A 115,343-nucleotide genomic window follows, 5' to 3' on the forward strand; every position below is an offset into this window, starting at 1 on the left:
CTACTGGTGGAGGAGGTGGAACTACAACTGGTGGTGCAGATACAGTTACTACGCCATCAAACGAAACTGGGAATAATGAAATTATAGTTGCACCTGTTTTACCTGAGTTTGAGGATGATGTTGATGCTGAACAAGCAAATCTGCTTAAAGCTTTTAACTTAAGCTTAACTGCGCCTCAAAAGCAATATTTAATTAATAATCCTTCAGTTAAATTGGATATTAATAATTATTTAAGCCAAAATATCTTAAATGGAATTATTAACACACAAGCTGTTGCTTTCGCAAAAGAATTGATAAATGCTTTAATCAATAATCCCCAGCCGATATATACAACTACAAATTATCCTGGTATAAATGAAGGAAAACCATTTCAATGGTGGAAAGATGAAAATTATATAAATGCCAATTGTGAGGACCCATATGAATCATGGAAAACAGTAAGCAAACAAGAGAAATTATTAATTAAAAATTTTCCAGAGGTTGCATATCGTATATATCAGCGTCGAGATGTGGCAATGCAAACGACATTTATGTATTTTGGGAACGTTCCAGGTAATTTGAATGGAAAGGCAGACGCGTTCAGACATGCTTATTTTCAAGCTATCAACACCGCGGCTATGGGGGTTTATACAACAAAACTGTTCTCTGATGCTCATGAAAGCGAAACGCCCGATCGTTGGATTAAAGAAAAACAAATGGATTTGTATAATAATCAGAAGGGTATGGATTTAATTGCAATTAATCAACCGACCCTGACTGACGTAAATTTGATATCAATTGAAGTTCACAATTTAGTTGTAAACGGTCAATTAGTCTATCTTTCTCCCCTGAACTATAATAGTCCAAGTTTTTGGGATAATCCAAATACCTCCGTACAAAATGATGGTAACCATGGAATATTAATAAATACTGAATTAACTCCAACAGATCAATAGCAATGAAAAAACTTGTATCATTAATCCTCGTGTTTCTGTCCCTTATAATTACCAGTTGTAAATTCGGAACAACATTTGAAGTCGAAAATAAAACTAATCTTGCGCTTGATAGCTTATCAATATCAAATGGATTTAATACTGTTTACGCACATAAAATGGATAAAAATGAGAAAATTTCATTATTTCTGAACTTTAAAAATAATAACACAAAATCTGACGGTAATTTTGTGGTAAAATATAAAGCGAACAATAAGCAACGAAAAACAATGTTTGGTTATTATAGTAATGGAATGCCATCCGATGAAAATGTAAAAATTCAGATTTATAAAGACACCGTAATAATTGGAGATTAACCACATTATAGACTAAATATAAATAAAAGATTAGGGCTCCTGTTTACGGAGCCCTTTTTTATTGTATAAATTTAGAATATTAAAATTTTTATTTTTTTCAAAAAAATTACAATCGAACGTCTGGATTAACCCAACGTCACACCCCGACTCTTCTAAAACTTTGGGAGATACCCCGAGGGTGACTAGTTGAATTGACATTCTAACTTATTCAATTCTCGGGGAAGTGCCTTTAATGTATAATCTTAACTCACAAAAAATTATGGTAAGTATAATTGGGTATCAATCAGTAGAAAAAGAAGACGGAGAAAATTTCTTGTTATTGGTTCTACAAGGAGGCGTCGAGCCTGTAAAAAGTTTAACAACTGGCAAAATGTATTTCACGGCAAGGACAGTGAAAGTTCCTGCTACATTCGATGAAGCCACCTGCAAAAGTTTAATAGGTTCACAATTTGACGGGACAATTATTAAAGTTCCAAGTGACTCTTATGAGTTCACCATTAGGGAAACGGGTGAAACTGTAAAACTAAATCATCGTTATGAGTATGTGACGGGTGTCGATGCACTAAAACATCAGTTAGTAAATAGTGAATTAGTACACTAACCTGCATAAATAAGGTCTTCTATATGGAGACCTTTTTTATTTGGACAAACTATCGACAAACATCTAAAAATAAAATTGAACTACTTGTTTGCGCGGACAAACACAAAATGGCATATTCCTTGGCTGAAAGCTTCCGAAATCCATAGCCAACCATATATATAACATAGCTTTTATGCTAATTACATCTGCAAAATAAACATCTAAAAAAGAAATAATCAATCTGAAAAATGACAAAAAATGAGTTGTGGGAACTAATCAAATACAGTTCTTCAAGGGAAATATATATTATTACGCATTACGGAGTTCTAATACGGTTGTACTGTCCAATAAAAGTCCAAGCTATACAAGATGTAGGCATACTGAAAAAAGGACAAATCGTTCTTGTTGACGAAATCAAGACTACGATTGAATTAAAGACCGTTTACATAATAAACAACGAGGGGTACTACTATTATAATTTTGACATTATGCTTTAAAATGATTGTCTGTGACAATTTCTGCAATCAAAAAACGCTCATTTTATGGAAAGTGCACATGAGTTTTTAAATTTTTATTAGTTTAAAGTACAATTTTTAACCAAAAGTCAATTTATTTACATTAATTTAAGACTTTTATTGAAAATAAGTGCTTAAAAATTTGGAATTGTCATATTTTTGATTACCTTTGTACTAAATCGGATTTCGACTTACTTCAAAAGTTCCGTGATTTCAACGAAAAATACAAAAATCTACAAAAAATACACATATCACTTCTGCTTTTTATTAGGCTAAATTCCATTTTGCAAATTATTTAAGTGACTCATTAGCGGGCAAATTCCCAAAACAAGCACTTAGTAATTGCATTTCAAATTTAACTTTCAAATAAACTACGAAATGGTAATTCCAAACAATGAAGCTCAGAATACAGCTGAGAATATTGCAAAATCAGTTTGCAATGAAAATTTAATTAATTTATCTACTTCCTCCTCTTTCCTTATCTCTCCCCTTATATATGTTACTGATGGGAGTACAGTTGATGGTTTTACTATTGACCCAGTAAACACGGGTGTTGTAGGGCAGTATGACAGTGAAATACCTGATGAAATTCAAGTCAGTTATCCGCTATTTTTCCCAAATGTAAGTACCATACTTATTCCAAAAAAAGTTCAAAGAAATCTAGGACGTATTCCAAAAAAGTATTTGGAAAACATTGACAACGATAAAACAATTGCAATTGAAAAGTGTCTTGTAATTGTTTCAAATCTTTCTTCAACGATGTTTGATGACAATAGGTGGAAAAGTTTGTCTTCAACATTAATGCATGAACAAACTAAAAAAGGTAATGACAATACATTTATTTACCCACATATTATTAAAGCTCTAAAATATAGTACAAATAATACTGAAGGGATTATCAAAGTCAAAGAAAATGAATTTGGCAATGAAACATATCAAGAAGGTGTTTCAAGTAAGGAGTATGGCTTGACAGACACTTATTATAAGACACGTTTAGTTGAGTATAATATTAAAAACAAAGAAATCCTTCATAAAAGAAATAAGTTCTTTTATAGCCTCGTAAAAAAGGCAAAAGAAAATGTCATCGCTAATAATCTAATAGATTTATACGCGAAAATTGACTTGCCAAATTACAACGATTTGGTGATGGAAGCAAAAAAACTGGTTAAGGCAAAATACAAAAGCAAGAAAGGAAAGACACTTACCTTTTTGAATAAACATTCAGAATCTTATTTCAAGGATGTTTCTTCTAGAAGTTTCGTTGAAAACAATATAAAGCAATTTGATTACCTGACCCAAAGAAGTTTTATGGTCCCAATTGTAGGAGATGAAAAATCTGGCGGCAGAGTTGTAGACAGCTTTACCCTTATGCCCAGTTGGATTAGAAAGTTAGTTAAAATTGATGGCGAACGTATAGTTGAAGTCGACTACAAAGCTTTGCATCCTAATATAGCAATATCGATTTACGGAGGTTCAAAAAAATATCTGACACATGATATAGTTGCAGAGGGAATCAATTTAGACATTAGCGACGTAAAAATTCAACACTTGTCCTATTTCAATAAAAGAGTGCAAGGCATGAAGCGTAGTGCACTTTACGACTTCTATAATGAGTCCGAACCCCTAATGAATGAGACAATCATGAGGGAGAAACAAACGAGCCTGAAAGCGCACAGAATCACATCTATGAGGATGTTTGCCAAAGAAGTTGAAATAATGACAGAGTGTATTAAACAATTGAACTCCAGAGGTATTTATGTGGGATATGTTTACGACGCTCTGTTTTGCAAAGAAAGTGATGTCGAAATAGTTGAGCAAATAATGAATAAAGTTGTATTGGAATTTAATGTTTACACAACTGCTCATTAATCTGTCAAAAATTACAACTTATTAATTTAAAATACTTACATGAATAATTATATTATATACAAAGCGCAAAACACTTTTACAGGTGAAACATATATCGGCGCAACCACAAAATCCCTTGAAGAGAGAAAAATAGATCATTTACAAAAATCCAAAAGGATTGATTGCGCAGACTTCCATGAAGCATTATACACTTATGGTTCCGAATCTTTTACTTGGGAGCAAATTGATACCGCTACCAATTTAAATGAATTGGCTGAAAAAGAGACTCAAAATATTATTTTGTTCAACAGTTTTCAGGAAGGTTACAATTTAAACAATGGAGGTGGCGGATTTAAAAAATTAGTTTATCAATATGATATTGAAACTGGAGAATTGCTCAATTGTTATGACGATTTGACTAGTGCAGGTCATGCAGTGAACGCAACTAAAAAGAGTATAGGAAACGTTTGTTTACGCATTGATAAAACTTGCAAAGGTTACCATTGGAGTTATTCCAGCGCAGATAAATTTAACTCCAACTCTGATTTGAGAAAAAAACCAGTTAAACAAATTTCTTTAGAGGGTAATCTGATAGCTTGCCATGTGTCCGCATCAGATGCATCCAAAAAATCTGGAGTTTCAAAAACATGCATAACTAGGTGTTGCAGGGAAGAAAGAGAGCAAAGTGGGGGATTTATTTGGAAATACTCCTAAAATTAAGGCGGTGTGAAAACCGTCTTTTTTATTAATTCCTAATTTAACCATAAAAACAAATCAATCCAATATACTTTTTTGATATAATTTATAACATGTAAAAAGATGACTTCTGTTATTTGAAATATTTCCACTATATTTACAATTAGACACTGATAAACCTAAACATTAAAATAAAAATAGGCATACAATTAGGAAACATTTAGAGAACAAATAACGTAAGTCATTGATAACGCACTGAATAACTCAACTAAATTTAGTCCCGTCCAGACCGCTTAAATTGGGGAAAGCCTTTCGTAAAGAAAGGCTTTTTTGCCCCCAAAAAGGTTTTTAAAATAGTTGTGTTGTTTCGGTACGCAAGTACCAGGTTTAGTAGTTAGACCAATGAAAAGCTTTCCACTTTATTGTGGATAGCTTTTTTGATTTAAGGAGGTTTGGTTTTTTAGGCAAGAACGATTTTAATTTTATATCTTGCGTCCGTTTCTTACAAATTGAGATGACCTTTTGTATTTTTTAATTTCGTCTGAGACTTATACCTTCAACCCCAAAATCCTACGTTCATGAAAAAACTATTACTTCTCATTATCTTTCTTTTTTCTAATTCGGTACTTTTTGCGCAAGCGAATACTTGTGTAGGAGCTTTTCCATTGTGTGAGGCTAACGGGAGCTCTTTTCCTAGTACGACCAATTCACCTGCGGCACAAGTTGGGCCGAACTATAGTTGTTTAGGATCACAACCGAACCCAACCTGGTTTTATATGCAGATTGATGCCTCCGGGCCATTAAATTTTCAGATAAGCCAAACGGATAATGGTGGAGTAGCTAGAGATGTTGATTTTATATTGTATGGCCCTTTTGCTGATCCGGTGGCACCGTGTTCCGGACAACTTACCATTAATAATGTTGTGGGCTGCAGTTATTCTGCCTCTGCGGTCGAAACTTTTACAATGCCGAATGGAATTACAGGTCAGTTTTATCTAATGATGGTTACAAACTTTAGCAATCAGCCAGGTACTATCTTAATTACTCAGACAAATGTAGGGGCTCCGGGAGCTGGAACTATTAACTGTGGCGGTGTTGATGGCTTATCCACCCTTAACGCGTTTCTGGATAGTAATAATAATGGAACAAAAGAATTTGGAGAAGTTAATTTTCCTTTAGGACAATTCCATTACGAAATGAATAATGATAGTGTTGTGCACAATGTTATTTCGCCAACCGGTTTTTTTAATATCTATGATACTACATCTAATACATATGATTTGAGTTATTCTGTTGATCCTAATTATGCAGGATTTTATACTTCAAGCGCAACTTATATTGATGTTAATATTGCTACAGGAAGTCAAACGTACAATTTTCCCGTTACGGCTACACAACCTTATAATGATTTAAGCTTGGCTATTGCACCTATTGGACAACCAAGACCTGGTTTTACATATCAAAATAAGATTGTATATGCAAATAATGGCAATCAGGTTGCTTCCGGAACGTTGACCTTCAACAAGGATGCGTTAGTTGCCATTACAGCAAATACACAAACTGGTACTGTTTCGAACGCGAATGGCTTCACTTATAATTTTACCAATTTGCTTCCTTTTGAAGTACGAACAATGACGGTAACCATGCAGGTTCCAACCATTCCAACGGTAACACTGGGTAATTATTTGGTAAATAATGCGTCTATTGCACCTTTAGCCGGAGAGGTTGTTTCCGGAAATAATACTTCAAATGCTACACAGATGATTGTCGGCTCCTATGATCCAAATGATAAAATGGAATCACACGGGGAACAAATTTTACATTCCGGCTTCACGTCAAATGATTATTTGTATTACACCATCCGTTTTGAAAATACTGGAACTGCGAATGCTGTAAATTTGCGTGTTAATGATGTTTTAGATTCCAAATTGGACGAAACTTCCATAAAAATGATTAACGGAAGTCATGCGTATATGTTGGACAGAGTAGCGAATGATTTAACGTGGACATTTAACAATATCCAATTACCACCGGTATCTCAAAATCCTGCAGGTGGAAAAGGTTATGTAATGTTCAAAATAAAACCAAAACCAGGATATGCAGTAGGTGATGTTATTCCAAATACAGCTTCGATCTATTTTGACTTTAACCCGGCGATTGTCACCAATACGTTCCAAACCCGATTCGTAACCGTGTTGGGGGTAGATGAATTTGAAAATGGAAACTTTGTATTCTTTCCAAATCCGGTAAATGATATCGTCACCATTTCTCTAAAGAATAATTCGGATGCTATTGCAAATGTGATCGTGTATGATCTTATGGGGAAAGTGATTATGAGTAAAAAGACGCCTGATGCTATGGCTATAGAAACTATAGACTTGTCAGCTGCTACAAACGGAATTTATTTCCTTGAAGTATCCACTACGAATAGTCTTAAAGTGGTGAAAAAATTGATGGTGAATTAATAATTCAATTTTTAATAAATAAAAAGCCGTCGGAAGATGGCTTTTTTTATGAAAATAAAATAGTCCTGTTTTCCCAGGCAATATAAAAAAACAGCACTAAATAAGAAACACAAACCATGGTTTTGATGAAGGTCGACGCCAAAAATCCAATAAAGGAACCGACGGCCGCTTTGAAAGCCTGTTTTTTATCTTGCGAGTTGTAAATCAGCTCACCAATAAAAGCCCCAACAAATGGTCCAAGGATAAAACCAATCGGCGGAAAAAATAAACCCAACACCAACCCGATATTCGTTCCCCAAACCCCATATTTGGTGCCTCCAAAATGTTTGGTGCCTTTTGCCGGAATCGTATAATCCAGAATCGTAACGATAATAGTGATCAGCAGCGTAATGCCCAACACCCAATAGTTCGCTGTAACAGTATTTGTGTAATACAATAACAGTAATCCAATCCAGCTGATCGACGGGCCAGGTAAAATCGGCAAAAAACTGCCGACGATTCCAATAAGCATACAGGCGAATCCAATAAGTAACAAGGCTAAATCCATAAATTAATTTTTAGTATTTTTGAAAAATTAAAATGTAATTTTATATCCATCGAAACGCATGGGTTTCTGTAACGAATATGAGAAAAATAATTCTAATAACACCGCTGCTGGCTTTACTTTTTACCTCCTGTCAGTACTTTGATAAGCGCGTTCCGTCAAAGGATGAATTATTGGAGAAAGAATTAAAATCCATCAATTGGAACGAAGTGGATGAATTTCCGTCCATCGCCGAATGTGAAAAGATTAAGGATGAGGCGATGCGAAAGCAATGTTTCTTTGAGTTTCTGACCCAAACCATTCAGCAAAAATTAAGTATCGATACCCTTGCAATTTTGTATCCGGAACTGGACACTATTGATGTCAAAGTGACGATTTATCCAGACGCGACCATGCAATTTGAGCCTCAATTCCCTAAAGATTCCGTCGCATATGATACCATTAAAATTGACAGTATTCTTCATGCCCGTTTAGTCGATTTCCCGAAAGTCAACCCTGCTATCAAAAGAGGAATTCCGGTGAAAACCCAATTCGTTTTGCCGGTTATCTTAAAAGTAGAATAATTTTCAGGAGCTATTTCCCGCTCTCCGTTGCAATCTTTTTATCTCGTTAAAAAACGAGTAAAAAGGATTTCCACTTTTATCGGGGCTAAGATTTATCTAAAGTTTAAACTTCCGGCCTTTCCATTCATACTTTCCAAACATCGTATATAATGCCACAGAAGTACTGAAAAAAGGGTACAATAAACTGCTGATTACCGGAAACAGGAATTTCCCTTTATTCAAAAACCGATTGGTTTGTATCAATAAAACCATATCGATCGTAAATTTTACTATGAATAAAATCGCAAGATGTTCCCAAGGCAACAGGTGAAATAAACAAAATACCAACGTAACCAACAGACTCAAATTCCCAAAGAATACGGCCATCGCCAAAATCTCCCCATATTCACTTTGATACGAAGTCGTTTTAGACGCCCAACGTACCCTTTGATGAAACAGCGATTTCCAATTGTTCAATGGTTCCGTACGCACAATAGCCGAATCCGATTTCAGATAATGAACCTTATCCGGGAATTGTGCCGCAGCTTTCTGAAGTAAAAATACATCATCACCACTGGCGATTGCCGAATTTCCTTTGAAGCCATCCAATTCCTGGAACAATTTTTTAGTGTAAGCGAAGTTCGCCCCGTTGCAGATAAAACTCTTCTGAAGTCCAAAACTTCCGATGGTAACACCCTGAAGGCTCATTAAATCCATCTGCTGGAAACGGTGTAAAAAGGAGCGTTTACCGTTATAAGTCACCGGGCCTGCAATCATCGAAACGTCATGATTCTGTATATAACTATCCAAAGTCAGCAGCCAATTCGAATCCACGGTACAATCGGCATCAGTCGTTATAATCCATTGATTTTTAATAATCGGGATTGCCCGCGAAATGGCGTCTTTTTTTGGGGAATTTGAAATGCGTACATTCTCTAAAACCGTCGTATGGAAAAGTCCATGCTCCATGCGCCATTTGGTAATCACTTTAGCAGATTGATCTTCAGAATCATCATCTATAAAGATAAATTCAAAGAGGTTTTTGGGATAATCCAAATGGGAAAAACTCTGTAAGAGTTGAGGTAAATAATGCTCTTCATTACGAAAAGGAATAATAATGGAGAAAGTGGTTTTGGGATGCACTTCAGACTTTTTAAATGTTTTTACCTTTGGGAAACCATAAATCAATCCGATTATAAAAAGGATATATATCAGGACATTCAGATAGAGCAGTATTGTTATTGCTTCCATTTCGATTTAAAATTAAGTACAAAATAACTTCCTATAACGACGGGTAAAACCACGTTCAAAAACCACATCAAGGTACTGATAAAAACCACAATCCATTCGTTGACCCCCAATAATCCAAAGAAATACACCGCGACGCTTCCCTTTACGGCAAAATCCAAAAACTGGAAAGTCGGCAAGGACGAAGCTAAAAAATAGACGGCAAAAATAGTAGCCATCAATATCAGATACGGCAATTCCACATCAAAAGCCCGAAATAAAAAGTAATATTGATGCGAAAAAACCAAATAACGTCCAATCGCCAATACAATGTTTTTCTGATGAATCGGCTTCGGGATGGCGTTAATCCTGTGAATGATTTTCTCAATCGAATAGCCTTTTATGGTCATTTTTTTGGCTAAAAATAAAACACCCAGTCCCACAAGTAAACCTCCAAAAAGAATCACAACCGTTCGGGTGGTAATTACATTAAAATTGGCATTGAAATACAAAAGCCCGAAAATCCCCAACACAATAGTCAGCAGCATTTGGATTCCATTGCAGATCAGGTTCAGGAAGATGATTTTCTTGGTTTCCGATTTCTCAAAAAACAATGCTTTTCCGGCATATTCGCCTAAACCATTCGGTGTGAAAAGAGCCGCAGTAAGTGCACCCAATACTTGTTTGGTAGCATCACCCACGGATATTTTCTGAATAACGCCTACCAGATTCTGCCATTTCAATATTTCCAGATAACGGTTGAGGACACTCAGAAACAGGATAAACAAAATCCCTAATACCGACTGGTTTTTTTTGAATTTTTCAGCAAAAAGCGCCCAGTCCAATTTATCATTATGGGCTAATTGATTGTATATAAAATAAAATGCTCCGCCAACCACCAAAAGTTTGGCGACAAGAATAAGGAATTGTTTAGCTTTGTCGGATATTGAAATCATTGTTGCAAAATAACAAATTAAAATTGGCAAACGAACGCATCATATTAGGAATCGACCCCGGAACGACGATTATGGGTTTTGGATTGATAAAGGTCATCAATAAAAAAATGGAATTCCTGCAGCTCAACGAATTGCAGTTATCCAAATATGACAACCATTATCAAAAACTAAAAATCATTTTCGAGCGCACCATTGAATTGATCGACACGCACAATCCGGATGAAATCGCGATTGAAGCGCCTTTCTTTGGCAAAAACGTACAATCAATGCTAAAGTTAGGACGTGCACAAGGTGTCGCGATGGCGGCAGGATTGTCGAGAGATATCCCGATTACTGAGTACGAACCCAAGAAGATAAAAATGGCCATTACCGGAAACGGAAACGCCAGCAAAGAGCAGGTTGCCAAAATGCTGCAACAATTGTTAGGATTAAAGGAACTACCAAAAAATCTCGACAGTACCGATGGATTGGCGGCAGCCGTTTGTCATTTTTTCAACTCCGGAAAAGTGGTTGGCGAAAAGAGTTATTCCGGATGGGATGCCTTTGTGAAACAGAATGAGGAAAGAGTAAAGAAATGATTACTTTTGCCGAAACACCTACATCAATAATTTTATGAAATTCTTTAAATTTTTAAGTGCATTATTAATAATAGCTACATTGTTTTCGTGTTCTTCTGATGGTGCAGATTCTGGAGCAGGTGCAGATTTTTTTAATCTGACCTATAACGGTCAAACAAAAAACGTTACTAATTGGCAAGGTATAAAACATGGAGATTTTATTGATGTATATGGAACTACAGATGGAACTACAGGATTAGGGATTGATTTTAAATTCAATATTTACGGGAATCTATACAAAGCATATACTTTTCCAACCATAGAATCGAGTCCTTTCTCTGTAAAAGTGGTGTCTGACCATTTCAGTGCCAATACTTTTACTTTTCAACTAATTGAACTAAATGCCACAGACAAAACAATAAGAGTAAATTATGAAGGAAAAGTTTATGATGATAAATTTAATCATACGTCCAATTTCGCGGTCGTTAAGGGTTCATTTAAAGTCACATATGTTGAAGCGCAGTCAGTAATGAATGATTTGGGAACCTACGCAGAACTAAACGGACAAGCTTGGCATGGATTGGCATTTACGACCTATAATACAAGTAACTCCACGGTTCTAAATGTAAAAAATGATAGCGAGTACGAAATAGGCATTTCATATCCTTCCAATGCACCAGTTACGGGTACTTTTGCTTTTACAAGTAATGCTGATGATAATAGAATTAAATTTTCAAAATATGAAGTTGCAACACATTCTCTTATCGAATATAACGTTAATGGGACGATAACGTATACTAGAGCAAACAATAATAATGTTGAGGGAATTTTTAACTTAATAGCGACCCATCCCACAAACGGCTCTACCATTACAATAACAAACGGAACTTTTAGTGAAAGCTCAACCATCTAATTAATTAAAAAAACGGGCTGGCTATCAGCCCTTTTTTATGGCAGGAATCTACATCCATATCCCATTTTGCAAGCAGGCATGTCATTACTGCGACTTTCATTTCTCGACTTCGATGAAAAAGAAAGACGAGATGGTTCTGGCCTTGGCCAAAGAATTGCAGCTCCGTAAAAGTGAGTTTGAAAATGAGACAGTAGAGACTATTTATTTCGGTGGAGGAACGCCGTCAGTTTTAACTTCAGACGAAATCAATTTTCTGATAGAGGAGGTTTATCAAAATTTTTCTGTTTCTGATAATCCTGAAATTACGCTTGAGGCCAATCCCGATGATTTGTCATTTGAGAAAATACAGGAACTCTCCAAATCTAAAATTAACCGTCTCAGCATCGGGATCCAATCTTTTTTCGAAGATGATCTGAAAATGATGAACCGCGCTCATAATGCCGAAGAAGCCAAACAATGTCTTACCCAAGCGACCAAACATTTTGATAATATTTCTATTGATTTGATATATGGGATGCCGGGTATGAGCAACGAAAAATGGAAACAAAATATCCAAACGGCATTGTCTTTCGGGATTCCCCATATTTCAAGTTATGCATTAACGGTGGAGCCCAAAACAGCCTTAGCCCAATTTATCCAAAAAGGAATCATCCCGGCTCCCAAAGATGAAGTCGCTCACGAACATTTCATGATTTTGGTCGAAACCCTGGAAGCAAACGGTTTTATACATTACGAGTTATCCAATTTCGGAAAGGAGAATTATTTTTCGAGAAACAATTCGGCCTACTGGTTAGGAAAAAAATATTTGGGTATCGGACCTTCAGCGCACAGTTACGACGGGATTTCCCGAAGTTGGAATATTTCCAATAATGGTTTGTACCTGAAATCGATTCAGGAAAATCAACTGCCAAAAGAATCCGAAATTTTATCGAAAACAGACCGTTACAATGAATATGTAATGACGGGCTTGCGAACCATTTGGGGTGTTTCGTTGGAAAGGATCCGAAATGAATTTGGCGAGGAATATCTGGATTGTATGATGCAAAATGCCAAACAATACCTCGAGAGCGAAAAACTGATGGTCGAAAATGATGTTTTGCAAACGACAAAAAAAGGAAAATTTTTCAGTGATGGAATCGCCAGTGACCTATTTTGGTTAAATTTGGAGTAAAATTCCAAATCTTGAAAGCAACGATTCAACACAACAATCAAACTCTAGAAGTCGATTTCTCAAAACCCATCGACATTTCGATTTCGTTGACCAATACCGATGCCAATCCTATAGCGTGGTATATCGAAAAACCGATGATTGAACCCGTTCGGTTTGGCGATTGGATCGGAAAGGTTTCGGAAGGAAGTTCTTCGACCAATTTCAATAATATCTTTTTCAATCCTCACGGACATGGAACCCATACGGAATGCCTGGGCCATATTACCCGCCAATTTTACAGCATCAATCAATCCCTGAAACAGTTTTTCTTTTTGGCAGAATTGGTTTCGGTAACCCCGGAAGTGCAAGGCGACGATTTGGTAATTACCAAAATGCAGATTGAAAAAGCGTTAAACGGAAAAAAACCGGAAGCTATTGTGATCCGGACGCGGCCAAACGGGAATGATAAACTATCCAAAAAATATTCGAACACCAATCCGCCTTATCTCGAAGAAGGGGCCGCCACTTTCATTCGTGAAATCGGAATTTACCATTTACTGATAGATTTGCCCAGCGTTGACAAAGAACATGACGAAGGGAGGTTATTGGCTCATAAAGCATTTTGGAACGTGACAGATGTCAATGATTTGAATGATGATGCACGGCATGATGCAACGATTACCGAATTGGTTTTTGTGGCCAATGAAATAAAAGATGGCAGTTATCTGCTGAATCTGCAAATGGCTTCTTTTGAAAACGATGCCAGTCCAAGCAAACCGATTTTATATCAAATATGATAATTGTTTCTACCGATAAAAATAAACTGGATATCCCTTTTATCCAAAACTTCCTGAAAGATGTCTACTGGGCCGCCGGACGGACAATTGACGAAGTACAGACCACAATTGATAACTCCTTTTGTTTCGGAATCTATCTGGATGATAAACAAATTGGTTTTTCCAGGGTAATTACGGATTACGTGGTTTTCGCTTATCTGATGGATGTTTTTATTGCCGAGGAACATCGCGGAAACGGCTATTCGTCCATTTTAATTGAGGCGATGATGACCGAACCAGAACTGCAAGAAGTTAAAATCTGGCGGTTGGCTACTTCGGATGCCCACTTTCTGTATCGGAAATTTGGCTTCAATCCATTGGCACACCCTGAAAAATTAATGGAAAAAATCTGTATATGAACATAGAGACTTATTTCGAATACTGCCTTTCCAAAAAAGGAGTTACCGAACATTTCCCATTTGATGAAGATACTTTGGTGTTTAAAGTGGGCGGTAAAATGTTTGCCCTGTCTTCACTAAGAGGATGGGAAAACGGGAATCCGTCGACGAATTTAAAATGTGATCCGGATCGGGCCGAAGAATTGCGGGCACAATATGATGATATCAAACCGGGTTACCACATGAGTAAAATCCATTGGAACACCGTTGATGTAAACCGTGACGTACCGGATTCATTTGTGAGGGAACTGATTGATCATTCGTATGATTTGGTTTTCAAAAGTTTAACTAAAAAAATACAAAACGAAATTATCGAATTATCGAATTAGGCATTACTTTTGCGGTGCCATTGCAAATAAATAACAAACAGCCCTGAATTAATTCAGCATAAGATGAAAGAACAAATCAAAAGTTTTTTAAACGAAGAACAAGATCCAAAAGCGATAGAAAAAATCACTTCAAAATTGAATGATTTATTGATGAAAAACGAAGAAGTCGGATATATTGGCGTTCAGAAAAAGCCAGCCATTACCGTTTTTCCGGATAGCATTGTCCTGACCAATAAACGTATTATCATTTGCAAGCCAAAAAATTTGGGACTTTCCATGGATTTTATCGATTACACCTGGGATGAAATCGTAGGGACTTTCGTAAAGGAAAATATATTGGGATCCGAATTTTCGTTTTCAACCAAAACAGACATTCAGGTTTCCATCGATTATATTCCTAAAACCCAGGCAAGAAAGATTTTTACTTATGCCAAAGAACAAATCGACATCCTGAAAAATGGAATAGTATTGGAACCAATTTCTCAAACTGCATCGGTTTTACAAACTGCGGAAGTTATTGAAGAAGCAATCGTTGATGAAAGTGAGTATCCTTTTGAGGAAATCGAAACAGAAGAAGTAACTTCTTTCGCAGAAATCATGTCGTCCACTCCGGCAGTACAGGAACCATATGCGGAACCAATTGCTCAGACTAGTTTAGAGAAAAAGATCAGCGATATGTCAAGCGAAGAGTTGTTTTCGAAACTTCAGAATTATAAAAAATTATTGGACAACGGATTGATTCTTCAGGGCGAATATGACAAACTGAAAGCAGAAGTTTTACAGTATATGTAAAATCTAAAATCATAATAAAAAAGGGCTGTCAATCGACGGCCCTTTTTTATTATTTCGTTAAATCGATTGGAATTTTCACGCCGAATTGAACATTAATTCCCGGCTCAATAATTTCAAACGATCGGAATCTTGATATGTGGTCCAAATAGGTTTTGTCCATGACGTTATTAGCTGCCAGGGTAAATTCCCATTTTCTATACGTTCCGCCGAGGCCAATATTTAATAACGTGTAACCCGGCGTTTCCATTTCGTTTTCCGATACTTTATCCTGCGTAAAAGCGGTCAGGGTTCCGATACTGAAAAATGTATTTTTGAAACTATTGATTTTGTCAAAGTTAAAATATAATGTGTTGAATAATTTGGTGGCCGGCATAGTAGGCAAATAAGAGTCGTTGTCTCTTCTTTTTGCGGTAAGAGTGGAGATTTTTGATTCAAAATGCGTCCATTTCATTGTCGCCGGATGAATGTCTATTCCTGCTTCTCCTCCATAAATTCTGGCATCGGCTTGATAGAATTTATATTCAGGGACTATTTCAAGAGGATCAATATTGCTTTGGACCATATTACCGGTAGACTTAATGTAGATGTAATCGTCAATCATGTTGTTATAAACCGAGCCTTCTATCGAGATGTTTTTGGAAGTAAATAGCAGATATAAATCGATTTCATTGTTGGTTTCTTTCCTAAAATTTTCATCGCCTATTTCAAATCGCTGGTTTTCAAGTTTAACACCATACGAAAAAAGTTCGTTCAAATTAGGTGTTCTGTACCCGGAAGCAAAACTGGCTCTTGCCGTTAAATTTTTAGCCAATAAATAAGAGGTACCTACTGAATAACTGATGTTGTTATATTTCTTCGTCCTGTTATCTGCTTCATTCATCGGTTTGGATTCCAGAATACGGGAATCGTATCTTGCCCCAAAACTCAAGGAAAGTTTTTCCAAATCTAATTTGGTCAATGCCAAAAAACCGATATCATTGATGGTCGCATCCGGAATTATTTGCGCAGCAGCATTTTTTAAATTTTTATTATTTTGATGCATCCCTTGCGTACCGATTATCGTAGAAAATTTATTCCAATTTGGTAAATGCCATTTTACATCATAGGTTAACGATTGCAAACTCATGTCTAAGTACCTGTACCCTTTTTTAACGCCGCTTAATTCCTCGTTTTCAATTCTATGATTATTCTGATATCCAAAAGTGGTTTCGATTTTTGATTTTCCTAAAAGAAACGTGGACATGGAGTTTAAACGATTATCGGTAACCTCATGAAAAGGAGCTTCAATTTCGAAAGGGAATTTTTCTGCTTCCAGGCTATCGATATTGGTTATTTGTCCGTTTTCATCCTTAACGATATCTTTTCCGTCTAAAATGCCGTAGTACGCTTTATTAAACAAATACGATAAGGTTGTAGATCCCCATTTCCCGTTTTTCCCCACATATCCTTTTGCGCCATATTCCAGTAATCGTGTATTGGGAACCCTGAAATCATATCCATTCTAGAAATAATCAGAAAGTAATCTGCCCAATGCATTCACGCCCCAATTATATTTTTCCTTTGCGCCCTGTAAATTCGCTTCGGTACTGGCGCCGAGGTTATTTGAAAACAATCTGCTTGAAACATATCCTTTTTTAGTATTTACCTCTGCCGGCTGTTCTTTAACGATATGGATTATTCCACCCATGGCTTCCGGTCCGTACAACAAACTTACAGGGCCTTTTATGATTTCAATACGATCCAGTCCGAGTTCATTAACACCTATTCCATGCTCATCATCCCATTGTTGGGTTTCAAATCGCATTCCGTCCACAACCGTTAGAACCCTGTTTCCTGACAGACCCCGAATGACAGGTCTGGAAACCATAGGCCCGGTAGATATGGCATCAACACCAGGTACTTTTTCTATCGCATCCATGATCGTAACAGCCCCCATCTTTTGAAGATTGCCCTTTTTAACGACGTCAATTTTATAAGTATTTTTATCTTGTTTGTCGTAGAAAGCATTTGAAATAACCACTTCATCCAATTTAAAAGACTGAGTATTTAACCTAAAATCGAGAATTAGGTTTTCCTTGTCACTTGCAATTGTAACGGTTTCGATTTTTGTCGTATAATCTAATTGGCTGATTTTTATCCGGTACACACCTCTCCCTAAATTGGTAAAATTATACTCTCCGTTTTCATTGGTGAACGTATTCTTATTGATTTCCAGTAGAAAAACATTAACTCCTGCGATAGGTTTATCGGTGTTTACATCGAAGATTTTACCTTTTAAAGTTTGTGAATTAATTATTTGGGATGCCAAACAGGAAGCTATTAAAAAATATATACGCATAGGTTCAGTTCATTAATTGAATTAAAAGACGGGCAAAAATATAGTTTTTTTAAAAAAACTACTCATTTATATTCAAGATTTGATTTAAAAACAAAAAAGCCAAAGGAATTATCCCTTGACTTTTTTCTATTATGACTTGAATGAAATGCTTAGGTTAAAGTTTGTTTCTGTTTTTGTACAAAACTATTGGCCTGCAGTTCCAGTAACTCAGTGGCTTTTTGGCGTTGCATTTTGTATAATTCCTTATCCTGTGCAATATCTTCATATACTTTGTCGTGCATCGTGGCGCTTGTTTTTACCAATAAAGTACGCTGGTATTTATGCTGGGCCAACGTCGCATGTAAGGCTGTTTCCAAATCTTCCAATTTCAGGTCGTATTCCCCTTTGGGTGATAACAATTTGGCAATGATCGGTGAAGTTTCAACTGCAAGGAACAATAGCATAATGAATAAAGATGGCAATAAAGGCAATTTACCTAATGCATTGATCCGGGCCATCAGTCCATCGAAGCCATCGATAATAGGTTGGGTATCGGTAACTTTTTTGTCTAAATCGGCCTGCAGCATTTTTGCTTTTTTCTCTTTTTCCAGAAGGGTTTGGGAACTATTGCTTTTTAAGGAATCCAGTTGGGTCATGGCCAAATCGTGCGCTTCCCTTTTTTCCTTATAAATAGGGCCTTTACCTATTTTTTTGGTACCGGCAGAACCTTCTGCCTCCGTTATATAAGAACTGTATAAAGCAGATACTTCTTTTTCTTTTCGGGTAACTGCGGATTTCAGGCTATCGATTTCGGATTTGTTTTTATCGAGGTCCGATTTAAAATAATTGGCAACTTCTTTTTTATTATTCAGTGCCATGGCGTTTTTTTCTTTCAATAAAACGGTATTGATTTCTTTTTCGAAAATTTTTATTTCCAGCGGTTTCGAAATGACAATAGCAATGATCACCGCTAAAATAATCCTTGGGGTAGCCTGTAAAAATTCACTGCTAAACCGGTCCCTTTTCCGAATGGTCGAAACGATAAAACGGTCCAGATTAAAAATAAGTAAACCCCAGACAATCCCAAAAAGTAATGCGGGAATAACATCGTCAAAAACAGTGAAGAGGGCATAGGCGCTGGCGATAAAAGCCATGACTGCGGTGAAGAAAACGGTTGCCCCTATACCGACGTATTTGGTTTGCTCCCCTTCGGAGCAGCCTTCGAGAAGGTTTTTGTCAGCCCCTGAACAGAGGATAAAGAATTTTTTAAGCATGATTGATGATTTTGATGATGATTGATTGTGCAAATTTAACGCCAAAATTCTATATATGTTGTTAAAACGCTGATATGTTTTGGTTTACGAAAGAAAAACATCCGACGGATATGGAAAATTCTTTTTTAACAAGAAAAAAATTATTTAAAGTTACCTGTAAATCAATATAATGAAGATTATTTTGTAAATTTGAGTTCCCCTTTATCACTTCGCCCCAATTTAAAAAAGTATTTATACAATCTCTAATACTTATAAATTTCGAAGTTATGAAAACAATTAAACACACGTTTTTAGCGGCACTTATGGGAGTGTTTCTAATGAGTAATTCCACTATTGCTCAGGAAGAAAAAGAGTATTTTATTACCGTTACTACACTACATTGGAACATGGATCAGGAAGATTTTTCACTGGATGCATGGAAAGCACTTGAAAAGGAATATCTGGAAAAAGTAGTTAAGAAAAATGAGTTCATCATAGGACAGGAATTCCTGATGCATTATTTTACGGCCGACAACACGGAACTTCTTCTGGTGAGTACCTTTGAGTCTTGGGACGCCATTGAAAAAGCATCTGTCAGAACTGACGAGTTGGAAAAATTGGCATGGCCGGATGAAAAAGCCAGAACCGCTTATTTTGATAAAAAAGGGACCTATTATGGTCATAATCATTCCGATGAAATATACAGTTCTTATGCTGGTGCAAAAATGCCAAAAGGGAAAATGGATAAGGAAATGCTGTTCTATGTCAGAAAAAGTCATTTGGCCTATCCAAAAGGAGGCAACGAAAAGGAATTTAAGGAATTGCACAATCAATATCTGACTGCAGTGACCTATAAAAATGATTTTGTAAAGGCTTATTATCCAAATGTTCATGCCTGGGGTGCTAATAAAACGGAGTTTACAGAGGTTTTTGTGCTTGATTCATTATCGGATATTGAAAAATATTTTGACAAAAATGAGGAACTGGCCAAAGCATGGAAGGATGAAGGCAAACGAAAAGAGTTTGGCAAGAAAATTGGGAGATATTTCACAGGGGAACATGGGGATTATCTTTATAAATTAGTTCCTGAACTGACTAAATAAGTTTTTGGTTAAAAAAACGCCAACTGAGAAGTTGACGTTTTTTTTTATTTTTAGTGACAACACTGAAAACGAAATGAATTTAAAAGGATTGGGTCCTACAGATGAGCTGCCATTTTTTTATTTAAAATGAGTTCTAATGCCCAATCTGAGGCGTTTATAGCGCCTTCAATAAAGCCAGTATAATCGGAATACGCCTCTCCGATAATGTGTACATTTTTGGGTCCGCCGTTCAGCGAGAAAGCTTTGAATTTTTCTTGTACTTCCCAAGATTTGATTCCCGGTCGCCAGCAATGATTTCCCGCGCCATACGGAGTACATGACCAGTCCCGGATGCCATAAGACACAATGGAGGCCAGGATGTCTTCCTTGATTTCGCTTAAGGTCATATCCGAATAAAATAACAATGCCTCTTTAGTCAGTTTCAATCCTTTTTTTGACATGGCTTCATTTCCTTGTAAGGACCGATACACTTCTTGAGACATAAAATTGGCAAACTGCGATTTGATTTCATCATTATTGTTGATTTCTGCCCTGTCATGTTTTTCTTTATCTGCAATATAATAATTCCAAAACTCGGTCGCCGGACGATCGGTATATAAAAGAATCATACCGTATCCATCAGTATCCTTTAATTTGGAACGTCTGAAATAATGAATTTCTCTGGTTGGCATTCGGTTGGCTCTGGATTGTGGTGTTTGGTCATAATCCCACCAAGGCTTGTCCAGAACAAAGAATACTTTAGTCATAGAGAATCCATTTACCGCGTCTAAGGACTTGGCTATATCTTCAGGAAGGGAAGTGATCAGTTTTTTTAGCGGATGTTGTGGCATAGCCAACATCAAGTGATCTGCTGTCGCATTTATAGTTTGATTGTCTTTTAAATACTTGATTGACAATTTATCACGGTTATATTCGAAAGATATTAATTTGGCATTATTAATCAGGATAACATTGGGTCTGTCATTCAGTTTTTTCAACATTTGAATGGTAATTTCTTCTGTCCCTTTTTTGATTGTAGCCAATATTTGTCCTTCGGTTTTGAACGCTCTTAACCACCAAATGGCCCATTCGATTGCATTGAGATTGTCAGGAATCATGTGATAGAAAGTACCCGTATCCCGAATTTTCATTAAAGCTTGATGACTCAAAATACCGTCTTCGCTCAGAGCATTCCAAAAACCCGTATTCCACATCGGTTTTCCGTTTAAGGTTGCTTCTTTTCGCATGATACGAAAATCGTCTTCCGTTAGGCTATCAATCCAATTTTGGCATCCATAATCTATTGGGTTCGTGGGGTTTTTACCCATCATGAGTAAAACACCTCTGCGCAATAGATCCAATGAGTCGAGGTTTTGTTCCTGCAAAGGCAGATCGTATTGCGGATATTGCGAAGGATTGGCTCTTGGTCCTGTAAAAGGAACCAATTCTATTTTTAGCTCTTCTATGAGTTTGCCAAATTTAGGCTGAAGTTGGGTTTCGAATCGCATGGGCCCCCATTCGGTTATAAAGCCTTCCATAATAGTAGTTTCCATACGGCCGCCCCAACGGTCTGGTGACGCTTCAATTAAAGTCACCTGATGTCCATTTTCGCTTAGTTTTAGCGCACTATATAACCCTGAAAAACCACCACCTGCAATTAAAATATTTTTCTTCATTTTATTTAATTCATTCGACGCGCAAACATACGAAAAGCAAAAAAAATCCGCTCTTGATTAAGCGGATTTTTAAGTATAATATGATTTTTGTAGTTTTTTTATCTATGAGATGTGTGATATATCAAAAAAATATTGATTTTAGGGCTGTTTTAACAAAAAAATTATTTACTCAACTCCACAAAGTATTTGTAAAACAACGGAATCGTTTCAATTCCCTTTAAATAATTGAAGATTCCGAAATGCTCATTAGGGGAGTGGATGGCATCACTGTCCAGACCAAATCCCATTAAAATGGTTTTGCTTTTCAGTTCTTTTTCAAACAAGGCTACAATCGGAATACTTCCTCCGGAACGAACGGGAATGGCCGGCACTCCAAATGTTTCAGTATAGGCTTTGTTGGCTGCCTTATAGCCGATGCTGTCAGTAGGTGTAACATAGCCCTGGCCTCCATGGTGTGGTTTTACTTTTACCGTAACCCCAGCCGGTGCAATGCTCATGAAATGCTTGGTGAACAATTCGGTGATTTCTTCCCAATCCTGGTTCGGAACCAAACGCATGGAGATTTTTGCAAAAGCTTTACTGGCAATAACCGTTTTGGCTCCTTCACCTGTATAGCCACCCCAGATACCGTTTACATCTAATGTAGGACGGATAGAATTTCTCTCGTTGGTCACATATCCTTTTTCGCCATAGATGTCATTCAGATCCAGTGCTTTTTTATAATTGTCGAGATTGAAAGGCGCCTTTGCCATTTCTGCTCTTTCGTCCGTAGATAATTCTTCTACTTTGTCGTAAAATCCCGGGATGGTGATGTGATTATTTTCATCATGCAAAGAGGCAATCATTTTCGCCAGAACATTAATCGGATTGGCGACAGCACCACCATATAATCCGGAGTGCAGATCTCGGTTAGGGCCGGTCACTTCCACTTCCACATAACTCAAACCACGCAAGCCTGTCGTAATCGAAGGTTGTTGGTTAGAAATCATTCCGGTATCGGAAATTAATATCACATCATTTTTCAATTTTTCCTGATTGCGTTCCACAAACCAGCTCAGACTTTTGGAGCCGACTTCTTCTTCGCCTTCAATCATGAATTTTACGTTACACGGCAATGTTTTGGATTGCACCATGTACTCCAATGCTTTTACATGCATGTACATTTGCCCTTTATCATCACAGGAACCGCGTGCGAATATGGCGCCTTCCGGGTGAATGTCTGTTTTTTTGATTACTGGTTCAAATGGCGGGGATGTCCATAAGTCCAATGGATCCGGCGGCTGCACATCATAATGGCCATATACCAAAACAGTAGGCAGGTTCTTATCGATAATTTTCTCACCATAAACAATAGGATATCCGGGCGTGTCGCAGATTTCTACGAAATCGCAGCCCGCTTCTTCCAATCTTGCTTTTACGGCAGTGGCAGTATCAATAACATCTTTGGAATAGGCAGTGTCGGCACTTACGGAAGGTATTTTTAATAATTCGATTAACTCGCTGATGAAACGGTCTTTATGTTCCTGAACATAGGATTTTATGTTGTCCATATTTTGGTTTTGGGTTTATGAGCTCAAAAATACAAAAAAGAGTGGAAATATTTTTTTAGAAAATTGCTTTGAATGTTCGAAGTTATGTTTATATTTGCACTCACAATTTCGCGGATATGGTGAAATTGGTAGACATGCCAGACTTAGGATCTGGTGCCGCAAGGCGTGTAGGTTCGAGTCCTATTATCCGCACCGAAAAAGCTTCTCATTTTGAGAGGCTTTTTTTTTGAACTATCTCCAGAATCTTATAAATGCCTTTAAATGAAATTTTTAAAATTTGCCTCCCTATTACTCTTTATCACTCTGTTACAAGGCTGTGCATCACGCTACAAAAGGATTGAGCCGGAAAAAATTGACTATGTCGCAGTAAATCCGTTTGAGAAAGTAACATTTGACTATAAATATGATTTGTTAAGCAAAAAGTATAAGAAGAAAGAAACCCGAAACAATATTAAACTAGTCGCTGTAAAAATTACTAATAAATCGAATAAAGATTTAATCTTTGGAAAAAACTTAAAAATTATATCGTCTGATAATAAGGGGATTGATATTGTTGATAATGAGACAATTTTCAAGACTTTAAGGCAGCGTCCGGCTTCTTATTTGTGGTATATGTTTATAGCAGGTTTGAATTATAATATAGGTGAACACACAACTCTATATAATCAAGATCAAAAAAACAGTTCAAATGTTTTTGGATTAATTATAGCCCGGAATTGTGGGAGGAAATATCTTAGTCGCTAATGGGGCTAATAAAAAATTTAAAAACGAATTAATTAAATATAATATAACAGGATTAACCATTAAAAAAGGGGAAACTTTGTACGGATTGATTGGCATCAATTCAGATTCGTATAAATCTTTAAAACTAAAGATAGAATAAATTGATCAAAAATTTTTTTAAAAACCCGCTCAATCGAGCGGGTTTTTTTATTTTAAAATGGTTTGAATTTTACTCTTCAATAGTTGCCGCTGGAGCATTACTTTTTACGGATTCGATTCCATTATCACGGCCTGATGCGCTTTCGTACATTTCACTATTTCCGATAACTTGTCCATTAATGGCCTTCAGATTAAAAAAATATTTCCCATTACTTGAAGTTTTCTTGTCGTATTTCGAATCATCCTGAGAGTTCTTTTTTACTGATTCAATTCCATTTTCGCAGCTGGTTTTGGTAGCATAACCTTCACTTGCTAAAATGGTTTGCCCATTGCTGGATTTTAAATTGAACTGAAACTCTCCGTTTGATCTCTTAGTAATTACAAATTTTCCCATAGTTATTATTTTGGTTAAGTTGAAAATACTAATTTAAAGAATTATTGGATATGTTCTGCAATTGGAACATAAAAAACAAGTTGTCAAATGGTTAAAGTGATTTCTTAAATAAAAAAAGCTTCCCGATTGAGAAGCTTTCTATAATTATTTACCTGTTTCGATCCAGGCATTGATTTTCTTTTCTAACAACGCCAATGGCATGACGCCGGATTCCAATACTTTCTCGTGGAATTTCCTGATATCGAATTTCGTTCCCATTTTGGCTGCTGCTTTTTTACGCAGTTCAATAATTTTTAGTTGTCCTATTTTATACGACGTTGCTTGTCCCGGAATGGCCATATAGCGCTCAATTTCCGAAATGATGCTGGCTTCGCTTTCCGCTTCATTTTCCAAAGAGTATTTTATCGCTTGTTCCCTGGTCCAGTTTTTGGTATGGATTCCGGTATCGACTACCAGACGGATTGCGCGATGCATTTCGCTGCCCAACATTCCAAAATACTGATATGGGTCTTGGTATAATCCCAATTCTTTCCCTAGACTTTCGGTGTACAAAGCCCAGCCTTCGCCATAAGCACCAAACCAGTTGAATTTCCTGAAGTCCGGTAATTGCTGGTTTTCCTGCTGCAATGAAATCTGGAAATGGTGACCCGGAATGGCTTCGTGTAAAAACAAATCCTCATCAGCATACAAGTTATAGCTTTGCACGTCCGGAATTGGAACATAAAAGATACCCGGGCGTGATCCATCAGCAGTTCCCTGAATGTATTCGGCGCTGGCAGAATTTTCCCTGAAGGCTTCGGTACGTCTGATTTCGAATTTGGTCTTTGGCTGCAAGGCGAATAATTTGTCCACATTCGGCTTGATCCGCGCATAAATGCTTTCAAAATTCGCAATGACTTCTTCCGGTTTTTGAAATGGTTTCAGTTCTTTTTTGTTTCGAACTTCGTCAAAAAAATCTTTGATAGTTCCTTTGAAACCTACCTGAGTTTTTACTTTTTCCATTTCCTCTTTCAGTCTGGCCACTTCTTTCATTCCTAATTCGTGGATTTCTTCCGGAGTCATTTGGGTTGTTGTCCATTGTTTAACGTAAGCGGCATACAATTCTTTTCCAAATGGGAAGCTGCCAATACCGCTTGTGGTTCGGCTTGCAGGCAGATATTCTTCTTTTAGGAATTGCGCCATTTTTTTGAAACGAGGTGTTAACTTCTCGTTGATGACTGCAGCGTATTTTGTGGTTAAATCTTTTTTGACAGCATCGGAAAAAGTGTCCGGCATCGTTTTGATCGTGCTGTAAAACAAATTGTCTTCCACTTTTGGAGTGATCATATCTTCAAATTCCGGAATCACTTTTAGCGTAAGCGTTTTTGGTAAAACAATTCCCTTCGCCATTCCTTTTTTCATATAAACCATTGCAGAATCCATCCAAACGGCATACGTGTCCATTCTTTTAAGGAAATTAGCATAGTCTTTTTCTGTTTTAAAAGGTTGTGCAGCAGTACCTCCGGCAAATTGCCCCATTGTTAAATGCGTACCCCAAAATTGGTGGATAGGCATTAGATTAGTCGGTTGCTTTAATAGCTCCTCTCCAACGGCAATTTCCCATTTAATGATTTCATAACTGATTTTTTCCTCATCATTTAATTTTGAAACATCAATCGCGGCAAGTTCTTCCTCGTATTTATCAAAAAAAGCTTGTTGTTTGGTGCGGAATCCATCAGTCATTTCCAGTACCAACTGATCATTGTATTGGTTCTGCCCGTTTAAGGTAGCATCTAACGGATTCAGCTGATTTTTTTCGTCAAAATAACTTTTGGTCACTCCGGCAAAATCGGGTGCTTTTTCTTCGGATTTACAGTTTACTAACAGAGTTGCCATCGAAAATGCAATGAAGAGGATTGAGATTTTTTTCATATTAAATAAAGAAATAAAGAGGGGTAAATATAAGAATTACCCGAAACAGATTTAAATAAATTTATGATATGTTTATCCGTGATAGACACGCGAAGCTATTATCCTGTTGTCTCTGACTACCAACACTTCGGCCACCAGCATATTTTCTTCCCCTTCCACTGAACGGACATATTCCATGAAAACGCGATCGCCATTGGCGGTAAGCGAAGTCACTTTATAATTTAGCGTTGGTAATCGTTCAAAGGCATCCCGCCACCATTCGCGCATGGCCTGTTTTCCTATAACCAAACCGTTGGTTTCCGGCTGGCGGATTTTTAATTTAGGGCTGAAATGTTCCGCCTCGTCATCATACAAAGACAAAAGTTGTTCTAAATTATGATTATTGAACGCATCAAACCATTTGAAAGCAATAGATTGTAATTTTTCCGGAGTCATATTTTATTTTTAAAATGAAAAATTCCTGCTGTAAATGGAAGCAGGAATTTTATTAATTGATTTACTGTTACAATAACAATATTACATATTTTTCAAGTTGATAATCTCTTGTTCAGTCAACATTCTCCAGTTTCCTCGAGGCAGGTTTTTCTTGGTTAGACCCGCAAAGGCAACTCGGTCAATTCGCAAGACATCATACTTGAAGTGTTCGAAAATAGCCCGTACCACCTTCACATTCGAAGATTTTAACTTCAGTCCAATCTCGCTTTTCGCTTCATTTTCGATGTAACTTACTTCCTCGATATACACGCGGTGACCATCTAGAACAAGTCCTTTGCTGATTTTTTCCAAGTCTTCAAATTTCAGATTTTTATCCAGCGAAACTTGGTAGATTTTAGATGACTTCTGATTTGGCAAAGCAAATTTACGAATCATATCGGTATCATTCGTAAACAATAACAGACCTGTAGTGTTCTTGTCCATCCTTCCTACTGCTCCAATTTTTGAAGTCGTAGAACCTTTTACCAATTCCAACACATTACGGAATTCCTGACCTTCGTCAAGAGCAGTCGTAAAGTTTTTAGGCTTGTTCAGTAAGATATATTCCTTTTTCTCCGGAATCAAAGTAGCGCCGTCAAAATTCACGACATCACCCGGTTTTACCATATAGCCCATTTCCGTCACCGGAATTCCGTTCACTTTTACGTTACCGGATTGGATGTAAATATCAGCATCACGACGCGAACACGCGCCAGAATTAGCAATGTATTTGTTCAGACGGATTTCGTCTTTTACTTTGGGTCTCTTAGGAGCCTGATTTGGCTTTTTCTCTACTTTATCAGTAGCAACTTCTGCAACTTTAGTGGTCGTCTTTACTTTTTTAGGCCCTTGTGCCCTTTTTTGCATCGCAGGTTTTGGCTTATTAGAACTTGGTCTTGAGCTATTTGCTCTTGCTCCCGTTCCTTTATTATTGCCTTGCTTATTATTCATATTAATCCATAATTTGTGCAAAGATAGTATTTAAATAGTTGAGAATCAACAATTGAGCATTATTAAACGGTAACTTCTACAGAATAAGCGAATTACCCTCAGTCGAAAGTTTATTTTTAGGAGCAATTCCCGCTGTTAGCTTTATCCACGCAAAAAAGCGTGGGATACCGCCGCCATCGGGGCTAGACTATTCGCGATATTTGGAAATGAGCAGGAAATTTTAGGCAGAATCTTATAACAGGGAGATTAAATGGCTGTGTCCGGTAAATGCCGTTAACAACAGTTTTCGCCCATGCCACAACACTGATGGGTCGATCAGTACAATAGAAAATACACCGGTAACAATGAGAAGTTTCAATACGTTATGAAGCAATAAAAACTGTGGCTTCGAATCGGATTTCCATAAGTAAATGAGGAAAAATATCAGGATGATCATGCAGACATAAAAATAAATATCCATATAGCCGACATCATAAATGTCAATCAATACGTATACCGGAAGGACAGTAAAGACCGTCAATGCCGTGATGACTTTTTTGGAAGTGTTTTCACCGTAAAGAATCGGAATGGTCTGGTAATCATTTGCCAAATCTCCTTTAATGTTTTCCAAATCCTTGATCATTTCCCTAATCAATAACAATAGATACAGGAAGATAGCATGGGAGAAAATAACTTCGTATAAATTTTTATAATACAAAAGAATAGCAAAAAAAGGCAATACTGCCATAAAAGCAGCCATCAGGTTCCCTATAATTGGGTATTTTTTGACCTTGTGGGAATAAAACCAAATCAGGAAAATGTAAACTGAGAAAAACAATACGGCACGCCAGGAAACAAAAAAGGATAAAAACGCGACGACGAAATTCAACCCGAAATACACATACAATTTCGTGCTCTGTCTTACCAGACGATCCAGCATCGATTTTTCCGGGCGGTTAATCAGGTCTTTTTTGCTGTCGTAAAAACTATTGATGATATAGCCCGACGCAATGGTTAACGAGGAAGCCAAAACGATAATAAAAAGATTGAAATCCAATAATACGGTCAATGCCCTTTTCTCCGGTGCGAGAATAAATATCGCCGAAAGATATTGGGCCAGTACGATAATAGGAATATTGTAACCTCTCACAACAGAGAACAAACTGACAATTTTCATTAGTAAAAGCTTGTTCTTTCTGCTTAACATTGTAGAAGCGCGATTTTTATTTGGGTTAACGAATAGTTAAAACTGGTAAACCACTTCCAGTTTATAATCTTTCAGGGATACGCGGGCTTTGTCAATGTCTTGCGTAAAGCCAAGTATATAACCGCCGCCCCCGGAACCGCATAATTTGAGGTAGTAATCATTGGTGTCAATTCCTTTCTGCCAAATTCCGTGAAATTGTTCCGGAATCATCGGTTTGAAATTATTCAGAACAACTTTGGATAATTGTTTAGTGTTTTCGAAAAGTGATTTCATGTCTCCGCCAAGGAAATTCTCCACACAGGCATCAGTGTATTTTACGAATTGGTTTTTTAACATCGCACGGAAACCTTTATCTTTCAGGTTTTCCATGAAAATATTCACCATCGGAGCGGTTTCGCCCACAATACCCGAATCCAATAAAAATACTGCGCCTTTTCCATCAAAACTTTGTGTCGGAATTCCGGTAGCTTCAATATTGTCTTTCGAATTAATCAGGATTGGAATGCTCAAATAGCTGTTCAATGGGTCCAAACCGGAGCTTTTTCCATGGAAAAACGATTCCATTTGAGAGAAAATTGTTTTTAGTAACAGCAATTTTTCACGGGTCAGGTTCTCTAAAACCGTGATTTTATTCTGGGCATATTTGTCATAAATGGCCGCAACCAAAGCACCACTGCTGCCTACACCATAGCCTTGTGGAATACTGGAATCAAAATACATTCCGGACGTCACATCTTTTTTCAGCGTAGCCAAATCAAACGTTACCAATCCCGGCTGTTCGCTTTGCAGATTCTCCAGATAAGAGACAAAACGCTGCAGGTTTGCATTCGATTTTACCGCTTCTTCAGAAGTATTGACGTCTGTTTTCAATGCACCGTTATAGAAATTATAAGGGATAGAGAGTCCTTTGGAATCACGAATAATTCCGTATTCTCCGAAGAGTAATATTTTTGAATAAAATGAGGGGCCTTTCATAATGTAGTTGACTGTTATAGGTTAACGGTTAACATTGATTTTTATTGGACTAAAGGTACAACAAAAAACCATCTATTTTGAGTCATGGATTAAAGTTGCTCCGCTGCCAATTTCGTCACAAATATATTGCGAGTTTTGACAATAGCCAACTAATTCACTCTTAATAAATTGCAAAACTTTTTCTTTCGTATTCTCCGGATATAGAACATGCACATTCGCGCCCGCATCCAATGTAAAACAAACCGGAATACCGGTATCACTTCGGAATTTCCAGATGGCGTTGATGATTTCCAGCGTATTGGGTTTCATAAGAATAAAGTACGGAAGTGAGGTCATCATCATCGCATGAAGGGTTAGTGCTTCGCTTTCGACAATTTTTATGAATTCCTGCAAGTCTCCGCTTTCGAATACGGTAATGAGTTTCGCCAGATTTTCATGAGCCTGATCAAAACGCCTTTCGGCAAAAGGATGGTCGTGCATCAGATCATGTCCGACGGTACTGGAAACCTGTTTTTCGCCTTTGTCCACCAGCAAAATGGTATCCTGATAGTTTTTGAAATTAGCATGAACCGGCTTTTGGAATTCAACACCAAACAAATCGGAGCTTCCTGCAATACCGGGATGATTTCCCCAGACTACGACACTGCCTTTTACACTTCTGCAGGCACTTCCGGAACCCAAACGGGCCAGAAAAGAGGCTTTTTGAAAGAAATACGCTGAAGTCATTCCCGGATTCAGTTCTTTTTCCAGACTCATCAGGTTCATCGCCAAAGCGGCCATCCCGGAAGCCGATGATGCAATTCCGGAGCTGTGTGGAAACGTATTTTTGGTATCAATCGTAAAATGATAGTCTTTCAGGAAAGGCATATAAACAAAAATGCGTTCCAGGAATTTCTGGATTTTCGGTTTGAAATCTTGCTTTGGTTTTCCCTCAAATAACAAATCGAATGAGAAATCTCCATCGTTTGCTTTTTTGGCGAAAGCCAATGCAGTAATGGTTTTACAGCTGTTCAAAGTGAAACTTACCGAAGGATTGGCCGGAATCTGCTTCGCCTGTTCGCCTGTTAGGCTCGGGTGATTCTCCTTTTTCCCCCAATATTTGACCAATGCAATGTTGCTTGGCGCGCTCCATCTGAAACTGCCTTTTTCAACCGAATGCGTATATTTTGATGGAATAAAATCGTTTGCTGAAATCATGAACTGAAAAATTTAAGCAAAGATACTTTTTTGATTTATACGTTGATTTGTTTATTTGTAGAAATGTTCGCCCGATTTGATTAAATTTGGCAAAAAATTGAAATGAATAAATTCAAACGCATCCTGGTTGTTGTCGCAACATGTCTTGCTCTTGGCTATTTCTCCGGATTGGTCACACAATCCAGTATCGAAACCTGGTATCCGACTTTGCTAAAACCAAGCTTCAATCCGCCAAATTGGATTTTTGCTCCCGTTTGGTCGATGTTGTATATTATGATGGGAATCGCGGCAGGGTTAGTTTGGAACCGCGTGGAATTTGAAAAAGAGACCGTAAAAAAAGCTTTGGTTCTTTTCGCAATACAATTGGCACTGAATGCGTTGTGGTCCATTTTGTTTTTCGGATTGAAAAACCCGTTGTTGGCCTTGATCGAAATTGTTTTATTGTGGCTGATGATTTATGAAACCTACCTCAAATTTTCCAAAATCGATAAAATCGCAAGTTACCTGATGCTGCCGTATTTGGCCTGGGTCAGTTTCGCAGCTGTTTTGAATGCGAGTCTTTGGTGGCTGAATAAAGGATAGTGTCTGGAGTTTCAAAAGCTGTGTTATTTTTTAAATTCTTTGTAGTTTTTTGAATTCAATGTTCTTGTCATATAAAAAATCCATCATGATGAGTTCGTTGTAATTTTCACTAAGTATTTTCGATTTTGGATCTGCCTCACAAAATTGAAGGAACAACTCTATTTCATGTGGTTGTAGCTTCAGGTTTTCAACATAAAACTTTTCATAGGAAGTGCTTCTTGCCAATTCTTTAAATTCAATTTGGGGCAATTTGGTGTTGGTTGGTTCTTTTTTTAAAAGTCCAAAAAGTCTTTTACCTATCAGCGCCAAATTTAATCCTTTGTTTATACTGCCATCATAAACTCCTGGAATTTTTAATGTGTTTTCAGTTCTTTCTGCAGCGATTTCATCTCTCTTGGCTAGTTCCCATGCGGTATCTAATTTCCAATCAATATTTGGAGTTTGTGTAATTATAATTTCCTTCAATTCTTCGGGTTTTTTAACCATTGAAATTGATATATTTTTGAACGCAATATCGGTGGGGCTTAATTTGATTCTTTTTAAATAATATTCTTTTCTAAAAAAAATAATGCTGTCATTGATTTTGGCTGCTAGTATAAACTCGCCTTTCACATCCGTAGTAGTACTTTTTTGGTTAGTTATATTGACTACATCGACATTTTGCAGTAACGAATTTTCGAACATGACTTTGCCTCTGAGTGTTTTTTCGTTTTGCGAGTAAGCAGATTGAAGAACAAAAAATAGAATGCAGGCAAAAAAGTAGTTTTTAATCATTCGTAATATTTTGATTACAAACTTATTCAAACCATTCTATGAAAGTGAAATCAGAATAATAAATTCATGTTAATCAAAAACTAAAGTTTTCTTAACTAAAGCTTTGCAGTTTTGGTCTAAATGGCATTCGCCAGGATAAAACCGCTGGTCCACGCATTTTGGAAATTAAACCCACCGGTAATGGCATCAATGTTCACGATTTCACCAGCAAAATAGAGATTTTCATGCAGCTTGCTTTGCATCGTCTTAAAGTTGATTTCCTTAAGATCAATTCCGCCCGCGGTCACAAATTCTTCCTTAAAAGTGCTTTTTCCGTTTACCTGAAAACTGGCATTTGTAAGTTGGCTGCTCAAATTCTGCAGTTGGATTTTGGATAAATCGGCCCATTTGGTTTCGCTTTCAATTCCGGAGGCAAGCACCAGGCTTTCCCAAAGCCGGTTAGGGAAATCAAAAGGCGATTTTTTGGAAACCGCTTTTTTGGAGTGTTCCTGTTTTAATTCCTTGAGAATTTTTTCGGCATCTTCGGCATCGACATCATTGAGCCAATTGACGAAAATGGTAAACTGGTAATTCTTTTCATATAAAATCCGTGCCCCCCAAGCGGATAATTTCAGGATGGCCGGTCCGCTCATTCCCCAATGGGTAATCAATAGTGGTCCCGTTGAAATGAGTTTGGTGTCTTTCACTTTTACCGTTACCTGTGCAGCCACGCCCGGTAATTCTTTTATTCTGGAATCTTTAATATTGAAGGTAAACAACGATGGGACCGGACTGACAATTGCATGGCCGAATTCCTGCAGTGTTTCCCACATTTTAGGGTTGCTTCCGGTAGCCAGGATTAATTTTTCAGTAAGATAGGTTTCGCTCGGGGTTTCGATTTTCCAGAAGTCGTCCTTTTTGAAAATCGACTGCACACTTTGACCCGTCAAAACTGAGATTCCCAATTTTTGTGTCGCTTTTAGAAAGCAATCAATAATCGTTTGGGACGAATTCGAAACCGGGAACATTCTGCCGTCGTCCTCAATTTTGAGTTCCACACCATGTTTTTCAAACCATTCGATGGTATCTCCCGAACAAAATTGGTGAAACGGTCCGCGAAGTTCTTTTTCCCCGCGAGGGTAATACTTAATCAACTCATCAGGTTCAAAACAGGCGTGAGTGACATTGCATCTCCCGCCTCCGGAAATGCGCACTTTCGTCAGGACTTCTTTGCCTCGTTCTAAAATAGCGACTTTTAGCTTCGGATTTTTTTCCACAATATTAATCGCGGTAAAAAATCCGGCAGCACCTCCGCCTACAATAATGATGTCGTAATTCTGGTTCATATTCGGTCTGGGAAATCGGAAATGATTCCGGTAACTTGGAATGATTTTATTTTTTGGATGTCTTCGGGCTCATTGACGGTCCAGGCAAATACCTGAAAACCTTGTTCCAGCATTTCGGCAGTTTTATTTTCGGACAACAAATGATAATAGGAATGGATAGACTGCGCCTGAATAAATTTGGTGAAAGCAAAAGCAAGATCGAGATCGTAATTGGCCAGAACACCCAAGGGAATTTTAGGATTCGCGAGATGGATATCCATCAGCATGAGCCAGTCGAAGCTGGATACTAAAAAAGTATCATAACTCCAATTTTTCTCATTGACATAATATTCGATTAAATCTTCTACGGGTTTGGCAGTTCCGGCTCCTTTGAGTTCAATATTGATCAGGCATTTTTGCTCAATATGCTCGAAAACTTCGGTTAAAGTCGGGATATGATGTTCATGATTGATTCGCAACGCCTTTATTTCGTCCAAAGTCAAATCGTTCACAGAACCTTCCCCGTTTGTGGTACGATCAACAGTGTGGTCATGAATAACGATGATATGGCCGGTCTTGCACAAGTGAACATCCAGCTCGATACCGTCAACAGTCATCTCGAGCGCTTTCTGGAAAGCTACCAAAGTGTTCTCGGGAGCATAGGCTTTGGCTCCACGATGAGCAATGTTGAGGATTTTGTTCATTGTTTTTGCAATTGTATACAAAGGTAGTAAAAAACAAAAAACCCGAATATTGCTATTCGGGTTTTGTGGTACCTCCAGGGATCGAACCAGGGACACATGGATTTTCAGTCCATTGCTCTACCATCTGAGCTAAGGTACCTTGCTTGATGCGGGTGCAAATATAGGATGATTTTTAATTTATCCAAAACAAATTTTAAAAAAAATCAATTCGTACCTTCGCATGACAAAATATAAATTATGCTTTTAGCGGTTGATGTCGGGAATACCAGAATTAAAGTAGCTGTTTTTGAGGACGGTACCCTTTTGGAGCGTTTTGTTTTTCTGGGAGATGAGCTTCCGAAAAATATTTTAAATATTTTAAATAAGTATAAAAACATCTCCGATTTGGTGGTGGCTTCGGTTGGAAATGTCGAGAAATCGCAGTTTTTATGTTTTGAAAATACCCTGAAAACCCACTTTATAACCCATGAAACCCATTTTCCGTTCCAAAACCGATATGCTACACCACTCACATTAGGGATTGATCGCATGGTATTGGCCAGCGGTGCCGTTCTCCAATTCCCAAATCAGAACCGTCTTGTTATCGATGCAGGTACCTGTGTGACATATGATTTTATTGACAAAGAGAATAATTATATAGGCGGGGCGATTTCTCCCGGAATCCGGCTTAGATATGAATCGTTACATAATTATACGGCGAAGTTACCGTTATTGTCTTTGGAAGAATATAATGTGGATAATGAATCCAAAAATCTAAATTTCATTGGGAATACTACCCAACGTTCCATCCATTCGGGAGTAATCAACGGAATTGTAAATGAAATTGACGGATGTATCAATCAGTATCGGGAACAATATTCAAATTTTATAATAATTTTAACGGGCGGCGATGCAGAATTTTTGGCTAAACGATTAAAAAATACCATATTTGCCAATTCAAATTTTCTACTGGAGAGTTTGAACCAAACTTTTCAATTTAAAAATCAAAAATGATTAAAAAATTCATATTACCTATCTGTTTCTTTTTTACTTTAATTTCTTTCGCTCAGGAAGGTACTTCGTCTCCTTATTCTTTTTATGGGATTGGTGATGTAAAATTTAAAGGTACTGCTGAAAACCGTGCCATGGGCGGATTAACCATTTTTCCAGATAGTATTCACCTTAATTTTCAAAATCCAGCATCCTATCCAACTTTAAAATTAACGACTTTCACTATCGGAGGAAGTTATCTGACCACAAAACTGAAAACGGATAGCCAGGAACAAAAAGCCAGAAGAACCACGATGGATTATTTAGCGTTGGGACTTCCATTAGGTAAGTTCGGTGCTGCTTTCGGCCTGATGCCTTATTCTTCTGTTGGATATAGAATACAAAGGACGGAAAAAGTAAACGCTCAGCTAACCGAGTATAGAAAATATAACGGAACCGGAGGTTTGAATAAAGCATTTTTGGGTTTAGGATATGCCATTACTCCTAATCTTAGTATCGGGGCAGATGTCAGTTATAACTTTGGAAAAATAGAGACCAAAACCCTTCTTTTTGCAGCGCAGGACAGTGTATCTGTTCAGTACGGTTCCAGGGAAAAGAATTTGTCTGATATCAGTGGTGTTACTTTTAATACCGGGTTGATGTACCATACTAAAATAAACAATAAAATTTCCTTATACGGAAGTTTGACGTACTCTCCGGAGAGCAATCTAAAATCAAAAAACCAACGTGATATTACAACAATTCAGTATGTGGCTTCTAACGGAGGTGAATTTGATGTTGATAATATTTCTGTAGCGGTTGAAAATACAACGATCAAATTACCTGCCAAATTTTCTTTCGGGGCTGGAATCGGGGATTCTAAAAAATGGATGATCGGAACCGAAATTACCGTCCAGAAAAGCAGCAATTTTGGTAACAGATTCAACGATATAGACGATGTAAAGTTCGAAAATGCCACCAAATTTAGCGTCGGTGGGCGTTTTACGCCAAATTTTAATTCCTATACCAATTATTTAGACAAAATCACATATAGAGCAGGTGTGCGATATGAAAATACCGGCATGATTAAAGAGGAACAGTCCATTAAAGATACTGCATTAACATTAGGATTAGGTTTGCCTTTACCAGGAGCATTTTCTAATATTAATGTTGGTTTTGAATTTGGACAAAGAGGAACTACTAAAGCGGGTCTTGTTCAGGAAAATTATGCCAATATCAGCATTGGCCTTTCATTAAATGACAAATGGTTTGTGAAGAAACTGTATAACTAATACCAGTTAATGCGATGAAAACTAAAATCACTTTTATAGGTATTGCGTTCTTTAGTTTTTTTATCACTGCACACGCACAAGATAGTGGCTGTACTGAAAAGGTGATGCGTTATAATGATTTGGTGAAGGCAAATGAATGGAACGCTGCCTTTTTGCCTTGGTCAGAAGTAAGAATGATGTGTCCATCATTCGACGAAACTATTTATACGACAGGATCAAAAATCCTTCAATACAAAATTGACAATGCCGCTACTGCGGATGAGAAAGAGATAATCATTCGGGACTTATTGAAGTTATACGATCAATACGATAAGAATTTTCCAAAAAACAATAACGGGAATGTTATAAACAAGGCAATGGCTTTGTATGATGCCAAAATTGGAACTCCTAATGAAATCTATGCTTTACTGGATAGCGCTTTCAAAAAATATCCGGAAAACTTTACGAATCCTAGTGCCTTATATGTGTACTTTGATTTGTTTTACAAGCAATTTACCGAAGGAACGAACGGAATTCAGGTGGATGATATTCTTGCCCGGCGTGATGCTGTTTTCTCGAGAATTGCGGTTGCTTCAAAAGATCAAACAGCTGATAAAAGAGCATACAGAAGAGTGTCGGAAGGAATTGATGCTTTAATTTCCGGCGTCGCTAACTGTGAAAAATTGATTCCATATTATCAAAAAACTTTTGAATCAAAAAAAGCTGATGTAGTTTGGCTTGAGGGTGCAACTGCCTATTTAGTAAGTAAAAAATGTACTTCTGACAGTTTGTTTATAAAACTTGCCACCGAATTGCACCAGGTTAATCCGACATCCAAATCAGCGTACTACCTTGGATTGTCAGCATTGAAAAACAAAAAACAAAAAGAAGCCATTGTTTACTTCAGCCAATCGGCGGAATTAAGTACTAGTACTTCAGAAAAAGCAAAAACCTATTTTATGGCCGCGTCTTTGTTGAATAATAGCAATAAATCTGAAGCTCGTGATATGGCCAGAAAAGCAATTTTGGCAGATCCGTCTTTGGGTGAAGCATATCTGTTAATTGCCCGATTATATGCCAAAAGCGGAAGCGAGTGCGGAGAAAATGCTTTCGATAAAAAAGCAATTAACTTTCTGGCAGCAGAAACCGCACGAAAAGCAGGTGAGGTGGCGCCTTTTTTGAAAGCTACGGCTAATATGCAGGCCGATGGGTATCTTAAAAATGCTCCATCCAGGGCTGAAATCAAAGAAGCTAAAAAATCGGGGAAAAACATTGTGTTCAATTGCTGGATAAACGAATCCGTGAGGGTTCCAAAATTATAGTATGACGATAAAAAAACGTAAAGTAATTTTTGGTGTTGCTGCTGCTTTTTTTTTGGCGGCCTTGCTGTCGTGCGAAAGTAATTTTAAGGAAGTCCAAAAAATTAATTTTTCAGAATTTACTCCCAGTGGAGAAGCGGAGGGTTTTAATTTAAAATATACGGATTCCGGCAGGATCAAATCGATTTTAATCAGTCCTAAAATGATGGATTATGCGACAGTGGAATTTCCATTTACCGAATTTCCGGAAGGTATCTATGTTACTTTTTTTGATGTAAAAGGGAAAAAGAGTTTTGTCACTGCTAAATATGCCGTAAGTTACAAAGGCACCGATGTGATTGATTTGCAGGGTCAGGTGAAAATCAGCAATGAAACCGGACAAAGCCTCGAAACGGAGCAGTTGTATTTCGATCAGAAAAACGAATGGTTTTATACTGAAAAAAAGTTTAAATTTACAGATCCAAAAGGTGTATCCTACGGTGAGGGAATCGATTTCAGTAAAGATTTCAAAATTGTAAATTCTCAGAAAATTTCTGGGGAAATTGATCAGGCAGAATAATTTTTAAAATAAAACAATGAGTTATCTTAAATATACCCCATACGCATACCTCCTTTTTGCGGTAATTTTCATTTTTGACGGAATCAGCAAATTAAATGCGGGTAATGACACCCCATGGCTCAGCTTCATGATTGCCGGGCTTGGTGTTTTTATGTTCTTCTTCCGCAGGAATTACTTCAAAAAAATAGAAAACAGAAATCCGAAAAAGTAAGCCATGGAAATTAGTATTATAATCACCTGTTTAATACTATCGGCTTTCTTCTCAGGAATGGAAATTGCTTTCATTTCTTCAAATAAAATCTATCTTGAGATTGAGAAAAAACAAGATAGTTTTCCTTCTAGGATTTTAACCCGGCTTACCGAAAAACCATCTCACTTTATCGCAACCATGCTCATTGGCAATAGTCTGGCGTTGATTATTTACGGGTTTTTTATGGGCGACCTGATAGTGGAATGGATTGCTTCCTCCGGGTACCATTTTTCTAATGGCTCAACACTGTTACTACAGATTTTTATTGGTTCTTTTTTCGCTATTTTCACCGCGGAATTCCTGCCCAAGGTTTTTTTTCAAATTTACGCTAACTGTTTAATCAAAGTTTTTGCGGTGCCGGCCTATTGTTTCTACCTGCTCTTCTATTATGTTGCCACTTTTATCATTTGGATTTCCGACGTGATTTTAAGGAATATCTTCAAATCCCCAAGCGACGAGGCTCCCATTTTTTTTAGTAAATCCGAACTAGGGAATTACATAACGGAACAGATGAAAGCCGTTGAGGATTATGAAATCGTAGATTCGGAAATTCAGATCTTTCAAAATGCATTGGAGTTTTCCGGAGTAAGGGCGCGGGATATTATGACACCGAGAACCGAAATTTCTGCTGTTGAAATCGAGGATTCCGTGGACAATCTGAGAGACATGTTCATTCGGACCGGATATTCAAAAATGTTGGTATTCCAGGATTCACTGGATGATATGATTGGTTATGTTCATTCCTTCGAATTGTTCAAAAAGCCGAAATCAATAAAAAAAGCCCTTATCCCGGTTGAATTTGTGCCCGAAACGATATTCATAAAGGAAGTGCTCAACCAATTGATAAAAACACGAAAAAGTATTGCGGTGGTTTTAGACGAACACGGTGGAACTGCCGGGATTATCAGTATTGAAGATATTGTCGAAGAACTGTTTGGCGAAATCGAGGACGAGCACGATTCGGAAGAAACAGCACTTACGGAAAAAGAAATAGAAGAAGGCATATTTTTATTTTCAGCAAGACTCAACGTGGAGTATCTGAACCAAACTTATAAATTAGCTATTCCAGAAAGCGATTCATATGGAACATTGGGGGGTTTTATAATGGATTTCACCAAAGAAATACCTCAAAAAGGCATGGAGCTTGCCATCGGCGATTACCTTTTTTACATTGAGGAAGCCACGAACAAGAAGATCGAATTAGTTAAAATGACAATGAGAAATTAATTTTTAATAAAAAAATGAAATTTCTTGTAAATTATAACTTTACAACTATAATTATTAAATAGATAATTGTATTTTCGCAAACTGAATTTAAAATTAACAACGATAAAAATGGCAGTTTTACAAAAAATTAGACAACGTTCCCTTCTTCTAATACTAGTTATTGGTTTTTGTTTATTAGCGTTTATAGTAGGAGATCTTTTTAATAAGGGCGGTTTTAGCGACATGGCAAAAGACGTTGGAAGCGTAAACGGTAAAGACATCGCTTTTGAAGATTTCAGAGTAAAAGTTAGCAATGCTGAAAAAAGCGGTCAAGGAATGACTTCTACTCAGGCAGCAAACAGAGTTTGGGATCAGGAAATTTCAATTGCACTATTAACTGCCGAATTTGAAAAATTGGGAATCAGAGTTGGTGAGGATCATATTATTGAAGTATTGAAAGCGGATCAGAATATTGGTCAGAACCCAATGTTTTTAAACGCGGCCGGAAAATTTGATATTGCCAAATTCAGAGAATATTTCAAATCCAATCCTGAGCAGGCCCAAATGATCAAGGATCGCGAGAAGGATGCGTCTTTGAATGCAAAATTCCAAATCTATAACGGTTTGATTAAGGCTGCAATGTTCACAACAGAGAGCGAAGGAAAGTTGAAATACGAAATGGAAGCCAACAAAGTTAATTTTGACTATGTGGCTGTTTTATTTTCTTCTATCAAAGATAGCGACGTGAAAATTTCTGATTCGGAGATTACGGATTTCATGAAGAAGAATGAAAAGAAATACAAGGCAGAAGAATCCCGTGAAATCGAATATGTTTTAATTGAAGACAAAGCTTCGGTAGAAGATGAAAATGAAGTTAAAACGAATGTAAATTCATTACTAGCTGGTAGAGTGGAATATAATAAAGCTACTGGTAAAAACGATACCTTACCTGGTTTTAGAACCGCAACCGACAACATGGAATTCGTTAATGCAAATTCTGACATCCCTTACGATTCAACTTATGTGGCAAAAAAAGATTTGCCGGCAGAACATGCAGAACAGTTATTTAACTTGCCTCAGGGAGAAGTTTACGGACCATATATGTTTGGAAAATATTATTGTATCTCTAAATCTTTAGGTAGAAAAGCTGGAGCTAATGCAAAAGCAAGTCATATCTTAATCAGTTACGAAGGTACTCAGGTTCCAAATAAAAAAGAAAAAAGAACTAAAGAAGAAGCGAAAGCAAAAGCAGAAATGTTATTGGCTCAGATTCAGGCTAACCCATCAAGTTTCATGATGTTGGCTTTGACGACCTCGGATGATTCATCTGCACAACAGGGTGGGGATTTAGGATATTTCAGTCAAGGGCAAATGGTAAAACCATTCAATGACTTTGTATTTAGTAACCCAATTGGTAAAATTGGTCTGGTTGAAAGTGACTTCGGATTTCATATCATCAACGTTACTGATAAGCAAGATGCGATTCGTTTGGCAACAATTGCTCAAAAAATTGAGCCTTCTGATGTTACTTCAGATAAAATCTATAACAAAGCAGTACAATTCGAAATGGACGCTAATGAAAAAGATTTTGCCAAAGTAGCGAAAGATGCTGCCTTGACAATCAATCCTTCAGTAAAAGTGAAAGTAATGGATGAGAATTTTGGTGCCATCGGTAACCAAAGACAAATTGTTCGTTGGGCTTTTGAAAAAGAAACCAATGTTGGTGATGTAAAACGTTTTGAAGTAGCTAACATTGGAAATGTAATTGCGAAACTTAAGAAAGTATACGAAGTAGGCTTGATGCCAATCTCTGAAGCTAGAGTTTCAATCGAACCAATATTGAAAAACAAGAAAAAAGCGGAGATTATCAAAGCTAAAATGGCAGGAAGTTCTTTAGACGCTATTGCAAAAGCTAATGGTGTGGCCGTACAACAAGTCGTTGATGTAACTTTGGAAAATCCATCATTACCAGGTGTTGGGCCTGAGCAAAAAGTGGTAGGAGCTGCTTTTGGTATCGGAACCAATAAAACTTCAGGAACCATCGAAGGCAATTCAGGTGTATATGTGGTGAAAGCTACAACAATCACTAAAGCTCCGGTTTTGAAAAGCCATGAGCAATACATTAGTAAATTAAAATCTCAAAACGCATCAGCGGCAGGAAGAGTAATTCCAGCTTTAAAAGCAGATGCTGAAATAGAAGATAACAGAGCTAAGTTTAATTACTAGTTTCGTTATACATAAAATAAAAAATCCCGATCTGATCGGGATTTTTTATTTTATGCCAGTATCATATCGTGATATGGGATAACGGTGGTGTATCCCTTACTTTTAAAATAATCAGATGGATCTTGTTTGGAAACTGCGAGCACGAAATCGCCGCCCCAGGCCCCTAAGCTTTTGATGACACCAGTAAAATCATGAAATAAGGCCTCTTTAACGGTCTGCATTTCCAGAATGTGGCTTAAGATGATTTCGTGGTCTTCCAATTGGTTTGCAAACGTTTTTAAATCCGTGTTCACGACAGTTTCTGTAATTTTGTTGATAGCAGGTATGGTCTTACTGAGTTTGCTGTGTTTTTTATGATACGAAACAATGGCTTTTTTACTGCTCTGTTTTTTATTTAAATACACAAAATATAGATTTTCGGTAAAATCCGGATGAAATTCTACAGGTTCCACTATCGGTTTACCGTCATCCAATCGATAAATGATAGGAGTATTGTTTTGGGCGCATGCAATATCATAGCCGCTTCCTCCAAAACTGTTTCTAAGCAACGTAAAGGCATCAATTTGCAACCACTGAGCAATATTGTTGATTAACGTCGAAGAGGTTCCTAAACCCCATGATTTTGGAAATGTCAGTCGGGTTGTAACAGTGTGCCCTTTGGACTTAGTGATAAAGTCAGGATTTAAAAGAAAGGCCTCATGCAGAATTTCAGTTAATGTTTCTTTTATTGTCTGGCTTTCCTGTCTGGGTTTATTTTCAATGGCATCAAATTCAAGAACTTCCTGAAACCATACACTGCCGTCCTTATCATAACTGGTCCAGTTGATAGCATTGTCTTTTCCGGGCTCAACAGTGAGGTTCTGTCCGAATTTTGTTGGTATTGCCAATGCTTTTGCACCATCGAGCACTACGTATTCTCCGGTAATCAGCAGTTTTCCGTTACTGTAGTATGTTTTTTTCACGTGCTGTTTTTTTAGAAAAAAAATTATTTTCTCAAATCTTCAATAAAGCCAACTACCGTGCTGTGTGCGATGGAATTGGTCTTGAAAAATTGTTTAATTAAAACCCGTTCCTCTGTCGTTGCCTGATATTGGTTCATGATGTTGTTCAGATGCATTTTCATATGACCTTCCTGGATTCCGGTGGTGGTGAGCGAACGCAATGCAGCAAAGTTCTGGGCCAGCCCTGCTACGGCTACAATTTCCATTAATTCCTTAGCCGATGGTTTCTCCAGCATTTCCATCGATAACTTTACCAGGGGATGCAACGACGTCAGGCCACCAACTGTACCCAATGCCAAAGGGATTTCCATCCAAAAACTAAAAATACCATTCTCTATCTTCGCGTGCGATAAGCTCGAATACTGTCCCGATTTGGAAGCATAGGCATGAATTCCTGCCTCAATCGCGCGGAAATCATTTCCGGTTGCCAATACCACAGCGTCAATTCCGTTCATTACTCCTTTATTGTGGGTTACGGCACGATATGGTTCTACTTCTGCAATTCGGACTGCCCGAACAAATTTTTCTGCAAATTCTGAAGGATACTCAATATGCTTTTCAGCTAAAGCTTCAACCGGGCAGGAAACCTCGACACGAACCAAACAATTTGGAACGTAATTGGAAAGAATACTCATCACGACTTCAATTTGCTTTTCTTCGTCAGAAAATAATTCAAAAGCGAGGGCCTCTTCTTTTAGTGTTTTCGAAAATTGTTCCAGACAGGAGTTGATAAAGTTGGCTCCCATCGAATCTTTAGTCTCAAAAGTAACATGTAGTTGAAAATAATTAGCCATCAGTTCGGTCTTGTCCCGAAGCTCGATATCTAAAATTCCGCCACCGCGTTTCTGCATGTTTTTTGTAATGGCTTCCGTAGTGGAGAAAAATGTCGCTTTAGTTTGTGCAAAAAAATGCTCCAGTCTGGAGACATCTCCTTTATAAATGAAATGAACCTGACCGATTTTCTCGGTATTCAGAACGGTTGCTTTAAATCCACCGCGTGTTGACCAGAATTTAGCCGATTTAGCAGCCGCCGCTACTACCGAACTTTCCTCAATGGCCATGGGTATGGTTTTGTATTTTCCATTAATCAGAAAGTTAGGAGCGATTCCTAACGGAATGTAAAAATTGGTTATCGTATTTTCGATAAATTCATCATGCAGCTGTTGCAGTTTTTGGTCAGAATTCCAATATTTCTTTATCAGGGCGGTTGCTTCTGCCGGGTCTGCGAAATATTCATTGGCAATCCAGTCTATTTTTTCGTCTTTGGATAATTTTGAAAATCCGGCAATAGCGTTGTTCATTCCTGATAAATTAAATTGTATTTGTTGCAAAGATACGGTTTAGGGAAAATTTAATTTACTTTTTGATGGTTTTTACCCATTTAATAAGCGCTGTTTCTAATGTTTGCCTGCTGATTGGTTTCGTAATGTAATCGTTCATTCCCAAATTGATGCAAACTTCCCGCTCTTCATTGATTATCCCTGCGGTGAGGGCAATGATAATGCAATCCTTACTCAGTGCCCGGATGGCTGTTGTAGCTTCGTATCCATTCATGACCGGCATCTGGATATCCATCAGGATCATTTCGGGCTCATGCTCTTTATACATTTTAATGGATTCCTGACCGTTTACAGCTTCCAATATAGTGGCTTTGGGCATGATTTTTTTTACCAGTGTTTTGGTCAGCAACATGTTTATTTTGTTGTCTTCCGCGATCAGGATTTTTATCTTTTCTCTCGTACTATGACTTTGTTTATCTTTTAATTTTTTTGTGATGCCTTTCTCTGTATTGGATTGGCTTAACTCCGTCAATACATTATAAAGGATAGAGGTCTTTAGTGGTTTTACTATTGTGATAATATTGGTTTTGGTGGATAAATCGATTTCACTGGCATTGGAATTCTGCATTAGTATAATGGGTCTTGACGCAATATTTGTAACCTCGAGAAGTGTCTTAAGTCCTGACTGCCCAATCAGTTCATAGTCGAGCGTAATGATATCGAAATTCGGATTTAGCTCAATTTCTTTAATTGTTGACTCGATGTCTTTGACAACAGTACAGGCAATATTATAACGCTGAGCCATTCTTTTTAATACATCGGCATTGGCTAAATTGTCTTCGAGCAGCAACACCTTTTTAATGAGATTGTCTTTCAGGACCCTTCTGGAACCCATTTCCGATTTAATTTTTATTTCGAAGAAAAAAAGTGTGCCCCCTTGAGGCTGGTCCTCAATCTGTAACTTACTTTTCATTAATGAAAGCAGGCTGTTAGAAATGGGCAGTCCCAATCCGGTTCCGCCATATTTTCGGGTAGTTGAATTGTCTTCCTGTAAAAAGGCTTCAAATATTTTTTTCCGATTTTCGGGTTTTATACCGATTCCGGTATCCCGTACATAGAATTTCATTTTGGAGGTGTTCTCAGTAATTTTTTTGCACGTAACTCCGAGTTCAATTTCGCCTTCAGAAGTAAATTTGATCGCATTACCCAAAAGATTGACCAATATTTGTTTCAGGCGGATTTCATCTACCCAAATATGGGCAGGAATGTCGTCATTAAGATTGATGATTAACTCCAGATTTTTCTCGTGAGCCGAATATTTGACCATATCAGCCACCTGGTCTATCATATTATTAATGTTGGCTTTAGTGATGTCGAGTTCCAATTTTCCGGCTTCGATTTTTGACAGATCCAAAATGTCATTAACAATACCCAACAAGGAATCTGCCGATTGCGCCACCGTTACCATGAATTGTTCCTGAATGGAGGTCAGCTTAGTTTTCAGCAGCAGATTGCTAAAACCGATAATCCCATTTAAAGGAGTTCTGATTTCATGGCTCATATTGGCCAGAAATTGGGATTTTGCCCGGTTGGCCTCCTCAGCAAGTTCTTTTTCCTTGAAGGCCACTTCTGCCTGTTTATGTTCGGTGGCATCGATGATTACCCCTTCGATATAGGTTATTTCATTATTGATGACAATTGCTTCTCCATATTCTTCAATCCAGACTGTTTCACCGTTTTTTTGAATTAGTCTGCAGGAAATATGAAAAGATTTTCCCTGATTGATTGCAGTTTCGATTTCAGCTCGGGCCCGTTCGCGGTCTTCGGGATGGTATAAATTAAAAATGGATATGGAATTGTTCAGAAAATCGGATTTGGAGTATCCCGTTAAAGTTTCTATTTCGTCGTTCAGATAGATTTTTGTCCGTTCTTCATTGTATTTGACCAGGTATACGGTAGCTGGGATATTATTGGCCAATAGCCTAAATTTTTCTTCGCTTTCCTTGATAGTGTTTTCATTATTGATTCGCTCAATAGTGACGGTAATATTATTAGCCAGTGTTTGCAGAATATTTATTTCATCAGCACTCCAGACACGTTCACGTGTACAATCATCAAATCCGATATAGCCATAAAAAACATCTTTGATAAATAGTGATAAAATTAGAACAGAGAGGATTTTTTGTTCCAATAGGAATGTTTGGAAGTTGCTCTCCGGAAGGTCCTTAACAATGGCAATATATGGACTTTTACTGGTAGTGCTCGTTATGAATTCTTTGATGGCAGAATGAGGAATGTTTTGGAAATTCGGATTATCAATTTCCTTGAGATTATCCGTACTGCTCCATTCAAATTTTTGACTTAATGTCTGAGTCTGTGGATTATTTTCAAAGAAACTTAAGCGATCCACTTTGGTAGATTCCCCAATATATCCTAATGATTCACTGAAAATCTCCTTGATGCTGTTTATTTTCAAAAGTTTCTCCGTGGTTTTAGCTATGGAGGTAAGTATTTCACTTTTGTAAACAATCAATTCCTCGGCCCCTTTTCTTTTGAAAGTTTCTATGGCTAAAGCAATGATATCGGATATTGTTTTTGCAAAATTAATCTCTTCATCAGTCCAGATTTTTATGGCCCGGGTAGTTTCAAAAAAGGTAATCGCTGAAAGTTGCCCTAATACATATAGAGGAAAATGCAGAAGAGACTTGATTTTAAACTCATCCAAATAATCCCGTAACTCCCCAATTTGAGGATTATGCTGCGCATCGGAAGCGACAAATATGGGAAGCTTCTCAATCATATTGAAGTAATACGCCATATCTTTCTTATAAAACTTCCGTTCCTCCACCGTGTTGTATGGATTGTTTACATTGATCGTCAATAATTCGATGTAGTCATCAAAGTTGCACCACAAGCTAACCCTTTCAATCTGTAATCCAATCGCAGTTTCATTCGCAATGTGCTGAATCAATTCGAATGAAGAATCAAATGTCAGGAAATTTAAGGTCGATAATTTATTAGAGAGTGACGTTAATTCGTCTATCCGGGTATGGCGGATTGCTTCTTCCTTCTCGGCTTTTTTTGCTAACGTAATATCTTTTGCGATAGCCGAAAAGCCAATTATTTTTCCCAACTCATTTCTGTTTATTGTAGTGCTTTGGGATAACCATAACTCTTCCCCGTTTTTTTTCAGGACCGGGAATTCAATGGTGTCAAAATAATTCCGTCCCTGCGGAATATGGGAATAATGCTCCTCAACAGCTTTTAAATATTCCGGAACAATCATGAACCGGAAGTTTTTACCAAGCAGTTCGGGATTGGAATATCCCAAAATCGTTTCCGAAAATTGATTGATGAAAATACAATTTCCATATTTGTCCATTTCATAAATAAAATCGGAAGATGCTTGTATCAGGTTTTTGTATTGTTCCTCTGCAAGTATTTTATCGGTGATGTCCTGACCATTGGCAATAAAAAGATTGCCATTGTACTTCTGATCGGTCCATTGGATGTACTTATAGTGTCCGTCTTTGCACTTCAATTTACGGATATAGGTTTTGTCAGGGATGTAAATGGAGTTGTAATCCACTTTATCGTGAATTCCCTCTTGTGTTAAGTCTAAAAAATTCTTCCCTAATATCTCCTCAGGTTTGAATCCCATAATTTTCTCAATGGAGTTACTACAGAATGTCAGCTTTCCTTCGTTATCAAATGCCACCGAAATTGAATTCAAATTATTGATGATATTGTTGGAAAACAAAATGCGGTCACTGGTATTGAGGATTGCAATTCTACGGGCATTGTTTATCAGCAGGATGACCATGCCACTTTCAATTAAAACGATAAGCGGTTGGGCATCTACAATTTTGGAAAACAATAAAATGACCAATATTGTAAAAAAGCAACTGATGAAAACCAGGTAGTGCTTAATTTCCCTGAATACATTATAAGAGAAAAAAAGCAAAATCAGCACCTGACTATAGTTAATTAAATCGAAAGGGAAAGCCGCAATCTTATATATCATTGCTGCCGAATAAAACGTAAATAATGTTACGAATAAGGGTTGTAAGTAGTCGTCGTAAGCGTGGTTTTTTCGAGACAGAAAATAAATGGACAAACACACTATTCCAAATAAGGACTTAGGAAGTAATTCCGAAAACTCCCTGATTTGTAAAGTACTGTTCAGAATTTCGATAAGCAGCGAGATAATACCGATAAAGAGGAAATAGGTTTTTATTTCTTCTATGCTTTCAATGGTTTTAATGTGGTTTTGAGCATAGTTTTTATTGAAACGATAACTTTTCTCGAATAACAATCTCAGAAATAATGCTATAAAGAAGACTGCCGCCATTAAAAACCACCACTTGTAATAAAAATGAGGACTTGCCTCAAATGGATAGCTGATAATTTTAACAATTGCGTTTCCCAATTGTTGTAATAGTCGGCTGATTAAAAAAGGTTGGCTATGAGTGCTGAAAGCTGCTTCAGTGATAAAATGGGATATTAGGTCAACGCCAAGCGCATGACTTTTGGCTGAAAAGCCGAATAATAGATGGAAAAATAAAACCAGCCTTTCTTTCATCGTTATAAAATTGGCATTGTTTTGTTACTATGAAGTTATATAATTTTAAAGGAAAAACTTCATATTTTCACATATATCTCTCCTGTAATTTTCATAAATTGGATATAATTCTTTTGTGTTTTCCCTTTTAACAATTAAAAGTGCTGTTATATGATAAATTTTCACTAAAATTGGAAGTTTTTTCAGATACATAACACATGAAACAGATTAGAAAAATAGCGTTTTTATTTTTATTGACTTCATTGTCAGTAGTTGGACAGCAAAAAATTACCGTAGACGAGATATTTACGGGAGTTTTTCGTACAAAAGGAATGGATGAACTGCAATCCATGAAGAATACGAATCAATATACGGTCCTAAATTCCGACAGAGCAACCCGAAGCATCCAAATTGATCTGTATGATTTTGCTACGCTCAAAAAAGTGTCTACTCTGATTGACACTAAAAATCACAAAGAATTGGAAGGAATCGACAGTTATACTTTCAATGCCAATGAAAAAATGATATTGATTGCGAATAACAGCGATCAGATTTTCCGTCACTCATTCGTAGCCAATTATTTTTTATACAATACCGAAAACAAACAGTTGGTCAAATTGGCTGAATTCAAAATCCAGGAACCTACCTTTTCTCCTGATGGAACGCAGATTGCTTTCGCTAAAGAAAATAATTTGTTTGTTTACAATATCGCTTCCAAAACCACGAAACAAATCACAACCGACGGTAAGAAAAATCATGTGATCAATGGAATTACGGACTGGGTGTATGAAGAAGAATTCGCATTTGTAAGAGCCTTCGACTGGAATAAAGCCGGAGATAAATTGGCTTACATCAAATTTGATGAAACTGAAGTTCCGGAATTCTCGATGAGTACTTTCCATAAAGATTTATATCCAACGGTGGAAACGTTCAAGTATCCGAAAGCAGGCGAAAAAAACGCAGTGGTCTCGTTGCATTTGTATGATGTAAAGGCCAATGCCACAAAAGAAATACAACTTGGGAATTACAATGATTTCTATATCCCAAGAATAAAATGGACTAATGATGCCAATCTTTTGAGCGTACAGGTCATTAACAGACATCAGGATAATCTGGATTTAATTTTTGTAGACGGAACTACCGGGGTTGCAAAGGTGGTGCTGAATGAAAAAGATAAAGCCTATATCGATATTACCGATAACCTGACGTTCCTGAAGGATAACAGTTTTATCTGGACCAGCGAAAAAGACGGATTCAACCATATTTATCTGTATGATAAAACGGGGAAATTAAAAAATCAGGTTACAAAAGGAAAGTGGGAAGTAACTTCGTATTACGGTTTTGATGAAAAAACAGGTACGGTGTTTTATCAGTCGGTAGAAAACGGTTCCGTCAATCGGGATATATACAGAATTAGCCTGAACGGTAAAAACAAAGTTCGTTTGTCTCAATTTACAGGAACAAATTCGGCGACTTTCAGTCCGAATTTCCAATATTTCATCAATACTTTCTCAAGTGCATCGCAGCCTACAAGCTACACTTTGAACGGCACAAAAACCGGAAAGCAAGTGCAGTCTATTGTTAATAATGACGCATTGGGCGAAAAACTAAAAGGATATAATTTACCTCAAAAAGAATTTTTTGTTCTGAAAACGGCAAAAGGAAATGAGTTAAACGCCTGGATGATTAAACCTAAAGATTTTGATCCCACTAAAAAATACCCGGTTTTTATGTATCAGTATTCCGGTCCGGGATCACAACAGGTGAATAACGAATGGAACAGTTCAGACGATTATTGGTTTATGATGCTTTCGCAGCAAGGATACATTGTAGCTTGTGTAGACGGAAGAGGAACAGGTTTCAAAGGAGCTGATTTCAAAAAAGTGACCCAAAAAGAATTAGGAAAATACGAGCTGGAAGATCAGCTTGATGCTGCAAAAGTGATAGGAAACTATCCATTTGTGGATAAGTCCAGAATAGGGATTTTTGGATGGAGTTTTGGAGGATATATGTCGTCTAACTGTCTTTTCAGAGGTGATGGCATTTTCAAAATGGCAATCGCTGTTGCACCGGTAACCAACTGGCGTTTTTATGACAGTATTTACACCGAACGGTACATGCAGACCCCTCAGGAAAATCCAAGCGGATATGATCAGAATTCACCAATTAATTATGTTGATAAATTAAATGGCAAATTCCTTTTGATTCACGGAAGTGCCGATGATAATGTTCATGTACAGAATTCAATGCAAATGATGGAAGCTTTGATTCAGGCGAACAAACAATTTGATTCGCAAATCTATCCGGACAAAAACCACGGTATCTATGGTGGAAAATCCAGAATCCAGCTTTATAACAAGATGACCAACTTTATCAAAGAAAATTTATAATCAAATTAATATAACCAAAACAATAAAATGAACAAAGCAGTAGTAAAAACAGGACATCCAAAAGGGCTTTGGGTGTTATTCGGAACAGAAATGTGGGAACGTTTCAACTTCTACGGAATGAGAGCAATTCTTACTTTGTTCCTTGTGAATTCATTAATGATGAAGGAAGAAGATGCTTCATTAATTTATGGAGGATTCTTAGGACTTTGTTATTTAACCCCAATGTTGGGTGGATTTATTTCCGATCGTTTTTTTGGAAATAGAAATTGTATTTTACTTGGGGGATTAATGATGGCAGTTGGTCAGCTTTTATTATTTTTCAGTGCAAGCGTTTTTGGCACTAATATATCTTTAGCGAATACTTTAATGTGGTCAGCTTTAGGAATTATTATTTTTGGTAATGGATTCTTCAAACCGAATATTTCAAGTATGGTTGGAAGTTTATATCCAAAACAAGAAAAGAGCAAATTAGATACCGCTTTTACTATTTTCTACATGGGAATCAACTTAGGAGCTTTCTTAGGTCAATTAATTTGTCCAATTGTAGGGGATGTTAAAGATGCAAATGGAATTAGAGATATCCACGCTTTCAAATGGGGATTCTTGGCAGCTTCTATGGCGATGTTGATTGGAACAGCTGTTTTTTACTTCTTGAAAAATAAATATGTAGTTACTCCAGAAGGGAAACCACTTGGAGGATTGCCAAAACATAATGATGATTCTCACTATGAAGAAGGTGAGTCTCAAAAAGCCGTATTTTCTAAAAATGCATTAATGGGTGCTGTAGTTGCCTTTTTTGTTTTAGGAGCAATTTTCCATTATATTGTTGATCAAAACTGGATTTATACTGTAATATACTCTAGTGGTATCACATTGGCGGGATTGATTATTTCAGATTCATCTTTAACTAAAGTTGAGAGAGATAGAATTTTAGTGATTTATATTGTGGCTTTCTTCGTAATATTTTTCTGGGCTGCTTTCGAGCAGGCAGGTTCGTCTCTGACGTTTATTGCAGATAACCAAACGGATAGAAATTTCTTTGGATATAACATGCCTCCTTCAATGGTGCAGATTTTTAACGGATTATTCGTAGTCGCTTTTGCAGTTCCGTTCAGTATGTTATGGGATTATTTAAGAAGCAAAGACAGAGAGCCAATTTCTCCGGTAAAACAAGCTGTAGGACTAGGTTTAATTGCCTTAAGTTATTTCATTATTGCTTACAATGTGAAAGACTTAGGAAACGACGGATTGTTAGCTATCAAATGGTTAATTCTTTTGTATCTAATTCAGACTGCTGCTGAGCTGTGTTTATCCCCAATCGGATTATCATTAGTAGGTAAATTATCTCCAAAACGTTTTTCTTCTTTATTGTATGGAGTTTTCTTCTTATCAAATGCCTCAGGTTATGCGTTAGCCGGAACTTTAGGTTCTATTTTACCTGCAACAGGAGATAAATTCAATAAGGCAAAAGAATTAGGAATCGATTTACAAGCTGTTCTTGATAAAAAAGTAACGCCAACAGCTGAGCAGTTAGCGCTATTGGAGAAAAATCAAATCAGCCCTTCGAATCCGGTTTTTGCAGGATTTGAAATTCACAACTTATTCGAATTCTTCATGGTATTTGTTATTCTTTGCGGATTGGCAGCTGTAATTTTAATGGCTCTTACTCCAAAATTGAAAAAAATGATGCACGGAGTGAGATAATTAGATTAAAAAATATTTTTATATCTTTCAAGCCTACAAGAAACCCTTGTAGGTTTGTTTTTTTAACACAATAAATTTATGTGGAGTAAACACCCAAAAGCGCTGCCCTTTTTGTTTTTATCGGAAATGTGGGAACGTTTCGGTTATTATTTGATGATTGGAATTTTTACGCTCTATCTTAAAGACGTAGAAGCCGGATTTGCAATGACCGAAAAAGAGGCTTCGGATTTATATGGTACTTTTATCGCTTTGGTTTTTCTTACCCCATTTATTGGAGGATTGGTTGCGGATAGATATCTGGGATATAGAAAATCCATTGTTTTCGGGGGTATTCTAATGGGAATAGGATATTTCATGATGGGAATACACAATATTACATCTCTTTATATTGCGATGACTTTTGTAATTGTTGGTAATGGATTTTTTAAACCCAATATTTCCACACTATTAGGAAGTTTTTATTCCAAGGAAGAATACAAAGACAAGAAAGATGAAGGTTATAATATTTTCTATATGGGAATTAATGTCGGTGCTTTCATTTGTAATTTCTTTGGTGCCGCATTGCAAATTCTTTTGGGATGGCAATGGGCTTTTATGGCAGCCGGTGTCGGAATGTTTATAGGTGTAGCAATCTTCCTGTTAGGTACAAAACACTATGTGGGTTATGATCAGAAAAAAGGTGTTCAGGAGGGCGATATGCCATTTTATAAAATCGTCCTTTTTATCTTATTACCATCCGTGGTATTTGGAGTTATCGGGTGGTTACTAAAAGGGGTGGCTTCGGATGCCAATCCGAACTGTTCTATTTTTGGTTCAGATAGCACGGACGCTTTTGTCTTTGCCTGTATTCCGGTTGTTTTCTTTTATGCAAGTCTTTATTTTAAAGCGAAAGTGGAAGACAAACGGCCAATTGGCGCTTTGCTGGCCATTTTTGGAGTAGTGATTTTATTCTGGGCGGTATTCAAACTGAATGGTTCTGCACTGACCACTTGGGCTGACCGTTATACCGACAGAGAGGTTTCAGGAACAACCGGAGCAGTTTTCAGCGGATTGAAATTAGCCAAGGAAGTAGAATTCAAAAAAGATTCTGTTGAAGTGTATGATGAACAATTTCGCCTGCAAAAAGAAAATGGTGTGGTTAAAAAAGAAGTGAATTATCCGCTCTATTTTAGAAACGTGTCCGATGATAAAAAGCCGCCGGAAGGCACAAAAGTCAGTTTGTGGGCAACCAATTTAAGCCAATCCATAAATCCCGGCTGGGTGATTATCTTAACGCCTTTGGTGGTCGCTTTTTTTACTTTTTTACGAAGTAGAAAGAAAGAACCTTCAACGCCGACAAAAATCGCTTTTGGGTTGTTAATATCGGCATTGTCCGTTTTGGTAATGATTGCGGCTGTGAATATGGGAGGTAACGGAGCAGAGAAAGTAAGTGTTTGGTGGCTTGTTGCCAATTATGGAATTATCACTATTGGAGAGCTTTTTCTCAGTCCGATGGGATTATCGGTGGTATCCAAATTGAGTCCGACCAATATCACTTCCCTGATGATGGGAGGATGGTTTTTATCGACCTCTATCGGGAATAAATTAAGCGGCGTTCTCGCCAGTATGTGGGATACTTATGAAGATAAAACCGATTTCTTTTGGGTGAATTTTTCATTGTTGATGTTTGCCACCATTTTGATGTTTGTTTTAGTGAAACAACTTAATAAAGTCATGAAAGAAAAAGGAATTAATTAATTTATTATATAAATGGAACATAGTTTAACATTAGAAGAAATACAGAATTTTAAAGGTAAATATCCAAAACAACTTTGGTATTTATTTTTGGTAGAAATGTGGGAACGCTTCTGTTTCTATGGAATGAGAGGGGTTTTGACCATTTTTATGGCCGATCAGATTTTAGGTTTGGCACTGTCTGATAAGGATGCCAACCTGAAATATGGCGCGATTCAGGCTTTCGTTTATGCCTTTACCTTTATCGGAGGAATTTTTGCAGATAAAATTTTGGGATTCAAAAAATCCCTGTTGTTTGGAGGTTCCGTAATGATTTTGGGGAATTTAATTATTGCCTTTTCTCCACAAGTGTATTTTTATCTAGGAATTACGTTGTCTATTATTGGGACCGGTTTTTTCAAACCGAATATTTCCTCGATGGTAGGGGAACTCTATAAAGAAGGTGATCCAAGAAGGGATGCCGGTTTTGGATTGTTCTATTCCGGAATCAATATTGGAGCTTTGTTAGGTGGAGCCGTTTGCGTTTATTTAGGAACAAGCCCTGATTATGGATGGAGCTATGCCTTTTTATCGGCCGCTATAGTAATGATTATCGGATTGATTACTTTTATATTGACTAAAAAATCATTAGGTCCTATTGGAGACACTCCGAATCCGCATCTGGCTGCGTCGAAAAGAACGACTATGGAAATCACGGTATATGCCTGTTCGCTTTTAAGCATTCCGTTGATTTATATGATGATTAAAAACACTGATTACACAGATTATTTTATGTATTTAATCGGGCCCTTGGCCATTCTGTACTTCTTTTACGAAACCTTTAAAGTGAAAGATAAAAAAGCGCAGAAAAAACTGCTGGCTGCCTTTGTCTTTATTCTATTCTCGGTTATTTTCTGGGCATTTTTTGAGCAAAGCGGCGGTTCATTGGCGCTTTTTGCAAAAGATAACCTGCATCATAATTTATTATTTTTTGAGATCAATCCAAACATTGTAAATAATACGTCCAATTCATTATTCGTAATTATTTTCAGCCCGTTAATCGGATTATTGTGGTTGGCTATGGCCAAAAAGAAAATTGAACCCAATACCGTAATTAAATTTGGAATAGGGTTTTTGTTTTTGGCCGCCGCATTTTACGTATTCTATTATACCCGATTTTTTGCCGATGTAGAAGGACTCACGTCTTTAAATATATTTACCCTTGCTTATTTGATTATCACTTTTGGGGAGCTTTGTTTGTCACCAATCGGATTGTCGATTATGACCAAATTATCTCCAAAAAGATTATCGGGAATGATGATGGGAATGTGGTTCCTGGCCAGCGCTTATGGTCAGTATGCAGCCGGTTTATTAGGAGCCGGAATGTCCTCCCCGGATGAAAACGCCTCGTTGATTACCAAATTACAAGGATATACCGATGGTTATTATCAATTGGCCATTTATGCCTTAATTGCGGGAATACTGCTGATTGTTGTGTCACCATTGATTAAGAAGTTAATGCAGGAAGTTAAATAAATTTTACTATGAGCCAGAATTCTACAGACCAGTTTTTTAAGAGTACCGTTTTAGGCCATCCGGCCGGATTATTCGTTTTGTTTTTCACAGAAATGTGGGAACGTTTCTCATTCTACGGAATGCGTTCGTTATTAATATTATTTTTAACGTCGTCATTTATTGATGGGGGTTGGGAATGGACCCGTGGTAATGCATCTGCTTTATTCGGATCGTATGTAGGTCTGGTATATTTGTCAACGATGATGGGAGGTTACTTCGCCGACAAAGTAATCGGTTTCAGATGGGCAGTCGTTTTAGGGGCAGTATTGATGACCCTTGGACATGCTTCTATGGCTGTAGAAACGGAGTTTTCTATCTATTTAGGATTGGTATTACTGGTTTTTGGGAATGGTTTTTTTAAACCCAACATGACCTCGATCATTTCTGAAATGTACAAAGACCGTCCGGATAAAAAAGATGGAGCGTACACCTTGTTCTACATGGGTGTAAATGCGGGTGCTTTCTTCGGAATATTGCTTTGCGGATACCTTGGTGAAAAAGTGGGGTGGAGTTATGGTTTCGGTTTAGCCGGAGTTTTTATGTTCTTCGGAATGCTTCAATTTTGGCTTTCTAAAAATATTTTTGGAGATATCGGTTTAAAACCAAGCAAAGAAAGCAAGGCAAAAGCAGAAGCTTTGGATACCGACACAAGAAATCCGTTTTCAACATGGCAATTAGCACTAATTGCACTTTCCGCGATGTTAGGACTATTATGGATTTTAAATGACCCTGCTTCAAAAATTTCTGGCGGGAAGATTAATATATTTGGATTTTTAGGCGAAAACGGAAACTCCGTTGCAATTGTAACCGCCTTGGTTTTGTTTATTATTTTATTGATTTACCGATTTACCCAATATTCTCAAATCACAAGAGAAAAATTAATGGCGGTTACTTTTTTTGCTTTTTTAACTATTTTCTTTTGGGCTATTTTTGAGCAATCACCAAACAGTTTAACCATTTTTGCCAGTGATTATACGAATAGGGTTCTGGAGGGTAATTGGAGTGTAGTATTTTTAGTGGTGAATTCATTGATTACGGTATTGCCTTTGGCGATTATCACTTGGGTTTTGTACCTGATGTTCAAACAAACTTTTAAGAACTACGCTGTAGCGAATATGATTTTGAGCTTAAGTTTTGTGATTATCTGGATGATTGCACTCTGGATGCTGGCGAAAGATTATTACACCGCAGGTTATTTGACGTTATCCGATGGAACTCTTGAATTTTTGAAAATAGACAAAGTAACCACGCCTTTAACAGAAGTTCCTGCCACTTGGTTTTCTACCTTAAACTCTCTCTTCATTATTTCCCTTGCCCCATTGTTTTCAAAATGGTGGGAAAGTAAATACAACCCTGCTGCCAATCTAAAATACGGAATCGGGATGGGATTGTTGGCCTTGGGAATGGCATGTGTTGCATTTGGAGCTGATGGTATTGCACCGGGAGCTAAAACCGCATCAGTGAGTATGATCTGGCTGATTTTAGTATATTTGTTCCATACCATGGCCGAATTGTGCATTTCGCCTGTTGGATTGTCTTATGTCAGTAAATTGGTTCCGGCAAGAATGATTGCATTTATGTTTGGAGTTTGGTATCTTGCAGTAGCAATCGGGATGAAAGGTGCCGGTATGTTCGGTGAAAATATTGATAAGATTGCTGACGAGCATGGTTTGAGTTATTTCTTTTGGATATTAACAACAATCTCGATTCTGGTAGCTTTATTTTCAATCTTAATGGGGCCTGTGATTAAGAAATTAATGCACGGCGTCCGTTAGATTTTCGGCATCATATTTGAAATGAACAAATAAATAAAAATAAAAATGAATAAGATACTTATAACATTATTACTTGTACTTGGATCATTTGCAGTAGAAGCACAAGAATCGGTTTGGCAAAGTGATGTCAAAAAAGCAATAGAGATTTCTAAGAAAACCAAAAAGCCATTGCTATTGTTTTTTACAGGAAGCGACTGGTGCGGCTGGTGTATTCGTTTGCAAAAAGAAGTTTTGAAAACACCGGAATTTGAAGCATGGTCAAAAAGAAATGTAGTTCTTTTGGAATTGGACTTTCCAAGAAGAACTCCGCAAGCTGAAGAATTAAAAAAGCAAAACTCCGAATTGCAACAGATATTTGGTATTCAGGGTTTTCCAACCGTGTGGTTTGTAAATGCAACTGATAAGGATGGGAAGGTGAATTTTGTTCAACTTGGCAGCACAGGTTATGTGGCTGGAGGACCAATGGCATGGCTTGATACAGCCAACCAGATTCTTAAGCTGGATTCACAAAAAGAAAAGATTGCCATAGAAAAAGCCGTTAAAAAGATTAAGAAAAAGCAAACTTAATTCAATCTATAAAATCCCTTTTCACCAGTATCGTGAAAAGGGATTTTTTCTTTTCGGCAGGTGTTCTTCCAACAGCTTACATAAGTTTTGTAATTGGAAGCGTCAACTACCACAATTTCGGGCTTGAAGGTTTGAAGCAGTCGTTCTAAATTTATTTTAGGCGATTGCGTAATGACTAATACATCCGGTTTCATTTCAATTGGAAAGACTCCTAAACTGTCCAGTATTAAAATGCTTTTATTTTTGAAATAAAAAGTGTTTTGCATCTTTTCAAACTTTTTTATTGCACTGAAATGCGAAACCATATACGGTTTCAGTATCCAGTTTTCGTCGAAAGTATTCCTCTTCCTGCTATGGTAAAAAGCGGTTATTTCTTCTCCGTTACGTTCCGTAATGAGCGATTTTTTCTTTAGATTAAAGACAATCCATTCTTTTTGGCTTTGATTATTCCAACGCGTTCCAAAACAACAGATCTGGAAAAGGATTATGGCTATTCCTACCCAAGTCATTTTGCTGAAATTCGGTTTTTTGAACCAAATTATGGTTGTAATGATTAAAAAATAGGAACTTATAAGCATGTAACTGTTGAACGGAATATCCTGAATAATGAATTGCTCGAAAGAAGCCACCCAGCCAATAATTTTGTTCAGATAACTGACACATATCTCTAACAATTTAACCAGTATTTCGGGAACATAATTAAACAGCGCCAGAACCATTACCAATACTCCCAAAGCCATAATGACACTTAAGAACGGAATCACAATCAGATTGGTGACAAAAAACAAACCCGGGAATTGATGGAAATAATAAATGCTTAACGGGAATGCGCCTATTTGCGCTGCAAACGAAACCGTTACGATATCCCATAAATATTGCGATATTTTGTATTTAGGCAACCAAAGAGTAGTTAGTAAGGGCTGCAGCCAAAGAATAAAAAACAACGCCACATAACTCAGTTGAAATCCAACATCAAATAGAAATGACGGCTGAAATAAGAGTATCAGTAAAATGGAAACCAATAATGTGTGGAAAATATTGGTGCTCCTTTTCAAATGCATCCCAACAGCCACAAATGAAAACATCGTTACCGAACGCACTACCGAAGGTGATAATCCCGCAATAACGGCGAACCCCCAAAGTGTGACCAATATAACGATTAACCGGACGCTGTTTCCTAATCTATTTTTTGATAAAGGTTTTAAAAGGAAGGTGATGAACAACATGATGAAACCAATATGCAGACCAGAAACAGATAGGATGTGTATCGCCCCGGCAAATTGGTAATCATGTAATATTTCCTGGGAAATCTCCTGTTGCTGTCCTAAAATCAAAGCCGTAATCACATTCAATTCTTCTTTTTGGAAATGGCTCTTTTGCAGGTTTGCTATAATTTTTTCCCGCAGGTAATCTGAATAAAACCAAATGCTTTTGTCAATGCCACACATTTTTACTTCAGAATAATTGGTATACATCTGTGCTAAAACCGATTTGTTGGTCAGATAGCGGCCATAGTCAAACTGATTTGGATTAAGTGGAATCCTGTGTCTGTAAATCAAACCTCTTATCTGTAAATGGGATCCGATAGGAAGTTTTATAGGTACTTTGTTCTTATGGAAATTAAGAAGTATTTTCCCGCTGGCGCTATGTTGATTGATTTTTTTAACGATGCCAATAAAACGCTCATTGGCAACAGAACTTTTCAGTTTTTCCCGGAGAACCACTTCCATAACTTGAACCTTATCTGCGCTGTCCAACTGATAGATAAAATTGCTTTTTTGATACGAATCGGTGTGCGCAACCTGTGTGCTTACGCCAATACAAAACGCCAGAAAATATACGCTTAGCCCGAAATATGTTTTTTGTATAAAATCTTTTTGGGATAGGTAGTACATCAGACTAAATCCTAATAAAGAAAGAATAAGCAGTAGCAACGCTGCTTGAGGAACAGTATTAGTACCATAGGAAATCAGTATTCCTAATACAAACCAAATAGTTATTCTAGCAACAGGGAATTGAAGTACTTTCATGTTTATAAAAGTACAAATTATATTGAAAGATTTGTCTTACAAAATATAATTTGAATAATTATTTGCCCAATAGAAAAATAAAACTTGTTTTTAGGACTATTTGAGGTCTTCCATAATCAAACGCGCTGTTTTTTCACTTGCACCGATACCACCCAATTTGGTTTGCAAAACATCGTATTGGTACAGGACTTGTTTTCTGGATTCTGGATCCAGTATTTTTCTCAATTCTGTTTTGATGCTTTTGGAATTGCATTTTTCCTGAATCAATTCGGTCACCACTTCCTTATCCATTATTAAATTGACTAAAGAAATGAATTTCAGGGTCACTACCCGTTTGGCAATCTGATACGATGCCCAGCTGCCTTTATAGCAAACCACCTGAGGAACTTTGAATAGCGCAGTTTCTAATGTTGCCGTTCCGGAAGTCACTAAAGCGACGTGTGAAATACTTAATAAATCATATGTTTTATTGGAAATAAAATGGACGTTTTTATTGTTCAAAAATTGCTCATAAAACGAAAATTCCTGACTTGGCGCACCGGCAATCACAAATTGGTAGTCGGGAAAATCGTATACCACGCTCAGCATCACTTCCAGCATTTTACTGATTTCCTGTTTGCGACTTCCGGGAAGAAGAGCGATTATGGGTTTCTCATCCAGCTTATTTTCTTTGCGGAAATCAGTGTCAACCGGAATGCGGTTGTGAATGGCGTCTATTAATGGATGGCCAACAAATTCGACAGGGAAGTTATGTTTTTTCTCGTAAAAATCTTTTTCAAACGGAAGAATGACAAACATTTTATCCACGTCGCGCTTGATGTCCGTAATGCGGTTTTCCTTCCAGGCCCAAATTTGAGGTGAAATATAATAATGGGTCTTTATGCCGAATTCTTTGGCCCATTTGGCAATACGCATATTAAAACCGGGATAATCGATAAAAATAATCACATCCGGTTGAAATGCTAGAATATCCTCTTTACAGATTTTGATGTTTCCTAAGATGGTTTTCAAATTGAAAATCACCTCGATAAAACCCATAAATGCCAAATCACGGTAATGTTTTACCAATGTTCCTCCTGTTTTCTGCATCAAATCACCACCCCAGAAACGCATGTCCGCATCGGGGTCTTTCTTATATAAGGCCTTCATTAAATTCGAACCGTGTAAATCTCCTGAAGCTTCGCCGGCAATGATGTAATATTTCATGTCTTTTTGGTAAACGTTACACAAATAAGGTAATTATGGTCAAAATAATCAATGCTAAAATGACGCCCCGCGCCATAAGTTCCCTATTGACTTTTAATAAGATGAAAAACATAGCCAAATTTAAAATCGCACCTAAAGTAATGATTTTTCCCAATTGGTTTCTTGATTTCATTATCTGGATGCCCTCAATAAAACCATAGTCAGTGAACATGGCCAAAAAAAGATAGCTCCCGAGAACCGTGGCAATGATGCCAATTAAAAATCCGTATAGTAAGTCGATTTTATTCATTTAAATCCCATGTATTAAGTTGTTGTATAGAATGATGTGCCGTTAGGTCAAATTGTACCGGTACCACAGAAACGTAGCCATGTTCGAGCGCCCATTCATCAGTGTCTTCTCCTTTATCCTGATTGACAAATTGGCCGCTGAGCCAATAATAATCCTTACCTTGTGGACTTTTCCTTTTGTCAAATTGTTCAATCCACATCGCTTTGGCCTGACGGCAAACTTTAATTCCTTTGATGTCTTTTTCTTTCAGTTTTGGAAAGTTGACATTCAGTACCACTCCTTCCGTTAAGCCATTTTTGATTACCTGAAGCGTAATGGTTCGTACAAATGATTTGATGGATTCAAAATCGGCATTCCAGTCGTGATCCAATAATGAAAACCCAATTGCGGGTATTCCTTCAATTCCGGCTTCCACGGCAGCGCTCATTGTTCCCGAATAAATGACATTAATAGACGAATTCGATCCATGATTGATTCCGGACACGCACAAATCCGGTTTGCGGTGTAGGATTTCGTTTACCGCTAATTTTACGCAATCAACCGGTGTTCCGGAACAGCTGTATTCAGGGATAAGCGCATTCTCATCCGAAATCTTATTTATAAAAATGGTATCATTTATAGTAATGGCATGTCCCATGGCACTTTGGGGTTTGTCCGGAGCAACAACAACAACATCGCCAATTTCCATCATAACAGAAATCAAAGCCCTTATTCCGGGCGCGAGTATGCTATCGTCATTGGTAACTAAAATTAAAGGTTTTTCCATTTTTAAAAAGATACTTACTAAAGAAGGCGGATTATCCGATAAATTCCATTTCCCGTATTCTGGGAATTAGCTTCATCGAAATTGGCGTTGTAAAAATAAACATTTTTCAACGGAAGAACCTATTTTTGTATCTTTAACAAAAAATTAGGCAGCGACCATAGAGGTTGGCATAGTTTTTTATGTAATTTAGATTAAAAATTAATGAATGCAATTTTGACATATATGAAAAGGAATTATAAGTTACTACTAGTCATTGTTGCCTTAGCGGTGGCATTTTGGAGTTTTATTCCAAAAGAGAAAAACGATCCCGAAAAAGATAAATTACTATTAGAGTTACTGACTTTCGTTATAGAACGCGGACATTATAGTCCTACTGCCATGGATGATCAGTTTTCAAAAGGAGTATATAAAGACTATATAACGTCTTTGGATCCTTCCAAAAGGTTCTTCATGCAATCCGATATCGATGAGTTTGCTAAATTCGAAACGCAATTGGATGACCAAATCAAAAACAAGGATTTGTCGTTTTTTGATTTGACCTACAATCGTTTGATGCAAAGAATTGAGGAAAGTAAGAAATATTATAAACTTATTCTCGACAAACCTTTTAATTATAAGGTAGACGAAGAATTCAATACGGATTATGAGAAATTACCGTATGCGAACAATCCAACCGATTTGCATGAAAAATGGAGAAAGCAGATTAAATTATCCACACTTTCTTCGCTTACGGACAAGCAAAAATTTGAAGAAGATAAAAAAAATGGTGCCATTGCTTTAAAATCAAAAAAAGATTTGGCTTTAGAAACGGATAAAAAAACCGACATAAGTGAACCAAAATCTTTTGAACAATTAGAAAAAGAAACCAGAGCAAGTTCTTTAAAATCATTGGATGAATATTTCGGTTTTATCGATGATTTGAACAGAGATGATTGGTTTTCGGTTTATATCAATTCGATTGCAAGCCGATTTGACCCACATACTTCTTATTTTGCCCCGGAAGAAAAAGAGCGTTTCGATGTGAGCATGTCGGGGAAATTAGAAGGAATTGGAGCAAGACTACAAAAGAAAAATGATTTTACTGAAATTACAGAATTGATTTCCGGTGGTCCTGCCTGGAGAGGAAAAGAATTGGAACCTGGAGATGTCGTATTGAAAGTGGCTCAGGGAAAAAGCGAACCTGTTGATGTGGTGGGGATGCGTCTGGATGATGTGGTAAAGAAAATTAAAGGACCAAAAGGAACCGAAGTGCGATTGACCGTTAAGAAAGCCGATGGTACGATAAAAGTAATTACGTTAATCAGAGATGAGATTGAAATTGAAGAAACCTATCTGAAATCAAGTATAGTGGAGAAAAACGGTTTGAAGTATGGCGTTATTTACCTTCCTAAATTTTATATTGACTTTGAAAACCAAGACAGCAGAGATGCCGGAAAGGACATGACCATTGAAGTGGAGCGCCTGAAAAAAGAAGGTGTAAAAGGAATTATTCTGGATGTGCGTGATGATGGTGGAGGATCCTTGAAAACTGTGGTTGATATTGCAGGTTTGTTTATTGAACAAGGCCCGATTGTACAAATCAAATCAGCGGCAGGGAAAAAAGAAGTTCTTTACGATAGAGATAAGAAAATACAATGGGATGGCCCACTGGTAATTATGGTCAACAGTTTTTCTGCATCTGCTTCGGAGATTTTAGCTGCTGCGATACAGGATTACAAAAGAGGAATAATTATAGGAAGTAAACAAACTTACGGAAAAGGGACGGTACAGAATGTTATTGACCTGAACCAGTTTGTCCGTAAAAACAGCATGGGTGATTTAGGGGCGTTAAAAACGACCACCCAAAAATTTTACAGAATCAATGGAGGTTCAACTCAGTTGGAAGGTGTAAGCAGTGATGTAGTGATGCCGGATCGTTATTCGTATGCAAAAATGGGCGAACGTGATGTAGACAATGCCATGCCGTGGGATAAAATTGATGCAGCAGATTATACCGTTTGGAACCGACAGAATAATTTTGCTTCCGCTATTGCAAACAGTAAAAAAAGAATGAGCCTCAACAAGCAGTTTCAATTGATTGATGAAAATGCGAAATGGATTAATGAAAGAAGCGAAGAAAACCTGTATAGCCTTCGAATTGATAAATTTAAGGCCGAGCAATTATCGTTGGAGGAAAAGGCTAAAAAATACAAAGCTATCATCGATTATCAGAATCAGTTAAAGTTTTCCTCATTGCCATATGAAAGTGAGGGGATGAAAAATGATGTCACTTTGAAAGAAAAAAGGGAGAGATGGCATGAAAGTTTGGCTAAAGATATATATGTGGAAGAAGCCATTAATGTACTTGATGATCTGCAAACTAAACCTGTGGTAAAAGGAACGGTTAATCTCAAGAAAAAAGAAAAGCTGGTTAAGTCATAAGAAAATTAAAGTTAAAAACGCCCCGAACAATTTGTTTTCGGGGCGTTTTTTTATTCCTTTAAATGCAAAAAAACCACCCGAGGGTGGTTTGTATTATCTTAATTTATTGAGTCTTTTCTCTTCTTTTTCAATATCCTTTTCAAGCTCCATTATTTTGATTTGCTGTTTGCTGATCTTGATATTTTCTTTTTCGATTTCCATCTCAGAAAGTTTTCCTCTTGATTTTCTTTTTTCAAATTTCTCTGTTCTTTTCGCCAAATCTTTTTCCGCTTTTGCCTTTTTAGATTTTGTTTTGCTTAGCCGTTTTTCATGTGTGGCTATCTTATCTTGTTTCTTTTCAAAAGATTTTTTTTCTTTCTCTAATTTTTTTTCATTTTTCTCCAACCTTTTTTGATCTCTTTCGCGGTCTTTCGAATCTTTTAACGATTCCTTTTCCGATTTAAGTTTTTCTCTTACTGCTTTTTCGTTCTCGGAGCGAGCTTGGGCCTCCGCTTGTTGCTTTTCTAAATCAAGAGTGTTTGATATTACTTTTAAGGAATCGGCTGTTTTGATTTCGGCCTGGGTTACTGTTTTAACTTCTTGAGCAAAAAAGGGTTGCATACTTGCCAGCAAAACTACGAGGAGGATTGATTTTATTTTCATAATGATTAATTTAAAATTAAAATTGTATAAAATTGTGATTCTATATCTTTACAAATTTAACAAATATCATTCCTAATCTGTTACGTTTCTGCATAAATCCTCATATGAAAAAAATAAGCTCTTTATTTATTCTTTTATTTCTGATCCTTTCCCTTGGATGGTATTGTCGGAAAAATGATATGCAGCCTAAAAAAAACACCTCTGAAGGTAAAGCGGTTGTAAAGTCCGAGGAAGAGGAATCTAATTTTGTAAGTTCTTCAGAAATATCCTTTTTCGAGTTGTTGCCAACCTCCACTTCAAAGCAAATGGTTTTCCATGACTATTATGTATTATCGTATGTGGAGCAATATGAACAGGCCGAATGGGTGGCATACCAACTGAAAAGAAAGTATACCGTGACTGATTTTAAAAGGCCCTTTTTTATTGCTGATCCGAAAGTAAGGACACATTCAGCAGATTGGCGGAATTACAAGCGTTCGGGATATGACAAAGGACATCTTTGTCCGGCGGGTGACATGAAATTTTCAAAGCAGGCATTTGAGGACACTTTTTATACGTCGAATATTTCGCCTCAGCTTCATGACTTCAACGATGGTGTCTGGAGTCGGTTGGAACAGAAGGCGCGGTATTGGGCCGTAAAATATGACGGACTTTACGTAATCACAGGAGGCGTTCTAAAACCCGGATTACTAACCATTGGACAGGAAAAGGTCGCGGTGCCGGATTATTTTTATAAAATATTCCTCAATACTGCCGGCGGAAAATATAAGATGATAGCATTCCTGGTTCCGCATCAGGCGAGTGAAAAACCACTTTACGAATTTGTCGTTTCGGTGGATGCGATTGAAAAAATGACAGGTATCAATTTCTTCCCTAAGTTGGATGATGCATTGGAGGATACCCTTGAAAAAGGGAGCAGTTATAAAAACTGGAGTTTCTAAATAGGAAGACGATTTTTTAGCCCGGATGGAAGCGGCATCCCACGCTTTTTCTGCGTGGATATAGCGGACAGCCGGAAACAGCTCCAAATTATATTACCATTCATTTACTTTGTTCGCATCCATTTTCAGGAAGATAAAGAGCAAAATCGTAAAGCCCCAGAGACCGGAGCCTCCATAGGAGAAGAATGGCAGCGGTACTCCGATAGTAGGGAAGACGCCTAAAACCATTGAAATGTTGACAAAAAAGTGAATGAACAGAATTCCTGCCACGCAATAACCATACACCCGGCTGAATTTTGTTTTTTGTCGTTCCGAAAGGTAAATGATTCTCGTAATCAATCCGACAAACAAGGCAATTACTATAAACGAGCCCACAAATCCCCATTCTTCGCCCACGGTGGTAAAGATATAATCGGTGTGTTGCTCGGGTACAAATCCGCCTTTGGTTTGTGTTCCTTCCAAAAATCCTTTTCCGATCCAACCGCCTGAACCGATTGCAATTTCAGATTGATTGGTATTGTATCCGATCCCTTTCAAATCGACTTCTCTCCCTAATAAAATGTTGAAACGGTCGCGGTGGTGCTGCTTAAAAACATGCTCGAAAACATAATCTACGGATAGTACAAATCCGGAAATCAGTCCCAATACTATAGCGCTAGCAATTATGTTTCGGTTGATTTTACGGCTTCTGGCGTATATGAAGGCGATTACCAAAAACGAAATCAGAATGACATATTGGGGTTGTAAGACCAATGTCAGAACGAAAATCAAAATCGCTATAAAGCCGGTCCATACGTACCAGGCAGGCAGGCCTTCGCGATACAGGACAATGATGAAAATACTATAAATCAAGGCACTTCCGGGATCGGGCTGCGGTAAAATCAGCAACACGGGTAAGGCAATAATTAATAATGCCTGCACTTGTCGGCTGACATCTTTAAGGTTGACCTGAACGTCGCTCAGATATTTGGCTAAGGCCAATGCGGTTGCGGCTTTTGCAAATTCGGAAGGTTGTAGGGTGAACCCACCGATAGCATACCAACAGCGTTGTCCGGCTATGGTTTTTCCGAAAACAAATAATCCGGCCAATAAAAGAAGGGCAATCCCAAAGATGATACTGGAGTACTTCTCGTAGAATTTCCCCTCGACCGACAATACAATAAAGATTAACGGAATCGTAAAGAAAATAAACATCATCTGTTTTCCGTAAATCTGGGTGAAATCAAACAGATAGGCATCCTGCGCGGAAGTAGATAGGGAGGATGAATAAATGTTCAGCCAGCCTAAGACCACTAAAATGATATAGATAATGACGCTTATCCAATCTAAGTTGCTCGATACACTTTGGTTCTTCATTTTATTGGGTTACAGTTTTAGGCTGAATCGGTGTTTTTGGTTTTTCTGTTTTTTTTAGGGTGTCTTTATTAATCAAATTCCGATTGACTAATAAGGAGTCCATATATTTTTTATTGTATTTATTGTACTCATTCTGCAGACTGGTCTCAAACATTTTTTTCTCCAAGTCCATTCTGCTAATTTTTCTTTTGAGGTATTTTTCAATCATTAAACTCGCAATCGGCCCGGCATTTTGGGCGCCATAATGTCCATGTTCGACCAATACAGCGATGGCGATTTTAGGGTTATCTTTGGGTGCAAAAGCTACAAAAATCGAGTGATCCTGGAGTTTCGTCCTTTTTCCATTTACTTCCCCGTAATTTTCGGCTGTTCCTGTTTTTCCACAAATTTCAATGCCTTCAACCTTCAAGGCGTAAGCAGTTCCCAGATTGTACACATCCGCTAAACCGCTCACCATGGGTTCGAAATACTTCCGGTCGATTGTGGTGACATGTTTGGTACGGAATTTTTTATCAATGATTTCCCCTTCAATTTTTTTGATGATATGAGGCGTGTAATAATACCCGCGATTCCCTATTGCGGCCATCATATTGGCAAGTTGTATCGGAGTCATCAGCACTTCTCCCTGTCCGATAGCATTCGAGATGATCGTAGTCCCTCTCCAGCCACCGTTAGGATAAGCTTTCTTATAGGTTTTTGAATCGGGAACTTTTCCTTTTTTCCCGGTAGGTAAATCATACCCCATGAATTGGCCCAAGCCAAAACTTTTTACGTGATTACTCCAGGCATCGACTGCGACTGCAGGTTTGGAATATTTGGCAATGGTACGTAAATACACATTTGAAAAATAGGCATTACAGGATTTATAAATACCTACGTGTAAATCCCGGACGCCGCCTCCGCAGTGACACCGCTGGAATCGTCCCCGGGCATAGCTAAAACCATGATTACACATGAAAGTAGTTTTCTCATCAATTACACCTTCCTGAAGTCCAACCAAACCGGTAAGGATTTTAAAAGGAGATCCGGGCGGAAATTCTCCCAATAAACCTCTGTCATAAAGTGGTTTTGAAATGGAATCATTATAGAGTTTGGTGTAATTTTTAGAGCGCTGTCTTCCCACTAATATTGCCGGATCGTATGAAGGAGCTGTAACAAGTGCTAATATTTCACCGGTGCTGGGTTCAATGGCCACAATTCCACCTCTTTTATTAATCATCAATTCTTCTCCGTATTTCTGAAGTTCCATATCGATGGTCAGATTGATATCTTCTCCCTGAACCGCGATGGTATCAAATTTGCCGCCTTTATAGGAACCGATTTCGCGATTGTATTTGTCTTTCTGAATGTATTTCACTCCTTTTATCCCACGAAGAATCGTCTCGTAGCTTTCCTCCACCCCCTGTTTTCCAATTAAATCCCCACTGTTGTAATATGGGTTTTTTTCGACTAATTTTTCGTTTACCTGCGTAATGAAACCAAATATGTTGGCGCCAAAATTTACCTGATAATCACGAAGGGATCGTTTTTGGATATAAAACCCTTCAAATTTTCGTATTTTTTCCTGAAAGGCAGCATACTCCAATTTGTTCAATTGCGGTAAAAAAACCGATGGCAACCTTGGACTGTAAATTTTTGCTTTTGCTATTTTTATTAAAAAATCCTCTTTGGTGATATTCAGTAATTGGCAAAATTCGAGGGTATCAATATTTTTCAATTCACGAGGTATAACCATGATGTCATACGATGGCTGATTGGCAACCAATAATTCACCATTACGGTCATAGATATAACCTCTTTCAGGATAGTCGTATTTTATCTTGATAGCGTTGTTTTCGGATTTTAATTTAAACGAATCATTTATTACCTGCAGATAAAAAAGCCTTATCAAAAGCAAGATACTTGCGATGATAATAATGGAAGGAAGCAATACTTTTCTCATCTTCGGTTAGGCTTGAAAATATAAATTAAGACAATACAGACTATTATGGTAAATGCGGTACTTAACAATGTCCTTAGTAAAATATCCCAAAGGAAATTCAATTGAAAAACCTCCAACAGAAATAATGTCAAATGATGTATGGCTACAGCTATCAAAATAAAGGAAAATCTTTCCGTTGTCAATACGTCATTTAACCGTACGGTCTGGTACTCATAACTCAACCCAAACGAAAATTTAAAAATATACGGCCGAAAATAGGCTAACAACAAACAAGAGGCAGCATGAACTCCACCAGAATTTGAAAATAAATCAAGGACAATTCCAAGAAAAAAACTGGAGATCATTAATGCCGATTTATTGCCGTTTACAGGAAAAAGAATAATAAAAAGGATATAAGGGAACGGATTTACATACCCCAGAAAATCAATATTATTAAAAATAATAATCTGTGCCGCAAGCAACAATATAAAACGGGCGATATTGACCAGTACTGCACTATTCATTTTTTGATTCCTCTTCTAGATTTTTAATTTCTGTACGATCTTTACTCTTAATGATATATACGTGGCCCAGGTTTGTCATATCATTGAACAAACGGACATTTAAGGTATAGTAGTTGGTTTCATCATCTACGAAAATTTTATCGATGATACCAATGTTGATGTTTGCCGGAAAAATTACAGACTGTCCACCAGTTACTATAGTATCTCCTTTTCGCACCGAAGCCAATCTTGGAACATCAATCAACTGAACAAATCCAGTGCTTTTTCCGTCCCAAATCAACGAACCGAAATGATTGGTCTTTTTGATTTTTGCATTAATTTGTGATCTTTTGTTCAAAATGCTGACCACCGTAGCATAATTTTTAGAGGTCTTGTCTACAATTCCCACGATTCCGTTACTATTGATGACTCCCATGTCCGGTTCGACCCCGTCTTTTGTTCCGCTGTTCAGCGTCAGGTAATTTTCATAAACGTTGTACGAATTGTGGATGACTTTAGAAACGATGATATTGATTTTGCTGACTCCTTTAATGCTGTCGATTTTTGGAACGAGAGTGGTGTCCTTAATGTTTAATAAAAGACTTTTTAATTGGGCATTTTCATTCGCTAAAATCTCATTCTGAGTCTTCAGATTCAAGTATTCGCTGACATTATTGATGCGCTGATAAACGCCTCCTGTCAGGAAGTTTGCCGAACTGATAACCTTACTCCGGTGAAAGGAATGAGACTGGATAGTTAGGATTAACGAAATACCCAAAAGCAGCAAAAACAGTAACTTATTACTGTTTTTAAATATAAAATTAAAAATTTGCTGCATGAATTATGCTATTATTTTATTAGAATACTTCTGAATTTCGGGATGTTTTTAAGTGCCATTCCGGTCCCGCGAACAACTGCTCTCAATGGATCTTCGGCGATGTAAACAGGTAAATCTGTTTTTTGTGAAATCCTTTTGTCAAGGCCTCTTAACATTGATCCTCCACCAGCAAGGTAGATTCCGGTATTGTAAATGTCTGCTGCTAATTCGGGTGGTGTCTGAGATAATGTTTCCATTACAGCATCCTCGATTCTCTGAATTGATTTATCCAAAGCCTTGGCAATCTCTCTATAAGAAACGTTTACTTGTTTTGGTTTTCCGGTCAACAAATCACGACCTTGAACTGACATTTCCTCTGGGGGTGTCTCTAAGTCTTCCAACGCGGCTCCAATGGTAATTTTAATTTTTTCTGCGGTACTTTCTCCAACAAATAAGTTGTGTTGGGTACGCATATAGTATACGATGTCATTTGTGAATACGTCACCGGCAATTTTTACCGATTTGTCGCAAACAATTCCCCCAAGAGCAATTACTGCAATTTCAGTGGTTCCTCCTCCGATATCGACAATCATATTTCCTTTTGGCTGCATGATATCGATACCAATACCAATTGCTGCTGCCATCGGTTCGTGGATTAAGTATACTTCTTTTCCATTGACTCTCTCACAGGATTCTTTTACCGCACGCATCTCTACTTCGGTAATCCCCGATGGGATACAAACCACCATACGAAGGGCAGGAGTGAACATTCTTTTCTTCAATGCTGGTATGCTTTTGATAAACATACTGATCATTTTTTCGGAAGCGTCAAAATCGGCAATAACCCCATCTTTCAATGGCCTGATGGTTTTTATGTTTTCATGGGTTTTACCTTGCATCATATTGGCCTCTTTTCCAACGGCAATTATTTTACCCGAGATTCTGTCACGGGCAACAATAGATGGGCTATCAATAACAACTTTATCGTTGTGAATGATTAGTGTATTAGCGGTACCAAGATCTATCGCAATATCCTCGGTCATGAAATCAAAAAATCCCATAAGTCTTTAAGGGTTTAATTATATAAAATTTAACGCACAAAGTTAATCAAATTAATGTTTAAAATGACGCGTTCCTGTAAATACCATTGCAACTTTATTTTCATTACAATAATTAATGCTTAATTCGTCTTTTATCGAACCTCCGGGCTGTATCACGGCAGTTATTCCAGCACTTTTTGCAATTTCCACACAATCAGGGAAAGGGAAAAATGCATCGCTCGCCATAACGGCCCCATTCAAATCAAAACCAAAATTATTTGCTTTTTCTATTGCCTGCTTTAAGGCGTCTACTCTTGATGTCTGTCCGGTTCCTGACGCAATTAAAGTTTTGTTTTTGGCAAAAACAATCGTGTTCGATTTGGTGTTTTTGCAGATCTTTGATGCAAACAGTAAATCTTCAATCTCTTGGGAAGTAGGGGCTGTGGTGGTAACGGTTTTTAAGTCGTCTTTATTGTCTGTCTTACTGTTTTTATCCTGAACCAAAATTCCGTTTAAACAAGTACGTACTTGTCTCTGCGGTAATTCTACTTCATTCTGTACTAAAATGATTCTGTTTTTCTTTTCAGAAAGAATCGCAATAGCATCCGTTGTATAACTTGGAGCAATCACCACTTCACAGAAAAGCTGGTTGATTTCCTGCGCAGTTTCTGTATCAATGGTTGCATTGGCAATCAAAACACCGCCAAATGCTGAAGTCGGATCTCCGGCCACAGCATCCAGATACGCTTGTTTTATGGAACTTCTGGTTGACAGGCCACAGGCGTTATTATGTTTCAGAATCGCAAAAGTTGGGTCTTGGTTTGTGAACTCTGAAATCAGATTGACTGCAGCATCTACGTCCAATAAATTATTATAAGACAATTCTTTTCCGTGTAATTTGGTAAACATCATATCAAAGTCGCCAAAGAAAAATCCTTTCTGATGTGGATTTTCTCCATAACGCAAAATTTGTCCGTTGGCAATACTTTCTTTATAATAGGTTTCGTCTGTGTTGAAATAATTGAAGATCGCTGTGTCATAGTGGGAAGAGACATGAAACGCTTTAGTGGCAAATAATTTTCTGTCTTCCAATGTGGTGGAACCTTTTTGGTTCGTAATCAAATTCAATAACATGCTGTATTGATCAACTGATGCAACGATAACAGTATCTTTAAAGTTTTTGGCAGCAGCACGGATTAACGAAATCCCACCAATATCTATTTTTTCTATAATATCAGATTCGGAAGCACCGGAAGCGACCGTTTTCTCAAAAGGATACAAATCAACAATAACCAAATCAAGCTGCGGGATATTGAACTCTTCCATTTGCTGTACATCACTTTCATTATCCTGACGGTTTAATATTCCGCCAAAAATCTTAGGGTGCAATGTTTTTACGCGACCGCCAAGGATGGAAGGGTAGGAGGTCACATCTTCAACCGGAACTACGGGAATTCCCAAATTTTTGATGAAATCTTCCGTACCGCCAGTGGAATAAAGGGTTACATTTTGTTCGTGTAATTTCTTTACGATAGGCTCTAAACCATCTTTTGAAAAGACTGAAATCAGTGCAGATTGAATTGTTTTTGTTGTGTTCATTGTGTAGTTGTGTTTAGCTTCGTTCAGTTCAGCCATATAGCTTCGAGTGAAGTTGCAAAAGTAGTTTTTAATGTGAAATTATCCCAATTTGAAAAAGAGATAATTCGATAAATTTGAACACTGTAACAACCTATTTTCCGACATTGATTTTTTATTAGGTTTTTGCGGAAAAAATATAGAATTTTACGGGACATATATTTTAAAATTATGGTAGTTTACCTACGATTACTGAGAGAGAGTTTTAGCTTTGCCATGAATGCCTTACGCAACAACAAATTGCGGACCCTGCTTTCCCTGTTGGGGGTTACTATTGGGATTTTTTCTATTATTGCGGTGCTGGCTGCTGTTGATTCCTTAGACAGAAAAATCAAGAAAGATTTAAGCAGTCTCGATAAAAATACGATTTTTTTAATGCGTTTCTCCTTTGGTCCCTCAGAAGTTCCACAATGGAAAAGGGAGCAATTCCCGGATGTAAAATACGATGAATATGAATATTTAAAATCGGCAGTGAATAATGCCGATCAAATATGTTTTCAAATGTTTACCAGCAGACAGTCTATCAAGTTTGATACCAAGACCGTTAGCGATGTAAATGTAACGCCTGTTTCATATGAATATATCGATATAGAAGGCTTGCAATTTGAAAGCGGCAGGTTTTTTAATGAATCGGAATCCAATTCCGGAACGCCGTTGATTGTTTTGGGTTATCAGATTGCAGAGGATCTTTTTGAAGGCCGTGATCCGATCGGAAAGAATATACGGTTGTATGGGCAAAAACTGACTGTTGTTGGGGTTTTAAAAAAGCAAGGCTCCGGAATGTTTGGCGACAGTAATGATACTAACGTTTTTCTTCCTGTGAATTTCATCCGCCGATTATTTGGTGACAATAATGAGTCGATGACTCCGGTGATTCTTATTAAGCCTGAAAAAGGCGTTGATATGGATGCTTTCAAGGCAGAACTTTCTCAGAAATTAAGAAATTTCAGAGGTATAAAAACAGGGGAAATTGACAATTTCTTTATCAATGTTTTATCCGGATTTACGGATTTGATTGACGGAATCATCAGTCAGATGAATGTGGTCGGGTGGATTATCAGCGGTTTCTCGCTTTTGGTTGGTGGTTTTGGAATTGCCAATATCATGTTCGTTTCGGTAAAGGAACGTACCAACTTAATTGGAATCCAAAAATCGCTAGGGGCCAAAAATCGTTTTATATTATTTCAATTTTTATTCGAAGCCATCATTTTATCAGTGATCGGGGGAATGATTGGTCTGTTTCTGGTTTGGATCATTTCATTGATTCTTAGTAATGTATTGGAGTTCGAATTTATATTAGGAGTTGGAAATATAGTATTGGGAACTGGATTGGCCGCAGTTATTGGCTTAATTTCGGGAATTCTTCCGGCAATTTCCGCATCGAAATTAGATCCGGTAGAAGCAATCAGAACAGGAATGTAATTCTGATAAAATCATAAAAAATCCCAAGAACTTCTTGGGGTTTTTTTATCAATAAACTTTGGATACTTATTTGCTTTCCAGAATATCCCCGGAATTTACCAGGCCTTTTTTGACAACGACTTTATTCGATCCCAAAACCTGGGTGTAATTGCTAAAGTAAGAAGGTAGTCCCTCTACATGTTTGGCGCCATCGCCGTTACGCAATTCATAATGAAGATGCGGGAATAATGAGTTTCCGGAAGCGCCCATAGCGCCAATTATTTCGCCCTGTTTTACTTTCTGTCCTTTCTTAACGGTGATGCTTCCTTGTTTTAGATGCCCGAACCAACTGAATTCACCATTCTGATGATCGATGATAATATAATTTCCCCCGTAAGCTTTCTCGTTTTTCAATATTTCAGCCTCATTCATTAGACGGTTATCTTCAACGCCTTCTCTGACATCATTGATGATTCCGTCGCCGGTTGCATGAATTGGCACACCAAATCCTAAATAATCGGAATTGGCATCGGCTACATCATCGTACCACTCCAGGTTTATTTTTGGTTTCCCTGTATACATGGTGCCCAATTCGTCAACCACAACAAAATCATAACCATATCTTTGAAAGTTCATCGTTGTCCCTCTTTTGATAAATAATGAATCGGTGTAGTCAAAGCGTCTGTGATGGGAATTGGTATCATGTCCGTCCCAAACCAAAATCCTGCCTTTAACCGGAAGTATCAGATTCGTTTTGGTCTGATATAATTCCGGTGAAACATCTACGGTAACAACTTGATGTTCCTTTCCGTCTTCGTTACAAAATGAAAATTTATAATGCAGTTTCTTCAAAGGGATTGCTATGTCAAAAACGGTAAACGGGTTGAAAAGCAATTTTGATCTATGAGATGCGATAGGTTTCTGGCTCACCAATTCGAGACTTTCCCTACTGTATAAATTTAAAAAATCCCTTTTGGCCAGTTTATTATTTTCATCGAAAACAGAAACTTCAATGGCATTCAAAACCAGGTTTTTATTGCTGTTGTTTTCAATAAGAAAATCAAAATTCAGGAATTGATTGTTTTGGTTTCTCTCAAAATATACCTTTTCTGGTTTTATGCTTATGGTAATGTTTGAAGTGGTCTGTGCAAACGAACCAATGTTTAATAACAAGCTAATTATTAGGGTGTATTTATTCATTGTAGAAGAATTATGGTTTTGTTTATTTTTTAACTAATAAAAAATCCCGAATGAATCGGGATTTAATTTTTATCTGACAGGCTGATCTAAAATCAAATCCAAGTATAGATTGATTTTGTCTTTCAATTCTTTTCGTGGCGTGATGAAATCCAGGAATCCGTGCTCCAATACAAATTCTGCTGTCTGGAAACCTTCCGGCAAATCTTTTCCTGTGGTATCTTTTACAACTCGGGGTCCTGCAAAACCAATCAAGGCTCCCGGCTCCGAGATGTTTACATCGCCCAGCATCGCATAAGAAGCAGTAGTTCCTCCTGTAGTGGGATCCGTACATAAGGAGATGTATGGAATTTTTGCATCAGCTAACTGCGCCAATTTAGCGGATGTTTTGGCTAATTGCATTAACGAATAAGCTGCCTCCATCATTCTCGCTCCTCCTGATTTTGAAATCATCACAAATGGAGTCTTGTTTTTTATAGCGTAGTCAATACCTCGGGCAATTTTTTCACCTACTACGGCTCCCATCGAACCTCCGATGAAAGCGAAGTCCATACAACATACGACTAAATCTTTACCTTTGGATTTTCCAACACCCGTACGTACCGCATCTTTCAATTTGGTTTTGTCCATCGCGTCTCTCAAACGATCCGAATATTTTTTGGTATCCACAAAATTCAGCGGATCTTTAGATGTCATTTTAGCATCCAATTCCTTAAATTCATTGTTGTCAAAAAGTATCTCGAAATATTCTTTACTTCCAATTCTAACATGAAAACCATCTTCCGGGCTCACGTATAAATTCCTGGCCAACTCATCTGCATCAATAATCTTTCCCGTCGGAGATTTATACCACAATCCTTTAGGAACATCTTTTTTGTCCTCAGTTGCGGTGGTGATTCCTTTTTCTGTTCTTTTAAACCAAGCCATATTTTCTGTAATTAGGATTAGAAATCGGATTTAGGAGTTTTGTCCAAAATTCACAATTCGTAATTTAAAATTTATAATGTATTTACGTTATTCAAATCTGCAAAAGCCTGCTCCAATCGGGTGTTGAATGTTATTTCGCCTTCACGGACCCATTTTCTTGGGTCATAATATTTTTTGTTTGGTTGCTCGTCACCTTCCGGGTTACCGATTTGTGTTTTCAGGTAGTCAATATTCTTAACTACATAATCACGTACTCCTTCAGTAAAAGCAAATTGTAAATCGGTATCAATGTTCATTTTTATCACTCCATATCCGATAGCTTCCCTGATTTCTTCCAAAGTCGACCCGGAACCTCCGTGGAAAACAAAATCAACCGGATTATGCTCCGTATTGAATTTTTGCTGCACATAATTCTGAGAATTATCCAAGATTTTCGGTGTCAGTTTAACGTTACCTGGTTTATAAACACCGTGAACATTTCCGAACGCCGCGGCAATGGTAAAACGAGGGCTTATTTTTAGCAATTCCTCATAGGCATACGCCACTTCTTCTGGTTGCGTATATAATTTTGAGCTGTCCACATCCGAATTGTCGACGCCATCTTCCTCACCACCGGTGATTCCAAGTTCGATTTCCAATGTCATGCCAATTTTGCTCATTCTTTTTAAATATTCCTTACAGATTTCAATATTTTCCTCGATTGGCTCTTCCGATAAATCGATCATATGAGAACTATATAATGGTTTTCCGGTTTCAGCAAAATGTTTTTCGCTGGCTTCCAATAAACCGTCAATCCAAGGTAATAATTTTTTAGCACAATGATCCGTGTGAAGAATAACGGTTGCACCATATGCTTCCGCTAATGTATGAATGTGTTTGGCGCCAGCAATTCCGCCAAGTATCGCAGCTTTTTCGTTTTCATTGGACAATCCTTTTCCGGCATTAAAGATGCATCCGCCATTCGAGAACTGAATGATTACGGGTGCGTTTAATTTTGCGGCTGTTTCCATAACCCCATTTACGGTGCTGGAACCGGTAACATTGACTGCAGGAAGTGCAAATCCTTTTTCTTTTGCATATCTAAAAATTTCCTGAACCTGATCTCCAGTTGCAACGCCTGGTTTTATATTGTGAGCCATAGTGGATTTATTTTAAGAATTAAAGGATACAAAAATAAGAATTTATAAAATTAGAAAGGATAATTAATTCCAATATTTAAGACAGAATGACTAAAATTATAATCACGAAACCATCTGTCGCCCACTTCATCTGCCGGATTATAAGTTTTAAAACCAAAATCAAGGCGCACTACAAAAAAGTTAAAATCGTACCGCAATCCGAAACCGGAACCGATGGCACTATTTTCCAAAGACTTTAAACTGGAGAATACAGACTTTTCATCTTCCACATTATCAAGTACATTCCAGATATTTCCGGCATCGACAAAGAAAGCTCCGTTTAAATCCCCGAACAGGTTAAAGCGAATTTCTGCACTAAGGGCCAGTTTCATGTTGGCTTCATTAAAATCATTAGTAGCTCCGCTGCTTCCGGGTCCTAAGCCATAGGACTTCCAAGCTCTATTGTCATTGGACCCGCCAGCAAAGTAACTTCTGGAAAAAGGAACGCTTTCGGAATTTCCATAAGGTATAGCAATACCCGCAAAGGCTCTCATGGCAAAAACCCTCTTTCTTTTAAGATCCCAATGCTTGATATATTCGAATTCGGTTTTGAAGTATTGCGAATATTCCACGTCAAAAATAGTCCTGTTCCCATTCTGATTTTTCAGTTGTCTGGACGTATTAGCCAATAGCGATAAAAAATTTCCGGCCGATTCCATTTTAGTTTTGAACACATAAAATTCATTATCATTCAGATCTGTTTTGGATGTTTTTGAAAATCCGTAACTCGTCGCGAAAATCAAATTGTTTTCGGTAAGCCGTTGTCTTCTTTCTTCAATGCTTTTGATGGTTTTGAAATCATTTATATTATACGCACTTGGATTTGATAACACATCATTGATAAAACCGGTAGTTCCCGTCTCGATGATCAGATTATTTTCGTTTGGAGGATCATCAAAATAGTCTGAGTCGGCAGGAAGGTAAATGTTTGCCAGATCGTTCAATACACCATAAGAAGACAGGTAGACATTGAAATAATTTCCGGTATTTACATTTTTGACATACTGAATATTGAACAGGTCAAAACGTACCGACGTATTTCTTTTCGGATTCCAGTTGTAACTCAGGACACTCGTGAAATTTTCCTTATCCAACCCGATATTTCGTTGTTTGGCATATCCTAAGGAAAGACTGGTGGACGGTATCATGTTTTTAGGAATGATACGTTCCGTATTTAAAGGAAAAAAGATTCTTGGGAAATTGAGTTTCATGTCAAACCCATATTCCGATACATTGAAAAAATTATCGTCTGGATTGGCCAAAGCTTTGGAAGAACCGATATTACCCCTGGCGGCAAGTTCCAGTGTTTCGGCCCCTCTGAAAATATTTCGAATCGTCAGCGAAGTACTTCCCACAATACCAAAATCCTGGATATTGGAGTGTGTAAAATCCAGTCCTGCGCCAAAATGGTATTTCTTTCTGGAAGTCAGATAAATATCCGCGATTAGCGAGTTCTTGATAGTATCCCTGGTGTCAACGCGATATTGTATCGACGGATAATTGAACACCCGAAGATTACTTAGATAACGTGAGGTCAGCGTAGTTCTGAAATCAGCAAATACGCTTCCTTTTGTAATGAAAACAGCATCTGTAATTGCTTTTGGCCTGTATTTTAATTTTGTCGCACTGTATAGGTTGAAATTCTTATATGTGGTGCTGTCGGTGTTTACTGCCTTGCCATCGGTAAAAATATTAACTTCACTGATTTTATAAATTTTGAACGGGACCGTTTGGGTGGAATCTCCTTCACGATAATTATAATCGTCGATAACTAAATCAAGATTCACTTTATTGTGGACATTCAGCGTGTCTACATTATAGGTAATAAAATTTGGTTGAAAATGAAAAACCCCATTATTCCTGAAGTTCGTTGTAATACGGATTCTTTCCGCATCCAAATCATCTTTTTTGTATTGCTTTCCGGTTTTCAGGAACGTCAGTCCCTTGCTTTTTTGATACAAAGAATCCAGTGCTGGGGTGCTTATGCGGGTATTTATAGTGTCTAATATCCAAGGATTTCCGGTAATAACCATATATTGAATCTGCCCCTTTTTGGGTTTGAGCGAATCCAATTTATAAGTGGTTTTATTACTGAAATAACCCTGGTTGAAATAATACGATTTTAAGCGGGTAGCCGATTTTTTGGTGCTGCGTTCCTCGATAATAACGGGCGGCTCTCCGGTTCTTTTCAGGAAGTTATGAATACCGAAATACCAAAATGATTTTCCCAAACGGTCCACCTGTTTTTTCGACAGCAATTTGGCCATCCTTTTGTATTTCGAAGGGTTTTTTATAAATTTTGCTTTGTAAACAGAATCCGGATTTTTTTTCGCTATGTTGTATAAGTTCAATCGCAACCGGTAACCAAAAATCTTGCTGTTGGGCTTCTGGTACAATTGGCTGGACACTTCCTCATCTTTTTCCTTTTTACCATTTGTCAGGATTTTATTCCTTATAAGAAGCTGTTTTCCATCGGGAACTCGTTTTACAGCATTACATCCGGAGATAATTATTCCTATTAGAATAAATAATGATATTTTTGTGATTATGTTTCTCAAGTGTTGTGGAATATTTAATTCAAAAGTACATTATTTTCATGGTTAGTAAAAACCAAATAAAGTTAATAACGAGTTTACAGCAAAAAAAATACCGCTTGGCACATCAATTATTTATTGCCGAAGGTGCAAAAGTAATTCAGGAATTGCTGCTATCCAAGTTTGAGCTGGAGCATTTGTATCTGACAGAGCCTCTTTTTAATCGTGTTCTTGCATCTCAGAAAACAATCGTAAGCGAAAGTGATTTGAAAAAAATAAGTGCATTGGCCACGCCTAATAATTGTCTGGCGGTTTTTAAGATGCAGGATGCAAAACCGGTCATTGAAAAAGGATTGATTGTCGCACTTGACGATATACGTGATCCGGGAAATTTAGGCACCATCATGCGGTTATGCGACTGGTTTGGAATTGAGCAATTACTTTGTTCGGAACATACGGTAGATATTTATAATCCAAAAGTGGTTCAGGCAACCATGGGCTCCATAACCAGAGTGAATGTCAATTATATCGATTTGGATGCTTTTTTAGAAAATACTGCCTTGCCGGTTTTTGGTACTTTTATGAATGGCAAAAATATATATACCGAAAAATTACCTAAAGAAGGAATTATTGTCATGGGAAATGAAGCTAATGGTATTTCCAAAAATAACGAAATCACCATCAAAAACAGACTGACTATTCCGAGATTTGGAAATTTACAAGTAACCGAAAGTCTGAATGTCGCTACAGCTACCGCTATTGTTTTAAGTGAATTTAGAAGAAGTAATTGATTTCTTTCTAGTGGAAAGTAAAATTGATTAAGACTGCCCTGGTTTTCATGGATTCAATATTGGAAGTCCACGGACTGTTTGGGTCATTGTCCCGGATAAGTTCATCCTGTAATCCGAAAACCCCTCTGATGGAAGGTGAAAATTTGAAATATTCGAAATACATGTCGATTCCAAAGCCGATTTCATAGTTGTTTGTCCAGCGTTTTACCCGAAAGCGTTGTTCGAGATTGTCATCTTTTGATTTGGAATTACTTCCTAAATTTAAAGTTGTAGAAAGACCTCCTACTAAATAAGGCCGGATATTTCCGGTTCGTAATGCTGAAAATTTCAATAATAAGGGGAAATGTATATAGGTAGCCCGCACTTCCCGATAGGCATCCAGTTCACTGGTGAAATTAGGGAAGGTCAGATTTCTTTGCGTGTAATAAAGTCCCGGTTCAAATCTTAAATTAATATATTCTTGAAGTCTTAAATCTCCGACCAGACCCACATTGAAACCAGTAGTGGTTTCGGTGGAGATGTCTTTTTGGTTCATACTTTTATAATCGAACTTATAATCGTAGGAATTGAATCCAAGGAAATAACCCCAATATACCCGGTCTTTGTCAAAATTCTCCAAATTTATAAGTGGGTCTTTTCCGAACATTCCCTTTGCCTGTGCCAAGCTATTTAATGTGAAGGACAGTAAAATAAAAACAAATAATTTCTTCATACTATTTTTTTGAAGCCGAATAAATGGTAGCTACGCCAAAAGTTTGCGGTTTTGCTACAACATCTATAAACCCAATTTTTCTTAAAATATTGTTTAACGCTTCACCGTATGGAAAAACAGATGCGGATTCAGATAAATATTGATAAGCAGAGGTGTCTTTGGAGAATAATTTCCCTATCAGAGGAAGCATGTATTTAGAGTATAATTTATAACCCTGTTTGAAAGGAGTTTTTTCCGGAACAGAAGTTTCTAAAATCACGAAGATACCGTTTGGTTTCAATACCCGAAGGATTTCGCCCAGACCTTTGTCCAGATGTTCAAAATTACGAACCCCAAAAGCAACGGTGATGGCATCAAAAGTATTGTCTTCAAATGGCATGCTTTCGGAATCAGCCAATATCATTTCAATTTTGTCAGATAAGTTTCGTTCTGCTATTTTTTTTCTTCCCACCTCCAACATTCCAGCGGAAATATCCAGGCCGATTATTTTTTTTGCGTCTGTATTAGTCATTAAAATGGCCAGGTCACCCGTTCCGGTAGCAATATCGAGAATTGTATTCGGATTGGTAGCAGCGACTAATTGCAGAACTTTTTTACGCCACTTAATATCTACTCCGAATGAAATCACTCTGTTAAGACCGTCGTAATTTCCAGAAATTGTGTCAAACATCTGGGCAACCTGCTCTTTTTTTCCTAACGAAGAGTTTTTATATGGAGTTATATTTTCTGGCATCTTATTTAATTTGCACAAATATAAACAAACTATATATTTTATAAATGGCTTTCGATTGATAATTAATCACTTTAAATGGTATCCCGATAAACGAATACGCAGACAAATTCAGTTAAACGAGGTATCCCTAAATTTAGGGATAGAAAAATCACTATATATGGGGATTGTGGGGATTGTTTTTATTGTTGAATTTTACAATATCAAAAACTGGTAAAAATGATTATTATGTTTTCAAGGATAATAGCTGAATTTAAATGGGTGCTTTTAGCGCTTGTTTTAGCTTGTGTACTTGATAATATTTTCAATAGCGACCTTTTCCGTAATGAAACCATGAATAACGTATCACACAAATTTTTAGGGTTAAATTTTGTTTTAGAAATTTTGGTTTATTTCGCTTTTAGTACCTTCGTGGTATTTGGTATTAAAGGCTTTTTCGAGATGTACTCGCAAAAAACGGCTAACATGATTATCTTCGTTTCCGGAGTAATCTTAACGGCAGTTATTTTTGTTTTAAGTTATCAGATTTTATTCCAGGATTAGGCAATTTTATTAAATTTATTTTTATTAGTTAAACATCTCGATTTTGTCGGGATGTTTTTTTTACAACTAATTCCTAATATAGGTCTGGTAGGTAAAATCACAATTGTGTTTTTCATCTTTTGAATGAAATTCCTCAGTACTCAGACGCCATTCTTTTTTATCAATTTCCGGAAAAAAAGCATCAGCATCAAAATTATCGTGAACCCTTGTCAGTTCAATCTTGTCTGCAAATGGAAGTGCCAAATTGTAAATTTCGCCCCCGCCAATAATGTAGATGTCTTCGTCTTTGGGTGAAATAGCTAGCGCATTTTCAATACTGTCCGTAACGATACATCCTTCAGGCCTGTAGTTTTGCTGACGGCTAATGACAATATGGGTTCTGTTGGGCAGTGGTTTTGGGAAACTCTGGAAAGTTTTTCTTCCCATGATGATATGGTGCCCTGAAGTCAATTGTTTGAAACGTTTAAAATCATCCGGCAAGTGCCAGCACAATTCATTATTTTTTCCGAGCGCATGGTTTTCTGCCGCGGCGGCAATGAGTATGATCATTCTGTGGTAGTTTGGTCAGCTTCGAAATCAAATCAGGCGACATAATTCTCCTGCACCTGTTGTTCTAATTCTTTTATTTTTCGTTGCTGTTTAATAATAAGATTGTCAATTTGGGCTCTTTCCCAATTTTTATTCATGAAGCGGTCCGTGATGTACACTTTTATGAAATGGAGGATAAAAAAGAATAACCACGTCGTGGACAGCCACAGGAACCAGTTGTTTGGTTCGCCAATATTCATTAGGTGGTTAGTGGCAAACATAAACAGGCTCCCAACCAAAAAGAAAACGCAATGAAAATAGAGCATTTTCTTTTGCTTTATTCTTCTCCTTGCATATTCATATATTTCGTGAGGTGTGTTCTCCATAAAAAAAATATTTAGCTAAAGATAGCAAAATTGTTTAAAAAATATTAAATGGGGAAACCAAAATTCAATTTATCCTGTATTATACAGCTACGGCTCCTTTTATATGAGGGTGCGGTTCGTATCCTTCCAATGTGAAATCCTCAAATGTAAAATCGAAAATATTTTTTACTTCCGGATTTAAAATCATTTTTGGCAATGGTTTCGGAGCTCGGGACAATTGCAGTTCCAATTGTTCAATATGGTTATTGTAAATATGGGCATCACCAAAAGTATGAATGAATTCCCCCGGCTGTAAATCACAAACCTGCGCAACCATCATTGTGAAGAGGGCATAAGATGCAATGTTGAAAGGAACGCCAAGAAAAATATCGGCACTTCTTTGGTACAGCTGGCAGGATAATTTACCGTCGGCTACATAAAACTGGAAAAAAGCATGACAAGGCGGTAAAGCGGCTTTTCCATTGGCTACATTTTCTGAAAAAGACTTGGAGGTGTCCGGCAAAACACTTGGATTCCATGCCGAAACAAGCATCCTGCGGCTGTTCGGATTCGTTTTTAGAGTATCAATAAGTTCGGTAATCTGATCTATTTCTTCATTGTTCCAATTACGCCATTGATGTCCGTAAACCGGTCCTAAATCCCCGTTTTCATCAGCCCAGTCATCCCAGATTTTAACGCCGTTTTCTTTTAAATACCCAATATTCGTGTCGCCTTTTAAAAACCACAATAATTCATAAACAATAGATTTCAGGTGTAGTTTTTTTGTAGTTACCATCGGGAAACCTTCGCTGAGGTCAAAACGCATCTGGTAGCCAAAAACACTTTTTGTCCCTGTTCCTGTTCTGTCACCTTTTTGCGCGCCGGTTTCTAAAACATGCTGCACTAAATCTAAATATTGCTTCATTGGGGGTAATTTTTATAGGATGATTTGAAAGGCCAAAGTAACACTTTCGGATTAATTTCTATGATTCTCTTTTAGAAATTTCGTCCCGGATTTTAGCGGCTTTTTCATAATCTTCGTGCTCAACGGCAGCATCCAGCATTTCGGTTAATTCGGACATGCTGTGTTTGGTGTACACGCCTCCGGATTGATTAGTTTCTTCCATTCCGAAAGTTTCGGGGTTGGATAAAACATCATCAAGTTCCTGAGCGCCCTTATCGGTTTCTGAAGGACTGGCTTTCAGGTAAATACCAGCCTTGTCCAGAATGTTTTTATAGGTGAAAATAGGAGCGTTGAAACGCAATGCCAAAGCAATCGCGTCTGAAGTCCTTGCGTCAACAATCTCTTCGATTTTATCTCTTTCGCAAATGATGCTGGAGTAAAAAACGCCGTCCACGAGCTTGTGGATAATGACTTGTTTGACAATGATATCAAAACGATCTGCGAAGTTTTTAAATAAATCGTGCGTCAATGGACGCGGTGGTTTGATTTCTTTTTCTAGGGCAATAGCTATAGACTGCGCCTCAAAAGCACCAATGACAATTGGTAATTTTCTATCGCCGTCAACCTCATTTAATATTAATGCATACGCACCATTTTGAGTCTGACTGTACGAAATTCCTTTTATGGTTAATTTTACTAAGCTCATACCTGCAAAAGTACGAAGAATTATAAATATAAAAAAGAGGCTATCGGAATTTTGTTAAATTCAAATAACCTCTTTAAAAGAATATATAAAAAACTATTAGCTGTGAGCCTTGAAAGCTTTTAGTTTCTCGATTAATTTTGGTATAATTTCAAAGGCATCACCTACCACACCATAGTCGGCAACTTTAAAGAAAGGCGCTTCCGGATCGGCATTGATAACTACTTTTACTTTAGAAGAGTTGATTCCGGCAATATGCTGAATCGCTCCCGAAATTCCTACTGCAATATATAGATTAGCGGCAACCGGTTTTCCGGTTTGTCCCACGTGTTCATTGTGTGGTCTCCATCCTAAATCAGATACCGGTTTCGAGCATGCTGTTGCAGCTCCTAAAACTGCTGCCAATTCTTCAATCATTCCCCAGTTTTCGGGACCTTTCATCCCACGACCTGCAGACACCACGATGTCAGCATCCGCGATGGTTACTTTTCCCGAAGCTTTTTCAACAGATTCCACTTTTACACCAAAATCATTCTCGCCAATAGTCGGATTGAAATCTTCCTGAGTTAATGTCGAAGCGTTTTCGAAAACACCGTATGAATTTTTAGCTAATCCTAATACTTTTACATCTGTCGCAATTTCCGTAATGTTGAAAGCTTTGTTAGAGAACGCATTTCTTTTGACCTGAAAGGGCGAAGTGCTTACCGGCAATCCCACAACATTAGAAGCAAATCCTGCACTTAATGAAACGGCTACTAGAGGAGCCATGTACAAACTATCCGTTGTAGAGGAAAGCAAAACCAGTTTCACATTTTCTTTTAGGGCTGCCTGCTTGATCACATCAGCGTATGCTTTTGCTGTAAAACCCGCTAATTTATCGTTGTTTACTTTTAATACTTTATCGACGCCGTATTTTGATAAATCAGAAACATCACCTGCATTTACAGTAACGGCCGTTACAGTTGTTCCCAATGATTCGGCTACTTTTTTTGCGTAAGAAGCTAATTCGAAAGCTACTTTTTTAAATTTTCCTTCTGCTGATTCAGCGTATATTAAAATTGACATAGTCTTTTTGTTTAATGATTTTTGTTTGCGTTTTGATATATTCCCGAAAGGTCAAAAACGGAAAACTAAATTACTTTGGCTTCTGTATGTAATAGGTTAACTAATTCGTCCAGATTATCAGCGCTTACTAGTTTTACTGCCGATTTTGGTGCCGGTTTTTCAAATTTCACTGCTTTGGTTTCAGAAGATGCGGCTACCGGTTCCACGATAGTAAGAACTTTGGTTCTTGCTGTCATAATTCCTCTCATGTTCGGGATTCTTAAATCTTTTTCCTCTACCAGTCCTTTTTGTCCACCAATAATTAAAGGTAATGTAGTGCTTACTGTTTCTTTTCCACCATCAATTTCTCTGGATGCTTTTACTGCGTTTCCGTCAACAGTTAAGCTCACACAAGAATTCAAAAAGTTGTATCCCAACAGTCCGGCCATCATTCCAGGAACCATTCCGCCATTGTAGTCCAATGATTCTTTTCCTGCAATAATTAAGTCATAACCACCGTTTTTGATTACTTCTGCCAATTGCGTAGCTACAAAAAATCCTTCAGTTGGAGCGGCATTCACACGGATTGCTTCGTTAGCGCCAATTGCCAATGCTTTTCTTAAGGTAGGTTCGGTATCCGGTCCACCCACATTTACTACAGTAACTGTAGCACCTTGTTGCTCCTGGAACCAAATCGCTCTGGTTAAACCGAATTCGTCGTTTGGATTGATAACAAACTGAACACCGTTGGTGTCAAATTCAGAATCACCGTTGGTGAAATTAATTTTTGAAGTAGTATCAGGAACGTGACTGATGCAAACTAATATTTTCATTTTGTATAATTTAAAGGGTAAAATTTTCAGGGCACTAAATTAGTAATTTATTTTTATAAAAAAAGCTATGCATGCATAATGTATTCCAATAACAATATTTCAATTATAATTTTATTTTTTAAGTAATTAGCGTAGCATTATTGTAAGATAAATCTAACTTAACGATTTTTATGGATTTTCTAAGAAGGATTTTGAGGTGAAATTTTTGTGCTGAAAGAAGAGTGAAACCAAATAGAGGCTGTAGTGAAGTTGTAAACCTTATAAAATATGCAATAACAATAAATTTGTTGATTAGCATTGCTCGAAATGTTGTTTATATTTATAAAAATTTTACAAAAAGATTATGAAAAAAATATTCCTTTTATTATTAGCTTTTGTCCTCATATTATCATGTTCAGCAGACGACGCTGCAAATTCTATAGACCAAAACGGTGGTGAGATTTTTCGTTCTCAAGTAGTGACTGTTACTATGAGCAGTGTAACTTTATTGGATAATGAATACCAAGGAACTCTGGATGGAGCTGCCATTACTTTAACGAAATCTGAAGATAGCAAATTATTATTTTTAGTACCTTATGCTACAACAATTGGATTACATGATTTAGTAATCCCTTCATTAGATAATGCTACCATTCATTATGATGTTAAAAACACAGTGCTTTCTGAAACACCTGAAGTAACAATGGCGCCGTTTCTGGCCAATCTTAATACGTTTTCGCAGACCCTTGATGCTTCTCCTGAAGCCGCGGCTGTGCAGCATACAATCGACAGTTTCAACGCCGTCTTCACCAATGCAAGTGCGGAGGATAAAACCACGATGGCCATTTTATACAAATCCAATAACGCTATTTTCAATGACTTGATCCTAAACGATTTCAGCTCCGTTACCGACAGAACCATCGATCCTAACGATGTGGTGACTTTAGCAAAGCATTCCGCTGCCGTCTATCTGATGGCCGCCGGAGCCATAGTCGCTATTGCCGAGCCAACCAAGATTGGCGTTGTGGTAGGCGGGGTATTGGTTGCTGTCGGGGCTTACAAGGCAAGGGCCTATTTCCTCGTGCTGCTCGAAAGGAAGCTAAACTGCATTAACCTAAGCCTCAACGGTCTTTTCGGGAACAATGACCGAAATGCCACCGCTACGGCACTGACTTTCCAGAACCAAGTATCGAGCATAATTCCCTTCAATACTGTTGACCGCGGACTCATCGCCGCTGACAGCGGCAAGACCCAGCCCGGAGCAGTCTCCTTCTTTAAGGTATATAACCGCTACAATTACTTCGTCAATAAATTGAACAGCATCATCATTTGGGTCAACAACAATATTGCCTTTGCTGATTTCAGGACCATTCCCACCGAGCAACTGGCCGTGACTAACCCCTTGGTAAATACCCAGGCCGGTATAACCAGCTTCAGCCATTTCACCTTCTCGGTGAACCACCCGGACCTTGTGCTGCAAAGCGTTTATCCTATCAACGGCTCGTTAGACATTAAGATTAATTTTGTTAATACCCCTGCCACAGTGCCTGTCGAATCATTTTTGTATTACAGCTACAACGACTCCTTCAGCAGCTTTTCGGGCAAAATACCCATCACTGTGATTCCTACCTTTATGCTTATCGGGACTTGGAACCTCGAATCATATGGAGGCGTGCCTTTGGGCACTAATGCCGTTGCCGATTATTATGTAAACTGTAGTCCGATGATTGTAAGGACTTACATCGCATATGTCAGTGAGACTCTTACTTTCAACGGTGCATATTCAGGTACTATGACCAGCCAGAATTCGAGGATAAAGACTGATACGCGCGTTTTTGCCGGGTCTGACTGCATTCTTACTATGGATTATCCCGACGAGATGACTCCATTGTCCTCTAGTAGCAATGTTTCTTTTACATTAAATCAGAGAACATTGAAAACCGTCGGTATTTCTGAGGATTATTTCCACGACATGCGCATTATATCCCCAAATAAAATCGGGATTACATACCACTACGGGTGGGAAATTTCCTTTCCTCTATCACCCGTTTTCGCAGGCGAATTTATATACGTGAGACAATAAAACGACTACCTCTTAAAGGGATATATATAATACTATTATCGATGTTCGGTAAGAGGTCTTTTATGTATATCCCAGAAATCGAACCTAACTAAATAGAGGGTTCTACAGTGGTTGATAAATATAATTTTAGAATCTTTGTAGTTCTCCCCAAACGCCCGGATTTAAAATCAATGCCTGCAAAAAATAATTAAACAAAAAGCAACTCGAGAGGGTTGCTTTTGTTTTATGTAAATGATCTCAACCTTTTTAAAATCCTTGATAAGCAGAATCTCAAAATAAGGTATTTAACAACTTTAAATATAATTTACATCATAAGTGATTTAAAATAATTATTTTTGCTTTTCAAAATTACAGAGATACATAAAAAGATATGAGAACGATACAATTTAGAGAGGCAATTTGCGAAGCGATGAGTGAAGAAATGCGTCGTGATGAGTCCGTATATTTAATGGGTGAAGAAGTGGCTGAATACAATGGAGCTTACAAAGCTTCCAAAGGAATGCTGGACGAATTCGGCCCGAAAAGAGTCATTGACACACCGATTGCTGAACTTGGTTTTGCAGGAATTGCGGTGGGTTCTGCGATGAATGGCTGTCGCCCGATTGTGGAATACATGACTTTCAACTTCTCTTTAGTAGGTATCGATCAGATTATCAATAACGCGGCAAAAATGCGTCAGATGTCAGCCGGACAGTTCCCTATGCCAATGGTCTTCAGGGGGCCTACAGCTTCTGCCGGACAACTAGGTGCAACACACTCTCAGGCATTCGAAAACTGGTTTGCTAACACGCCAGGACTGAAAGTAGTGGTGCCGTCTACTGTTTATGATGCGAAAGGATTGCTAAAAGCAGCTATCCGTGATAATGATCCTGTGATTTTCATGGAATCAGAACAAATGTATGGCGACAAAGGGGAGGTGCCGGATGGCGATTACATCATTCCAATTGGTGTTGCCGATATCAAACGTGCCGGAACAGATGTAACCATTGTTACTTTTGGAAAAATTATCAAAGAAGCGCATCACGCTGCTGACGAATTGGCAAAAGAAGGAATCTCCTGCGAAATTATCGATTTGAGAACCGTTCGTCCTATGGATTATGATACGATTTTGACTTCAGTAAAAAAAACCAATCGTTTGGTAGTATTGGAAGAAGCGTGGCCATTTGCCAGTGTGGCTTCCGAAATTACATATATCGTTCAGGAACGTGCTTTTGATTTCCTGGATGCTCCAATCCAAAGAATTACGACTGCCGATACGCCTGCGCCTTATTCTCCTACATTATTGAAAGAATGGCTTCCAAATGCAAATGACGTTATAAAAGCAGTTAAAAAAGTAATGTATAAATAATCGGATATTTAAATTAACTATATTTGAAACTTCATCAAAAATTTTCTGATGGAGTTTTTTTTTTTGACTTATGAAAAAGAAATTATTTTTTTGCCTGTTTTTTATCATTGGGTTATCGAATGTACTTTGCTCCCAGACTAAAGTAAGCGGTATGGTTGTTGACAATAGCAATCAGCCCGTGCCTTATGCGAACGTAGTTTTCAAAGGATCCACCGAAGGAATTGTGACCAATGAAGACGGTCGTTTTTATATTGAATCGCCAAAAACATATACCGCTGTAATTGTTTCTTTTGCAGGTTTTGATACGAAAGAAGTGCCTTTGCCTAAAGCAGTCAACTATGATTTTATCATTAAAATCAACGATGGTGAAAAACTGAAGGAAGTCGTTATATTCTCCGGAAAAACATCGAAGAAAAACAATCCGGCCCTTGATATCCTTCGTAAAATCTGGGAAAGAAAACGCAAAAACGGACTTCGTATGTTCAACCAGTATCAGATGGATAAATACGAAAAGGTAGAATTCGATATGAATACCATCGATAGTGCTTATATGAAAAGTAAACTTTTCAAAGGGATGGAGTTTATTTTCAAACAGGTAGATACTTCGGATGTTACCGGGAAAACCTATTTGCCGATCTTTATAAATGAGGCACTTTCGAATGTCTATGGTGATAATGTAAAAAATAAAGTCAAAGAAATTTTAAAGGCCAATAAAAATTCGGGTTTTAGTTCCAATCAGCAGATTATTGCTTTTGTAAAAGATCTTTATAATGAATATGATATTTATAACAATTATCTGACGTTTTACGATAAAACCTTTACCAGCCCGTTGTCAAAAACAGGTATTGACGTTTATAATTATGTATTGCGTGACAGTTCTTTCATTGATAAAAAATGGTGTTATAATATCGTTTTCTATCCAAGACGAAAAAATGAGCTGACTTTCAAGGGTGATTTCTGGGTGAATGACACCACTTTCGCGATCAAAAATATCAGTATGGCGGTGACCAAAAGCGCCAACATCAACTGGGTGAAAGACATTTATATAGAACAGGAATTTGAAGTGCTGAACGATTCGGTTTTCCTTTTGAAGCGAGACTATATGATGACCGATTTTGCTTTTAACAAAAAAGAAAAATCAAGAGGTTTGTACGGAAAGAGAACTACTCTTTTTCAAAATCATAAGTTTAACATCCAAAAACCCGAGAATTTTTACAAAGCAGAAGTTAATAATCAGGACGCAACTGCTTACGAGCGTTCCAACGAATTCTGGGCAGAAAACCGATTTGAAAAGCTGAATAAAAATGAGGCCGGCGTTTATAAAATGCTTGATACACTTCAGACCAATAAGAAATTCAGACAGATTTTCGACTTAGTGACTATTCTTGGAAGTGGCTATATTCCAAAAGGGCATTTTGATTATGGACCCATTTTTTCCACTTTTGGCACCAATGAAGTCGAAGGTCTCCGATTGCGTGCTGGAGGAAGGACGTATTTTGGAATGAATGACCTATGGCGTGTGCAAGGATATACCGCCTATGGATTTAAAGACGACAAATTCAAATACGGATTTTCGGGAAAATGGCTGATCGATAAAAAAAACCGAATCATGATTGCCGGTGGGAACCGAAGGGATATTGAACAGATCGGAGCGGCATTGACCACCACAAATGATGTACTGGGACGAAGTTTCGCCTCGTCGGCACTTTTCACCACCGGTAGCAACGGGAAATTAACGAATATCAATCTGACATCGTTCTCGATAGAAATCGAACCGTTCAAAAATTTCACGGTGCAAACCGGCTATTCGTATCGAACTTTAGCTTCTGCATCATCCACATTTAGTCTGGATTATTATAAAGTCTTGCCGGATGCATTAGGAAATGGCGGCGTGGTCGAAAGCGAAGTCAAACAGTCCGAACTGAACCTGCAGATTGATTATACGCCGGGTAGAAAAGCCATTGGTTATGGTGTCGAAAGATCGTATGTCGACAGTCCGTATTCCCGAATTTTCGTCAATTACAGTCTTGGGGTTAAAGGATTGGCCGATAGTGATTTCGATTATAAAAAATTACAGTTGTACTACAAAAAACCGTTTCTTATTGGTGGGGTAGGCCGACTCAACGCAATTGTAGAACTCGGTAAAACTTATGGTGATGTGCCTTTGGGATTATTAAGTATCGTTCCCGGAAATCAAACGTATTTCACGATAGAAAACACGTTCAACTTATTGGATTTCTATGAATTTGAAACCGATCAATACGCAACGTTCCAGTTGGAGCATAATTTTGGCGGAAGGATTTTCTCCCGAATTCCGTTCCTTCGAAAACTGAACTGGAGAGAAACCATCGGCGTTAAAGGAGTATACGGAAACATCACCGACAGCAATCGGGCGCTGAATGCATCCGGACTGGTTTATCGCGCACCCGAAGATGGCTATTGGGAATACAATGCCGGAATCGGGAACATCTTTAAAGTATTCAAAATCGAATTCAGCTGGAGAGGGAGTTACATCACACCTGAAACGAGAAATTTCGGAATCAAAGGTTCGTTGGGGTTTTATTTCTAAATACTGTCGAGCAGTTCAAATATTTCCTTATCGGTTTCCAAATCAAATTTTCGTGCATACAGCATGTTGTGCGGTTGTTGTTTTAATTCGGCTAAATCAGACGAAACAAAAGTGACCGGTAGCGGGCAATTTTTCCGGGACCAATTGGCATAGTGTAGCGAAGGTTTAAATATAATTGTCGGATCATTTTGGCATAACCGCATGATAATCGACTGAAAGAAAATCTCGTCCGGCAACAGCGTATACTGATGATGCGCAATGAAATCAGGATTCAGGTCTACAAAATCAATAATCTTATCGACGGTCTCTAATGACAGCGCCCACCATTGCCCACCGGCATAGGATGGAATGTTTTCATATGGTATCCTTTTGGTAACCAAATGGGAATAAAAAGAGGATTTTGACAATAAACCGGGTCTAAAAAGAAGCACTTTACCCAATTTATTAATGGTCTTCAACGTATAAAAATACTTGCTCAGTAACCTCGGAATCAGAACATGGTCTGCTCTTATATCCGAAATATTATATTTATAGAACTGTAATTTTTCAACCCATTCCGGAGCGTTTAGTACCTTGTCCAGCGGAGAAATATCGATAAAATCACAGCCGGCATTTTCATCCAGATACGCGTTTATCTGTTCGTTGGTTTTTATCGGGTAATCCTGCCCGCTCAATAAAATAACAGTACCTTTTCTGGAATCTTTTAATATTTGTCGCAGTGCATTTAGGGTTCCTTTTACAATTCCGATATCGCCCCAAGTGCCTTTTTCTCTCGGATTTACAAAACTGACATTGGCAAGAGACTCAAAAGCCCTAAACGGTTCAATCTCGATATTTTTATCCACATGAATATAAAAATGTGATTGCTTGTCAGCAAGCCTTTCAATCAAAAGTTTCAATTGTCCGGGATTTTTATGAGCCAGAATAATATAGCTTTTTTGCATATAGGAGGGAGAATGTTATTTTTGCCAAAAATAGTTTTATTAAATTGATTGTCAAACAATTTATCGGAAGCTGCATAGTTTATTATAATACTTGAAGCCATTTCCTGCTGTCCGTTATATCTTTGCCTGCTTAAAGAAAGCAAGCAAAGGATGCCACTTCCATCAGGGCTACACAAAAACAAAATCATGAAACAGGCCATTATCTATCTTTCCGAAAAAGACACCATCTTCAAACAGATTGTGGATATCTACGGAATTCCTGAAATTCCCAAAAGGCCACAGGGCTTTGAAACCCTGGTGCTGTTGATATTGGAGCAACAGGTGTCGATTGATTCCGCAAAGGCCTGTTTTGGGAAGCTCAAAACCAAAGTCATCACATTAGTACCGGAAGAACTTTCAATATTATCTGAGGAAGAATTCAGGAGCGTCGGCGTCAGTCGTCAAAAAACAACTTATATCAAAGCATTATCCGATGCCATCATCAACCGTACGATTGATTTGGAAAACCTCGCATTGAAATCCGCACAGCAAATCCGGGAGGAACTAATCAAAATTAAGGGAATCGGTAACTGGACCATTGATGTCTATCTAATGTTCTGTCTTCAGTCACCAGACATCTGTCCCATTGGCGATATTGCAGTAGTTAATACCATCAGGGAACTCTGGGGATTGCAGACCAAGGAAGAGATGAGTAGCCATGCCGAAAACTGGATGCCGCACCGCTCTGCCGCCACTTTCCTGCTCTGGCATTATTACCTTCAGAAAAGAGGACGAAAAGTATCATATTAGCCATTTTGTTTTATTGTTTTTTAAGCGCGATTATTCTTGTGTACAACGTGTTTTTAGACTACTTTTGCACCCGCATAAATTAGAATTAAAGACATAAAAATAAAATGACTGCAGACAAATTAAAAACATTCGATGTACTGATCGAAATCCCCAGGGGAAGTAGAAACAAATACGAATACGATTTTGAAATAAAAAGAATGCGTTTTGACAGAATGTTATTCTCCTCCATGATGTATCCTGCTGATTATGGATTCATCCCGGAAACTTTAGCATTGGATGGGGACCCATTAGATGTTTTGGTTTTGGTAAATGAACCGACTTTCCCTGGTTGTGTAATGGAAGTGAAGCCTATCGGTGTTTTCCATATGGCTGATGATAAAGGTCCCGACGAAAAAGTAATCTGCGTGCCTGTTTCAGATCCAATCTGGAATAAGCTGGAAGACTTGTCAGATATGAATCCGCATTTGCTAAAAGAAATCGAACATTTCTTCCAGGTATATAAAGATTTAGAAAACAAAACTGTTGATGTAGGCGGCTGGGGAGATAAAAATGAAGCATATGCTATTTTGAAAGCTTGTACAGAACGTTTTGAACAAATAGAAAACAAACCGGAAGGATTATTCAGCATTAAATAATTTTTTTACCCTCGATTTATACTAAAAGCAATATTCTATTAAGAATATTGCTTTTTTATTTATAGGCGTTTAGTTACATTTACAAAAAATTAACAAAAACCAAAAATTATTTCTATGGATTCAATAATGATTTATGTGCCGATTATCATGGCATTTATTGGGCTTGCATTTATGTATGCTAAAAGGGCTTGGGTTTTAAAACAGGATGCCGGGGATGGTAAGATGAAAGAGATTTCAGATCATATCTACGAAGGAGCCCTTGCTTTTTTAAAAGCAGAATATAGATTATTGGCCATTTTTGTAGTTATTGCGAGTGTCGTTTTAGCGGGGATTACTTTTTTACCAGGTGTTCAAACACACTTATTAATAGTGGTTGCATTTATTTTTGGTGCTTTCTTTTCAGCTTTAGCCGGAAATATGGGTATGAAAATCGCAACTAAAACAAACGTAAGAACAACACAGGCAGCCCGTACCAGTTTGCCGCAAGCTTTAAAAGTTTCTTTTGGTGGTGGAACCGTAATGGGTCTTGGAGTTGCTGGTTTAGCTGTTTTAGGTTTAACAAGTTTCTTTATCATACTTTTCAATATGTTCATGGGCGGGGTTTGGACTTCTACAGAAGACATGACTGTTGTTTTGGAAACATTGGCCGGTTTCTCTCTGGGAGCAGAATCGATTGCTTTATTCGCAAGAGTTGGTGGTGGTATTTATACCAAAGCTGCCGATGTTGGAGCGGATTTAGTAGGTAAAGTGGAAGCCGGTATTCCGGAAGATGATCCTCGTAATCCTGCTACAATTGCAGATAACGTTGGAGATAACGTAGGTGATGTTGCCGGAATGGGTGCCGATTTATTTGGTTCTTATGTAGCGACGGTTCTTGCCGCAATGGTTCTTGGTAATTATGTGATCAAAGACATGGGTGGTAAAATCGTTGATGCTTTTGGCGGAATCGGACCAATCTTGTTACCAATGGCGATTGCCGGTTTCGGAATCCTATTCTCTATCATCGGAACTATGTTGGTTAATATAAAGAGTAATGATGCGAAAGAAAAACAAGTTCAGGGAGCTTTAAACGTTGGAAACTGGGTTTCTATCGTTTTGACTGCGATTGCTTGTTTCTTCCTGGTAAGATATATGCTGCCTGAAGTAATGACAATGAAATTTTTCGGAGAAGCAGCACAACAGATTTCTTCAATGAGAGTTTTCTACGCAACACTTGTTGGATTAGTAGTTGGTGGAGCGATTTCTTCAGTAACAGAATATTATACAGGATTAGGCACAGGCCCAGTTCTGAAAATTGTACAAAAATCTTCAACAGGAGCTGGAACCAACGTAATTGCAGGTTTAGCAACCGGAATGATTTCTACATTCCCAACAGTGTTAATATTTGCAGCAGCGATCTGGTCTTCTTATGCTTTGGCTGGATTCTACGGTGTGGCTTTAGCAGCTTCAGCAATGATGGCGACTACAGCTATGCAATTAGCAATTGACGCATTCGGGCCAATTTCTGATAACGCAGGTGGAATCGCTGAAATGAGCGAATTGCCAAAAGAAGTCAGAACAAGGACCGATATTTTGGATTCAGTTGGTAACACAACTGCTGCAACTGGTAAAGGTTTTGCAATTGCTTCAGCTGCATTAACTTCATTGGCATTATTTGCTGCCTATGTTACTTTTACAGGAATTGACGGAATCAATATTTTTAAAGCGCCGGTTTTAGCGATGTTATTCGTAGGTGGAATGATCCCGGTGGTTTTCTCTGCATTAGCAATGAATTCTGTTGGAAAAGCAGCGATGGACATGGTGTACGAAGTACGTCGTCAGTTCCGTGAAATTCCTGGAATTATGGAAGGAACCGGTAAACCGGAATATGCAAAATGTGTTGATATTTCTACAAAAGCGGCATTAAGAGAAATGATGTTGCCAGGGATTTTAACTATTGGTTTTCCTATTGCCATTGTTCTTTTGGGTAAATTGGTTTACATGAATAATGACGGTGCCAACTCTTTAGTTGCTGAAATGTTGGGTGGATACATGGCCGGAGTAACAGTTTCTGGAGTGCTTTGGGCTATTTTCCAAAACAATGCCGGTGGCGCTTGGGATAATGCCAAAAAATCTTTTGAAGCAGGAGTATTAATCAACGGTGAAATGACCTATAAAGGTTCTGATGCTCACAAAGCGGCAGTTACCGGAGATACCATTGGAGATCCATTTAAAGATACTTCAGGACCATCGATGAACATCCTGATTAAATTAACGTGTTTGATTGGTTTGGTAATTGCTCCGATTTTAGGTAACGGGAGTCATACAATTTCTGATAAAGTGGCATCGTGCTGCGCTACCTCAGATGCATGTACTTCGATGTCAAAAGAGGAATGTATTGCTAAAGGATGTGCCAGTACTACTTGTGAATACATGGCTCCAATGCATGCTGCAATGTCAAACAAATGCGATATGAGCAAATGTGCCACGATGACCAAAGAAGAATGTGCCAAAATGTGTGACGAAAAAGGTTGTTCCGCAGAAGAAAAAGCAATGTGTTTGTCTCATTATGATGCGGATGGAAAATTCATAGCTGGTCAAGCAATGAAAACTGAAGTTAGCAAAAGAGTGGTTATTGAATCTGAAAAAGACAATAGCGGAAAAGTAAAAGCTACGGTTACGACAACCATCAATGGTCAGGCCGATATTCAGAAGTTCGAAGGAACTGCCGATGAGGTGAAAGCTAAAGTGGATGCTTTGAAGTAATCCTTTTCGACATATAAATAAAGAAAGCCTCACAATTGTGGGGCTTTCTTATTTTTCATACTTTAGTGCAACTTAATGTTTAATTAACCCCTACGCTATGATTCGCCAAATAACATATTTTCTTTTATTATGCTGTACAATTGGATTTACCCAAAATCCATTACCCATCATTCCGCAGCCGAAAGAACTAAAAAGAATGGATGGCAATTTTACAATCAACAGAACTACGAAAATTGTAGTAAAAGAAGTTGCCTTTCAAAAAGATGCGGATTTGTTCAATCAGTTTTTGCTAATGAATTATGGTTATGAACTGCAGATTGTCAGCTACACCAAAGGCCACACCAATATAATTGAAATTCAAAGAGCAACGGAAGGAAATTCCGGAAGCTATACTTTAAATATTTTACCTTCCAAAACCCAAATCGCATCAAACGAAAGTCAAGGTATTTTTTATGCGTTTCAGACGCTGATACAATTGCTTCCACTGGAAAGGGACAAACAGATAACCCTTCCTTGTCTGCAGATTAAAGATGAACCAAAATACCAATGGCGGGGCATGCACCTAGATGTAGGTCGCCATCTTTTCCCCACGGCATTCATCAAAAAATACATAGATTACATGGCGATGTATAAGATGAACACATTTCATTGGCACCTGACGGAAGACCAGGGCTGGCGTATTGAAATAAAAAAATATCCAAAACTAACCCAAATAGCGGCCTGGAGAAAAGGTTCGATTGTAGGGCATTACCGCGACCAGATCTATGACACAATTCGGTATGGCGGTTTTTACACTCAGGACGAAATCAAGGAAGTTGTCGCTTACGCAAAAAAACGTCACATCACCGTCGTACCGGAGATTGAAATGCCCGGACATTCACAGGCAGCTTTGGCGGCTTATCCGGAATTGGCATGCACCAGTGGTCCATTTGAAGTTGCGACAAAATGGGGTGTTTTGGAAGATGTCTATTGCCCTAATGAAGCAACGTTTGAGTTTTTGGAAAATGTGCTGACAGAAGTCCTGGAACTGTTTCCATCCGAATACATTCACATTGGGGGCGACGAATGCCCGAAAATCAGATGGAAAAACTGTGCACATTGTCAGGCTTTGATTAAAAGCGAAGGTTTGAAAAACGAACACGAACTACAGAGCTATTTCATTAAAAGAATCGAGAAATTCCTGAACTTCAAAGGGCGAAAAATAATTGGATGGGATGAAATTCTTGAAGGTGGATTGGCTCCCAACGCCGCAGTGATGAGCTGGCGTGGTACTCAAGGAGGAATCGACGCTGCCAAACAGCACCATAATGTAGTAATGACTCCGAGTTCCCATTGTTATTTTGATCACTATCAGGGCGATCCAAAATACGAACCAATTGCAATCGGAGGATATACCCCGGTTGAAAAAGTGTATGCGTACGACCCAACACCGGCTGCTCTTTCACCTGAAGAAGCAAAGTATATTATGGGCGCTCAAGGAAATGTCTGGACCGAATACATCAACACTCCCGAACACGTGGAATACATGACTATGCCCCGTATGGCCGCTTTAGCTGAAGTGGTTTGGGGAACTTCTAATCCTAATAATTATAAAGATTTTCAAAATAGGCTGTTGCAGCATTTTGCTGTCTTAGATAAAATGGGTGTCAACTATTCGAAAGCCATATATGGTGTTACTTCAAAAGTCGCAGAAACTACTGATGGTAAAGGCGTATTCCTTACTTTTTCGACAAATTTCTCTGATTCAGGAATACGTTATACAACCGACGGAAGTGACCCAAAGGAAACTTCAAAAAGATACGCAAACCCGATACTGATTGATAAAAGCACTACTGTAAAAGCGACACTCTTTGAAAACGGAAAACAATTAAGCCCCATAATCGAACAGGCTTTCGCCGTGTCCAAATCAACCGGTAAAAAAGTGACCTTAAAAACGCCGCCTCATCAGAATTATAACAAAGGGGGCGCGTTTGCATTGGTCGACGGAATGCTCGGCAGCCGACTAGAGCAAGGTTTTGATTGGCTGGGATTCTTAGGAAAGGATTTGGAAGCGGTTATTGATTTAGCAGAAGTACAATCTGTTTCTAAAGTAGCTCTGAATGTTCATTCCAATGAATTGAATCGCGTGTATTATCCAAAAAACATCATTATCTCGGTTTCTGAAAATGGAACTGATTTTAAAACGGTTAAGGAAATAACATTACAGGAAATCGAAAGAATGAAGGGTAGCGTAATCGTGGATTTTACTCCTGTCAAAACAAAATATGTAAAAGTAATAGCTCTAAATGCAGGAAAAATTCCGGAAGGGAAAGTTGGCGCTTCAGCTGATGCATGGTTACTCATTGACGAAATCAGGATCGACTAAAAATTAAAGATATGTCAAATCGTAGGAATTTTTTAAAAACAACGGTGATGGCCTCTGTAGCTGTTGCGCTTCATTCATTTAAAGGAAAACCAGATGCGGAAGAAGAAACTTTCATATCCGGAAAAGTAAAAACCCGAGCTGCAGGCGAACGGAGCGAAGCTAAACCAATCGTACTATCCACCTGGAATTTCGGAATAAAAGCCAATGGTGCCGCATGGGAGATATTGAAAAATAAAGGGCGCGCTTTGGATGCAGTTGAAGCCGGAGTCAGGGTTCCTGAAGGTGATCCAAAAGAACGAAGCGTAGGTTATGGAGGAAGACCCGACCGTGACGGACACGTAACCCTTGATGCATGCATTATGGATGAAAAAGCAAACATTGGCGCCGTCGCTTTCCTGGAACATATCAAACACCCCATTTCAGTTGCAAGGGCCGTGATGGAAAAAACGCCGCACGTGATGCTGGTTGGTGAAGGAGCCTTGCAATTTGCTTTATCACAGGGTTTCATAAAAGAAAATTTGTTGGTGGAAGATTCCGAAAAGGAATGGAAAGAATGGCTTAAACAAAGTAAATACCAGCCTGCGGCCAACATTGAAAACCACGATACTATCGGAATGATTGCCTTGGATGCTGATGGTAATTTATCCGGTGCTTGTACTACCAGCGGATTGGCTTATAAAATGCACGGTCGCATTGGGGATTCGCCCATAATCGGAGCGGGTTTGTACGTCGATAATGAAATTGGCGCCGCGACTGCTACCGGACATGGAGAGGAAGTAATCCGGATTTCCGGCTGCCATCTGGTAGTAGAATTGATGCGACAGGGTAAATCACCACAAATGGCGTGTGAAGAGGCCGTCAATAGAATAGTAAAACTGACGCAAATCAGAAATAAAAACCTAAAAGACATACAAGTTGGTTTTATTGCATTGAATAAGAAAGGGGAATATGGAGCCTATTGTGTTCAGGGCGGATTCAATTTTGCCGTAAACGATGCTTCCGGAAACCGATTAATTAATGCCGATTACTTTATGAAACCATGATAGAAAACCAACTCGAAATTGCCTGCTTCAATCCGGAATCAGCGATTATAGCACAACAAAACGGAGCTGATAGAGTAGAATTGTGCGCCAATATCCATGAAGGCGGAACTACCCCTGATTTGGAAATAACACATTCCGTCCGTGCAGCAGTAACCATTGATTTGTATGTGATGATTCGGCCGCGCGGAGGAGATTTTGTTTATTCCGATGCCGAATTCGAACAGATGAAATCAGGAATTGCCCAATTTAAAACGTTGAATGTAGATGGTTTTGTTTTCGGGATTTTAAATGAGGATGGAACCGTCAATAAAAAACAGAATACTGAATTGGTCCGGGCAGCCCATCCAAATCCATGTACATTTCATCGCGCTTTTGATGTGGCAAAAGCGGTCTTTCAATCTTTGGAAGATGTTATTGATTGTGGCTTCAAAACGATACTCACTTCCGGTCAGGGAGAAAATGTTGTCGAGGGAATTCCTGTTTTGTCCCAATTGGTAAATCTTGCGAAAGGCCGAATTGTAATTATGCCGGGGGGAGGCTTGCGATCTTTTAATATTGGAATGCTGCAATTCGAAACACAGGCTGCTTTTTATCATTCTTCCGCCATTACGGATAATACTGGGATTTCATCTGGAGATGAGGTAAGACTTCTGAAGGTGAATCTTCAGCAATGAGCAGTGCTCTCTACACAATTACTATATGATACTTTGGAATGAAAATTAGAGACCAATTATTCCATTTTTTAACAAATAACACTTTTTTGTTGGTTAGGCTTATTTTCCATTGAGGTACAAGGTTTTTTAACACCACAACTTTGCAAGATAAAGAAAAGTAATAGTAACGCACAAGCAGATTTACTTTTTAAATTTTGAAGCTTCATGATTCCTGGATTTTTAATTAATAATAGTAAAATTATAGATTCATGATTTAAATAAAATTTTGGATAATAAAATAAAGACACTCTAATTACTTGATATACAAAGGTATAAAAATAATAAAGCCTCCCGACTGGAAGACTTTATTATTTTTTGTAAAAGGTAAAACTAAAACAACCCGCCATTTAACTCGGCGTCAATGCGGTTTAAAATGATTCCTAAATCTTCCGGATTGTCAACAAAATTAATATTGTCTACATCTATAATGAGCAGTTTTCCTTTATCGTATGTTTGGATCCAAGCTTCATAGCGTTCGTTCAGACGACTCAGGTAATCAATACTGATGGTGTTTTCATAATCGCGACCGCGTTTGTGGATTTGATTCACCAAATTCGGGATCGAGCTTCTCAGGTAAATCAGCAAATCCGGGCCTTCCACCAATGTTTCCATCAATTCAAATAACGACGTGTAGTTCTGGAAATCACGGTTTGTCATCAATCCCATAGCGTGAAGATTGGGAGCGAAAATATGCGCATCCTCATAAATTGTCCGGTCCTGGATGATTTTTTTGCCACTTTCGCGAATCTGCAATACTTGGCGGAAACGACTGTTCAGGAAATAAATCTGCAAATTGAACGACCAGCGTTCCATCTGGTGATAAAAATCATCGAGGTAGGGATTGTCAACAACGTCTTCAAAATGGGGTTCCCATTTGAAATGTTTCGCCAATAACCGTGTCAATGTTGTTTTTCCTGCGCCGATATTCCCTGCTACTGCTATGTGCATTATGGTATTGTGATTTTATAATTTATAATTCCTGTGGTGGTAAAAATAGATAAAATTTGGTCTTTGTAGTAGAAATTTTTAAAGGTTTTCTCAATATTAACAATCGTGTAAATTACATTCTTTTGTAAATCGTGCAGAAAAAGTTTCCCGTCTTTATAAAAAAGAATGCCCTTGTTGGTAACGGACTGGATTTGGTCGAAATCGGCCACTTTTCCCAAGGAAGTAACTTTTCCAAAAACATCACAGGAATACCAGTTTAATTTTTCATCAATCCATTGGAATGTATTAAAATCGGTTTCATAATATTTAAAATTTGCCTGAAAGGAAAGTGCTATGGATTGATACGTATTTTTCTGATAATCGAAAAGTCCAATTTGCTGGGATAAACTATTGTAGATCCACAGCCGATTTTGGGAAGCAATTCCAAGTGCTGCAGCCATTATCGGGATTTCATTTTCAGAAAAATTGATTTTATGAACTTCATTTAATTGGTTGTCTAGTATAACGGCTGAATTGAAATCTTCATAAAACAAGACGATTTTTAGGGGATTCTGCAAATCCACTTTTGTGATTTTTCCTAATGAAACGTTTTTGTATTCTGAAATTTTGCCGTCGAAATGTTTACTGATAACATTATCTTTTGTCAGGTAATAAGCACCCAAAGCATCGAAACCCAAGAATGAATCTGCATTAATTAACTGGTCCGACAAAGGGATTGCCAACAGCTTTTGATCCTGCGCTAAAGCGGAATTCATTGATAGTACAAAAAAAAGCAGCAGTAATTTTTTCATAGAAAGCTAAAATACGATTAAACTTTTTAGATGCAAGAATGTCTTACTCTTTATTTTAACAAAACATTTGTAACAAATGGACCTTCAAGTCGTCATATTTGTTATGTCAAAAATAAAACCAATTGTCATGAAATCAACGATTAGCCAATGCCAACAAACAATCCAAAATTGTATGAGCAAAAAAATAGTTGCCTCCATTATACTGATTGCTGCCTCTTTTTTCCAGATGCAGGCTCAGGAATTTCAAGGAATGGCTGTATATGAATCGAAAACCAGCACTTCTGATTTTAAGACCCGAATGGAAGGCAATAAGGACATCACTCCCGATATGCAGAAAATGATTGAAGACCGTATGAAAAAAATGTTCGAAAAAACATTCATCCTGAACTTTAATAAGTCGGCATCCATCTATAAAGAGGAAGAAAAACTGGACGCACCCGGACAAGGTGGAGGTGGAATGCGTATGATGAGTTCTATGTTGGGCGGCGGTGGAACGCATTATAAAAATGTAAAAGACAAATCGTATATCGTTGATAAGGAGTTTATGGGGAAAGAATTTTTAATCAAAGACTCTTTACCTGCATTGAATTGGAAAATGGAAAGTGAAACAAAACAAATAGGTGGTTACACATGTTTTAAAGCAACAGCAGTCCGCCCTGTAAGCAAATCCGATTTCAGAAACTTCCGTCCTAAAAAAGAAGAAGACAAAAAAGATCCGGCAAAAAAAGACGCGGTAAAAACAGAAGACAAAGCCAAAACAACCAACTTTATGGATGATTTCGAATTACCCAAAGAAATCACCATTACCGCTTGGTATACTCCGGAAATTCCCGTTAATCAAGGCCCGGAAAATTATTGGGGGTTACCGGGATTAATCCTAGAGGTAAATGATGGAAAAACAACCATCTTATGTTCCAAAATCGTATTGAATGCAAAAGAAAAAGTAGATATTAAAGCACCGACAAACGGAAAAGTAATTTCTCAGAAAGAATACGATGAAACGGTAGTTAAAAAAATGGAAGAGTTCAGGCAAATGAATCAAGGGCAAGGACGTGGAAATGGCAGCGGAATGCAGATGAGAATTGGAGGATAAATTTAAAGTATCCAAAGTATCAATTTCCTATCTTAAAGCCTGACATGAAAAAAACAGTTCTCCTTATAATTATATTGTTCTCCACAGTCTCCTATTCGCAAAGCATCAAATTTGAAGGTGTTATTCAGGATAACGCCAATAAACCTTTGGAAATGGCAAACGTTATGGCCGTTAATACCATAACCAAAGCAATGGATTCGTATGGAATTACGAATGATAAAGGAAAATTTCAGTTGACATTGAAACCGAATTCGACTTACAGCATTAAAGTAAGTTACCTCGGAATGCAATCGAAAGAGGTGGCAATTACTACTAAAACTGAAAATATTTCCCAGAAAATAACCATGGAAGCGGGTGGAATCGAATTGGAGGGTGTCGAAATCGTACGTGAAATGCCGGTTTCAATCAAAGGCGATACCATAGTTTACAATGCGGATTCCTTCAGATCAGGAACCGAACGAAAACTGGAAGACATACTGAAAAAGTTACCGGGCGTTGAGGTGAATGCCGATGGCGAAATCGAAGTCGAGGGGAAAAAAGTATCCAAATTAATGGTCGAAGGCAAAGATTTCTTTGATGGAGACACTAAATTGGGAGTAAAAAACATTCCCGCAGATGCGATTGACAAAGTGCAGGTACTCAGAAATTTCAACGATGTCAGCTCCTTAAAAGGACTGGAGAACGGCGACGAGAATATTGCAATGAACATCAAACTCAAAAAAGGCAAGAAGAATTTTTGGTTTGGTGATATGAATGCCGGAATCGGTGTCGCAGATGATGAAAGCCGATACGTCATCAATCCCAAATTATTTTACTACAGTCCGAAATATAGCATCAACCTGATTGGGAATTTCAATAATATAGGGGAATTGCCTTTTACGATGCAGGATTATTTCAAATTCACCGGTGGATTCCGAAGCATGATGAAGAAAGGCGGGACCAATTTTAATGTCTCTTCTAATGATTTAGGATTGTCGATATTGCGGAACAACCGGGCCAAGGAAATCGAAACCCAATTTGGCGCAACCAATTTTTCATACAATGTCAATAAAGCCTGGAGTTTGAGTGGTTTTGCCATTGTTTCTTCTACTATAACCGATTTGGAAACGGCAAGCCAAAACAACCGTATTGACCAAATCAATAATTCCACTTTTACAACCAATCAAATCACGCAGGAAACGACCCATCAAAAAAGTAATTTAGGGCTTTTCAAAGTGAGCTCCAGCTATAAACCCAATACCAAATTGCAGTTTGATTATGATGTTTTGCTAAAAACGTCCAGGCAGGATGAAGATAATAACCTGTTGTCACAATTAACGACAACGGATGCGAATGGTTCCGAAATCAACGACAATCAAAATATTCTTAGTGTCAAAAAGCAGGATCCAATCTCTGTCAATCAGAATCTGAGTCTCTATTATACCAAAGATGACAAGAATGTATTTGCGGTCGAAATGCAGCACCTGTATCAGGATGAAGACCCTTTTTACAATGCGAATTTAGGACGAAATCCATTTCCCGATTCTGTAATCAACCCAATGGATCCGGATAATTTAGGAATTGAGGATCAAGGTCCTGGCGGTAGATATAATTTGACTCAGAATCGATTTGTGAAAACCAACAAAACCGATGCTAAATTTGATTATTATTATATGCTTACCCCAAAAAGTAATATAAATGTCACTTTAGGTGATACGTATTCCTACCAGGGATTTGATTCCGATATTTTTCAGATTTTGAACGGAGGCATTGTAAATGATATGAATGCAAATTCTATAAATGATGTAAAGTATAGTTTTAATGATGCTTTCCTCGGTTTGCACTACAAATTCATTACCGGAAAATTTACGTTCAATCCCGGTTTCAGTGTACATAAATACAACACGGCTAACGAACAACTAGGAACTACAGCCGACGATGATTTCTACCGTGTGCTTCCTGATGTGTATGCTTTATACCAAATCAAAAAAGCCGAAACATTGACGTATAACTATTCCGTTACAAATGATTTTACCGATATCAATAAATTGGCAGAAGGATATACGCTGACAAACTACAATTCGTTATTCAGGGGAAACAGAACGTTGGAAAATGCGCTGTCGCAAACCCATTCGCTGCGCTACTTCAAATATAATATGTTTAATTTCGAGAATATTTTTGCCAATATCAATTACACACGAAAGGTAGATGCGGTGAAGAGTATTGCGAATTTTGACGGAATCAATCAGTCGTCCACGCCGTACAATTCCAATTTTGCAGACGAAACACTTTCCGGAGCCGCAAGTTACGGGCGATCTTTTGCCAAGAACTATAAAGCTTCCGTAAATTTAGGTTTGCTTTGGTCCAAATTCAACAACATTCAGAACGATAAACCTAAAGCAACCGAATCATTCACTCAAAGTTATACGGCGAAGATATCCACCAATTATAAAAACTTCCCCAATCTGGAAATCGGTTACAATCTGACGGTTAATGATTATGAAACGACTACTTTTTATACAGAAAAACCGTTCGCCAAACTGGATTATTACTTCCTGAACAGTTTCTCTTTTGTAGCCGAATATGAGTTCTATCACTATACCAACAATACCAAAACGGTCGATAACGAATATGATTTCTTAAGTGCGAGCCTTATATACCAAAAGAAAGACAGCAAATTCGAATACAAGTTGAGCGCGACTAATTTGTTGAACACGACTTCATTAAATGATGATAGTTTCTCACAATTTCAAACCAGGACATCACAATATACCGTGCAACCACGATATCTGATCTTATCGCTGAAGTATAATTTGTAGCTATTCCCGCTGTCCGCTATATCTTATGCTTTTTAAAGAAAAAGCAAAAGGATGCCGCTTCCATCGGGGCTAAAAACAAAAAACCTGACTACATCAATAGTCAGGCTTAGATTTTTTTTTAAAATTATTTATTGTTTCACTCCTTCAAAAGTATATTTAGAATTTGCAATAATAGTTATAGTATTTGCATTTAGATTCATTGAAATAGAAGTGCCATCGACCAGTTTACCAACAAATCCATCTTGCCCATTGGGAGTTATCGAGCTAATATTTTTGTCACCAATGTTAGAAGCGCTCTCGATTGTAGCTATATAGCAACCTTTTTTAGTGAGTTTTACAGTGGAAGCGCTCATCTGTCCGTTAATTGTAATGTTTCCATCGTAGGTTCCGGTATAAGAATCGTTAAAACAAGAAACTGAATCATCTTTCGAGCACGATGTCGAAAATAACACAGTTGAGAATAATAAAATAAATAGGTTTTTCATAACTTTAAGATTTAGATAAAATTTATTAATATGAAAAATATAAAACAGTGACGGAGTAACCTAAGTATTTAACTTTATTCATGTTATAATTAACCTATCAGTTTATTGTTTTGACTTAATCTGGTAATAATCCTACGCTAACTTAAATTCCGAATTCGCTTTTAATCGTTTCCACAAAATCTAATTTCTCCCACGTAAACAATTCCACTGTAACCGTTTTCTCGTTTCCTCCCGGAGCCTTGAATGTTTTGGTCACCGTTTCTGATTTACGTCCCATATGTCCGTAAGCAGCGGTTTCGCTGTATATAGGATTTCTTAATTTCAATCGTTGCTCAATAAAGTAAGGACGCATATCAAAAATAGCTTCCACTTTTTTAGCGATTTCACCGTTTGTCAGGTTCACTTTTGAAGTCCCGTATGTTTCCACAAAAATTCCCATTGGTTTAGCTACTCCAATTGCATACGAAACCTGTACCAGGATTTCGTCAGCAACACCTGCTGCAACTAAGTTTTTAGCGATGTGACGTGTAGCATATGCTGCACTTCTGTCCACTTTACTTGGGTCTTTTCCGGAGAAAGCACCACCACCGTGAGCTCCTTTTCCACCATACGTATCCACAATAATTTTTCTTCCTGTCAAGCCGGTATCACCGTGAGGTCCTCCAATTACAAATTTCCCAGTTGGGTTAATGTGGTATTGGATTTTATCATTGAATAAATGGGCGTACTGTGGACTGTTTTTGATGATTCGAGGAATTAAAATTCCAACCAGATCTGATTTGATTTTCGCAAGCATGGCGCTTTCTTCATCAAAATCATCATGCTGTGTCGAAATTACAATCGCATCAATACGAACCGGTTTGTTGTTGTCATCATATTCCAAAGTCACCTGCGATTTTGCATCGGGACGCAAATACGAGATTTCTTTGTTTTCACGGCGTAAAACCGCTAATTCCTGTAATAATTTATGGGATAAATCCAAAGCCAATGGCATGAAATCTTCGGTTTCGTTGGTCGCGTAACCAAACATCATTCCCTGATCTCCGGCACCCTGATCTTCCGGATTGGCTCTTTCAACACCTTGGTTAATATCGCCGGACTGTTCGTGAATAGCCGATAAAACACCACATGAATTGGCCTCGAACATATATTCACTTTTCGTATAACCGATTTTTCGGATTACATCACGCGCAATCTGTTGAACATCTAAGTACGTTTTTGATTTTACTTCCCCGGCAAGAATTACCTGGCCGGTAGTTACCAACGTCTCGCACGCCACTTTGGATTCGGGGTCGAAAGCTAAAAAGTTATCAATTAATGCATCCGAAATTTGATCCGCAATTTTATCCGGATGTCCTTCGCTCACAGATTCTGACGTAAATAAATAAGCCATAATAATATAGTTTTTTTAAATTAAAGCGAGGAAAAATAATTGCAGGGGAATACTAAAGGAGAGTTTCTGCTTTAGCATTTTTTAACGAGGTTGCAATCAGTTCAAATTTTTCCTCTAATATGGTTGCAAATGTATGAAACGATTTTGATTTGCAAATTAATCCTGGCTTTTTTTTCGTTTTTTTATGCAATTAATTCTGAAAACCAGCAATTATGGAATTCTTTGCAAAGCTGTACTTAAGTACTATGCAATTATTAATTATTCAACGGAAAATGTTAAAATGCGCTTTTTCATTTGGTAAATCAAAAAATAGTTCGGAGGTTTGCATTATCAAAATCAGATAATAAAAACTAAAATGAATTCAATTAAGCGTCATATGTGCTATTTTATGTGGAAGTTTTCCGCAGAGGACACTATTGCTTAATTTTTAGATTCAATTCAAAAATATACAGCTAAAGCCTCTGCCAAACCGCAGAGGCTTTTTTTGTTTTATGCCGATTCAAAACCGGAAGAAGAAAATACTAACAGCTGAAACCAATTCAGCAAATTTAAAGCAGAATGAAAACTATAACGACAAAAAACATTTTTATGAAACGCCGTATGATGTGCATGTATATGCATATCCCCCATTGCCATTGCCGAAAGCGGAAGATCTGATCTTTGTTATAGTTCAAACTATAAGCCCTTTTGGTAAATATTCCAAAAGGGCTTTTTTATTATCCTGAATTCACTTCAGAAGCAACAATTAAAAATATTAAAAACATGAAAACAACAAATAAAATCTTAAAAATAGCGCAATTGATATTAGTTATCATTTTTCAAAATAAAACAACAAAAAGCAAATCCTTGTTAGGACAATTAGAAAGCGGTCTGTTCTCAAACGATACCGATTCCTTGTTGTTTCTGATCAATGCCGAAGAGGATGAGTTTCTTTTTATATAAACTAAAAAATTAAACGAATAAAAACAACATAAAATAAATAGCATGAGCACACAAACCATCAACGTAATCGGATCGGCCACAAATAACAATCAGTTCGCTGTACAAGCACAGGATTTCAAAATAAAATTTAACAACGATGCCAACAACGGAGTCTGGGAAACACCCAATCCGTTGGAATATGTATTGGCTGGTTTCGCCGGTTCCGTCAATGCTGTCGGACAAATTGTTGCCTTGGAATTAGGTATTGAATTGCAATCGCTTCACGTCGAAATTTCGGGAACTCTAGCGGATAAAAGTAAAAAAACGCAGAAAGGCAGAGTCGGTTTCCAGTCTATCGAAATTGTCGTAAAACCAATTTCTGATGCGCCTTTGGCACTGCTGAAACTATGGATAGACACGGTCAAAGAAAGATGCCCGGTTCGAGACACTTTGCTAAATACCACACCGGTGCTGCTGACCTTGATCAAGGAATACTCGCAAGAACCGAAATAAATATTAAAAAAATCATTGTTGTTCAAGGGCTGTTTTTCAGTCTCTCTTTAAAATTATCATGGAAAATTTAGAAAAAATAACACTTGCTCCCTTCATTACCGAAACCGGAAGAATCCAAAAGAACTTACCACTGTTCTTTCAGGTTTTTGGACAACCAATCGGAAAATCGCCAATTGTGTTGGTCATTCATGCACTGACAGGGAATTCGGAAGTGGCGGGGGAAAAGGGTTGGTGGAAGGAGGTGATCGGGCCTGATCTACCGATTGACACCAATGAGTTTACGATAATCGCATTCAATATTCCAGGTAATGGATTTGATGGTTTAAAAGAAAACCTGATTTATAATTACACTCATTTTACCGCAAGGGATATCGCCAAAATATTCTGGAAAGGCTTACAGCAATTGCAAATAGAAAAATTGTTTGCGGTCATTGGCGGAAGTTTGGGAGGAGGAATTGCATGGGAAATGGCTATTCTCAACCCAATTGGAATCGAAAACCTAATTCCGATTGCTTCCGATTGGAAAGCCACTGATTGGGTAATTGCCAATACATTGGTGCAGGATGAAATTCTGAACAATTCGAATTATCCGATTCCTGATGCAAGATTGCATGCTATGCTGTTATACAGAACACCACAATCGTTAAAGCAAAAATTCAACCGTCAGAAAAATGATCTTAAAAATATTTTCCAGGTCGAAAGCTGGTTGTTTCATCACGGCGAAAAATTGCAGAAACGATTCCAATTGTCCGCTTACAAAATGATGAATCACTTGATTAAAACGATAGATATCACCAGAAACAGAAAGGATTTTTTGAGCGTGGCCAAAGTAATACAAGCCAATATTCACATTGTGGCTGTCGATAGTGACCATTTTTTCATTGCGGATGAAAACAGGGAAACCTACAGCGATTTAAAAAAAATAAAACAGAACGTCTTTTACCATGAAATAAAATCGATTCACGGTCATGATGCTTTCCTGATAGAATACGAACAACTGAATGTCATATTGAACAACGTCTTTATAACCAATAAACAACCTATATGAAAATTTTAAAATTTGGAGGAAAATCACTCACGTACGGAGATGGATTTGAAAAATCGGTGGAAATTATTCTGGAAAAAATAAGGAACGATGAAAAAATCGCGGTGGTCGTTTCGGCAATCGCCAATGCAACCGATGAGTTGGAACAGATTCTCGAGAAAGCGGCCAAAAACGAGATTTATCTCGAGCAGCTCGATACGTTCAAAAAATACCAACAGTCAAATTTTTCAGTGGACTTGTCCGAAGAGTTTCGGCTTTTGGAAAAAACCTTCGAAGGCGTTGCTTTATTAGGTGATTACAGCAAAAAAATAAAAGACAATGTGTTGGCGCAAGGCGAAGTCATCTCGGCAAAAATGGTCACGCAAGCTTTAAAAGACAAAGGAATAAATGCCAATTTTTCGGACACACGCTTATTGATCAAGACCGACGGGAAGTTTGGCGACGCACAGCCGTTGGAACAGGTATCCAAAAAAAATGTCATCAATCATTTCAAGACCAACAACGGTACAACGGTCAATATTGTAACCGGTTTTATTGGTTCCAATATCAATAACGACACTACGACTTTGGGCAGGAATGGCAGTAATTACACCGCTTCGCTGATTGCGAATTATCTGGACGCTGAAGAATTGCAGAATTATACTCATGTCGACGGGATTTATACCGCCAATCCGGATTTGGTATTGGACGCCAAAAAAATCGATCAGTTGTCATTCAATGAAGCCAATGAACTGGCCAATTTTGGCGCAACAATCCTCCATGCCAAAACGATCATTCCCTTGTTGGAAAAGAATATCCCGCTTCGGATTCTGAATACGTTTAACCATGAAAATCAGGGTACTTTAATTACTTCTGCTGCGGATACTGCGGGAATCAAATCGCTGTCAGTGCTTGAGAATGTGTCTTTGGTGAATCTGGAAGGCCGCGGGCTTTTGGGTAAAACGGGTATCGATGCACGAATTTTTAAAGTGA

Annotated in this window: 98 protein-coding genes and 2 tRNA genes (2 of these 100 cut by a window edge); 50 read left to right on the forward strand and 50 right to left on the reverse strand. The window is 37.8% G+C overall.

Features of this window, described 5'->3' with window-relative positions:
- The 6 genes from FNW07_RS03640 to FNW07_RS03665 form a co-directional block, all read left to right on the forward strand.
- Positions 1-935, forward strand: partial view of a hypothetical protein gene (locus tag FNW07_RS03640; RefSeq protein WP_126745293.1) — the 3' portion only. It extends 670 nt beyond the left edge of the window; only the last 935 of its 1,605 coding nucleotides appear in the window; the start codon falls outside the window, past its left edge; the stop codon is at positions 933-935.
- A 2-nt stretch (positions 936-937) separates the two neighbouring features.
- Entirely contained in the window at positions 938-1,288 is a 351-nt protein-coding gene (locus FNW07_RS03645; protein WP_126745292.1) for a hypothetical protein, read from the forward strand.
- A gap of 319 nt (positions 1,289-1,607) precedes the next feature.
- Positions 1,608-1,889 (forward strand): hypothetical protein, encoded by a 282-nt coding sequence (locus FNW07_RS03650; RefSeq protein ID WP_255512721.1) that lies wholly within the window; start codon positions 1,608-1,610, stop codon positions 1,887-1,889.
- A gap of 872 nt (positions 1,890-2,761) precedes the next feature.
- On the forward strand, positions 2,762-4,252 hold the full coding sequence (locus tag FNW07_RS03655; RefSeq protein WP_126745290.1) for a hypothetical protein: 1,491 nt from the start codon (positions 2,762-2,764) through the stop codon (positions 4,250-4,252).
- Between the two features lie 39 nt (positions 4,253-4,291).
- A complete protein-coding gene (locus FNW07_RS03660) occupies positions 4,292-4,945 on the forward strand; it encodes an endonuclease (protein ID WP_126745289.1) in 654 nt (217 codons plus the stop codon).
- A 560-nt stretch (positions 4,946-5,505) separates the two neighbouring features.
- The gene (locus FNW07_RS03665) at positions 5,506-7,392 is read left to right on the forward strand and encodes a T9SS type A sorting domain-containing protein (protein WP_126745236.1); all 1,887 of its coding nucleotides are present in this window, start codon (positions 5,506-5,508) and stop codon (positions 7,390-7,392) included.
- Positions 7,393-7,438: 46 nt separating this feature from the next.
- On the opposite strand, the gene FNW07_RS03670 is transcribed toward FNW07_RS03665, so the two are convergent.
- Complete coding sequence (locus tag FNW07_RS03670) at positions 7,439-7,939, reverse strand: DUF456 domain-containing protein (RefSeq protein ID WP_126745235.1); 501 nt, start codon at positions 7,937-7,939, stop codon at positions 7,439-7,441.
- A gap of 77 nt (positions 7,940-8,016) precedes the next feature.
- Between FNW07_RS03670 and FNW07_RS03675 the strand changes: the two genes are divergently transcribed.
- Complete coding sequence (locus FNW07_RS03675; RefSeq protein WP_126745234.1) at positions 8,017-8,499, forward strand: hypothetical protein; 483 nt, start codon at positions 8,017-8,019, stop codon at positions 8,497-8,499.
- A gap of 96 nt (positions 8,500-8,595) precedes the next feature.
- On the opposite strand, the gene FNW07_RS03680 is transcribed toward FNW07_RS03675, so the two are convergent.
- Complete coding sequence (locus FNW07_RS03680) at positions 8,596-9,729, reverse strand: glycosyltransferase (protein WP_126745233.1); 1,134 nt, start codon at positions 9,727-9,729, stop codon at positions 8,596-8,598.
- A complete protein-coding gene (locus FNW07_RS03685) occupies positions 9,717-10,661 on the reverse strand; it encodes a lysylphosphatidylglycerol synthase domain-containing protein (RefSeq protein WP_126745232.1) in 945 nt (314 codons plus the stop codon). Before FNW07_RS03685 ends, FNW07_RS03680 begins: the two co-directional genes overlap by 13 nt.
- Positions 10,662-10,684: 23 nt before the next feature.
- Between FNW07_RS03685 and ruvC the strand changes: the two genes are divergently transcribed.
- From ruvC to FNW07_RS03720, 7 genes are all read left to right on the forward strand, one after another.
- Entirely contained in the window at positions 10,685-11,239 is a 555-nt protein-coding gene (ruvC, locus tag FNW07_RS03690) for a crossover junction endodeoxyribonuclease RuvC (RefSeq protein ID WP_126745231.1), read from the forward strand.
- Positions 11,240-11,273: 34 nt separating this feature from the next.
- Entirely contained in the window at positions 11,274-12,131 is an 858-nt protein-coding gene (locus FNW07_RS03695) for a hypothetical protein (protein ID WP_126745230.1), read from the forward strand.
- A gap of 37 nt (positions 12,132-12,168) precedes the next feature.
- Positions 12,169-13,302 (forward strand): radical SAM family heme chaperone HemW, encoded by a 1,134-nt coding sequence (hemW, locus tag FNW07_RS03700; RefSeq protein ID WP_126745229.1) that lies wholly within the window; start codon positions 12,169-12,171, stop codon positions 13,300-13,302.
- Positions 13,303-13,313: 11 nt separating this feature from the next.
- A complete protein-coding gene (locus FNW07_RS03705; RefSeq protein ID WP_126745228.1) occupies positions 13,314-14,078 on the forward strand; it encodes a cyclase family protein in 765 nt (254 codons plus the stop codon).
- Positions 14,075-14,476, forward strand: a complete 402-nt coding sequence (locus FNW07_RS03710) for a GNAT family N-acetyltransferase (protein ID WP_126745227.1) — start codon at positions 14,075-14,077, stop codon at positions 14,474-14,476. The genes FNW07_RS03705 and FNW07_RS03710 overlap by 4 nt, the downstream gene beginning before the upstream one ends.
- The gene (locus FNW07_RS03715) at positions 14,473-14,844 is read left to right on the forward strand and encodes an MmcQ/YjbR family DNA-binding protein (RefSeq protein WP_126745226.1); all 372 of its coding nucleotides are present in this window, start codon (positions 14,473-14,475) and stop codon (positions 14,842-14,844) included. The genes FNW07_RS03710 and FNW07_RS03715 overlap by 4 nt, the downstream gene beginning before the upstream one ends.
- Before the next feature lie 63 nt (positions 14,845-14,907).
- Positions 14,908-15,636: a PH domain-containing protein gene (locus FNW07_RS03720; RefSeq protein WP_126745225.1), complete on the forward strand. Its 729-nt coding sequence runs from the start codon at positions 14,908-14,910 to the stop codon at positions 15,634-15,636.
- Positions 15,637-15,685: 49 nt separating this feature from the next.
- On the opposite strand, the gene FNW07_RS03725 is transcribed toward FNW07_RS03720, so the two are convergent.
- From FNW07_RS03725 to FNW07_RS03735, 3 genes are all read right to left on the reverse strand, one after another.
- Positions 15,686-17,077, reverse strand: coding sequence for a TonB-dependent siderophore receptor (locus tag FNW07_RS03725; RefSeq protein ID WP_126745224.1), 1,392 nt, complete (start codon positions 17,075-17,077; stop codon positions 15,686-15,688).
- 60 nt (positions 17,078-17,137) lie between these two features.
- On the reverse strand, positions 17,138-17,944 hold the full coding sequence (locus tag FNW07_RS03730; RefSeq protein WP_158626884.1) for a TonB-dependent receptor: 807 nt from the start codon (positions 17,942-17,944) through the stop codon (positions 17,138-17,140).
- A gap of 179 nt (positions 17,945-18,123) precedes the next feature.
- Positions 18,124-19,227, reverse strand: coding sequence for a DUF4407 domain-containing protein (locus tag FNW07_RS03735; RefSeq protein ID WP_126745222.1), 1,104 nt, complete (start codon positions 19,225-19,227; stop codon positions 18,124-18,126).
- A 266-nt stretch (positions 19,228-19,493) separates the two neighbouring features.
- Between FNW07_RS03735 and FNW07_RS03740 the strand changes: the two genes are divergently transcribed.
- Entirely contained in the window at positions 19,494-20,309 is an 816-nt protein-coding gene (locus FNW07_RS03740) for a hypothetical protein (RefSeq protein ID WP_126745221.1), read from the forward strand.
- Positions 20,310-20,404: 95 nt separating this feature from the next.
- Here FNW07_RS03740 and FNW07_RS03745 read toward each other — a convergent pair whose 3' ends face one another.
- Together FNW07_RS03745 and FNW07_RS03750 are read right to left on the reverse strand one after the other, a co-directional pair.
- Complete coding sequence (locus tag FNW07_RS03745; protein ID WP_126745220.1) at positions 20,405-21,964, reverse strand: FAD-dependent oxidoreductase; 1,560 nt, start codon at positions 21,962-21,964, stop codon at positions 20,405-20,407.
- Between the two features lie 161 nt (positions 21,965-22,125).
- A complete protein-coding gene (locus FNW07_RS03750; RefSeq protein WP_126745219.1) occupies positions 22,126-23,514 on the reverse strand; it encodes a dipeptidase in 1,389 nt (462 codons plus the stop codon).
- A 110-nt stretch (positions 23,515-23,624) separates the two neighbouring features.
- Between FNW07_RS03750 and FNW07_RS03755 the strand changes: the two genes are divergently transcribed.
- Together FNW07_RS03755 and FNW07_RS03760 are read left to right on the forward strand one after the other, a co-directional pair.
- Positions 23,625-23,706: transfer RNA gene (locus tag FNW07_RS03755), tRNA-Leu, on the forward strand.
- Positions 23,707-23,775: 69 nt separating this feature from the next.
- On the forward strand, positions 23,776-24,258 hold the full coding sequence (locus FNW07_RS03760; protein ID WP_126745277.1) for a hypothetical protein: 483 nt from the start codon (positions 23,776-23,778) through the stop codon (positions 24,256-24,258).
- A 208-nt stretch (positions 24,259-24,466) separates the two neighbouring features.
- Here FNW07_RS03760 and FNW07_RS03765 read toward each other — a convergent pair whose 3' ends face one another.
- From FNW07_RS03765 to FNW07_RS03795, 7 genes are all read right to left on the reverse strand, one after another.
- Entirely contained in the window at positions 24,467-24,790 is a 324-nt protein-coding gene (locus FNW07_RS03765) for a YegP family protein (protein WP_126745278.1), read from the reverse strand.
- A gap of 144 nt (positions 24,791-24,934) precedes the next feature.
- On the reverse strand, positions 24,935-26,701 hold the full coding sequence (locus tag FNW07_RS03770; RefSeq protein WP_126745279.1) for a DUF885 family protein: 1,767 nt from the start codon (positions 26,699-26,701) through the stop codon (positions 24,935-24,937).
- Between the two features lie 72 nt (positions 26,702-26,773).
- Positions 26,774-27,136, reverse strand: coding sequence for a nuclear transport factor 2 family protein (locus FNW07_RS03775; protein WP_126745280.1), 363 nt, complete (start codon positions 27,134-27,136; stop codon positions 26,774-26,776).
- A gap of 81 nt (positions 27,137-27,217) precedes the next feature.
- Positions 27,218-28,126, reverse strand: a complete 909-nt coding sequence (locus tag FNW07_RS03780) for a pseudouridine synthase (RefSeq protein ID WP_126745281.1) — start codon at positions 28,124-28,126, stop codon at positions 27,218-27,220.
- A 232-nt stretch (positions 28,127-28,358) separates the two neighbouring features.
- On the reverse strand, positions 28,359-29,312 hold the full coding sequence (locus FNW07_RS03785; RefSeq protein ID WP_126745282.1) for a geranylgeranylglycerol-phosphate geranylgeranyltransferase: 954 nt from the start codon (positions 29,310-29,312) through the stop codon (positions 28,359-28,361).
- 36 nt (positions 29,313-29,348) lie between these two features.
- A complete protein-coding gene (locus FNW07_RS03790; protein ID WP_126745283.1) occupies positions 29,349-30,287 on the reverse strand; it encodes a mevalonate kinase in 939 nt (312 codons plus the stop codon).
- Between the two features lie 72 nt (positions 30,288-30,359).
- Positions 30,360-31,484 (reverse strand): diphosphomevalonate/mevalonate 3,5-bisphosphate decarboxylase family protein, encoded by a 1,125-nt coding sequence (locus tag FNW07_RS03795; protein WP_126745284.1) that lies wholly within the window; start codon positions 31,482-31,484, stop codon positions 30,360-30,362.
- Between the two features lie 102 nt (positions 31,485-31,586).
- Here FNW07_RS03795 and FNW07_RS03800 point away from each other — a divergent pair, with 102 nt between their 5' ends.
- Positions 31,587-32,066 (forward strand): TspO/MBR family protein, encoded by a 480-nt coding sequence (locus FNW07_RS03800; protein ID WP_126745285.1) that lies wholly within the window; start codon positions 31,587-31,589, stop codon positions 32,064-32,066.
- Between the two features lie 30 nt (positions 32,067-32,096).
- Here FNW07_RS03800 and FNW07_RS03805 read toward each other — a convergent pair whose 3' ends face one another.
- The 4 genes from FNW07_RS03805 to FNW07_RS03820 all read right to left on the reverse strand — a co-directional run bounded on the left by FNW07_RS03805 (position 32,097) and on the right by FNW07_RS03820 (position 34,987).
- Complete coding sequence (locus FNW07_RS03805; RefSeq protein WP_126745286.1) at positions 32,097-32,840, reverse strand: hypothetical protein; 744 nt, start codon at positions 32,838-32,840, stop codon at positions 32,097-32,099.
- Between the two features lie 116 nt (positions 32,841-32,956).
- A complete protein-coding gene (locus tag FNW07_RS03810) occupies positions 32,957-34,165 on the reverse strand; it encodes an NAD(P)/FAD-dependent oxidoreductase (RefSeq protein ID WP_126745287.1) in 1,209 nt (402 codons plus the stop codon).
- Positions 34,162-34,848: a glycerophosphodiester phosphodiesterase family protein gene (locus tag FNW07_RS03815; protein WP_126745288.1), complete on the reverse strand. Its 687-nt coding sequence runs from the start codon at positions 34,846-34,848 to the stop codon at positions 34,162-34,164. Before FNW07_RS03815 ends, FNW07_RS03810 begins: the two co-directional genes overlap by 4 nt.
- 66 nt (positions 34,849-34,914) lie before the next feature.
- Positions 34,915-34,987: transfer RNA gene (locus FNW07_RS03820), tRNA-Phe, on the reverse strand.
- 98 nt (positions 34,988-35,085) lie between these two features.
- Between FNW07_RS03820 and FNW07_RS03825 the strand changes: the two genes are divergently transcribed.
- The 7 genes from FNW07_RS03825 (at position 35,086) to FNW07_RS03855 (ending at position 42,648) form a co-directional block, all read left to right on the forward strand.
- On the forward strand, positions 35,086-35,841 hold the full coding sequence (locus tag FNW07_RS03825; protein WP_126743644.1) for a type III pantothenate kinase: 756 nt from the start codon (positions 35,086-35,088) through the stop codon (positions 35,839-35,841).
- Complete coding sequence (locus FNW07_RS03830) at positions 35,838-37,109, forward strand: outer membrane protein transport protein (RefSeq protein WP_126743645.1); 1,272 nt, start codon at positions 35,838-35,840, stop codon at positions 37,107-37,109. The genes FNW07_RS03825 and FNW07_RS03830 overlap by 4 nt, the downstream gene beginning before the upstream one ends.
- 14 nt (positions 37,110-37,123) lie before the next feature.
- Positions 37,124-38,410 carry a lipopolysaccharide assembly protein LapB gene (locus FNW07_RS03835; protein ID WP_126743646.1) on the forward strand — a complete coding sequence of 429 codons (1,287 nt, stop codon included), beginning with the start codon at positions 37,124-37,126 and terminating at the stop codon, positions 38,408-38,410.
- A 1-nt stretch (position 38,411) separates the two neighbouring features.
- On the forward strand, positions 38,412-38,966 hold the full coding sequence (gene lptC / locus FNW07_RS03840) for an LPS export ABC transporter periplasmic protein LptC (RefSeq protein WP_126743647.1): 555 nt from the start codon (positions 38,412-38,414) through the stop codon (positions 38,964-38,966).
- Between the two features lie 16 nt (positions 38,967-38,982).
- Positions 38,983-39,177, forward strand: a complete 195-nt coding sequence (locus tag FNW07_RS03845) for a hypothetical protein (protein ID WP_126743648.1) — start codon at positions 38,983-38,985, stop codon at positions 39,175-39,177.
- Positions 39,178-39,180: 3 nt separating this feature from the next.
- Positions 39,181-40,443 carry a hemolysin family protein gene (locus FNW07_RS03850; protein ID WP_126743649.1) on the forward strand — a complete coding sequence of 421 codons (1,263 nt, stop codon included), beginning with the start codon at positions 39,181-39,183 and terminating at the stop codon, positions 40,441-40,443.
- A gap of 108 nt (positions 40,444-40,551) precedes the next feature.
- Positions 40,552-42,648, forward strand: coding sequence for a peptidylprolyl isomerase (locus tag FNW07_RS03855; protein WP_126743650.1), 2,097 nt, complete (start codon positions 40,552-40,554; stop codon positions 42,646-42,648).
- Between the two features lie 50 nt (positions 42,649-42,698).
- On the opposite strand, the gene FNW07_RS03860 is transcribed toward FNW07_RS03855, so the two are convergent.
- The 3 genes from FNW07_RS03860 to FNW07_RS03870 are packed head-to-tail and all read right to left on the reverse strand — an operon-like array spanning position 42,699 to position 49,511.
- Positions 42,699-43,610: a GYDIA family GHMP kinase gene (locus FNW07_RS03860; RefSeq protein ID WP_126743651.1), complete on the reverse strand. Its 912-nt coding sequence runs from the start codon at positions 43,608-43,610 to the stop codon at positions 42,699-42,701.
- A gap of 23 nt (positions 43,611-43,633) precedes the next feature.
- Entirely contained in the window at positions 43,634-44,950 is a 1,317-nt protein-coding gene (locus FNW07_RS03865) for a hydroxymethylglutaryl-CoA reductase, degradative (protein ID WP_126743745.1), read from the reverse strand.
- A gap of 55 nt (positions 44,951-45,005) precedes the next feature.
- A complete protein-coding gene (locus FNW07_RS03870) occupies positions 45,006-49,511 on the reverse strand; it encodes a PAS domain S-box protein (protein ID WP_126743652.1) in 4,506 nt (1,501 codons plus the stop codon).
- Positions 49,512-49,708: 197 nt separating this feature from the next.
- Between FNW07_RS03870 and FNW07_RS03875 the strand changes: the two genes are divergently transcribed.
- The 6 genes from FNW07_RS03875 (at position 49,709) to FNW07_RS03900 (ending at position 59,214) form a co-directional block, all read left to right on the forward strand.
- Positions 49,709-51,880, forward strand: a complete 2,172-nt coding sequence (locus FNW07_RS03875) for a S9 family peptidase (protein WP_126743653.1) — start codon at positions 49,709-49,711, stop codon at positions 51,878-51,880.
- A 27-nt stretch (positions 51,881-51,907) separates the two neighbouring features.
- The gene (locus FNW07_RS03880; protein ID WP_126743654.1) at positions 51,908-53,584 is read left to right on the forward strand and encodes a peptide MFS transporter; all 1,677 of its coding nucleotides are present in this window, start codon (positions 51,908-51,910) and stop codon (positions 53,582-53,584) included.
- 78 nt (positions 53,585-53,662) lie between these two features.
- On the forward strand, positions 53,663-55,321 hold the full coding sequence (locus FNW07_RS03885) for a peptide MFS transporter (protein ID WP_126743655.1): 1,659 nt from the start codon (positions 53,663-53,665) through the stop codon (positions 55,319-55,321).
- Positions 55,322-55,333: 12 nt separating this feature from the next.
- The gene (locus tag FNW07_RS03890) at positions 55,334-56,833 is read left to right on the forward strand and encodes a peptide MFS transporter (protein WP_126743656.1); all 1,500 of its coding nucleotides are present in this window, start codon (positions 55,334-55,336) and stop codon (positions 56,831-56,833) included.
- Between the two features lie 8 nt (positions 56,834-56,841).
- Positions 56,842-58,647 (forward strand): peptide MFS transporter, encoded by a 1,806-nt coding sequence (locus FNW07_RS03895; RefSeq protein ID WP_126743657.1) that lies wholly within the window; start codon positions 56,842-56,844, stop codon positions 58,645-58,647.
- Between the two features lie 45 nt (positions 58,648-58,692).
- Entirely contained in the window at positions 58,693-59,214 is a 522-nt protein-coding gene (locus FNW07_RS03900) for a thioredoxin family protein (protein ID WP_126743658.1), read from the forward strand.
- Here FNW07_RS03900 and FNW07_RS03905 read toward each other — a convergent pair.
- The 4 genes from FNW07_RS03905 to surE all read right to left on the reverse strand — a co-directional run bounded on the left by FNW07_RS03905 (position 59,211) and on the right by surE (position 63,505).
- Positions 59,211-61,244, reverse strand: coding sequence for a ComEC/Rec2 family competence protein (locus tag FNW07_RS03905; RefSeq protein ID WP_126743659.1), 2,034 nt, complete (start codon positions 61,242-61,244; stop codon positions 59,211-59,213). The genes FNW07_RS03900 and FNW07_RS03905 overlap by 4 nt on opposite strands.
- A gap of 96 nt (positions 61,245-61,340) precedes the next feature.
- Positions 61,341-62,450, reverse strand: coding sequence for a lipid-A-disaccharide synthase (gene lpxB, locus FNW07_RS03910; RefSeq protein ID WP_126743660.1), 1,110 nt, complete (start codon positions 62,448-62,450; stop codon positions 61,341-61,343).
- Positions 62,451-62,466: 16 nt separating this feature from the next.
- A complete protein-coding gene (locus tag FNW07_RS03915; RefSeq protein WP_126743661.1) occupies positions 62,467-62,739 on the reverse strand; it encodes a hypothetical protein in 273 nt (90 codons plus the stop codon).
- On the reverse strand, positions 62,732-63,505 hold the full coding sequence (gene surE / locus FNW07_RS03920; protein WP_126743662.1) for a 5'/3'-nucleotidase SurE: 774 nt from the start codon (positions 63,503-63,505) through the stop codon (positions 62,732-62,734). The genes FNW07_RS03915 and surE overlap by 8 nt, the downstream gene beginning before the upstream one ends.
- A 201-nt stretch (positions 63,506-63,706) precedes the next feature.
- On the opposite strand from surE, the gene FNW07_RS03925 reads away from it, so the two are divergent.
- Positions 63,707-65,926 carry a carboxy terminal-processing peptidase gene (locus tag FNW07_RS03925; RefSeq protein ID WP_126743663.1) on the forward strand — a complete coding sequence of 740 codons (2,220 nt, stop codon included), beginning with the start codon at positions 63,707-63,709 and terminating at the stop codon, positions 65,924-65,926.
- 93 nt (positions 65,927-66,019) lie between these two features.
- On the opposite strand, the gene FNW07_RS03930 is transcribed toward FNW07_RS03925, so the two are convergent.
- Positions 66,020-66,568 carry a hypothetical protein gene (locus FNW07_RS03930; RefSeq protein WP_126743664.1) on the reverse strand — a complete coding sequence of 183 codons (549 nt, stop codon included), beginning with the start codon at positions 66,566-66,568 and terminating at the stop codon, positions 66,020-66,022.
- A gap of 104 nt (positions 66,569-66,672) precedes the next feature.
- On the opposite strand from FNW07_RS03930, the gene FNW07_RS03935 reads away from it, so the two are divergent.
- On the forward strand, positions 66,673-67,509 hold the full coding sequence (locus FNW07_RS03935; RefSeq protein WP_126743665.1) for a DNA/RNA non-specific endonuclease: 837 nt from the start codon (positions 66,673-66,675) through the stop codon (positions 67,507-67,509).
- A 93-nt stretch (positions 67,510-67,602) separates the two neighbouring features.
- Here the strand turns inward: FNW07_RS03935 and rodA are convergent, their stop codons facing one another.
- The 6 genes from rodA to purH are packed head-to-tail and all read right to left on the reverse strand — an operon-like array spanning position 67,603 to position 74,745.
- On the reverse strand, positions 67,603-68,865 hold the full coding sequence (gene rodA / locus FNW07_RS03940; protein ID WP_126743666.1) for a rod shape-determining protein RodA: 1,263 nt from the start codon (positions 68,863-68,865) through the stop codon (positions 67,603-67,605).
- Between the two features lies 1 nt (position 68,866).
- The gene (mrdA, locus tag FNW07_RS03945; RefSeq protein ID WP_126743667.1) at positions 68,867-70,807 is read right to left on the reverse strand and encodes a penicillin-binding protein 2; all 1,941 of its coding nucleotides are present in this window, start codon (positions 70,805-70,807) and stop codon (positions 68,867-68,869) included.
- The gene (mreD, locus tag FNW07_RS03950) at positions 70,804-71,310 is read right to left on the reverse strand and encodes a rod shape-determining protein MreD (RefSeq protein WP_126743668.1); all 507 of its coding nucleotides are present in this window, start codon (positions 71,308-71,310) and stop codon (positions 70,804-70,806) included. The genes mrdA and mreD overlap by 4 nt, the downstream gene beginning before the upstream one ends.
- On the reverse strand, positions 71,303-72,127 hold the full coding sequence (mreC, locus tag FNW07_RS03955; RefSeq protein WP_126743669.1) for a rod shape-determining protein MreC: 825 nt from the start codon (positions 72,125-72,127) through the stop codon (positions 71,303-71,305). The genes mreD and mreC overlap by 8 nt, the downstream gene beginning before the upstream one ends.
- A gap of 11 nt (positions 72,128-72,138) precedes the next feature.
- Complete coding sequence (locus FNW07_RS03960) at positions 72,139-73,167, reverse strand: rod shape-determining protein (RefSeq protein ID WP_126743670.1); 1,029 nt, start codon at positions 73,165-73,167, stop codon at positions 72,139-72,141.
- Positions 73,168-73,218: 51 nt separating this feature from the next.
- A complete protein-coding gene (gene purH, locus FNW07_RS03965; RefSeq protein ID WP_126743671.1) occupies positions 73,219-74,745 on the reverse strand; it encodes a bifunctional phosphoribosylaminoimidazolecarboxamide formyltransferase/IMP cyclohydrolase in 1,527 nt (508 codons plus the stop codon).
- Between the two features lie 207 nt (positions 74,746-74,952).
- Here purH and FNW07_RS03970 point away from each other — a divergent pair, with 207 nt between their 5' ends.
- Complete coding sequence (locus FNW07_RS03970) at positions 74,953-76,203, forward strand: ABC transporter permease (RefSeq protein ID WP_126743672.1); 1,251 nt, start codon at positions 74,953-74,955, stop codon at positions 76,201-76,203.
- Between the two features lie 66 nt (positions 76,204-76,269).
- Here the strand turns inward: FNW07_RS03970 and FNW07_RS03975 are convergent, their stop codons facing one another.
- The 4 genes from FNW07_RS03975 to FNW07_RS03990 all read right to left on the reverse strand — a co-directional run bounded on the left by FNW07_RS03975 (position 76,270) and on the right by FNW07_RS03990 (position 82,042).
- Positions 76,270-77,382, reverse strand: coding sequence for a M23 family metallopeptidase (locus FNW07_RS03975; protein ID WP_126743673.1), 1,113 nt, complete (start codon positions 77,380-77,382; stop codon positions 76,270-76,272).
- 69 nt (positions 77,383-77,451) lie between these two features.
- The gene (accD, locus tag FNW07_RS03980; protein WP_126743674.1) at positions 77,452-78,306 is read right to left on the reverse strand and encodes an acetyl-CoA carboxylase, carboxyltransferase subunit beta; all 855 of its coding nucleotides are present in this window, start codon (positions 78,304-78,306) and stop codon (positions 77,452-77,454) included.
- Positions 78,307-78,377: 71 nt separating this feature from the next.
- Positions 78,378-79,445: a class II fructose-bisphosphate aldolase gene (fbaA, locus tag FNW07_RS03985; protein ID WP_126743675.1), complete on the reverse strand. Its 1,068-nt coding sequence runs from the start codon at positions 79,443-79,445 to the stop codon at positions 78,378-78,380.
- 50 nt (positions 79,446-79,495) lie between these two features.
- Positions 79,496-82,042, reverse strand: a complete 2,547-nt coding sequence (locus tag FNW07_RS03990; protein WP_126743676.1) for a BamA/TamA family outer membrane protein — start codon at positions 82,040-82,042, stop codon at positions 79,496-79,498.
- 38 nt (positions 82,043-82,080) lie between these two features.
- Here FNW07_RS03990 and FNW07_RS03995 point away from each other — a divergent pair, with 38 nt between their 5' ends.
- Positions 82,081-82,809, forward strand: coding sequence for an RNA methyltransferase (locus FNW07_RS03995; protein WP_126743677.1), 729 nt, complete (start codon positions 82,081-82,083; stop codon positions 82,807-82,809).
- Between the two features lie 7 nt (positions 82,810-82,816).
- Here the strand turns inward: FNW07_RS03995 and FNW07_RS04000 are convergent, their stop codons facing one another.
- From FNW07_RS04000 to FNW07_RS04040, 8 genes are all read right to left on the reverse strand, one after another.
- Positions 82,817-83,521 (reverse strand): porin family protein, encoded by a 705-nt coding sequence (locus FNW07_RS04000; protein ID WP_126743678.1) that lies wholly within the window; start codon positions 83,519-83,521, stop codon positions 82,817-82,819.
- A gap of 1 nt (position 83,522) precedes the next feature.
- The gene (ubiE, locus tag FNW07_RS04005) at positions 83,523-84,254 is read right to left on the reverse strand and encodes a bifunctional demethylmenaquinone methyltransferase/2-methoxy-6-polyprenyl-1,4-benzoquinol methylase UbiE (protein ID WP_126743679.1); all 732 of its coding nucleotides are present in this window, start codon (positions 84,252-84,254) and stop codon (positions 83,523-83,525) included.
- Between the two features lie 606 nt (positions 84,255-84,860).
- Positions 84,861-85,343: a dihydrofolate reductase gene (locus tag FNW07_RS04015; protein ID WP_126743680.1), complete on the reverse strand. Its 483-nt coding sequence runs from the start codon at positions 85,341-85,343 to the stop codon at positions 84,861-84,863.
- Between the two features lie 32 nt (positions 85,344-85,375).
- A complete protein-coding gene (locus tag FNW07_RS04020) occupies positions 85,376-85,708 on the reverse strand; it encodes a 2TM domain-containing protein (RefSeq protein WP_126743681.1) in 333 nt (110 codons plus the stop codon).
- Between the two features lie 79 nt (positions 85,709-85,787).
- Positions 85,788-86,612: a thymidylate synthase gene (locus FNW07_RS04025; RefSeq protein ID WP_126743682.1), complete on the reverse strand. Its 825-nt coding sequence runs from the start codon at positions 86,610-86,612 to the stop codon at positions 85,788-85,790.
- A gap of 58 nt (positions 86,613-86,670) precedes the next feature.
- Complete coding sequence (locus FNW07_RS04030) at positions 86,671-87,297, reverse strand: bifunctional nuclease family protein (RefSeq protein WP_126743683.1); 627 nt, start codon at positions 87,295-87,297, stop codon at positions 86,671-86,673.
- A gap of 96 nt (positions 87,298-87,393) precedes the next feature.
- On the reverse strand, positions 87,394-88,359 hold the full coding sequence (locus FNW07_RS04035; protein WP_126743684.1) for an electron transfer flavoprotein subunit alpha/FixB family protein: 966 nt from the start codon (positions 88,357-88,359) through the stop codon (positions 87,394-87,396).
- Between the two features lie 65 nt (positions 88,360-88,424).
- Positions 88,425-89,171 carry an electron transfer flavoprotein subunit beta/FixA family protein gene (locus FNW07_RS04040; protein WP_126743685.1) on the reverse strand — a complete coding sequence of 249 codons (747 nt, stop codon included), beginning with the start codon at positions 89,169-89,171 and terminating at the stop codon, positions 88,425-88,427.
- 343 nt (positions 89,172-89,514) lie between these two features.
- On the opposite strand from FNW07_RS04040, the gene FNW07_RS04045 reads away from it, so the two are divergent.
- From FNW07_RS04045 to FNW07_RS04055, 3 genes are all read left to right on the forward strand, one after another.
- The gene (locus tag FNW07_RS04045; protein ID WP_126743686.1) at positions 89,515-91,233 is read left to right on the forward strand and encodes a hypothetical protein; all 1,719 of its coding nucleotides are present in this window, start codon (positions 89,515-89,517) and stop codon (positions 91,231-91,233) included.
- 370 nt (positions 91,234-91,603) lie between these two features.
- Positions 91,604-92,581 carry a pyruvate dehydrogenase complex E1 component subunit beta gene (locus FNW07_RS04050; protein ID WP_126743687.1) on the forward strand — a complete coding sequence of 326 codons (978 nt, stop codon included), beginning with the start codon at positions 91,604-91,606 and terminating at the stop codon, positions 92,579-92,581.
- 70 nt (positions 92,582-92,651) lie between these two features.
- The gene (locus FNW07_RS04055) at positions 92,652-95,150 is read left to right on the forward strand and encodes a DUF5686 and carboxypeptidase-like regulatory domain-containing protein (protein WP_126743688.1); all 2,499 of its coding nucleotides are present in this window, start codon (positions 92,652-92,654) and stop codon (positions 95,148-95,150) included.
- Here FNW07_RS04055 and FNW07_RS04060 read toward each other — a convergent pair.
- Positions 95,147-96,094, reverse strand: a complete 948-nt coding sequence (locus FNW07_RS04060) for a beta-1,6-N-acetylglucosaminyltransferase (RefSeq protein ID WP_126743689.1) — start codon at positions 96,092-96,094, stop codon at positions 95,147-95,149. The genes FNW07_RS04055 and FNW07_RS04060 overlap by 4 nt on opposite strands.
- Positions 96,095-96,280: 186 nt before the next feature.
- Here FNW07_RS04060 and FNW07_RS04065 point away from each other — a divergent pair, with 186 nt between their 5' ends.
- The 6 genes from FNW07_RS04065 (at position 96,281) to FNW07_RS04090 (ending at position 104,345) form a co-directional block, all read left to right on the forward strand.
- Positions 96,281-96,883 carry a DNA-3-methyladenine glycosylase gene (locus tag FNW07_RS04065; protein WP_126743747.1) on the forward strand — a complete coding sequence of 201 codons (603 nt, stop codon included), beginning with the start codon at positions 96,281-96,283 and terminating at the stop codon, positions 96,881-96,883.
- A gap of 104 nt (positions 96,884-96,987) precedes the next feature.
- Positions 96,988-97,518 carry an inorganic diphosphatase gene (locus FNW07_RS04070; protein ID WP_126743690.1) on the forward strand — a complete coding sequence of 177 codons (531 nt, stop codon included), beginning with the start codon at positions 96,988-96,990 and terminating at the stop codon, positions 97,516-97,518.
- A 114-nt stretch (positions 97,519-97,632) separates the two neighbouring features.
- Entirely contained in the window at positions 97,633-100,263 is a 2,631-nt protein-coding gene (locus FNW07_RS04075; RefSeq protein WP_126743691.1) for a sodium-translocating pyrophosphatase, read from the forward strand.
- 97 nt (positions 100,264-100,360) lie between these two features.
- A complete protein-coding gene (locus FNW07_RS04080) occupies positions 100,361-102,628 on the forward strand; it encodes a glycoside hydrolase family 20 protein (protein ID WP_126743692.1) in 2,268 nt (755 codons plus the stop codon).
- An 11-nt stretch (positions 102,629-102,639) separates the two neighbouring features.
- A complete protein-coding gene (locus FNW07_RS04085; RefSeq protein WP_126743693.1) occupies positions 102,640-103,671 on the forward strand; it encodes an isoaspartyl peptidase/L-asparaginase family protein in 1,032 nt (343 codons plus the stop codon).
- Complete coding sequence (locus FNW07_RS04090) at positions 103,668-104,345, forward strand: copper homeostasis protein CutC (protein WP_126743694.1); 678 nt, start codon at positions 103,668-103,670, stop codon at positions 104,343-104,345. The genes FNW07_RS04085 and FNW07_RS04090 overlap by 4 nt, the downstream gene beginning before the upstream one ends.
- 369 nt (positions 104,346-104,714) lie before the next feature.
- On the opposite strand, the gene FNW07_RS04095 is transcribed toward FNW07_RS04090, so the two are convergent.
- Together FNW07_RS04095 and FNW07_RS04100 are read right to left on the reverse strand one after the other, a co-directional pair.
- The gene (locus tag FNW07_RS04095) at positions 104,715-105,332 is read right to left on the reverse strand and encodes a deoxynucleoside kinase (protein ID WP_126743695.1); all 618 of its coding nucleotides are present in this window, start codon (positions 105,330-105,332) and stop codon (positions 104,715-104,717) included.
- Positions 105,332-106,123, reverse strand: coding sequence for a hypothetical protein (locus tag FNW07_RS04100; protein ID WP_126743696.1), 792 nt, complete (start codon positions 106,121-106,123; stop codon positions 105,332-105,334). Before FNW07_RS04100 ends, FNW07_RS04095 begins: the two co-directional genes overlap by 1 nt.
- Before the next feature lie 172 nt (positions 106,124-106,295).
- Here FNW07_RS04100 and FNW07_RS04105 point away from each other — a divergent pair, with 172 nt between their 5' ends.
- Together FNW07_RS04105 and FNW07_RS04110 are read left to right on the forward strand one after the other, a co-directional pair.
- Positions 106,296-107,216: a GLPGLI family protein gene (locus FNW07_RS04105; RefSeq protein WP_126743697.1), complete on the forward strand. Its 921-nt coding sequence runs from the start codon at positions 106,296-106,298 to the stop codon at positions 107,214-107,216.
- Positions 107,217-107,260: 44 nt separating this feature from the next.
- Complete coding sequence (locus FNW07_RS04110; RefSeq protein ID WP_126743698.1) at positions 107,261-110,014, forward strand: carboxypeptidase-like regulatory domain-containing protein; 2,754 nt, start codon at positions 107,261-107,263, stop codon at positions 110,012-110,014.
- A gap of 128 nt (positions 110,015-110,142) precedes the next feature.
- On the opposite strand, the gene FNW07_RS04115 is transcribed toward FNW07_RS04110, so the two are convergent.
- Positions 110,143-110,499 (reverse strand): hypothetical protein, encoded by a 357-nt coding sequence (locus tag FNW07_RS04115; protein ID WP_126743699.1) that lies wholly within the window; start codon positions 110,497-110,499, stop codon positions 110,143-110,145.
- Between the two features lie 142 nt (positions 110,500-110,641).
- Entirely contained in the window at positions 110,642-111,892 is a 1,251-nt protein-coding gene (gene metK, locus FNW07_RS04120; RefSeq protein WP_126743700.1) for a methionine adenosyltransferase, read from the reverse strand.
- Positions 111,893-112,654: 762 nt separating this feature from the next.
- On the opposite strand from metK, the gene FNW07_RS04125 reads away from it, so the two are divergent.
- The 4 genes in view from FNW07_RS04125 to thrA are tightly spaced (at most 58 nt apart) and all read left to right on the forward strand, a layout consistent with a single transcriptional unit that may run on beyond the window.
- The gene (locus FNW07_RS04125; protein WP_126743701.1) at positions 112,655-112,834 is read left to right on the forward strand and encodes a hypothetical protein; all 180 of its coding nucleotides are present in this window, start codon (positions 112,655-112,657) and stop codon (positions 112,832-112,834) included.
- Between the two features lie 42 nt (positions 112,835-112,876).
- The gene (locus FNW07_RS04130; RefSeq protein WP_126743702.1) at positions 112,877-113,326 is read left to right on the forward strand and encodes an OsmC family protein; all 450 of its coding nucleotides are present in this window, start codon (positions 112,877-112,879) and stop codon (positions 113,324-113,326) included.
- Between the two features lie 58 nt (positions 113,327-113,384).
- Positions 113,385-114,374, forward strand: coding sequence for an alpha/beta fold hydrolase (locus FNW07_RS04135; RefSeq protein ID WP_126743703.1), 990 nt, complete (start codon positions 113,385-113,387; stop codon positions 114,372-114,374).
- A protein-coding gene (thrA, locus tag FNW07_RS04140) for a bifunctional aspartate kinase/homoserine dehydrogenase I (RefSeq protein ID WP_126743704.1) crosses the window boundary here: on the forward strand, positions 114,371-115,343 show its start. It continues 1,439 nt past the right edge of the window; the window shows 973 of its 2,412 coding nt (coding positions 1-973); the start codon lies at positions 114,371-114,373; its stop codon lies beyond the right edge, outside the window. Before FNW07_RS04135 ends, thrA begins: the two co-directional genes overlap by 4 nt.

The organism is Flavobacterium sp. GT3R68 (assembly GCF_007109225.1).
In the GTDB taxonomy this organism is placed as follows: Bacteria; Bacteroidota; Bacteroidia; order Flavobacteriales; family Flavobacteriaceae; genus Flavobacterium.

Bases quoted from the DNA above. Each gene is read 5' to 3' on its own strand.
- FNW07_RS03785 (WP_126745282.1), bottom strand. From the start codon at position 29,312: ATGTTAAGCAGAAAGAACAAGCTTTTACTAATGAAAATTGTCAGTTTG.
- FNW07_RS03995 (WP_126743677.1), top strand. From the start codon at position 82,081: ATGGTTAGTAAAAACCAAATAAAGTTAATAACGAGTTTACAGCAAAAA.
- FNW07_RS03670 (WP_126745235.1), bottom strand. From the start codon at position 7,939: ATGGATTTAGCCTTGTTACTTATTGGATTCGCCTGTATGCTTATTGGA.
- surE (WP_126743662.1), bottom strand. From the start codon at position 63,505: ATGGAAAAACCTTTAATTTTAGTTACCAATGACGATAGCATACTCGCG.
- FNW07_RS03975 (WP_126743673.1), bottom strand. From the start codon at position 77,382: ATGAATAAATACACCCTAATAATTAGCTTGTTATTAAACATTGGTTCG.
- FNW07_RS03815 (WP_126745288.1), bottom strand. From the start codon at position 34,848: ATGAACAAAATCCTCAACATTGCTCATCGTGGAGCCAAAGCCTATGCT.
- FNW07_RS03930 (WP_126743664.1), bottom strand. From the start codon at position 66,568: ATGAAAATAAAATCAATCCTCCTCGTAGTTTTGCTGGCAAGTATGCAA.
- accD (WP_126743674.1), bottom strand. From the start codon at position 78,306: ATGGCTTGGTTTAAAAGAACAGAAAAAGGAATCACCACCGCAACTGAG.
- purH (WP_126743671.1), bottom strand. From the start codon at position 74,745: ATGAACACAACAAAAACAATTCAATCTGCACTGATTTCAGTCTTTTCA.
- ubiE (WP_126743679.1), bottom strand. From the start codon at position 84,254: ATGCCAGAAAATATAACTCCATATAAAAACTCTTCGTTAGGAAAAAAA.
- FNW07_RS03745 (WP_126745220.1), bottom strand. From the start codon at position 21,964: ATGAAGAAAAATATTTTAATTGCAGGTGGTGGTTTTTCAGGGTTATAT.
- FNW07_RS03905 (WP_126743659.1), bottom strand. From the start codon at position 61,244: ATGAAAGTACTTCAATTCCCTGTTGCTAGAATAACTATTTGGTTTGTA.
- FNW07_RS03935 (WP_126743665.1), top strand. From the start codon at position 66,673: ATGAAAAAAATAAGCTCTTTATTTATTCTTTTATTTCTGATCCTTTCC.
- FNW07_RS03810 (WP_126745287.1), bottom strand. From the start codon at position 34,165: ATGAACCAGAATTACGACATCATTATTGTAGGCGGAGGTGCTGCCGGA.
- FNW07_RS03805 (WP_126745286.1), bottom strand. From the start codon at position 32,840: ATGATTAAAAACTACTTTTTTGCCTGCATTCTATTTTTTGTTCTTCAA.
- FNW07_RS03960 (WP_126743670.1), bottom strand. From the start codon at position 73,167: ATGGGATTTTTTGATTTCATGACCGAGGATATTGCGATAGATCTTGGT.
- FNW07_RS04095 (WP_126743695.1), bottom strand. From the start codon at position 105,332: ATGCACATAGCAGTAGCAGGGAATATCGGCGCAGGAAAAACAACATTG.
- FNW07_RS03885 (WP_126743655.1), top strand. From the start codon at position 53,663: ATGTGGAGTAAACACCCAAAAGCGCTGCCCTTTTTGTTTTTATCGGAA.
- FNW07_RS03645 (WP_126745292.1), top strand. From the start codon at position 938: ATGAAAAAACTTGTATCATTAATCCTCGTGTTTCTGTCCCTTATAATT.
- FNW07_RS03890 (WP_126743656.1), top strand. From the start codon at position 55,334: ATGGAACATAGTTTAACATTAGAAGAAATACAGAATTTTAAAGGTAAA.
- FNW07_RS03795 (WP_126745284.1), bottom strand. From the start codon at position 31,484: ATGATTTCAGCAAACGATTTTATTCCATCAAAATATACGCATTCGGTT.
- FNW07_RS04060 (WP_126743689.1), bottom strand. From the start codon at position 96,094: ATGCAAAAAAGCTATATTATTCTGGCTCATAAAAATCCCGGACAATTG.
- FNW07_RS03845 (WP_126743648.1), top strand. From the start codon at position 38,983: ATGAGTTATCTTAAATATACCCCATACGCATACCTCCTTTTTGCGGTA.
- FNW07_RS03675 (WP_126745234.1), top strand. From the start codon at position 8,017: ATGAGAAAAATAATTCTAATAACACCGCTGCTGGCTTTACTTTTTACC.
- FNW07_RS04090 (WP_126743694.1), top strand. From the start codon at position 103,668: ATGATAGAAAACCAACTCGAAATTGCCTGCTTCAATCCGGAATCAGCG.
- FNW07_RS04135 (WP_126743703.1), top strand. From the start codon at position 113,385: ATGGAAAATTTAGAAAAAATAACACTTGCTCCCTTCATTACCGAAACC.
- FNW07_RS03660 (WP_126745289.1), top strand. From the start codon at position 4,292: ATGAATAATTATATTATATACAAAGCGCAAAACACTTTTACAGGTGAA.
- FNW07_RS04000 (WP_126743678.1), bottom strand. From the start codon at position 83,521: ATGAAGAAATTATTTGTTTTTATTTTACTGTCCTTCACATTAAATAGC.
- lpxB (WP_126743660.1), bottom strand. From the start codon at position 62,450: ATGAAATATTACATCATTGCCGGCGAAGCTTCAGGAGATTTACACGGT.
- FNW07_RS03740 (WP_126745221.1), top strand. From the start codon at position 19,494: ATGAAAACAATTAAACACACGTTTTTAGCGGCACTTATGGGAGTGTTT.
- FNW07_RS04055 (WP_126743688.1), top strand. From the start codon at position 92,652: ATGAAAAAGAAATTATTTTTTTGCCTGTTTTTTATCATTGGGTTATCG.
- FNW07_RS04075 (WP_126743691.1), top strand. From the start codon at position 97,633: ATGGATTCAATAATGATTTATGTGCCGATTATCATGGCATTTATTGGG.
- FNW07_RS03855 (WP_126743650.1), top strand. From the start codon at position 40,552: ATGGCAGTTTTACAAAAAATTAGACAACGTTCCCTTCTTCTAATACTA.
- FNW07_RS03790 (WP_126745283.1), bottom strand. From the start codon at position 30,287: ATGAAAGGCCCCTCATTTTATTCAAAAATATTACTCTTCGGAGAATAC.
- FNW07_RS04050 (WP_126743687.1), top strand. From the start codon at position 91,604: ATGAGAACGATACAATTTAGAGAGGCAATTTGCGAAGCGATGAGTGAA.
- FNW07_RS03870 (WP_126743652.1), bottom strand. From the start codon at position 49,511: ATGAAAGAAAGGCTGGTTTTATTTTTCCATCTATTATTCGGCTTTTCA.
- FNW07_RS03835 (WP_126743646.1), top strand. From the start codon at position 37,124: ATGAAAACTAAAATCACTTTTATAGGTATTGCGTTCTTTAGTTTTTTT.
- FNW07_RS03775 (WP_126745280.1), bottom strand. From the start codon at position 27,136: ATGACTCCGGAAAAATTACAATCTATTGCTTTCAAATGGTTTGATGCG.
- FNW07_RS04110 (WP_126743698.1), top strand. From the start codon at position 107,261: ATGAAAAAAACAGTTCTCCTTATAATTATATTGTTCTCCACAGTCTCC.
- mreC (WP_126743669.1), bottom strand. From the start codon at position 72,127: ATGCAGCAAATTTTTAATTTTATATTTAAAAACAGTAATAAGTTACTG.
- FNW07_RS03895 (WP_126743657.1), top strand. From the start codon at position 56,842: ATGAGCCAGAATTCTACAGACCAGTTTTTTAAGAGTACCGTTTTAGGC.
- FNW07_RS04030 (WP_126743683.1), bottom strand. From the start codon at position 87,297: ATGAGCTTAGTAAAATTAACCATAAAAGGAATTTCGTACAGTCAGACT.
- FNW07_RS03780 (WP_126745281.1), bottom strand. From the start codon at position 28,126: ATGAATAATAAGCAAGGCAATAATAAAGGAACGGGAGCAAGAGCAAAT.
- FNW07_RS03720 (WP_126745225.1), top strand. From the start codon at position 14,908: ATGAAAGAACAAATCAAAAGTTTTTTAAACGAAGAACAAGATCCAAAA.
- FNW07_RS03900 (WP_126743658.1), top strand. From the start codon at position 58,693: ATGAATAAGATACTTATAACATTATTACTTGTACTTGGATCATTTGCA.
- FNW07_RS03880 (WP_126743654.1), top strand. From the start codon at position 51,908: ATGAACAAAGCAGTAGTAAAAACAGGACATCCAAAAGGGCTTTGGGTG.
- FNW07_RS03715 (WP_126745226.1), top strand. From the start codon at position 14,473: ATGAACATAGAGACTTATTTCGAATACTGCCTTTCCAAAAAAGGAGTT.
- metK (WP_126743700.1), bottom strand. From the start codon at position 111,892: ATGGCTTATTTATTTACGTCAGAATCTGTGAGCGAAGGACATCCGGAT.
- FNW07_RS04085 (WP_126743693.1), top strand. From the start codon at position 102,640: ATGTCAAATCGTAGGAATTTTTTAAAAACAACGGTGATGGCCTCTGTA.
- mreD (WP_126743668.1), bottom strand. From the start codon at position 71,310: ATGAATAGTGCAGTACTGGTCAATATCGCCCGTTTTATATTGTTGCTT.
- FNW07_RS03665 (WP_126745236.1), top strand. From the start codon at position 5,506: ATGAAAAAACTATTACTTCTCATTATCTTTCTTTTTTCTAATTCGGTA.
- FNW07_RS03680 (WP_126745233.1), bottom strand. From the start codon at position 9,729: ATGGAAGCAATAACAATACTGCTCTATCTGAATGTCCTGATATATATC.
- FNW07_RS03800 (WP_126745285.1), top strand. From the start codon at position 31,587: ATGAATAAATTCAAACGCATCCTGGTTGTTGTCGCAACATGTCTTGCT.
- FNW07_RS03765 (WP_126745278.1), bottom strand. From the start codon at position 24,790: ATGGGAAAATTTGTAATTACTAAGAGATCAAACGGAGAGTTTCAGTTC.
- FNW07_RS03970 (WP_126743672.1), top strand. From the start codon at position 74,953: ATGGTAGTTTACCTACGATTACTGAGAGAGAGTTTTAGCTTTGCCATG.
- FNW07_RS03850 (WP_126743649.1), top strand. From the start codon at position 39,181: ATGGAAATTAGTATTATAATCACCTGTTTAATACTATCGGCTTTCTTC.
- FNW07_RS04105 (WP_126743697.1), top strand. From the start codon at position 106,296: ATGAGCAAAAAAATAGTTGCCTCCATTATACTGATTGCTGCCTCTTTT.
- FNW07_RS04100 (WP_126743696.1), bottom strand. From the start codon at position 106,123: ATGAAAAAATTACTGCTGCTTTTTTTTGTACTATCAATGAATTCCGCT.
- rodA (WP_126743666.1), bottom strand. From the start codon at position 68,865: ATGAAGAACCAAAGTGTATCGAGCAACTTAGATTGGATAAGCGTCATT.
- hemW (WP_126745229.1), top strand. From the start codon at position 12,169: ATGGCAGGAATCTACATCCATATCCCATTTTGCAAGCAGGCATGTCAT.
- FNW07_RS04040 (WP_126743685.1), bottom strand. From the start codon at position 89,171: ATGAAAATATTAGTTTGCATCAGTCACGTTCCTGATACTACTTCAAAA.
- FNW07_RS03770 (WP_126745279.1), bottom strand. From the start codon at position 26,701: ATGAAAAAAATCTCAATCCTCTTCATTGCATTTTCGATGGCAACTCTG.
- FNW07_RS04020 (WP_126743681.1), bottom strand. From the start codon at position 85,708: ATGGAGAACACACCTCACGAAATATATGAATATGCAAGGAGAAGAATA.
- FNW07_RS03710 (WP_126745227.1), top strand. From the start codon at position 14,075: ATGATAATTGTTTCTACCGATAAAAATAAACTGGATATCCCTTTTATC.
- FNW07_RS03825 (WP_126743644.1), top strand. From the start codon at position 35,086: ATGCTTTTAGCGGTTGATGTCGGGAATACCAGAATTAAAGTAGCTGTT.
- lptC (WP_126743647.1), top strand. From the start codon at position 38,412: ATGACGATAAAAAAACGTAAAGTAATTTTTGGTGTTGCTGCTGCTTTT.
- FNW07_RS04025 (WP_126743682.1), bottom strand. From the start codon at position 86,612: ATGAAGCAATATTTAGATTTAGTGCAGCATGTTTTAGAAACCGGCGCG.
- FNW07_RS03655 (WP_126745290.1), top strand. From the start codon at position 2,762: ATGGTAATTCCAAACAATGAAGCTCAGAATACAGCTGAGAATATTGCA.
- FNW07_RS04125 (WP_126743701.1), top strand. From the start codon at position 112,655: ATGAAAACAACAAATAAAATCTTAAAAATAGCGCAATTGATATTAGTT.
- FNW07_RS04115 (WP_126743699.1), bottom strand. From the start codon at position 110,499: ATGAAAAACCTATTTATTTTATTATTCTCAACTGTGTTATTTTCGACA.
- FNW07_RS03915 (WP_126743661.1), bottom strand. From the start codon at position 62,739: ATGAATAAAATCGACTTACTATACGGATTTTTAATTGGCATCATTGCC.
- FNW07_RS03875 (WP_126743653.1), top strand. From the start codon at position 49,709: ATGAAACAGATTAGAAAAATAGCGTTTTTATTTTTATTGACTTCATTG.
- FNW07_RS03695 (WP_126745230.1), top strand. From the start codon at position 11,274: ATGAAATTCTTTAAATTTTTAAGTGCATTATTAATAATAGCTACATTG.
- FNW07_RS03925 (WP_126743663.1), top strand. From the start codon at position 63,707: ATGAATGCAATTTTGACATATATGAAAAGGAATTATAAGTTACTACTA.
- mrdA (WP_126743667.1), bottom strand. From the start codon at position 70,807: ATGAGAAAAGTATTGCTTCCTTCCATTATTATCATCGCAAGTATCTTG.
- FNW07_RS04070 (WP_126743690.1), top strand. From the start codon at position 96,988: ATGACTGCAGACAAATTAAAAACATTCGATGTACTGATCGAAATCCCC.
- FNW07_RS04045 (WP_126743686.1), top strand. From the start codon at position 89,515: ATGAAAAAAATATTCCTTTTATTATTAGCTTTTGTCCTCATATTATCA.
- FNW07_RS03735 (WP_126745222.1), bottom strand. From the start codon at position 19,227: ATGCTTAAAAAATTCTTTATCCTCTGTTCAGGGGCTGACAAAAACCTT.
- FNW07_RS04130 (WP_126743702.1), top strand. From the start codon at position 112,877: ATGAGCACACAAACCATCAACGTAATCGGATCGGCCACAAATAACAAT.
- FNW07_RS04080 (WP_126743692.1), top strand. From the start codon at position 100,361: ATGATTCGCCAAATAACATATTTTCTTTTATTATGCTGTACAATTGGA.
- FNW07_RS03760 (WP_126745277.1), top strand. From the start codon at position 23,776: ATGAAATTTTTAAAATTTGCCTCCCTATTACTCTTTATCACTCTGTTA.
- FNW07_RS04015 (WP_126743680.1), bottom strand. From the start codon at position 85,343: ATGATCATACTCATTGCCGCCGCGGCAGAAAACCATGCGCTCGGAAAA.
- FNW07_RS03750 (WP_126745219.1), bottom strand. From the start codon at position 23,514: ATGGACAACATAAAATCCTATGTTCAGGAACATAAAGACCGTTTCATC.
- FNW07_RS03830 (WP_126743645.1), top strand. From the start codon at position 35,838: ATGATTAAAAAATTCATATTACCTATCTGTTTCTTTTTTACTTTAATT.
- FNW07_RS03865 (WP_126743745.1), bottom strand. From the start codon at position 44,950: ATGAACAACGCTATTGCCGGATTTTCAAAATTATCCAAAGACGAAAAA.
- fbaA (WP_126743675.1), bottom strand. From the start codon at position 79,445: ATGGCTCACAATATAAAACCAGGCGTTGCAACTGGAGATCAGGTTCAG.
- FNW07_RS04065 (WP_126743747.1), top strand. From the start codon at position 96,281: ATGAAACAGGCCATTATCTATCTTTCCGAAAAAGACACCATCTTCAAA.
- FNW07_RS03685 (WP_126745232.1), bottom strand. From the start codon at position 10,661: ATGATTTCAATATCCGACAAAGCTAAACAATTCCTTATTCTTGTCGCC.
- FNW07_RS04035 (WP_126743684.1), bottom strand. From the start codon at position 88,359: ATGTCAATTTTAATATACGCTGAATCAGCAGAAGGAAAATTTAAAAAA.